Genomic DNA, 91,160 nt, shown 5'->3' with positions numbered 1-91,160 from the left:
GTGTCCCAGGCGAGGTCCACCCAGCGTTCGGGCTGGTTGTCGTACTGCTCGAGCGCCTTGGCGAAGATCGGGTAGATGGTGATGCCCTCGCCCGGCGTGAGGATGCCGACGATGCGCTCGCCCGGCACCGCCCCGGTTTCGGGGGCGATCCGGAGAGCGGTGGTGCGGGCGACGCCGCGCACCGGAACCGAGAGCTCCACCTGTTCCGCCTTCTTGGCCGGGGCCTTGCGGCGCAGCTCCTTGAGCTTCGAATCGTCGACGGTCAAACCCATCGCCTTCATCACGTCGATGGCGGAGAGCTCGCCACGGCCGATCGCCGCCAGCGCATCGTCGACGTGCTTGTGGCCGAGGCGGGGAATGGCGGCGGCCACCTCCTTCTCGGAATAGGGCTTGTCGAACTTCGCCAGCATCTTTTCCACGATCTCTCGGCCGAGCCCGGCGAACTGCTTCCGCGCCGCGGCCCGGGTGGCGCGGCGGATGGCGGCCCGCGCCTTTCCTGTGACGGCGAGGCCCTCCCAGGCAGCGGGCGGGGTCTGGGCCTCGGAACGGATGATCTCCACCTCGTCGCCGTTCTTGAGCTCGGTGACCAGGGGGGCGTGGCTGCCGTTGATCTTGGCGCCCACGCAGGAATCGCCCACCGAGGTGTGCACCGCATAGGCGAAATCGATGGGTGTCGCACCCTTCGGCAGGGCGATGAGCTTGCCCTTCGGCGTGAAGCAGAACACCTGGTCGTGGAAGAGCTCGAGCTTCGTGTGCTCCAGGAACTCGCGCGGGGATTCGCCCTCCTGCAGCATCTCGACGAGGTGGCGGAGCCAGCGGTAGGCGTTCGACTCGGCCGCCGGCGCCTTGAATCCGTCGAGAGCCTCCTTGGCGTCCGGGGCATCCTTGTAGATCGCATGCGCGGCGACACCTCGTTCCGCGATTTCATGCATCAATCGCGTGCGAATCTGCATCTCCACCCGCATGTGATGGGGGCCGATCACCGTGGTGTGGATCGAGCGGTAATCGTTCTGCTTCGGCGTCGAGATGTAGTCCTTGAACCGCCCCGGGACGGCGCGGTAGGTGCGGTGGATGATGCCAAGCGCCCGGTAACACTGGTCCACCGTGCCGACGATCACCCGGAAACCGAAGATGTCCGAGAGCTGGCCGAGCGACAGGAGCTTCCGCTCCATCTTGCGGAAGATGGAATACGGCCGCTTCTCGCGCCCGTAGACCTCCGCCTTGATCCCGTTCTCCACGAGCTTCTGGGTCAGCTCATGCTCGATCGACCTCAGGATGCCGCCCGACTCGGCGTGAAGCTTCGCCAGCCGGTCTAGGATGATCTTGTTGGCGGCCGGGTTCAGCACCTGGAAGGCGATGTCCTCGAGCTCGTCCCTCACCGCCTGCATGCCCATGCGCCCAGCGAGGGGCGCATAGATGTCCATCGTCTCCTGGGCGATGCGCACCCGCTTCTCGGGCTTCACGTGCTCCAGCGTGCGCATGTTGTGGAGCCGGTCCGCGAGCTTGACCAGCAGCACCCGCACGTCGCGTGACATGGCGAGCAGGAGCTTGCGCAGGTTCTCGGCCTGCGCGGCCTCCTTGGTGACAAGGTCGAGCTTGGCGATCTTTGTCAGCCCATCGACCAGGGAGGATATCTCGGGACCGAATTTTTCCTCGATTTCCTGGTGGGTTGCCTCGGTATCCTCGACCGTGTCGTGAAGCAATGCCGCGGCAATGGTCGCCGAGTCCAGTTTCATCTCGGTAAGGATGGCGGCCACTTCGAGCGGATGGTTGAAATAGGCCTCGCCCGATGCCCGCTTCTGGTTGCCGTGCGCCTTCATGGCATAGACATAGGCGCGGTTGAGGAGGTCCTCGTCCGCGTCCGGGTCATACTTGGCGACCCGCTCCACCAGCTCGTATTGGCGCATCATGACGTGATCTTAAGACAAAAAAGGCCGGACTCCAGTGGTCCGGCCTTGAATCTCTCGAATGGCGGGGGCTCAGTAGCCGTTGCGCTGGCTTCCCGGGCTCTCGGCGGGGGGCATGCCCTCAAGGCCGCGCAGCAGATCCTCCTCTGTCATGCGCTCCATTTCGGGCTGGTCTTCCTCGCCTTGGGCATCGTTGACGACGGACATATCGCCAGACTGCTGGATGAGCGGAACTTCGGTCGCCTCCGGTTCGTCCACCTCGACGTGCTTCTGCATGGAGTGGATGTATTCCTCGCGCAGGTCCTCCGGAACGATGCTCTCGTCGGCGATCTCGCGCAGAGCCACCACCGGGTTCTTGTCATTGTCGCGCTCGACGGTGATGTGAGCTCCCTGGGAAATGGAGCGGGCGCGGTGGGCGGCCAGCAGCACCAGTTCGAAGCGGTTGGGAAGCTTGTCGATGCAGTCTTCAACGGTGACGCGCGCCATGGGGCTCGTGCACTCCCTCTGAATTGAACGGAATTCCGGGCTCTTAGGCGCATTTTGCGGCCAAATCAAGCCCAGGCTTGACTTCATGAAAAGTCCTGATCTCAACTTATCCTTCGATGGAGAACCCCGCCGAACGCCCGAACCGCATTCCCTGGCCGCCGCTGCTTTATGGGGGAACGGCCCTCTTCGCCCTCTTGTTGCATTGGCTGATGCCGCTCGCCTGGCCCGAGGGGACTGCTAGGCTCATCCTTGCCGTGTTGGGGCTCGTCCTCGCCTGTGCTGCCGTCGCGCTGGATGTTTCGGCGGCACTCGCCTTCCACCGTCACCACACCACCATCATGCCGCACCGGGCAGCGAGCGCGCTCATCACCCGGGGTCCTTTCGCCCTTACCCGCAACCCCATCTACGTGGCCAACACGATGCTCGTCACCGGAGCAGGCCTGTTCTTCGGCATCGCCTGGCTGATCGCCGCTGCATTCGCCGCCGCCCTCCTCACCTGGAGGCTTGCCATCGCGCGGGAGGAGCGCCATCTCGCCGCCCGCTTCGGACGGGAGTGGGCGGACTATGCTGCCCGCACCCCGCGCTGGCTGTTCTTCCGCTGATCAGCGTGCGAGCCAGAGAGCGGCGAGCCCGAGGAAGGAGAAGAAGCCTACCACGTCCGTTACCGTGGTGACGAAGGTGCCGGAGGCCACGGCAGGATCGATGTCGAATCGGTCGAGCGCCAGCGGAACGAGGATGCCGGCGAGCGCCGCCGCCAGCAGGTTGATGATCATGGCGGCGCCGATGATGAGGCCGAGTTGGTCGGACCCGAACCACGCCCAGGCGAATAGACCGATGATGAGAGCGAAAAGCAGGCCGTTGATCAGGCCCACAGCGCATTCGCGCAGCGTGACGCGGAGCGCGTTGAGCGGGCCCAGGCTACGGGTTGCCAGCGCGCGCACCGCCACGGTCATCGTCTGGGTGCCGGCGTTGCCTCCCATTGAGGCGACGATGGGCATCAGGATGGCGAGCGCCACCATCTGTTCCAGCGTCGCATCGAACAGGGAGATCACCCAGGAGGCGAGTACCGCCGTCAACAGGTTGACGAAAAGCCAGGCAAAGCGCGAGCGGGTCGTCTCGGCCACGGAATTGCTGATCGCTTCCTCCGCCCCGACGCCGCCCAGGTGCAGCACCTGATCGCCCGCTTCCTCCTGGATCACCTCGACGATGTCGTCGGCCATCAGCGTGCCGATGAGGCGGCCCGCCTCGTCGGTGACGGCGGCGGAAACGAAATTGTACTTCTCGAACTTCCAGGCGACGTCCGTCTGCGGATCGGTGGCGCGGAAGACCGTCTGCTCGTCGTCCATGATGGCTTCGATGCGCTTCTCCGGTGCGTGCCGCAGCAAGCGCGAGACAGGCACCGTGCCCACCAGATGGAAGGCGGGGTCCACCACGTAGACCTCGATGAACTGGTCCGGCAGGTTCTTGCCGGTGCGGATGTGGTTCGTCGCCTGCTCCACCGTCCAGGACACGGGCACCGCGACGAACTCGGTCTTCATCAGGCGGCCGGCGGTGGCCTCCGGGTAGTCGAGCGCGCGGGTGAGCGCGGCGCGGTCCTCCTTCGGCACCTTGGCCAGGATTTCGCGCTGGTCGTCGCGCTCCAGGTCCTCGATCAGATAGACCGCGTCGTCGGTGTCGAGCTTCTTGATCGCCGAGGCGATGACCTCGTTGGGCAGCGCCTCGAGGAGATCGTCGCGCACGCCCTCATCGAGTTCGGCCAGCGCCTCGGCATCGAAGCTCCGCCCAAGTGCCGCGATCAGGCGGACGCGGTCGTCCTGCTCCAGCGCCTCGATGACATCGGCGAGATCGGCGGGATGGAGATCGCGGATCAAGGACCGGACCGCCTTCGCTTCGCCGCCCTGCAGCGCTTCCAGCACCCGCGCCAGGAATCCGGCGTCGATCACGCCCCACTCGTCCCTTGCCCGGATGTCGCCGCCAGTCTCGCTCATCGCCGAATTCTCAAACCCATTCCGGGGCCAAGCGCAAGTTGAAAGCGGCCGCTATCGCCCTTCCGGCATGGACGAGGCATTCAGCGCGGCCTATCTATGTCGCTCTTCCGGGCCGGAGGCACGACTCACATGGACCCAACCGGTTTCTCGCGCAGGGCTCTTCTGGCGCTTGGCGGAGCCCTGGCGCTAAGGGGCACGCCGCTTTTCGCACAGGACCGGCTTGCAAATCTCTATCAGGCCCGCACCATCGTCACGGGGCGGCGCCCCGAAACCCGCATCCCCGGGATGGCGAGCTGTCTCGCGCAGGTTCTCGTCCGGGTTTCCGGCGATCCGCGCCTGGCGGAACGCCCGGAACTGGCGCGGCTGGCCCAGACGCCCGAGGCACCGGTCAAGACCTATTCATATCGTGATCTTTATGCCTTCCGGCCGATCCGTGATGAACAGGGCACTCGGGACCGGCCCTACGAGATGACGGTTGAATATGTGCCGGAGAAGGTGAACGACCTGCTTTCTGCTCTCGGCTCGAGGCCCTGGCTTGAGGAGCGGCCTCGGCTCGTGGTTTTTCTGGCCGTGAGGCACATCGCCAGCAGCTTCGTTTTGACCTCGATGGCGGGCGCGGGCGACCTCATGCGGGAGTCCTTCCGGGATGCGAGCTGGGCCCATGCCCTCGAAGTGGTGATCCCCTCGGACCTCCAGGTGGCGAAGGCGGGACTCACCGTCGACGGCTTGCCGGAAGTTCAGGCGAGCGCTCTCGAGCCCCTCGTCGACAGGAACGCGGGGCAGATCCCGCTTCTCGGCTCCCTCGCCTGGAGCAAGGAGCTTCTCGCCTGGCGGGCGGAGTGGCGCCTCGACTGGCGGGGGCGCGAGCACCGCTGGTCGATCGAAGGCGTGAATTTCGATGCCGCCTTCCGCAATGGCGTGGGTGGCGCGGCGCAGATTTTCTCGGGGAATGGCGAACCAGGCTGATGCCCTATGCCGGACATGCGAAGGCCGCGTCCGTTGAGGACGCGGCCCTGCGGGGCCGGGACCCTTCGGCCCGGCCCGGCTTCTCACGCCGGCACCCAGTACATCCGTGGTGTGCGAAACGTTCGAAGAATGTATCGCAGCCTCAACCTGCGCGAAGCTGGTCGGCTGCCGCCTTGCCGCTGCGGCGGTCGGTGACGATCTCGTAGGAGACCTTCTGGCCGTCCTTCAGGCCGGAAAGACCGGCCCTTTCAACCGCGCTGATGTGGACGAACACATCGGGACCACCCGAGGAAGGTTGGATGAAGCCATAGCCCTTCTGGGCGTTGAACCACTTCACGGTACCTGTCTGCACGTGAGTTCCTTTCGGGACCGCCTGAGCGGCGTGCCCGCGGCACAGCGCCTCTCATGAGAGCCGGTGATGGTGCTGGGTATCGGGAGCACTTGCGCCCCCAGGCACGGCCGTGAACCGGCCGGCGACCGACAGGCCTCCATATGGACACGCCCTCCCTGGTTTGCAAGCTGTGCCCGACCGGAATGCCGACTGCAGGAAAAAGTTCCGGGACACAACGAATTTCATCTTCTTCGGGAACCCTGACGGGTGGCGCGCGTTCTCGTTGGCTGAGCCACATGACGGAGACCCTGCGCATGAGCACCATCCCCGTGCAGAAGCGGCCGCCGCGGAGCGAAGAGCAGATCGACGAGACGATCGACGAATCCTTCCCCGCAAGCGATCCGCCATCGTTTTCCCGCACGGCGCGATCCGGGTCTCCGCCGCGTGGCAAGAAACTCAACCGCGTGGATCCCCAGGAGGACGTGCAGGAATGACCTATATCGCTCCGAACGAGCACCTTGGCGCCAGGAATGGCGAGGCAGTGCCCGCATCCGCCGCGCCCGCTCACGAGACCAAGTACCAGCAGGACATGGCGAACTACATCGCTGCAATGCTGGCGGAGCTCAGGCAGATGGCAGGCAAGGCAGGCTTCGACAGGCTCGTCGGCACCATCGATGCTGCCTACTACGAGGCTTACGGACTGCAGGCCGAAAGGAACGGCAAGGCTCAGTCGGTCGCCGAGGCCAAAAAATCTTCCGAACTGGCGGAACCAAACGCGGAGTAGCCGCATTAATGAGCGCTTGTCTCAATCGAGGCTAAGATCGTGTGTCCCGGCCACTCCTGTGGATTGCCCCCCGGCGGGGGTGGCTGGGCACGCGGTTTTCGCGTGCCGTGAATGCTGCTTCAGATTTCTCCGCTTTCCCTCGCCGATCGCCCGCTCATCATCCGTTCCTTCGCCGGAGAAGATCACGTTGCCGAGGTCGACGGGCTTCGTGCAGGGTGGATTCTCCAGGCCGAGTCGACGCCCGTTGGAGAGTGGTGGTGGAGCCTCACGGGGCCGAGCTGCGCCCTGGCCCGCGTGCCGAACACGGGCCGGTGTCCATCATTCGAGAAGGCGAAGGCCGAGCTCGCTGCGGCCTATTCGCTGTGGCTGGAGTGGGCCCTCCGCCAGCAGAACCCCGTCAGCTGGTATTCGCGCAGCCGCGATCACCAGGTAGCGCCGCCCGCCGCAGCGGTGTAGAGAACACCGCCGGCGGGCGTGGCGGAACGGTAGACGCAGCGGACTTAAAATCCGCTTTCCCTTGGAAGTGTGGGTTCGATTCCCACCGCCCGCACCAAGCGACTGGAGCGCGTCAGGCTTCCCCTAGAGGTGACGTCGGCTGCTTGTCGAGGTGCGCGACACTTTCCTGCGGCATGGAACTCACTTACCAAACAGCCAGCGTAAATGGGCCCTAGGTTGGGGCGCCGGAGGTTCGTCACCTCATGGGCGGAACTACCATTTCTGAGGGTTGTTCTACTTCAGATCAGCAGCAAGGAGGGCAAACATGGAGAATTTCTTTGCCTGGGAAATCATTTACCCGGTTGCCACGCTCGCGCTCCTTGGTGCGTTGATCTATGGGTTGTGGCAATACCGCCACCGCAACAGGCGGAACGACCGGATCGCGGATGAGGTGGTCCGCGACCGTTACGAGCATCCCGAGAAGTGGGACAAGTAGAACACGAACCAGTCCCATTCTTTTCGCGACTGTGACATGATGAGGCCCCTTTTTTCCTGTGAGAGGGAACCAGAGAGGGCGTGATCCATGAAGCTTGTCGAAGTTGTCGTGCTCCTGGGGGCTCATTGTGCCAGTCCCCTGCAGCAGGCTCCCGCAATGACGGAAGTGCACAAGGTTCAGTGTGCCGTGATCGTCGAGAAGGACACGGCGAATGGCGAGGTGCGGGTGATGCCGGAAGAGGCTTCCCTGGCGCCGCAGGTGAAGGCGGCCGTCGCTCGCCACCAGGGAGCGGGACCCGCCATTGCCCCGGCAGCCGCCGCACCGCCCCTGCCTCAGACCGACACTCCGATCGCGCCACCACCGCAGCTGCCGTCCATGGCCGCCGCTCCGGTTTCCCCAGCCACGGCTCCGCCGAAGCCAAGCATCGTTCCGGCCTGGGCGCCGCCCGATCCCGGTGCGGCGCAGGTGCTCCGCAAGCCCCTCGAGGAGACGAACCTCGCCCCCGCTGCAGAAGAACCCGCGGGCGACGCTGTCATAACCGAGGAGCCTGACAGCACTGCCGCTGTCGAGCCGAGCGAACCGGTTGCCGCACCCGCCGTTCCCGCCGGGGAAGCGGACGCCAGCGAGGAACCTGCGGCGGAGCCGAAGCCGGCGAAGGTGGAGGCGAAGAAGGCCTCGCCCAAGAAGGCTGCTCAGCGCAAGCCCGGAAAGACGAAAGCGAAGCGCGTCGCCGAAGCGAAGCAAAAGGCCACCGCCAAGCGGGGCGCACAGTGCTCCGGCGCGGCCAAGCCGCACTGGTACACGGCCGCCGACGGCCGGAAAAAATATCGCTGCCGGACGCCCACGGTCTACTGAGGCAAAGGTTACGGGGCATGGCCGATGTGCCTCGCCCGGTCATCTACCCTTTTTCCATCGCTTGGGGAGGACGATGGTGCGGCCAAGAGGACTCGAACCTCCACGGTGTTACCCGCTAGCACCTCAAGCTAGTGCGTCTACCAATTCCGCCATGGCCGCACGCCATCCGTCGGTGGCGCGGTGTCTAACAGGCGTTCCCCCATTAATCAACCCCTTTCCAGACCATGCAGCTGCCTCTCGTGGTGAACGCTTTGCTACGCCAATAGGCGGGATTTTCGGGCCTGGCTGAACGTCATCTCAAAGCCTTCGGGCTAGTCTGGCCTTCAGTGGAAGGGATGGACGTCAGATGAAGAATTTGGGGGCGGCGGGGGCGGTGTTTCTGGCACTGGCTCTGGGCACGCAGGGCGCGGAAGCCACCGGCAGCCTCAGCGAGGCGCGGGGCGCGCGGCTGCCGGCGCAATTCGCCGAGACCTTCGACAAGACGCTCCCTCCCGTGGGCTTCGTGGGCTTCTGCGCACGCAACGCAGAGGAGTGCAGGTCGAAGGGCCTGCGCAGCTCCAGGATCGGCATGACGTCGGAGCGCTGGAGGCTGCTCTTCAAGGTGAACAGCTTCGTCAACGGCAAGGTGGCGCCGGTGAGCGACGAGGAACTCTACGGGGAGGCCGAATACTGGGCCTACCCCGCCGACGCGGGCGACTGCGAGGACTACGTGCTGATGAAGAAGCGCTATCTCGAGCGGCTCGGCTTCGCGCGCTCAGCGCTTCTCATCACCGTCGTCCTCGACGAGAAGAATGAAGGCCACGCGGTGCTGATGGTCGCCACGGAGGAAGGCGACTTCGTGCTCGACAACCGGCGCAACGAGATCCGCCGGTGGAGCGACCTCGACTACACCTACCTCAAGCGGCAATCGCAGCGCGACCCGCGGGTTTGGGTGTCACTCGGCGGGGAAGAAAGTCTTCCCTCCGGCGTCGTCGCCGCCGGCACGGAGAAGTGAGTTCGCGAGGCGTGCAGGACGCCTCGCGGAAGACGGCAGGAGGAGAGTCAGGCCCGGTCGGCGTCCCCTCACCATCCCCCACCAGACCGGGCTCAGGAGCCGGCACAGCCCACCCTGTGCCGGCTCCGACCATTTGACGATGACGTCAACCGGAGGTCTACCCACTCCGATATTGCTCCGATATCGATTGAGTAGTTCTACTGAAATCGTTTCGGGCTTTCCGCATGCCCGCCATCCGCCGAGCAGCCTAACATTGTGTCATATCTCCCTTGAGGTGAAACAATGGATGTTCTGATCAGCCGGCCTGGTTCCTCCGTGTGTATCTTCGAGACGCTGTCGGGAGACCCGCACCTGACGGCAATGCGTGCCATCGACACCGTTGAAGGCATTCTCACCCGATACAGGTTCAGCGGCAGCGGAACAGAGAGGACGGCACTGCTCCTCGAGATCGAATCGCTTCGGCGATTCGCGCTGGTGCGCCGCACCCTCGCCAAGGCCCTCAGCCGACCCGGAAGGATCGATCCACGGCCGGTCGGCCGGCAACTCTGCGAAACCTTGCTGGCCATGGTGGGCGACGTGCCGAACCTGGTCCAGGCCTGCCTGCTGCACGGGGCGTGTCACATCGGGGTCGAGACGCGCCAGGCAATCGCCTGCCTCAATTTGATCGCGAGCCTGGACGCGTCTTTTCTATAGAAGGCCGGTAAACGATTTCCGCTTCAGCCCTGCGGGGGCCCCATGGCGGCAAGTACCGCCAGGCGGACGAGCGAGGCGGTATTCGAGATGCCCAGCTTCTGCAGCACATTGGCGCGGTGCGCCTCGACCGTGCGCTGGCTCACCGCGAGGGCATCGGCAATCTGCTTGCTGGACTGGCCCGCCACGATGGCATCGACGATCTCGCTTTCCCGGTTGGTCAGAAGGCGCAGCATGCGGCGAGCATCCCTGATTCCCTCGGCAGAACGGGCGGCGTCGCGCGCCTTGGACACGGCGGTGTCGATGGCGAGAAGCAGTTCCTCGGGTTCATAGGGTTTCTCGACGAAATCCGCCGCCCCCAGCTTCATGGCCTGAGTGGCCGTTCGCACGTCGCCATAGCCGGTGATCATGATCTTGGGGAAGCTATGCCCCTCCTCGCTCAGCCGTGAAAGCAGCGTTGTGCCGAGGGAGGCACCGAGATTGTAGTCGATGAGGGCGCAGTCGACGGGCTGGGTGCGCGCCTGCACCAACGCGCTCGCCGGATCATAGCTGACGCAGGTCCGGTACCCTGACGCCCCGAGCATGTTGGCGAGCGACTGGGCGAAGCCGCGGTCGTCGTCGACGATCATGATGGTCTTGCCGCTCATGGCGAATGGCCTTCCCTGACGAGTGGAACGGTGAACTTGAACACGGCGCCGGCCCCCTCACGGTTCTCCCAGGAAAGCGAGCCGCCGAGCGCCGTCGCGATACGCTGGCAGATTGCAAGCCCCAGGCCCATCCCGCCGCGCGAGGACTTGTTGAAGGGCGTGAACAGCATTTTGGCCGCCTCGGGCGAAACGCCGTTTCCGAAATCCGTCACGGCAATTTCCGCACAATCGCCCCGGGTGGCGACCGATACCTTGGCGCCTGCCTGTCCGGCGGATTTCGACGCGCTGAGGGCGTTCTTCAGGAGGTTGACGATCACCTGCCCGATGAGCGGGAGAGAGCCGGAGACGATGACCGGCGCCCGCGCCTCCGGCACACTGATGGGCGGGGGCGGGTTGCTGCCGAGGCTCACCAGCCGGACCGAATGAGCGATCGCCTCTCCGATGTCGCAACTCCCGGCATCTTCGGGATCGGCCGGTCCCATCCGGCGAACGTTGCGCACCACCTCGATCGCCCGGTCGACCTCCGCCCCCAGATGCTCCACGATGGCGCGCTGCTCTTCGTTCCCGGGACGCAGGCCAAGCGAGACCTTCAGGGCATGGATGTAATTGCGGATCGCTGCGAGAGGCTGGCTGATCTCATGCACGATGCCGCCGGAAATGGCCGCATAGGCGAGGAGGCGGCTGGCTTCGGCAATTCCTGCGTCGTATTCGGCGCGCCGCTGGGCCGCGAGTTCTTCGCTGGTCACGTCCGCGATGGTGACCACGATGGACGTATTCCCCATGTCGATGTCGGCGGAGGCCACGGGCCTGTAAGCGCGGATCACCAGGTGTCGCGCCTCCCCTGAGGAGGTCAGGCTTATCCTGCGCAGTGCAACGAGGCCGGTGCTGACGTCTTCGTTGCCGCCGGGAGCGAGCAGATCGCGGATCGCCGGCAGCAACGCCGTTCCTGGTCCCTCGCTTGAGAGGCTCGCGCCTCGTTCCGCGGAAGGGCCGAACCACTCGACGGCGCGCCGATTGGAGTAGAGCACCTTGCCGTCGGTGCCCAGTCCCAGGATCGCATCGTTGACGGATCGGAGGATAGCCTCCTGCGAGGCGGTCTGCGCCGCCAGCTCCCTACCCGCGGCCCTCAGCTTTCGCGTGATCCGCAAGACGGCAATGCCGAGTCCGAGCAGCGCCAGCAGCAGAAGCTCCAGTGCCACGAGGTACAAGAGCAGGCTCTCGGTTCGGTGGGTCCGCTCCTCGCCCAGGAGCTTGCGATTGAGGGCCGTCATGTCGAGCGTCAATTCGCGCACCGCCGGGGCATCCGCCTTCACCTGGGCGAGCAGAGGAGTGCGCCAGTCTCCCTTGCCGACGTCGTGCAGCAGCCGCTCCGTCGTTTGCACCGACCGGAACAGCTCGCTAAGCCGGAGCGGGTTCATGTTGATCCTGATCTTGGCAAGCGCCGGCGCGTCGCGCACGAGGAGGACGCGACTGAGATAGATCTCGCCCCGCAAGGTCACCTCGTCGGCACCAGCGCCCGTCTGCAGCGCGAGCATGAGACGCTCGTGTTCGAGGCCGAGCTGGTAGAGCGCCCATCCGGCATCGTCCTGCGGCCGGCTCAGTCCGCGCAGTTCCCTCTGAACAAACAGAGCGATGATGGCCGCCAACAGAAGGAGCAAAATCAAGCCCAGGAGGTAGGCACCGCTCCACCAGTTCAGGCGTTTAATGTTCTCGTTCCGAGCTTTCATGGGATGCGGGTGAAACACTATCTGACGGTGATGCGGGACACTTGCCACACCGATTGGCCGAAACGCTCCTCCGTCGCCAGGGAGGGAAGGTCGGTGAACGGGAAGACGACAAAGAACGGCCCCTTTTCGCGCACCGGCATGTAGTTGCCCTCTCGCTTGTAGGCGAGGATCACGTCATAGGCTTCCGCATCGGCGGCGGTGATGTCGGAACGGTAGTCGTTGAGAGCCTCGATTCGCAGGATCGACCCCTCGGCCTTGACGTGGGCCAGGAAGTCCCGCAGCAGCACGCCCTCGTAGCTGACCACGCCCTGCTCCCAGGGATTCTCCGTTTTCACAACCGTCTTCGGGAGAGCCTCGATCATGGCGAGATCGAAGTCGACCCGATTCTCCACGTTGCACTCCCCGATGCGTCCCTGGACGGTTAGCACGGTCTTCCCCTTCGGCAACTCGAGGGAGCAGGCAAAACCAGGTGCGGAAAAGAACAGCGTGAGAAGTGCAGCAGCCAGGAACAGCGCTCTCATTTCCTTCATCTCCCTTCGGCCTTGCAACCATGCAAACGTGCGCTGGTAGTTACACGTACGAATTCATGCGGAGCTTGTGATACTGAAAACGATTGGCCGCGCCAATAAGCAAATTCTACGGAATTGGTGACGCATTCCTCACCTGGTTGAACTCATCGGCATTGCCAAGGCCCGGGTCACGACGTAGTTTTGTAGGATAATTGCGGAGGTCGGATGCGATGGCGGAGCGCAGGAGGAAGCCGGTCCGCCTGCCGCGGCGGGTGCCGGGAAGCCGCATTCATGCGGAACTGGCGGCCGGCATCGGAATGCGTATCCTCGACGGCACCTATGCCCCGGGGAGCCTCCTTCCCAAGGAAGCGGAGTGGAGCCGCATTTTCGCTGCCAGCCGCACCGCGGTTCGGGAGGCGATCAAGACGCTTCACGGCAAGGGGCTGCTTGTCTCCCGCCCCAAGGTGGGTTCGCGGGTGGAACCGCGCGAGCGCTGGAATCTCCTCGACCGCGACGTGATGGCCTGGCACTGCGCCGCCATGGACCGGCGGCTGTTCCTCGCCTCGCTTCAGGAGGTACGCCGCATTCTCGAGCCGGGTGCCGCCATGCTGGCAGCGAGGCGCCGCACTCCGGAACAGCTCGCCGCCCTTGAAGCGGCCCTCGAGGCCATGAAGACGGCCTCGGGCGAAGTGGCGATGGTCGAGGCCGACGTGCGCTTCCACCTTGCGCTGCTGGCGGCGGCCAACAACGATCTCCTCGCACCCTTCGGCATCATCATCGAACAGGCTCTCGCCAACATGTTCGACTATACGACGCGCCACAACCACCGACCGGAGCGCACTCTGCCCCTGCATGCGGGCGTGGTGAGCGCGATCGCCCGCCAGTCACCCGAGGAGGCGCAGCGCGCCATGAGCCTGCTGCTGGACGATACGGACGAGATCCTTCAGAGTGCCGCCCCGGCGGCTGTCACCGGACCGTGAGGCCACTGGCGTAGCGCTGCCAGTTCCGCACATAGACCTCCGCCGACTTCGGCAGCTTCGCCATGGCCTCCTCGTTGAGCTCGCCCATGATCTTGCCGGGCTGACCCATCACGAGCGAGTTGTCGGGGATGACCTTGCCTTCAGTGATCAATGCATTGGCGCCGATCAGGCAGTTGCTGCCGATACGGGCTCGGTTGAGGATCACCGCGCCCATGCCGATCAGCGTGTTGTCGCCGATCGAGCAGCCGTGCAGGATGGCCTTGTGGCCGATCGTGCAGTTGCGGCCGATGGTGAGCTCGAGGCCGGGGTCGGTGTGCAGCACGCAGCCATCCTGCACGTTGGAATTCTCGCCAATTGTGATGAGCTCGTTATCGCCCCTCAGCACGGCGCCGAACCACACGCTGGCCATGCGCTCCAGCTTCACCCGGCCGATCAGCGCCGCGTCGGGCGCGACCCAGTAGGCACCTTCCTCCGGCAGTTCCGGTGCGATGCCGTCCAGCGCATAAATCGTCATGCGGGGCTTCCGCTATTCCTCGAGATCGAACTCGAGGATGGCCATGGAGAAATTGTAGGAAAGCTCGCCATCCTCCTCGTCGCGGAAGATCACGCCAACGAACTCCTCGCCGATATAGACTTCCGCCGAGTCACTCTTCTGCGGCCGCTTTCTCACGCTGATCGAGGGCAGCTCGAACTTGGCGCGGAGGAAGTTCGTCAGCTTGGTGATTTCTTCAGGCTTCAAGGGCGGCTTCTCCGGTTCGGTGTCCCGCCCGTCCTAGCCCTTATCCTCCGGGGCCGCAACCTGCTCAACGTTATGATCCATCGAGCGGGCGGGCTCGGTGCAGCCGGCATAGCCCACGACCTTGGCCGGAACCCCGGCCACCGTCGTGTTGGCCGGAACGTCGTGCAGCACCACCGAGCAGGCGGCAACGCGCGAGCAGCTGCCGATCTCGATATTGCCGAGAATCTTGGCGCCGGCGCCCACGAGAACGCCGCGCCGGATCTTGGGATGGCGGTCGCCCGCCTCCTTGCCCGTGCCGCCCAGCGTCACGCCCTGCATGATCGAGACATTGTCCTCGACGACGCTGGTCTCGCCGATCACGATGTCATGGCCGTGATCGACCATGATGCCCTTGCCGATCTTCGCCGCCGGGTGGATGTCGATGGCGGAGATCACCGAGAGGCGGCTTTGCAGGTAGTAGGCGAAGTCGCGCCGTCCCATGTGCCAGAGACGGTGCGCCATGCGATGCGTCTGGATGGCCTGGTACCCCTTGAAATAGAGCAAAGGGTCGATGTAGCGGTGGCAGGCCGGGTCGCGGTCGAAGGTGGCGATGATGTCGGCGCGCGCGGCGTGGCCGATCTCGGGTTCCGCCTCGATGGCGTCGTTGAAGGCATGAACGATCAGGTCTGCCCCGATGTCGGCATTGCCGAGGCGCTGCGCCAGCCGGTGGGTCAGCGCCTCCTCGAAGCTGTCATGGTTAAGGACAAGCGAGAAGATGAATCCGCCCAGTGCCGGCTCATGGCGGGCGATCGCTTCCGCCTCCTCGCGGATTCGGCTCCACACCGGATCGATCTTCTCGACGGACTGCGTTTTCGTGGCCTGACGCATGATCAACTCCCTGTCGCCTTGCGGCATCCTCGAACTATAACCCAGACACGAGAACATGGGTATCCCATGGGCGGATTGTGAAGCCGTCGCCCAGCGCCTAGAAAAGGGGCCATGATCACCCTTCCCTCCCCGTCGCCTCACATCCAGGCTTTCCTCGAAGGATCAACGGCTTGGCTGGTGCTGGACCGTCCTGAGCGGCGCAACGCGCTCAATGCCGGAATGTGGGCGGCAATCCCGCCATTGATGAAATCTCTTGATGACCATGCTGATGTACGGGTCATCGTCATCAGGGGTGCGGGCTCGGAAGCCTTCGCCGCCGGCGCCGACATTTCCGAATTCGGCGTGGCGCGGAACGACGCCGCAGCGGCTGCCGCCTACGAAAGGCTGAACGGCGAGGCCTTCGCAGCCATCAGGGTCGCGAGGAAACCCGTGATCGCCATGATCCAGGGTTTCTGCATCGGCGGCGGTCTGGCGATTGCGCTCGCCTGCGATCTCCGCATCGCCGATGATTCCGCCCTATTCGCGCTGCCGCCGGCGCGGCTGGGGCTCGCCTACCCCCTCGACGGGCTGCGGGACCTCGTGGCCGCCGTGGGAGCGACCGCCGCCAAGGAGATGATCTTCACCGCCCGCCGGTTGTCCGCCGAGGAGGCGTTGCGACTTGGGCTGATCGGCAGGCTCGCATCGGACATCGCAAGCGAGACCGCCGCCCTGTGTGCGGACATCGCGGCCGGCGCGCACCTCACTATAGCCCACGCCAAGCGCGCAATCGACATGGTCGCGGCCCGCCCGGGCCACGCGGCGGCAGACGAGGTGGCCGCCCTGGCCGCCCGCTGCTTCGACAGCGCCGACTACGCCGAGGGCCGCGCCGCCTTCGCGGAGAAGCGCAAGCCGGCATTCAGGGGCGTCTAGCCGCATCATGACAGTTGCCGCCGCCGGTGGTAGGTCTTTCAACGTGTCCGGAATCGTGAAACGAGGGTTTGCACATGCAGCAGGCACCGCGTGATGCCCTGCTCGTCCTCGTCGGGGTGACGGCAGGTCGGGCGGAGCGGCGGCATCTCCGGGATGTGCTCGAGAGCCGCCACACCTTCACCGTCTATCTTCCTGCTCTCCCTTTCCGCCTTGGGCTGCGGGCCTGTTCGCGATTCCTGATCAGATACCTCCGAACCCGCATTCTGGCCCGGGGACACCAGGCCGTTCATGTGCTGGCCTATATCGGCGGGGCCTACGCCATGCGGCTGGCAGCCCCTTCACTCGGGGAATTCCCCCTTGGCCGCATCGTGTTCGTCCGCTCGCCGCTCCAGGAACTCGTGCCGCGTTACGCAGTGAAGCGCTGGTCGGCTGCGCTTGTCTGGCTGACGCAGGGCAAGGCGACGGTCGACATGGCCAGGGAGGACATCATGCGCCTGCCCCTGCCGGCGGTGGGAACCGAGCGAGGCCTCATCGTCGAAATGCTGCCTTCCGCGATGGCTCGAATGCTGGGCCTCACTCCGGAGGCGGTGCCGAACACGGCCTGGGAGCATTCGACGCTCCTGCCGGGCGCCACTGATGCCACCCAGCTGGAGGTCAGCCACGACGAGGCTTATTCCGATCCAGAGCTGATCGACCAGGCGCATGCCTTCCTGACGACAGGCCGCTTCAGGCGTGAGGGAGGCCCTGATGCCGGCGCACGCTGAACCGCCCACGTTACCCGGACTGCTCGAACATGCAGCGCGGAGCCATGGCAGCGCCGTGGCCGTTTCCATGCGCGAGGGACTCCGCACCGAGTGCTGGACCTATGCCGAACTGCTCGGGCATGTCGAGGCCATCGCCGCATGGCTGGCGAGGCAAGAGGATCTCAAGGCGCAGGACCGGGTCCTCGTCTCTATGCCGAACTCGCCGTGGGCCGTCGCCACCCATCTCGGCCTCATGCGCGCGGGGCTGGTCGCCGTCCCCCTCGATCTCGGCTCATCGGCGGAATTCCTCGAGCGTGTCGGGCGCAAGACGGGGGCATTGCACGTCATCGCGGGGCCAGCCGCGCGGGCTGTCCCCGACCTCAGCACCATCGACCCAGCCCAATTCGCCGCATTGCCTCCTGCCGCTCCGCCGCAGGACGCGCCAGGGCCTGACGATGTTGCTGAAATCGTCTTCACGTCCGGGACGACGGGGGACCCGAAGGGGACCGTCCTGTCCCACGCCAACATCGTCAGCAACGCCATTGCGGCATCAGCCGTCGTGCCGGACCGCATGCCGCTGCGCCTGCTATCGATCCTGCCGCTCTCGCACATGCTGGAACAAACCGTGGGGCTCTACCTGCCCATGCTCAAGTCCGGTTCCGTTCACTACATGACGCGGATCCAGCCGGCCACGGTGCTGCGCGAGATCCGCCGCCAGCGCGTCACCGGGCTCGTGGTGGTGCCCCGCATTCTCGAAATGCTGAGCCGCGGCATCGAGCAATCGATCCGCCAATCCGGGCATTGGCCGTGGTGGGAGCGGAGGACGAAGCTGGCGGAGCACGTGCCCATCGCGCTGCGCCGGCACCTGTTCCGGCCGCTGCACCGCCAGCTCGGCGGCGAACTCCGTTTCGTGCTCTGCGGCGGCGCCGCACTGCCCGAAGCCGTGGCGCAATGGTGGGAGCGGATCGGCGTCCACGTCATCATCGGGTACGGCTCAACCGAGTGCGCCCCCGTCATCGCCTCCACCACCTATGACGAGCGCCCGGCGGGAAGTGTCGGATGGCCGCTCGCCGGCGTCGAGGTCAAGCTCGCGGAGGCAGGGGAGATCTGGGCCCGGGGGCCGAATGTCGCCCGCGGCTACTGGCAGGATGCCGAGCGCAGCACGGCGGCGTTCACGGCGGATGGCTGGTTCCGCACCGGCGACATCGGCGAGCTTGGCAACGGGGGCGTCCTCCGGATCACCGGCCGCCTTGGCGAGCGCATCGTACTCGCGAGTGGCCAGAAGGTCTTCCCGGCGGACATCGAGCAGGAATTGCGGAAGGAGGCAGGAATCGCCGATTGCGTGGTCCTGGCCCTGCCCGATGCTGCGGGTCACGAGAAGATCCACGCGAGCCTTCGTCTTGCCGCGGGCTTCGGGGCGGATGCAGCCGAAACCGCCGTTCGCAACGCCAACACGCGGCTCGCGAACCACCAGAGGATCCTCGGTCATTCGGTGTGGGCAACAGGCGACTTTCCGCGCACGTCCCTCGGCAAGATCAGGCGGTCCGACATTCTCGCCACCCTCGGGGCAGAACCGGCACGCCCGGCGGCGAGGCCTGTCCCGGATCAAACGCCGCCACGGGAGAGCACCCAGGACCAGTTGCACGCCCTGCTCCGCCGCGCCGCGCGAAACCGCGAGGCGGTGGTCGGGCCCGATACCGAACTCGCAGGCGATCTCGGTCTCGACTCGCTGGCCCAAGTCGAGCTCCTGGCGGCCATCGAGGAACGGCTCGGCATCGCGCTCGATGAGGAACAGCTTTCCGCCGCCAGGACCGTGAGCGATCTCGAGACCCTCGTGGAGGCGGGCGCCAGAGCCGGCTCCTCCGACGGACCCAGCGAATGGCCGCTCGGCACGATTGCCGGCGCGCTCCGCCCGATGCTGCAATCCACATTGCTTTTCCCGCCGCACCGGCTTCTCGCCCGCCCGTTCACCGTCGAAGGTCTCGAACAGCTGGCCGGGCTGCGGGGGCCCATGCTGTTCGCGGCCAACCACAGCAGCCATGTCGACACTGTCTCGGTACTCCGGGCACTTCCCCGTGAGATTCGCCGCACCACCGTGGTGGCTGCCGCCTCCGACTATTTCTACCGCAACAGGCTGGCGGGTGCGGCGGCCTCCCTGCTGCTCAACACGTTCCCGTTCTCGCGCGCAGGAGGCGTTCGGGCCAGCCTCGAGCGCTGCGGTGAGCTTGCCGACAGGAAGCTCTCCATTCTCATCTATCCGGAAGGCACCCGTTCACCGGACGGCAGCGTGCTGCCCTTCCGGAGCGGCATCGGCCTCCTCGCCAGGGGGCTCGGCATTCCCGTCGTACCGGTGGCCGTCGCCGGGGGCGATATCATCCTCCCAAAGGGGGCGCGCTGGCCGCGGCCAGGAGCTGTGCGGGTGGCGTTCGGCGCGCCGCAGCATGTCGATGCGGCCGCCGATCCCGAGGAGACGGCCCGCCGACTCCACGTCTCCGTGGTCACACTGCTCAAGGGAAACCCCGACGATGCCCGATGAACATGCCAACCGCCGTCCAATCCCCGCCCGCAAGTCTCGGCACTCCGCAGCCTTCGCCTCCTGGCTTGCAGGGAAGGACGTGACGCCGAACCAGATCTCGCTGTTCGGCCTCGCCGTCGGCGTGGGATCCGGCGTCGCGCTGGCGCTCACCCCGCAGTTGCCGGACTTCGCCCGCCTGTTGCTTGTCGCTTCGGCCATCATGGTGCTGCTGCGCGGACTCTCGAACATGTTCGACGGAATGGTGGCGGTCGAACAGGGCCGGGCATCGCCGACGGGGCTTCTCTACAACGAGATCCCCGACCGGTTGTCCGACGTCGCGCTGTTTGCCGGCGCCGGCTATGCCGTGGGGAGCGACCCGATGGCGGGGTGGGCGGCCGCATGTGTTGCGCTGATGGTCACCTGCATCCGGCTCGTCGGCACCATTGCCGGCGCACCGGCGGATTTCGGCGGGCCCATGGCGAAGCAGCAGCGCATGTTCTCGATAGCCGCGGTGAGCTTCTATCTCGGCGTCACGCCGGAAGCTTGGCATCCGGGCTTTGGTGCGGATGGCGCCGTGGGGCTTCTCGCTCTGGTGCTGTGGATCATCGTCATCGGCGGAATCTACACCTGCATCGTGAGGACACGCCGCGCGGCGATTGCGCTCAATGCCGCGAGTCCCGCTAGACAGACCACCAGTAACGGGTGAGGTGGAAGAAGACCGGCGCAGAGAACACGATCGAGTCAAGTCGGTCGAGAACGCCGCCATGGCCCTTGACGATGTAGCCCCAGTCCTTGACGCCACGGTCCCGCTTGATCGCCGACATCACCAGCCCGCCGGCAAAGCCCATGAGGTTGATGACCAGCGCGATCGCGGCCGATTGCAGCATGCTGAAGGGCGTGATCCACCACAGCGCGGCGCCCAGCAGCGAGGCGCTGGCAACGCCGCCGAGGAAGCCTTCTACGGTCTTCGAGGGTGACAGCGAGGGCGCGATCTTGTGGCGTCCCGCCAGCTTCCCCCAGACGTACTGAAGCACGTCGCTCGACTGCACCACCAGCAGGAGATAAGCGATGAGCAGGACGTTGCGGCCCTCGAAGCCCGGAATGTGGATGACCATGAGCGCCGGCACGTGGGAGAGGCAGAACACCGCGATCATCACCCCCCACTGCAATTCGGCGACGCGTCCCATGAAGCCTGCCGTCTCCCCGCGCGTCACCGCGATGATCGGCAGCAGAAGGAAGCCGTAGACGGGGATGAACACCGTGAACAGACCGTACCATTCGCTCCAGACGAGGATGTACTGGAGAGGCAGAACCAGCAGGAAGGCGGCGGCGATGGCGCGGCCATCACTTTTGCGGTTGGCGGTGAGGATCAGGAATTCATAGAGCGCCACCCCGGAGAGCAAGAAGAACAGGGCGATGACGCCGTTCTTGCCGGCAAGGAAGCTCAGGGCGAGAAGGACCACCATTACCCACCAGGCCAAGGTGCGGCTGTTGAAATTGGCGACGGCGGAACTGTCCCGATAGCGCCGCGACAACGCGAAACCGATTGCAGAGGCCACGGCAAGCACAGCAAGCGCGCCGATGAACAAGGTCCAGATCAGTTCTCTCGCGTCCATCGGTGCCCGGCCCGCTCAGGAAGTGACGACAAAGGAAGCATGAAGATGCACGCAACTCCCGTCAACGGGGAGTCTCCCGATCAGGGGTAGGTCCCGTGCCGGTTTTCGCCGTGGCGGATCCAGTCGATCGTCTCCTCCACGTCGTCCGTGATCTTCACGATGGCGAGATCTTCCTCGTTGATGAGGCCCATGCCCACCATCTTCTCGCGTATGAACTGCCGGAGCGGCGCCCAGAACTCCACGCCGACCAGGACGATTGGAAACTTCAAGAGCTTGCGTGCCTGGATCAGGATGGCGATCTCGAATGCCTCGTCGAGCGTGCCGAATCCACCCGGCATGATGACGAATGCGCATGAGTATTTGACGAGCATGACCTTCCTGACGAAGAAGTGCTCGAATTGGACATAGCTGTCGAAATAGGCATTGGGCGTCTGCTCGTGCGGCAATGTGATGTTGCAGCCCATGCTGAAGCCGCCGGCCTCCTTGGCACCCCGGTTGGCCGCCTCCATCAGGCCGGGCCCGCCGCCGGTCATGACGGTGAACCCGGAGGTTGCCAGGCTCGCGCCGATCCTGCGGGCCAGGGCGTAGTAGGGATCTCCCTCGAGCAGGCGGGCCGATCCGAACACCGTCACGCAGGGGCCCGGCACATCGAAAAGTTCGAACCCCCTAAGCATCTCGAGGAAAATGCCGACGGCACTCTCGACATCCGCCTGTTTCCTGCGGCGGCCGGAGAGGAATGCCTTTTCGGCCCCCTTGATCAGCTGCAGCATGGAGTTGCCGTCCACAGCAGATCTTGCACCAGGCTCTTCCATGGCGGAACTCCGGATTTGCTTCTTGGCTGATGGATACAGCACGCCGGGCGCCGGGCAACTTGACCTGCATCAAGGGGGGCAGTCTGCAGCGAGGGTGGTTCACGTCAGGAAGTCGAGCACCGCCTGCTTGTAGGTCCTGTCGCCCACGGCGTTCATGTGGTTCCGGCCCGGCAATGTCACCCCCCGCGCACCTGGGATGGCGTTTACGAGCGTGTCGACGTCACCCGCCACGTCATCCTTCTCCCCCGCCACGACGAGCACGGGAACGCGGATCGCCGCCAGCGCATCCGCGGTGATCCTGTCGCGCGAAGACCGGATGCAGGCGGCGAGCGCCTCGCGATCGCTCTTCGTCTGTTCGGCAAAGATGCGGAAGGCCTTGGCGCCGGGATCGGCCACCTCCTCGCGGCTCGGGGCCTCGAGGGCGCGGGCAATGGCCTCGGCGCCGCCCACGCCGGTGATCATGCGAGAGGCCAGACCGGCGAACACCGCGCGGCGCACACGGCCGGGATGGGCCAGGGTGAAGAAAGCCGCGACGCGGGCGCCCATCGAGTAACCCATCACGTCAGCCTGGGCAACTCCGAGGTGGTCCAGCAGGCGGCGCGCGTCCTCCGCCATCTCCGCCGCCGCGTACAAGGCAGGATCATAGAGTTTCTCACTCTCGCCATGGCCGCGGTGATCGAACGTGATGACGCGCCGCGCCGCCTCGGTGAGGGTCTTCACCCAGCCGGTGTCCCACCAGTTGACGCGGCCGGTCGAGGCAAAGCCGTGGATGAGAAGGATCGGAAAGCCCTCGCCCGCCTCCTCATAGGCGATCTCAACGCCGGCCGAATTGAATTTGTGCATGGCGGCGAACATATGCTAATCGGCCCACGAGACAAGCAGTTCGAGGTCGACATGGCATCCGGCGCAACCCCGCATTTCCAGAACCAGATGGGACTTCCGGCGATCGATGTGGGCGCGAAGGAATTCATGTGCATCGGTGCGCCTCCGCCCTTCGACCACCCCCACATCTTCATCGACATGGGCGCGGATTCGGAAACGATCTGCCCCTATTGCTCGACGCTCTACCGGTTCAACCCGAAGCTGGCCCCGGATGAGTCCATTCCCGCCCAGGCCGCCTGGACAGACCAGGCTGCCTGACGGGCTGACCATCCGCGACTTCCGCGAGGGGGACGAGGATGGCCTCCTCGCGGCGTTGCGCGACCTGCAAGCCCACGAGGGCCAGTTCCATGCCCGCATCCGCCCGGCCGAAACGATGGGGCCGTGGTACGTCGAGCGCCTGAAGCGGGAAGTCGCGGAAGGTCGTGGAAGGCTGATGGTGGCCGAGGCCGCTGCAGGCGTGGTCGGCTATGCGGCGCTCACCTTCTCCTTGGCCGATGACGACAAGGCGGAACTTCCTTACAGCTTTGCCGAAGTTGGTGACCTCGCGGTGGCCGCGGACGCTCGCGGCCATGGCGTGGGCACGGCCCTCCTCTCCGCCTGCGAGGCGGAGGCCCGCCGCCGGGGCGTGGATGTCCTCCGCGTCGGCGTGCTCGCCCGCAATGCGAGTGCCAGGGCCTTCTATCTTCGCAACGGCCTCGAGGAGGTCTACGTGACGATGGAAAGACCCCTGCGGTGAAGGAGTCGCTTTCCATAGGCCAGGCAAGGCGCGTGGTGCTCGCCGCGCAGGGCTTCACCTGGCCCGAGCGCAGCGGCGCGGTGAACTGGGGCCGCATGGCCCCCATGATCCGCCGGCTGAATCTGCTGCAGATCGACAGCGTCAACGTCCTCGTCCGCTCGCATTATCTGCCTCTGTTCTCGCGCCTCGGCTCCTACCCGCACGCCACGCTGGACGAGCGCAGCTTCGGCAGCCGAAAGCGCGCCTTGTTCGAATGCTGGGCGCATGAGGCGAGCCTGCTGCCCCTCGAGCTTCACCCGCTGGTGCGCTGGCGCATGGCCCGGGCGCGCGCCGGAAACGGCACCTACGGGCAGATGGACCGCTTCGGCCGGGAAGAGCAGCGCTATCTGAAGGAGGTGCTCGCCTTCGTGGCGGCGAACGGGCCGACGGCGGCAAGCGAGGTGCCGGGCGGCGGCAAGTCGGACGGCGGCTGGTGGGGCTGGTCCAGGGGCAAGCTGGCGCTCGAAACCCTCTTCGACCAGGGCCTTCTCACCACCGCCACGCGGGCTGCTTTCGAACGCTTCTACGACATCCCCGAACGAGTCATCCCTGCCGAGACCCTCGCTCTGCCGACGCCGCGGGAGGCTGACGCCATCCGCCAGTTGCTGGATCTTTCGGGGCTGGCGCTGGGTGTCGCCACTGAGGCCGATCTTCGCGACTACTTCCGCCTCCCCGTTGCCGAAACCAAGGCGGCGGTCATGGAACTCGTCGAGGAGGGCGCGCTCGTGCCGGCGACGGTCGAAGGCTGGAAGCAGCGGGCCTATCTTCACCGCGACGCGAAACTGCCCCGCAAGGCGGGCGGAACGGCCCTGCTCTCGCCCTTCGATCCCCTGGTCTGGGAACGCTCGCGAGCCGAGCGGCTCTTCGGATTTCACTACAGGATCGAGATCTATACGCCCGCGCCAAAACGGAAATTCGGTTATTACGTCCTTCCGTTCCTGAACGGAGACAGGATCGCCGGTCGGGTCTGCCTCAAGGCCGACCGCCAGGCCGGCGTGCTGCGTGCCAATGCCATACACCACGAACCCCATGCCGATGCGCAAGAGACGGCCACGGCACTTGCCGAGGAACTGAGGCGGATGGCGGCGTGGCTGGGCCTTCCCGCCGTCGAAGCGGGGGACAAGGGGAACTTGTCCGCCGCGCTCCGTAGTGCGCTCTAGATCACGCCCTCGGCTTTCAGTTCATCAGTGGCCTTGAGGATTGCGCCGCGCAGCGTCTCGGTCACGAAGTCAACCTCCGCCATGGTCATCGTGAGGGGCGGAGAGAGCACGTCGAGATGCCCGAGCGGGCGGACGAGCAGGCCCTTGTCCTCGCAGGCCTGTGATATGCGGCGGGAGATGTTGCAGCGGTCAGGCAGCTTCTCGCGGGTCGCCTTGTCCTTCACGTACTCGACGCACATCATCAGGCGCCGGCCGCGCACGTCGCCGACGATGGGCAATTCGCGCAGCTCGCCAAGCCGCTTCTCGAGATAGTCTCCCACGCGCGCGGCGTTGCCGCACAGGTCTTCGCGCTCGATGATCTCGATGTTCTTCAAGGCTACCGCGCAGGACACCGGATGTCCCGAGTAGGTGAAGCCGTGTGTGAACCAGGCATCGGGATCGGGCGCGGAGATCACCTCGTGCACCTCGTCCGAATAGATGGTGGCGGCGAGCGGGATGTAGCCCGAGGTGAGGCCTTTGGCGCACAGGATCATGTCCGGCACGACGCCATATTCGTCTTGGCTTGCGAACATATGCCCGAGCCGGCCGAAGGCGGTGACGATCTCGTCGGCGATGAAAAGAATGCCGTGCTTCGTGCAGAGCTCGCGCATGCGCGGCAGGTAGTTGGGCGGCGGGATGCAGACGCCGCCGGAGGCCTGCGCCGGTTCGGCAATGAAGCAGGCGATGTTCTCCGCGCCCAACTCCTTGATCTTTCGTGCGAACTCATCGACGAGAAAGTCGCTGAAAGCCTCCAGGCTCATGCCATCGGGGCGGCGGTACGGATAAGGGGCGGAGAGATGGTGCACGAGGTCGGGCACGTATTTGAAGTGCTCGGATTGGTCACCGTCGCGCAGCCCCACCGTCATGCCCAGATAGGTCGAGCCGTGATAGGAATTCTTGCGCGAGATGACATAGCGGCGCGAGGGCTCGCCGCGGCGCGACTGGTAGTAATGCGCAAGGCGGATGGCCGTATCGACGGCGCAGGAGCCGGAGGTGGCATAGGCCACGTGATTGAGCGAACCGGGCGCCAGCTGTGCGAGCTTGGCTGCGAGACGGGCGGCTGGCGCGTTGGTCACGTCGACGAAGGTCGTCGTGTAGCAGAGTTGCAACGCCTGTTCCGCCATGGTCTCGGCGATTTCCCTGCGGCCGTAGCCGGCGTTGACACACCACATGCCGCCGATGCCGTCGAAATAGCGCCGACCATTGGCGTCCGTGACGTAGCAGCCTTCGCCCTCCACGAGAACGAGGGAGCCATCCTTCCTGAAGCTGTCGAAATGGGTATAGGGATGCAGGAAATGGTCGTGATCCTGTTGCCAGAGTTCCTGCGCGTTGAAACGGTTGCTAGCCTGCTGAAGCACGATTTCACCTCGTCATCGGGTTAATTGAACATTCATTCAATACCATGGAGACCGCCTCGGCGCCACCCCCAGCCTCGCTGGTAGCGTCATCAGACCTGCAGGTCGCGGCGGCGCGTGATGTGGGTTTCGACGGCCTCGACAAGCCTCTCGCAATCGCTATCCGTCACCATCAGCGAGAGCGCCATGAAACCCCGTTCCGCGATGTAGACGCCCTCCTCGAGCAGATCGAGAAAAAGAAGCTGTCTCAATCGCTTATCGGTCTTTTCCAAGGACTCGGGCGAAGTGATGTCATGAGCGGCCGGGTGGATGCAGATCATCGAGCCCTGCCCCGTCGCCTTCATCTTCACCTGGTAGCGCATGAACAGATCGTTGAGTTTGGCACGTAAAATGTTGCCGCGCGCGTTGAGTTCGTTGCACGCTTCATGCGTGTATATGTCGGTCATGGCGACGGCACCCACCGTCATGGTGAGAGTGTTGTTGTTGAACGTCCCGGCATGGGGGAGCGAATTGGGCCTTGTCGGGTCGAACAGCTCCATGATCTCCCGCTTGCCACCGAACGCGCCGAAGCTCATGCCGCCGCCGACATACTTTCCGAGCGTCTTGAGGTCCGGCTCGATGCCGAACTTCTCCGAGAGGCCACCGGGGTGCAGACGCGAGGTCATCACCTCGTCGAAGATCAGGACAATGCCGCGCCTGGCCGTCTCCTCCCTCAGCATCGAGAGGAACTCCGGCGATGCGGGAATGCAGCCGCCGCTTCCCAGCATGGGCTCCAATATGACGGCGGCGAGTTCGTCCGCATTCTCCGCGATCAGCCGGCGGGTGGTCTCGACGTCGTTGAAGCGGGCCATCACGCAGTCGAAGGGGGCGTTCACGGGGGAGGCGCCGTGAGCGAAATAGAGGGTGCCGCCATGATAGCCGCCCTCCATCGGCATGATACTGCGGCGGCCGGTGAAGCTGCGCGCGGCGGCGAGCGCCATCATGTTTGCCTCGGTGCCGGAATTGGTGAAGCGCACGAGATCGAGGTGGAAGCGCTTCGTCACCACCTCGGCGAGTTTCACCTCGCCTTCGTGGTGGGCACCGAGATTGAGGCCCTTCTCGAGCGCGGCGCGAGCCGCTTCGAGGATGCGGGGATGGGAATGGCCGTAGATGCCGGCCGAATATTCACCGAGGAGGTCGAGGTAATCGTGGCCGTCGGCGTCGGTGAGGGTAGCGCCCTGCGCTTTTGCCACGCGAAGCGGAAATGGCCTGGTGAACAGCACGGTGCGGGTGTTGCCGCCCGGCATGACGGCGGCGGCCCGTACCTGAAGCGCCCGGCTCGTCGGGTTGCGGGCGGCGAAGGCGTCCATGGCCTCCTCAAGGGCGGTGTCGATGCTGGGCACGGCGGATGTCCTCGATCAGATCAGGGTGACGGCCAACGCCATGGCGAGATAGGTGAGCTGGTGGACGAGCTGGTCCGTCGTCATCGCCCACCAGAAATAGGTGTTCTCGGGCGTCCAGCCGGCGCGGCGCACCACGCTCTCCTTGGCGAAGTCGGTGTGATAATGGATCACGGCGTCGGCCGCCGCCAGCACGAGCACCGGAAGGGCAGCCATGCCGAAGGCGAGGAGAGCGAGAAGGCTGCCCGCGCCGTGGAGGCCGGCATGGGCGAGGCCTCCCGGCGAACCGTAACGGCCCTTGGCCGCGACCATGCGGCGGGTCTGGAGCGGGCCGTCGCAGAGCGCATGCTTCAATTGGAGCAGCGCGAGGAGAAGCAGGAGGCCCGCTGGGGAGACGCTCTCCATCTGGCGGTCAGGCGGTGGCCTTGTCGCGGATCGGCGGGGCGAACTGCAGGTCCATGTCCCAGGGGAGATAGATCCAAGTGTCCTGGCTGACTTCGGTTATGAAGGTGTCGACGAGCGGGCGGCCGGCGGGCTTGGCATATACGGTCGCGAAATGGGCCTTGGGCAGCATCTCGCGCACCACTCGCGCGGTGGCGCCGGTATCCACGAGATCGTCGACGATCAGCACCCCCTCGCCCCCTGCCCCGCCGGAAACGGCCTCGCCGATGCCCTTCAGGACCTGGATCTCGCCCTGCCTGTCATAGTCGTAGGAGGCGACACAGACCGTCTCGATGACCCGGATGCCGAGTTCGCGGGCGACGACCGCGGCCGGGACGAGGCCGCCCCGGGTGACCGCGACGACGGCGCGGAAGGGCCCTGCCCCCGACAGCCGCCAGGCGAGCGCGCGCGCATCCCGGTGAAACTGGTCCCAGGAGACCGGGAAACTCTTCTGCCACTTCTCGTCCATGTTCTGCGGCCCTTCACCTTCTGGAAGGGTTATGCCCGAAAGGGCCGGCTCCGCGCAATCGGACATTAACCCGGCATGTGCAGTCTGGGTTGCATGACCCGCCAGAACAGCAAGTCCTCGCCGCATCCCCTCACTGCACCCACAGGCCTGCTCGCGAGCATGGTGATGGCCTTCGACGCCGCCCGGCTCGAGATGCTGGCGGTGAGCCAGCCGGACGGGGAGGTGCTGGCCGTGAGCAAGGCACTGCTCGCCCGCTGGGGGTGCAGCGCCGGGGACCTCGCGGGAAAACGGCTGGCCCGCTATGGCACAGGGCCCCTTTCCGCCCGCGAAATCCGCGATGGCGGCGGCAGCGGCGAACTTCCGCTGGTGGAGGTGAGCTTCGCCGCGCCACTCGGGCCTGCCCGGAGCACCCGCTTCTCCCACCAGATGCTGCGGGATCAGGGCAAGGACATCCTGATGCTCATCGCCCAGCCGCCCGGCCCGGGAGAGGCCTGGGCCCTGCACTTGGAGGCCGACGCCCCGGGCAGCTTGCCCCCTCCCCCTTCCCCGGCCGCCTCGACGGCCCTGGTGCTGGTGGTGGAAGACAACGAGGCCGTGCGCGGCGTGGCTGCCGCACTCCTCGCCGACCTCGGGCATGAGGTCATGACCGCCGCGACGGGTGCGGAAGGGCTGACGGCCATCGCGGAGCGGCCGGAGATCGGCCTGGTGCTGACCGACATCGTGATGCGGGGCGGCATGAGCGGAACCGACATGGCGGAAAAGGCGCTGGCGCTGCGGCCCGGCCTCAAGCTGCTGTTCATGACGGGCCAGGGGGAGCTGCCCGACGGCGCGACGCCGCTGCTCACCAAGCCGTTCGGCCGCGCCGAACTGGCGGAGGGGCTCAGCCGGGCGCTTGCAGCCTGAGCCTCAACTCCAGCCGCGGGCCTTGCCCGCTTCGGTGAGTTCCTGCGCCATGCGGCGAACGGCGGCATGCGCCTCCTCGAGGGCCGCGGCATCGCGCGAGCGCAGCACGAGGTTGGTGGCGAAGCCATCGGGCGCCTGAAAGGGATAGGATCCGATCACCACGGAGGGGAAGGCTTTCTGGATTTCCCCAAGGGGCTTCGCTGCATCGCCCTCGCCGCCGCGGAACTCGACATTGCGCGATAGCATGGGAACGCCGCGCGAAAGCCTCTTCGCCACGTCTTCCATCATGGCCTGCATGATCTTCGGCACGCCCGCCAGGACGAAGACGTTGTCGATCTGAAAGCCCGGCGCCTTCGAGACGGGGTTGTCGATGAGGCTGGCGCCCTGCGGGATCCGCGCCATGCGCATGCGCGCTTCGTTGGGCTCCCGTCCCAGTTCGCGGAAATAGGCGAGAAGGATTTCAACCGCCTTCGGATCGTGGTCGATGGGCACACCGAACGCCTTCGCCACGGCGTCTGCCGTGATGTCGTCATGGGTGGGGCCAATTCCGCCGGTGGTGAAGACATAGGTATAGCGGCGGCGGAGCGCGTTGAGCGCGGTGACGATTTCCTCCTCCTGGTCGGAGACGACGCGGGCCTCCTTGAGATCGATGCCCATGGCGGTGAGATAGTCGGCGATGAAGCCGAGGTTCTTGTCCTTGGTGCGGCCGGAGAGGATCTCGTCCCCGATCAACAGGACGGCGGCGGTGAGTTGAGCGGTGGTCATCTGTGCAAGCCCATGTTCGTGGCGGGCTGTGCCAGCGGCGGGGCTGAGTGTCAATCGCACAGGCCCGCACCCTTGCGGCGGCACCTCCGGGGCACTATGTGCAGCGGGGATCACATGGGAAAGCGCCTGTTGAGGCTTTCGCCCGATCCTGTAAACTTGCCGAACGAGACACTCACAGCTTGCCGGGCGATCCCGGTTCTGGGTAGCCCTTCAATGACTTACGCCGCCGCCGACGACGCATCCTCCCATCGTACCAACCGCATCAAGCTGCACGGCGCCGCCGATTTCGAGGGCATGCGCAAGGCCGGGCGGCTGACGGCGGAGGCGCTCGACCTGCTCGTTCCACTTGTGAAGCCGGGCGTGACGACGGAGGAACTCGACCGGGTGATCGTGGAATTCGCCCGCGACCACAAGGCGGTGCCCGCACCCTACAACTACCGCGGATATCCGAAGTCGATCTGCACCTCGATCAACCACGTCGTCTGTCATGGCATCCCCAACGACAAGCCGCTGCGCGAGGGGGACATCGTCAACATCGACGTGACGCTGATCGTCGACGGCTGGCACGGCGATTCGAGCCGCATGTACAATGTGGGCGAGGTGAGCCGGAAGGCCGAGCGTCTCGTCGAAGTAACCTATGAATGCCTGATGCGCGGCATCGCCGCGGTGCGGCCCGGGGCGCACCTGGGCGACATCGGCCACGCCATCCAGACCCATGCCGAGGCGGAGCGCTGCTCCGTGGTGCGCGATTTCTGCGGCCACGGATTGGGTCGCGTGTTCCACGACCATCCCAACGTTCTGCATTACGGGAGGCCCGGTGAGGGCGTGGAGCTGAAGCCCGGCATGTTCTTCACCATCGAGCCCATGATCAATCTCGGCCGGCCGCACGTGAAGATCCTGGGCGACGGCTGGACGGCGGTGACGCGCGACCGATCGCTCTCCGCGCAGTTCGAGCATACGGTGGGCGTGACCGAGACGGGGGTGGAGATCTTCACCCTCTCGCCCAAGGGCCTGCACCACCCGCCTTACAAGGTCTGAGCCGATGGCGGGCTTCGAGGATGCGGGCGACAAGCCGCTGCCGCATTTCCTCGGTCACCGCGAAAGGCTGAAAGAACGTTTCCGCGACTCGGGCGCCGAAGCGATGCCCGACTACGAGCTTCTCGAGATGGTGCTGTTCCGCGCCATCAAGCGGGGCGACACCAAACCGCTGGCCAAGCAGCTGCTGGCCCGTTTCGGCACCTTCGCGGAAGTGCTGAGCGCCGAACCCGAGCGCCTGATGGAGGTGCGCGGCGTGGGCGAAGCGGTGGCGACCGAGATCAAGATCGTGCACGCAGCGGCGATGCGGCTGATGCGCGGCCAGGTGATCAACCGGCCGGTGCTGAACACCTGGAACGCCATTCTGGACTATGTGCGCGCCGCCATGGCCTTCAGCGACATCGAGCAGGTGCGCATCTTGTTTCTCGACAAGAAGAACCAGGTGATCGCGGACGAAGTGCAGCAGGAAGGCACGGTGGACCATACCCCCGTCTATCCGCGCGAGGTGATCAAGCGGGCGCTGGAGCTCGCGGCCTCGGCGCTGGTGCTGGTGCACAACCATCCCTCGGGCGACCCGACGCCTTCGCTTGCCGACATCGAGATGACGAAGAAGATCGTCGATGCGGGGCAGCGGCTGGGTTTGACCGTCCACGATCACGTGATCGTGGGACGGAAGGGCCATTTCAGCTTTCGCTCGAACGGGCTGATCTGAAGACGGCACGCGTCAGGAGCGGCCCTCACCCGCTCCTCAGCGCTGCCAGCGCCTCCGGCGTGTCGGCGTCCTTCAGCACTGCATCCTCCGGCACCGCCACTTCGACGATCTCTTCCGCCAGAGCCTCGAACAGAACGCGGGCGCCGGTATCGCCCTCGAGGGCCTTCAGCGCCTCGAAGTGCTGGCGGCCCCACAGCACGGGGTTGCCGCGGCGCCCCCGGTGGACGGGTACGCAGATGGAGCGGTGCTCGGCGGGGCTGTAAGCGGCGATGAGGCGGCGCACCTCCTCGGGCGTCACCAGCGGCATGTCGCCCAGGGCGATCACCGCGGCATCGGTATCGGGCGGCAGCGCCGCGATGCCGGCGCGGAGGGACGTGGAGAGGCCTTCCGCGAAATCCGGGTTGTGGACGAAGCCGACGGGCAAGCCCTCGAGAGCCGCTGCGATCTCCTCCTCATCCCTGCCCGTCACCACGACCGTCAAATCCGCCGCCTGGCGCATGGCGGCAACGGTGCGGCGGATCATCGGCTGGCCGCGGAAATCGGCGAGAAGCTTGTTCACGCCCATGCGCGAGGATTGCCCGGCGGCGAGCACGATGGCCGCCACGCGCGGCGCCCGCTGCGGCTTGGGCTTCCCCTCGCGCGGGGTGGGGCGCGACGGGATTTCGGCCAGGAGGCCCCCTGCCCCCATGTCCATGATGTCCTGCGGGGTGACGGGCACGCCGGCCATGACGCGGGCCAGCACCCAGTCGAAGCCGTTGAGCTTGGGCGAGCGCGCGCAGGAGGGAACGCCAATCACCGGCACGTCATCGAGCGAGCCGAACATCATGAGGTTGCCAGGGTCGACCGGCATGCCGAGATGGAGGACGCGCCCCCCCGCCTTGACGAGCGCCATGGGAATGACGTCGCCCCTGTCGACGATGGCCGAGGCGCCGAAGACGAGGACGGGATCGCAGCCCTGCGCCATCAGATCGGCGATTGCCGCGGTGACGGCGGCGATCTCGTGCGGCACGATGCGGACGGCGGAGAGTTCGCCGCCGAGGCCCGTCACGCGCTCGCGGATCGCATCCTCCGACTTGGCGATGATCGAGGGCTTCGTCTGCGGCAGCCGGGTGATGGCGAGCCCGACGCGCTTGTCGCGGAAGGCCTCCACGCGCAGGAGCGGCGCATCGCCGATGATGGCGAGGGCCTTCTCCAGCACCGGACGTGGCACGGCGAAGGGGATGACCTTCACGGTGGCCACCATCTCGCGCTCCTCGACGATGGCGAAGGGCTGGACGGTGGCGAGCGTAAGGCTCTCGTGCAGCCGGTTCAGCGCCCGGACGCGCTCCACGTCCACGATGGCGAGGCCGCGCGTTGCAGCGTGAAGATTGGCCCGGCCGGTGAAGGGCGCCTGGGCCAGTGTTCCCTCCGCGCCGACGAGACGGGCGACGGCCGCGGCGGCCTCGTCTTCCGGCACGTCGTCAGCTCCCAGTCTCGCGGCAAAGACGGTGGCGACGCCGGCCGATTTCAGGAGGGCGATGTCGTCCGCGGTGAGGACGCGCCCCTTCTTGAACATGCCGGCCTGGTGCTTCACCGCGTGAGCGAGAATGGCGCCCTCGGCCCCGGCGAGAGGCATTTCCCCGAAGATCATGTCACTCCCCGAGGCGCAGCGCGCGGGTGACCTCGGCCATGATCGATACCGCGATCTCGGGCGCGCCCTTGGCGCCGATGGCGAGGCCGATGGGGCCGTGGATGCGGGCGAGCTGCTGGTCCGTGAAGCCCGCTTCCCTCAGGCGCTGGGCGCGCGAGGCTTGCGTCTTCTTCGAGCCGAGGGCGCCGATGTAGAAGACGTCCGAGTTCAGCGCGGCCTGGAGCGCCGGATCGTCGATCTTCGGGTCATGCGTCAGGGCGAGGAGTGCCGTTCTCGGGTCCAGGCCGATCTGCGGGATCACCTCGTCGGGCCAGTCGGCGTGGAGCGCCACGCCGGGGAAGCGCGCGCCGGTGGCGAAGGCGCCGCGCGGGTCGATCACGGTGACGTCATAGCCGAGCTGCTGCGCGATGGGGATGACGCTCTGCGCGATGTGGACGGCGCCGATGACGACGAGACGCAGGGGCGGGTTATGGATGTTGATGAACTGGCCGTCATGACTGCCGGACTGATCGAAGCGGAAGGCCTCGTCGAGTTGCTCCGCCAGCGGATCATTCGCGGCATTCTTCCGCGGCACGAGGCGCTGTTCGCCGGTGGCGAGATCGGTGACGAGGGCAACGGCCTCGCGCCCGGTGCGGGCGGCGAGGAGCCTCTCGAGAATCTCACGCTTCAATGGATGGGCTCCACATAGACGCCGATGCGGCCGCCGCAGGCGAGGCCCACCTTCCAGGCGGTCTCGTCCGCCACGCCGAACTGGAGGAGCTTCGCCTTTCCAGAGGCGATGATGTCCAGCGCCTCGGTCACGACGGCGCCTTCGACGCAGCCGCCGGAGACGGAGCCGATGAAACTTCCTTCCTCGTCGATTACCAGCTGGCTGCCGATCGGCTGCGGGGCCGAGCCCCAGGTTTCCACCACCGTGGCAAGCGCCACCTTGCGGCCCTCCCTCAGCCAGTCCGCCGCCTGCTGGAGTATCGTGTGATCGGATGCAGCCATGATGTGCTCCTCAATGTTCCCAGGAATGCCCTGAGCCTCAGTGCAACCCCTGCCTCAACCACCTCTTCGGATCATGCTCCGGCCCCGGCGCACCTGCAAGGGCAGCGGCAAGATCGCGCAGGCTGTCGAGGGAGTGCACCGGACGGAACTCGTCCACATGGGGCATCATGGCGCGGATGCCGCCGGCCAGCGCCTTGAAGCCCTCGAAACGCAGAAGCGGGTTGAGCCAGACGATGCGCTTGGACTGCCGCCGCAGCCGCTCCATCTCGTGTTCGAGAAGGCCGGTGTCTTCGCGATCGAGGCCGTCCGTCATGATCAGAACATGCGCCCCCTGGGTGAGGACTCGGCGGGCCCATCTGTAATTGAACTCCCTCAGCGAGGTGCCGATGCGCGTGCCGCCCGACCAGTCCTTCACCGCGCCCGAGACCTTCGCCATGGCCTCGTCGATGTCGCGGCGCTTCAGTTCGCGCGTGACGTTGGTCAGCCGCGTGCCGAAAAGAAAGACGGTGACGCGGTCCCTGTCGTTGGTGAGCGCGTGGAGGAAGTGCAGGAACATGCGGGAATAGCTGGAGCAGGAGCCCGAGATGTCGCAGAGCACGACGAGCGGCGGCTCGTGCCACTGCTTCTCGCGACGCTCGAGATCGATGTAGTGGCCCCCTGCCCGCAGCGAGCCCTTGAGGGTGCGGCGCATGTCGATCGCCGGGCCCTTCAGCGCCTTCTGCCAGCGCCGCGTCATCGCTTCCGTGCGGTGCAGCCTGAGGCGGGCGATGGCCTGCTTGGCCTGGGCCTGCTCGGCCACCGTCATCTGCTCGAAGTCCTTGCGGCGCAGCACCTCATCCGCGGAGGCCGTGAAGCTGGCGTCGACCTCGATATCATCCTTTCTCTCGCGCTGGCGGCTTTGGCTTTCCTGGCTGTCGAACATGGCCTCGGCAAGGCGGCGGAAGCCCGCCTGCTTCGCCTTCTCGCCCACGTCGCGCGCGATCTGGTGAAAGAACAGCTGCATCAGCTGCTCCAGCATCTTGGGCTTCTTCCAGAAGACGTGGAACGCCTGGTCGAAGAGCTCGCGCTGGTCGCGCCGCTTCACGAAGACGGCGTGGAGCGTCCAGTAGAAATCGTCGCGCGTCCTGAGCGAGCCCGACATGGCGGCATCGAGCGCGTCCAGCACGGCACCCGGCCCCACGGGGATTCCCGCCTCCCGGAGCACGCGCGCGAAATGCATGATGTTCTCGGCCAGCCTGCCGGAGAGGGGGCGCTGGTTCTGGTTGGCGGGGCTGGCGAAGGGGTTCTGCATCGCCCTCTATGTATGGGACATTGCCCGTATTTCATCCTTGATCTGGTCGAGGATGCGCTTGGCCTCGGTGCCCTGCATGCGGCTGATGTCGTCCTGGTATTTGAGCAGCACGCCGAGGGTATCATTCACCGTCTGCGGGTCCAGCGACATGGCGTCGAGCTCGTGCAGCGCCGTCACCCAGTCGAGCGTCTCGGCGACGCCAGGGGCCTTGTAGAGATCGCCGCCGCGAAGCGACTGGACGAAGAGCACGACCTCTTTCGCCAGCGCCTCGGAAGCTTGCGGGCGGCGGGCCTTGACGATTTCCAGCTCCCGCTTGGCATCCGGATAACCCACCCAGTGATAGAGGCAGCGGCGCTTCAGCGCGTCATGCACCTCGCGCGTGCGGTTCGAGGTGATGATGACGATGGGCGGCTCCTCCGCGCGGATGGTGCCGAGTTCGGGGATGGTCACCTGGAAATCCGACAGGACCTCGAGGAGGAAGGCCTCGAAGGCCTCGTCCGTGCGGTCGAGCTCGTCGATCAGCAGCACCGGCGCCTCGCCTTTCGGCGCGTCAAGGGACTGGAGCAGCGCGCGCCTGATGAGGAAGCGCTCGGCGAAGATGTCCTGCCCCAGCCGCTCGCGGTCGAGCTCACCGGAGGCCTCCGCCAGGCGGATCTCGATCATCTGGGCGGAATAGTTCCACTCATAGACGGCGGAGTTGACGTCGAGCCCCTCGTAGCACTGCAGGCGGATCAGCTTGCGGCCCAGCGTATCCGCCAGAACCTTGGCGATCTCCGTCTTGCCCACACCCGCCTCGCCCTCCAGGAACAGGGGCCGGCCCATCCTCAGGGCGAGGAAGGCGACGGTGGCCAGGTCACGCCCGGCGATGTAGCCGGTGGAACGGAGAAGTTTCACCGTTTCGTCAATGGTTTGCGGCAGGTTTTTGGTCATTCGCTTTACCCGGCTGAAAGAAAAAAGGCCCGCGGCGGATGCGCGGGCCTTCTTCTCGCGATCGTCGATCCTACTTCGCCTTCTCCACGGCCCGCTTCGCCATGACCGTGATCAAATGGGCGCGGTATTCGGCCGAGGCGTGGAGGTCGCTGTTGAGGTCCTTCGCCGGAACCGCGATGCCATTGAGGGCCGCGGCGGAGAAATCCTTCGCCAGGGCCGCCTCCATGGCGGAGACGCGGAACACGCCGGCCCCTGCCCCCGTCACCGCGACGCGGGCCGAGCCATCGGCCAGCTGGGCGGCGAAGACGCCGACCATGGCATAGAGCGAGGCGGGGTTCGGGAACTTGGCGTAGCCGCATTTCTTCGGGATCGGGAACTCCACCGCCGTCACCACCTCGCCCTCCTGGAGCGCGGTCGAGAACATGCCGGTGAAGAACTGGTCCGCCGGAATCTTGCGGCTGGAGGTGTGGATGGTGGCGCCGAGGCCAAGGCAGGCAGAGGGATAATCCGCGGCCGGGTCGTTGTTGGCGATCGAACCCCCGATCGTGCCCTTGTGGCGCACGTGCGGGTCACCGATGCCGCCGGCGAGCGCCGCGAGCCCCGGAATGGCCCTCTTCAGGTCCGCGTTGCCGGCCACCTCGGCATGGGTGGTGCCCGCCTTGACGACCACCGTGGCGCCCACGCTGATGCCGCTGTTGCGGAGGCTTCCCAGGTCGACGATGTCGGAGGGCGAGGCGAGGCCCTGCTTCATCGCGGGGATCAGCGTCTGGCCGCCCGACATGAACTTGCCGTCGGAAGCGCCCTTCATGGCCTTCACCGCATCCTCGACGGAGGCGGGGCGATGGTAGTTGAAGTTTTCCATTGTCTCGTCCTCCAGCCTTATTCCGCAGCCTTCTTCATGGGCTGCAACGTCCTCCAGACCACATGCGGCGTGGCCGGCATCGGCACGTCCCTGACGCCGAGCGCATCCGTCACCGCGTTCATCACGGCGGCGGGAGAGGCGATGGCGCCCGCCTCGCCGCAACCCTTCATGCCGAGCGGGTTCGACGGGCACGGGGTGCAGGTGAAGCCGAGCTTGAAGGAGGGCACGTTCGCCGCCCGCGGCATCTGGTAGTCCATGTAGGAGCCGGTCAGCAGCTGGCCAGACTCCTTGTCATAGACGCAGCCCTCGGTAAGCGCCTGGCCTATGCCCTGGGTGATGCCGCCATGGACCTGGCCCTCGACGATCATCGGGTTGATGACGTTGCCGAAGTCGTCGACCGCGGTGTAGTTCACCACGTCGGTGACACCGGTGTCGGGATCGATCTCGACCTCGGCCACGTGCACGCCCGCCGGGAACACGAAGTTCGAAGGATCGTGGAAGGCCGATTCCTTGAGGCCCGGCTCGATCTCGGCGGAGTTGAACTTGTGGGCCACATAGGCCGAGAGCGCCACTTCGCCGAAGGCCATCTTCTTGTCCGTGCCCTTGACCGTGAAGGTGCCGTTCTTGAACTCGACGTCGTCCGCCGAGGCTTCCATCACGGCGGCGGCCACCCGCTTGGCCTTGGCTTCGATCTTGTCGAGCGCCTTGGAGATGGCCGTCATGCCCACGGCACCCGAGCGCGAGCCGTAGGTGCCCATGCCGAATTGCACCTTGTCGGTATCGCCATGGACGATCGACACGTTGTTGATGTCGATGCCCAGACGGTCGGAGACGAGCTGCGCGAAGGTCGTCTCGTGGCCCTGGCCGTGGCTGTGGGAACCGGTGAGGATCTCCACCGTGCCGACGGGGTTGACGCGGACCTCCGCCGATTCCCAGAGGCCGACGCCGGCACCCAGCGAGCCGATGGCCGCCGAGGGCGCGATGCCGCAGGCCTCGATATAGGCCGAGTAGCCAAGGCCCCTCATCCTGCCCTTCTTCGCCGCCTCCGCCTTGCGGGCCGCGAACCCCTTGACGTCGGCGATCTCAAGGGCCTTGTCCAGGGCGGCGGCGTAGTCGCCGGCGTCATAGCACATGATGACGGGGGTCTGGTGCGGGAACTCAGTGACGAAGTTCTTCCGGCGGAATTCGGCCGGGTCCATCTTCAGCTCGCGCGCCGCCGTCTCGACGATACGCTCGACAACGTAGGTTGCTTCCGGACGGCCGGCGCCGCGATAGGCATCGACCGGGGCGGTGTTGGTGTAGATCGCATCCACCTCGGCATAGATGTTCGGGATCGCGTACTGGCCCGACAGCAGCGTGGCGTAGAGATAGGTGGGCACGCAGGAGGCGAAGGTCGAGAGATAGGCGCCCATCGCCGCCTTGGTGTGGACCTTGAAGCCGATGATCTTGCCATCGGCATCGGTGGCGAGCTCGGCATGGGTGACGTGGTCACGGCCATGGGCGTCGGCGAGGAAGCTCTCGGTGCGTTCCGCCGTCCACTTGATGGGGCGGCCGCCGATCTTCTTCGAGGCCCAGACGCAGACCACTTCCTCGGCATAGATGAAGATCTTGGAGCCGAAGCCGCCGCCCACGTCCGGCGCGATGACGCGGAGCTTGTGCTCGGGCGCCAAACCGTGGAAGGCGGAGATCACCAGGCGGGCCACATGCGGGTTCTGGCTGGTCGTGTAGAGCGTGTAGTGGTCCTGCCCCGTATCATAGGAGCCGATCGCGGCGCGGGGCTCCATGGCATTGGGGATCAGCCGGTTGTTGACGAGGTCGATCTTCGTGACGTGCGCGGCGCGCTTGAAAGCGGCATCGGTTGCCGCCTCATCGCCCAGCGACCAGTTGAAGACACGGTTGTCGGGCGCTGCATCGTGGATCTGCGCCTTGTGGCCCATGGCCTCGGCCACGTCCACCACATGCGCCAGCACGTCATAGGAGACCTCGACCGCGGCGGCGGCCGCCTTTGCCTGCTCCCTCGTCTCGGCGACGACGACGGCGACGTGATCGCCCACGTAGCGCACCTTGCCCTGGGCAAGGATCGGGTGCGGGCCCGCCTTCATGGGAGAGCCGTCCTTCGAATGGATCATCCAGCCGCAGATGAGGCCGCCGATCTTGTCGGCCGCCACGTCATCCCCGGTGAAGATCCCGACGACGCCGGGCATCTTCTTCGCTTTGGACGCATCAATCGACCTGATCGCCGCATGGGCGTGGGGGCTCCGCACGAAATAGGCGTAAGTCTGGCGCGGCAGGTTGATGTCGTCGGTGTAGTTGCCCTTGCCGGTGATGAAGCGCTGGTCTTCCTTGCGCTTCACGCGGGCGCCGATTCCGGTTCCGTTGTCCATCTGATCGTTCTCCCAATCACATGTTGGCCGCGCCGGCCTTCACGGCGGCGACGATGTTGTGATAGCCCGTGCAGCGGCAGATGTTGCCCTCGAGCTCGTGGCGGATCGTGTTCTCGTCCAGCGACTTGCCAAGGCGGTTGACGATGTCCACCGCCGCCATGATCATGCCCGGCGTGCAGAAGCCGCACTGCAGGCCGTGATGCTCGCGGAAGGCCTCCTGCATCGGGTGCAGCGCGCCGTTCTGCGCCAGGCCCTCGATGGTGGTCACCTCCGCCCCGTCATGGGCGATGGCAAGCGCCGTGCAGGCCTTCACCGCCTTGCCGTCCACGTGGACGACGCAGGCGCCGCACTGGCTGGTGTCGCAGCCGACGTGAGTGCCGGTAAGGCCGAGCTTGTCGCGCAGGAACTCGACGAGCAGCGTGCGGCCTTCGACCTCTCCGCACACGGCCTGTCCGTTCACCTTCATGGAGATTGCAGGCATAGGGTCCTCCCAAATTGGCCTCCCGCAGGCCGGTCCGCTCTCAATCGCTCTGTGACTGGCGGTTGTCCCGGCTGGGGAATTCCGTGATTGCCGCGCGCATACTCAACCGCGTTTCGTGGATCGTCAAGGGCGGGAGGGCCGCTCCGGAGGACAAATAAGGTTGTGGAGTCGAATTGCTGCAGCGCACACGGAGAACCGGTGCAACAGCTGTGGCGTATGTGCCGAATTATGAGCCATAAAGGGAGGTTGGAATGCATGTGATCGTGAGCCTCTTAGCCCTCGTGCTGCTTCTCGCCCCGCCCGCCCGCGCCGACACCCTGAGCCCACAGGACAAGGCGGCCTTCGCGGAGGTCATCACCGGCCAGATCGAGGCGTTCCGCGCGGATGACGGCCCGCGCGCCTATGCTTTCGCAGCGCCCTCGATCAAGCGGATCTTCCCGGATCCCGAACTCTTCATGAAAATGGTGCGGAACGGCTACATGCCGGTCTACCGGCCTCAGTCATTCCGCTTCGGAGATGCCACGTTCGGCGCCTCCGGACGCCCCACCCAGCGGGTGAGCCTCGTGGGCCCCGACGGGCTTTCCTACGAGGCGATCTACACCATGGAACGCCAGCCGGACGGGACATGGCTGATCAATGGTGATGCTGGTCTGGCCGCTCGACGCCATCCGACAATGGCAGGCGGGGGGCTAGCTCGGAATGATGCTGCCTCTTCATGCTGTCATTCCGGCGAAGGCCGGAATCCAGCTCACGTGTCACACAGCGAGCGCCCAACGCTGGACCGCGGCTTGCGGCGGGGTGACGGGAAGAAGGCAAGCAAGAGTGAATTCGCCGAACATCATTCCGCCCTGAGGGCCCGGAGGGCTGAGGGCGGCCTGCCATAACGGGCCCGGAAGCTCCGCGAGAAGAGCGGCAACGAGGAGAAGCCGCAGGCCACCGCGATCTCGCGCATGCTCATTCCTGAATAGGTAATTAGGCGTTCGGCCTTCTCGAGCCGGAGCTTCAGGTAGAAACCCATCGGCCGCTCGCCGAGCTTCTCGGCGAAGAGGCGCTCCATCTGCCGCACGGAGATGCCTGCCACGGTGGCGAGCGCTTCGGCATCGAGCGGGTCTTCCCCCTGCTCTTCCATGGCGGTGATGATCCTGAGGAGGCGCGAATCCGTGGTGCCGTAGCGCGCGGCCGCGGGAAGCCGGGCCTGGGCGGGCTGCTCCAGCGAGCGGAAATGCACCAGCTGATCGGCCACCAGCACGGCGAGCGGCTTGCCGAGCAGCCTGCCGATCCAGTCCAGCATCATGTCGATCGCCGCCGCGCCGCCCGCACAGGTCATCCGGTCGCGGTCGGTGACATAGAGGGACTGCTCGGCCTGTACCTTCGGATAGCTCTCGCGGAAACCGGGGAGGCTCTCCCAGTGGCAGGTGGCGCGGTAGTCGTCGAGGAGGCCCGCCTCGGCCAGCAGGAAGGGGCCGGTGTCGATCGCCGCCAGCAGAACGCGCTTGCGGGCCAGCGCCTTCAGCGCGGAGAGCATGGGCCTGGTGATGCCCTTCTCGGGCTCGTAGCTAGCCGAGATCACCGCCATGTCCGGCTTGCCGATATCTGCGAGGCCGCCCGAGACCGAGACCGGGATGCCGTTCGAGGCCGCCACCGGAAACCCGTCTGCCGAGACGAAGCGCCAGGAGAAGGTTTCCGCCCCCGCGAAGCGGTTAGCGACGCGCAGGGGCTCGAGCGCGCCATAGAGCGCGATCATCGAGAACCGGGGAACGAGCAGGAACGCAACGTCATATCGGGCCATGGCGGGAAAAGAAAAGCTTATGGCGTAAAAAGTCAAATCCGGAAATTGGCACGGGCCTAGTCTCCGCCGCCGAGAGACAGGAGGATTCCCATGCAGCCCAAAGTCATCATCACCTGCGCGGTCACCGGCGCGGGCGACACCGTCGGCAAGCACCCGGCCATTCCGGTGACGCCGGAGCAGATCGCCAATTCGGCGCTCGAGGCCGCCAGCGCTGGCGCCACCGTCGTCCACTGCCACGTTCGCGAGCCTTCGACGGGCAAGGGTTCCCGCAAGGTCGAATATTACGCCGAAGTGATGGAGCGCATCCGCGCCCGGAACAAGGAGGTGATCATCAACCTCACCGCAGGCATGGGCGGCGACGTCGAAGTCGGCTCCGGCGCGAAACCGCTGGAGTTCGGCCCGGGCACCGATTGCGTGGGGCCGGAAGAGCGCCTCGTCCATGTGAAGGAGCTGCGCCCCGAGATCTGCACGCTCGACTGCGGCACGCTAAATTTCGGCGACGGCAACTCGATCGTGGTGCAGACACCCGCCCAGCTCCGCGAGCAGGCCAAGCTCATCAAGTCCTACGGCGTGAAGCCCGAGATGGAGATCTTCGATTCCGGGAACCTCTGGTTCGCCAAGCAGCTCTGCGCGGAAGGGCTGATCGACGGCCCGCCGCTGTTCCAGCTCTGCCTCGGCATCCCGTGGGGCGCGCCCTACGATTCGGAGACCATGGCCTACCAGAAGGCGCAGCTGCCGAAGGACGCGATCTGGGCCGCTTTCGGCATCGGCCGCAATGAATTCCCCGCCGTGGCGCAGGCCGTGCTGCTCGGCGGCCACGTGCGCGTCGGCCTCGAGGACAATCTCTGGCTGGAGCGCGGTGTGCATGCCTCGAACGGCACGCTGGTCGAGAAGGCGGTGAAGATCATCGAGCTCCTCGGCACCAAGGTGGCCTCCCCCGACGAGGGCCGCGAAATCCTGAAGCTCGCCCCGAGGAAGAACTGACATGGCGCGGGAGATCAAGACCGTCGGCATCGCCGGCACCGGACTGATCGGCGCGGGCTGGGCAGCGCGGCTCATGTTCCGCGGCTACGACGTCATCGCCTATGACGTCTCGCCGGCGGCGGAAGCGAAGCTCAGGGCCCAGATCGCCACGGCATGGCCGTCGCTCGAGGCGCTGCTCGGGAAGCCAGAGCGGCAGGGCAAGCTCACCTTCACCACCGACCTGAAGGAGATGGCCTCGAAGGCCGACTTCATCCACGAGGCTGCGCCCGAGCGCGAGGAGCTGAAGATCAGGCTGTTCCGCGACATCGATGCGATCGCCGCGCCCGACGTGGTGATCTCGTCCTCCTCCTCGGGCTTCCTGCCCACCAACCTGCAGAGCGAATGCAAGCACCCGGAGCGCGTGGTGATCGGGCATCCGTTCAACCCGGTCTATCTGCTCCCGCTCGTCGAGCTCGTTCCCGGCGAGAAGACCTCCACGGAGGCGATGGACCGCGCGGCCCGCTACTTCGAGGCAATCGGCATGCATGTGCTGCGCCTCAAGAAGGAGATCATGGGCTATATCTGCGACCGCCTGCAGGAGGCCCTGTGGCGCGAGGCGCTGCACATCCTCAACAAGGACATCGGCACGACGGGCGACATCGACGACTCCATCGTCTATTCCGCCGGCATGCGCTGGGCCTTCATGGGCTCCTTCCTCACCTATCACCTGGCCGGCGGCCCCGGCGGCATGCGCGACTTCATCAAGCAGTTCGACCCGACACTCGAGCTCGACTGGACAGACCTCAAGTTCCCCAAGTGGAACGAGACGCTGGAGAGGCGCCTCGTCGAGGGCTGCGAGGAACAGGCGGGCGGGCGCTCGGTCGCCGAGATCGAGGCCAAGCGCAACGCCGTGCTGGTGGACATGATGAAACTGTTCCAGAAGCACCAGATCGGCGCCGGTCTTGTGCTCGATCGCGAACTCAAGGCGCGCGAAGCGAAGTAACCGGCATACCGGGAGGAAGATTATGGCACAGCAACGCGTGATGATCACCGCCGCGGCGGACGGCATCGGCAAATCGATCGCCCGCGCCTTCGCTTCTGAGGGAGCGAAGGTCCACATCTGCGACGTGAACGAGGCGGCGCTCGCCCGCTTCCGCGAGGAGTTCCCGGACATCGCGGCGAGCAAGGTGAACGTCCGAAGCGAGGGCGAGATCAACGCATGGTTCGACGACGCGCTCAACGACCTCGGCGGCCTCGACGTGCTGGTGAACAATGCCGGGATCAAGGGCCCGACGGCGACCGTCGCAAACGTCGAACTCGCTGAATGGCGCGAATGTCTCGACATCTGCCTCGACTCCTTCTTCCTGTGCGCAAAGCGCGCCGCGCCGGTGATGAAGGCGCAGAAATCCGGCATCATCATCAACATGTCGTCGAACGCCGGGCAGCACGGTTTCGGCAACCGCACGCCCTACGCGGCGGCGAAATGGGGTGTCATCGGCCTCACCAAGTCGCTCGCAGTCGAGCTCGGCCCCTACAACGTGCGCTGCAACGCCATCTGCCCGGGCTCGGTCAGGGGCGACCGCATCAACCGCGTGATCCAGGGCGAGGCGGATGTGCGCGGCGTTCCTTTCGACGTGGTGGCGAAGGAAATCGTCGGCAACCAGTCGCTCGAGCGGCTGACGGAGCCGGACGAGGTGGCGGCGCTGGCCGTGTTCCTCGCCTCTCCCCAGGCCTTCATGATCAACGGACAGGACATCGCCATCGACGGCCATGTCGAAGTCTTCCACATCAAGTGAGTTCCACGCATGGATTTCAATCTCACCGAAGAACAGCAGATGATCGTGAAGACGACGCGCGATTTCGTCGTCAACGAACTCTATCCGCATGAGGCCGAGATCGAGGAGACGGGCGTGCTCCGCCACGAACTCCGCGACAAGATCAAGAGCAAGGCGATCGAGGCCGGGCTTTATGCCGCCAACATGCCGGCCGAAGTGGGCGGCGCCGGGCTCGATACGCTGACCTGGGTGCTTTACGAGAAGGAACTTGGCCGCGCCAATTACGCGCTGCACTGGACCTGCGTGGCGCGGCCCTCCAACATCCTCATGGCCTGCCAGGGCGAGCAGCGCGAGAAGTATCTATTTCCGGCGGTGCGCGGCGAGAAGTCGGACTGCCTCGCCATGACCGAGCCCGGCGTGGGATCGGACGTGCGCGGCATGAAGACCTTCGCCAAGCAGGATGGCGAGCATTTCGTCATCAACGGCACGAAGCACTTCATCAGCCATGCCGACGAGGCGAGCTTCGTGATCCTCTTCGCGGCCACCGGCGAGGAAGACACGCCGCGAGGCAAAAAGAAGCTCATCACCGCCTTCCTGATCGACATGGGAACGCCTGGTTTCACCGTGCGCCCCGGCTACAGGAACGTCTCGCACCGGGGCTACAACAACTGCATCCTCGAATTCAGCGACTGCCGGGTGCACAGGAGCCAGATCCTGGGCGAGGTGCACAAGGGCTTCGAGGTGGCAAACGACTGGCTGGGCGCGACCCGCCTCCAGGTGGCGGCCACCTGCATCGGCCGTGCCGAGCGCGCGCTGGAGCACGCCAAGCAATGGGCGGTGGACCGCCACCAGTTCGGCCAGCAGATCGGCAAGTTCCAGGGCGTCTCCTTCAAGCTCGCCGACATGGCGATGGAGCTGAAGGCGGCGGAGCTGCTCACGCTGGAAGCCGCCTGGAAGTTCGACAACAAGACCGTGACCGACATGGACATGGCCATGGCCAAGCTCAAGGCCACCGAGATGCTGGCCTTCGTGGCCGACGAGGCGATCCAGATTCATGGCGGCATGGGGCTGATGTCCGACCTGCCGCTCGAGCGCATCTGGCGCGATGCCCGCGTCGAGCGGATCTGGGAGGGCACGAGCGAGATCCAGCGGCACATCATCTCCCGCTCGCTGCTCAGGCCGCTGGGCGGGTGACCAGAGGAATGAGACAGGAATGAAAGACCTTTCCCGCCTCCTCAACCCGAAATCCATCGCCTTCGTCGGCGGCAACGAGTGCGCCGTCGCGATCAGGCGGACCCGCGAGCTTGGCTTCACGGGCACGATCTATGCCGTTCACCCCAAGCGCGAGGAGCTGTCTGGCGTTCCCACGCTGAAGTCGGCGGAGGAGATTCCGGAGCCCGTCGATGCCGCCTTCATCGCGGTGAAGAACGAGCCGACGATCGCCGTGGTCCGCACGCTCGCCCGGAAGGGTTGCGGCGGTGCGGTGATCTATGCGGCGGGTTTCGCCGAAACCGGCAACACCGACCTCCAGCGGCAACTGCTCGAAGCAGCGAGCGGCATGCCGCTCATGGGCCCCAACTGCTATGGCTTCGTGAACACCCTCTCGCGGGCGGCACTCTGGCCGGACGAGACGGGGCTCGAGCCCGTACCGCGCGGCGTGGCGCTGATCACCCAGTCCGGCAACATCGCCTGCAACTTCACCATGATGATGCGTGGGCTGCCCGTGGCCGCCGTTTACTCGATCGGCAACCAGGTGGATGTCGGAATGCATGACATGGTGGAAACTCTCTCCGCCGACCCACGCATCTCAGCGATCGGGCTCCATGTCGAGGGCCTGCCGGACGTGCCCGGCTTCGCCCGCGCCGCCGCAGTGGCGCGCAAGCGCAGGGTTCCCATCGTGGTGCTGAAGACGGGGCGCTCCGAACAGGGCGCCAAGGTGGCGATGAGCCACACCTCCTCGCTCGCCGGAGCGGACACGCTCTATGATGCGCTGTTCGAGCGCTACGGCATCGCCCGCATGAAGTCCGTCTCGGCCTTCGCGGAGACGCTGAAATTCCTGCACAATGGGGGGCCCATCGCGGACTCGCGCCTCGTCTCCCTCTCCTGCTCCGGCGGTGAGGCCGCGCTCGTGGCGGACATGGCGCTGGAGAAGAAGGTCTCCTTCCCGCCCTTCGACGCCGAGACGAAGCCCCGCGTGGCGGCGACTCTCAACGAATACGTGGCCATCGACAACCCGCTTGACTACCACACCTTCATCTGGGGCCAGCCCGAGAAGCTCACCGCCACGTTCACCGAGGTCCTCAAAGGAGGTTTCGACGTCGGCATGGTGATCCTCGACACGCCCACACACCCCAAGATGAAGCCCGATAGCTGGGCCACCACGGCGCGCGCCATGGCGACGGCGGCAAAGGCCACGGGCGCGCGCGCGGCGGTCGTCGCCTCGCTCTCGGAAGGCATGCCGCTCTCGCTCGCCGCCGAACTCTCCGAAGCCGGTGTCGCGCCCATGATGGGCCTCGACGATGCGCTCACCGCCTTCGAGGCCGCCGCCGCGATTGGCCGCAACTGGGCGCGCAGCGAGGAGCCGCCCGAGATGCTGCCGCCCCTCCTCAAGGGCTCGGACGAGCGCGTCATGAGTGAACACGAGGCGAAACAGCTTCTGAAGAAACACGGACTCGCAATACCCGAAGGCATCGTCTGCAAGGCGGAGGACGCGGCGGGCGCTGCGGAAAGGCTCGGCTATCCGGTGACACTCAAGGTCTCCTCCGCGGCCATCGCCCACAAGACCGAAGCCGGCGGCGTGGCGCTCAACCTTAGGAGCGCGGACGAGGTTGACGAGGCCGCCAAGCGCATGGCGAGGCTCGCGCCCGACGTTCTCGTGGAATGCATGGTGACGGGCGCGGTGGCGGAACTCATCATCGGCCTCAAGTCGGACCCGCAATTCGGGCCGGCACTGGTCGTCGGCGCGGGCGGCATCCTGACGGAGTTGCTCAAGGATTCGGTCACGCTGATCCTCCCCACCACGCGCAGCGAGATCGAGCGCGCGCTCCGGACGCTGAAGGTGTGGACGCTGGTCGAAGGCTTCCGCGGCAAGTCGGGAGACAAGGCGGCGGTGATCCGCGCGGTCGAGGCCGTCGCCGATTTCGCCGCCGCACATCGCGGCCTCGTCGAGGAGCTCGACGTGAACCCGCTTCTCGTATGCAAGGACGGCGCGGTTGCCGTCGATGCGCTGATCAGGATGAGGACCCCATGAGTGTTCAAGAATCGACAACCGGACCGATCCACGTCGCCCGGCGCGGCCGCGTTCTCGAAGTCAGGATCGAGCGCGGCAAGGCAAACGCCATCGATGCCGCGACGAGCCGCATCATGGGCGAAGTCTTTGCCGGCTTCCGGGATGATCCGGAGCTGCGCGTCGCGATTCTCACCGGCACCGGCGAGAAGTTCTTCTGCCCCGGTTGGGACCTGAAGGCGGCGGCGCAAGGAGAAGCGCCGGACTCCGACTATGGCGTCGGCGGCTTCGGTGGCCTCCAGGAGCTTCCCGGACTCAACAAGCCGGTGATCTGCGCGGTGAACGGGTTGGCCTTCGGCGGCGGCTTCGAGATCATGATCTCCTGCGACATCATCCTCGCGGCGGAGCACGCCACCTTCGCGCTGCCCGAGATCAACTCCGGAACCGTGGCCGATGCGGCCTCGATCAAGTTGCCGCGGCGCATTCCCTATGCCGTGGCGATGGAGATGCTGTTCACCGGCCGCCGCGTGGACGCGAAGGAGGCCAAGCACTGGGGCCTCATCAACGAGATCGTTCCCGCCGACAGGCTGATGGAGCGGGCCCGCGAACTGGCGGACCAGCTTGCCGACGGTCCGCCCCTCGTCTTCGCGGCCATCAAGGAGATCACCCGCGAGACGGCGCATCTTCCCGTTCAGCAGGCCTTCGACATGGTGACGAAGCGCAGGCTCAAGACGGTGGACGTGCTCTATTCGAGCGAGGACCAGCTCGAGGGTGCGCGCGCTTTCGCAGAGAAGCGGAAGCCGCAATGGAAGGGCAAGTGAGCTTCGACTTTTCGGGCAAGCGCGTGCTGGTGACGGGCGGCACGCGCGGCATAGGGCATGCGGCGGTGACGGCCTTCCTCGGAGCGGGAGCGCGCGTCGCGGTCAACGGGCGGACGGAAGACTCGACCCGCAACGCTCTCGCTGCCCTCGGTGGCGATGCCGTTGCCGCGCCGGGAGACGTGGCGAGTGCCGCGGCGTGCCGTGCGCTGGTGGAGACGGCCGTAGCCGCTTTGGGCGGGCTGGACGTGCTGGTGAATTGCGCCGGGATCGCCAAGGGCGGGCCCGCCGAAGGCGTGACGGAAGAGCTGTGGGACGCCACACTCGACACCAACCTGAAAGGCACCTTCTTCTGCAGCCAGGCCGCCCTGCCCCATCTCCGTTCCTCCAGGGGCAATGTCGTGAACCTCGCTTCCGACGCCGGGCTCATCGGCGAGGTGGGGCTTGCCGTCTACTGTGCCTCGAAGGGGGGCGTGGTGAACCTCACGCGCTCCCTTGCCCTCGAGCTTGCGCCGGAGGTGCGGATGAACTGCGTCTGCCCGGGCTATGTCGACACCGACATGGTGCGGCGCGACGTGATCGACGCCTCGGCCGACCCCGAGGCCACGGAGGCGGCGCTCGCGGCCTCCGCACCGCTGAACCGCATCGCATCACCGGCAGAGATCGCAACAGCGATCCTCTATCTCGCCTCGGACCACGCGCGCTTCATCACCGGCGCGGCGTTTCAGATCGACGGCGGCACGACGGCCGGACACCCGCGGATGTCCTAATCGAAAAAATGCCCCGGCGCGAACGCCGGGGCCCAGGGCGGGGAGTAGAAATCCTCGGTGTGGTCAGCCCAGCAGCCAGTGGCGCCCGGAGCGGCGGATGCGCGCCTGCTCGCCCTCGATCGCCTCGAACGCCGAAGGATCGGAGGACGGGGCGGAGAGCGACCGCAGCGTAAGGCGCATCGCGGTCTCGAAGCTGGTCCAGTTCGACGCGGAGGTGGCGGTGGCAGTCACAGGGCGGGACATGATCTTCAACTTTTGTTAATGTGTTGTCTGTGAGTTGAAGAATAATCCTCCCCGGAACGGTACACAAACGAAGTGTTCTAGATTAATCTTCAAAAGAACTTTGAGGATTGCCCATGTTGCGCCACATTCCCGGACTGCAGAGCCTGAAGGCGTTCGACGCTTCCGCCCGGCACCTGAATTTCACCCGCGCCGCCCATGAACTGAACGTGACGCCCGCGGCCGTGAGCCACCAGATCAAGGAGCTCGAGGAGGCCGTTGGCGTTCCCCTCTTCCAGCGCACCAGCCGCCACATGCAGCTCACCCGCCAGGGCCAGCTCCTGAAGCCCGCCATCGCCGATGCGCTGGAAGGCTTGACGCGCGCGCTCCAGCGCATCCGCCAGCTCGAGAACCCCACCCAGGTGCGGGTAACCGCCTCGCCGTCCATCGCCGCCAAGTGGCTGGTGCCACGCCTCGACCGCTTCCTCGACTCGGTACCGGGTGCAGACGTGCGGATCGACGTCTCTTCCGAACCACTCGACTTCGAGCGCGAGGACATCGACGTGGCGATCCGGTTCGGCGAGGGCATCTATCCCGGCCTCGTGGTGGAAAAGCTGTTCCACGACACGTTGTTTCCTGTCTGCAGCCCGGAGCTCCTGAAAGGGGCGAAGCCGCTCCGCGAGCCGCGGGACCTGCTGCAGTTCACCCTCATTCACCTGGACTGGGAGGCGCAGGGAGCGGTCTGGCCGAACTGGCGCATGTGGATGCTGGCGGCGGGCGTGAAGGACTTCAACGACACCCGCGGCCTGCACTTCAGCCAGACCTCGCTGGCGATCCAGGCGGCGATCGACGGCCACGGCGTGGCGCTCGGCGATTCGACGCTCGTCGGCGACGACCTCGCCTCAGGCCGGCTCGTGAAACCCTTCGAGCTTTCGCTCAGGAGCCCGGCGCAGTTCGCCTATCACCTGATCACGCGGCGCGATACGGCGGACCGGCCGATGACAAAGGCCTTCCGCAACTGGATCCTCGCCGAGGCGGCGGCCAGCCAGGGCTAGGCAGGGCCAGGGCGCAGTTTGTTTCCCCTCCGCCACGCCATGAGCGCCGCCAGACCCGCCGTCGCAGCGGAGGCGAAGGACACCGCGAAGAAGCCGTGCGACTGGTAGAGCGGGCCATAGACCGCGCCCGCCGTGCCCAGCGAGAGGTAGGTGGTGAAGGAGAACAGCCCCATGATGGTGCCGCGCATGCGGGCGGAGAGGGTGTTCATGTAGGAGACGAGTGCCGTCATGCAGAGATGATTGGCGAGGCCCCAGGCGAAGGGCCATGCGGCCACCGTAACGATGGTTTCCGCCGCGAAGGGCAGCACGAGGTAGTTGACGCCGACGAGCAGCAGGCCGAGGGGCAGCACTCTTGTGGGTCCCTTCCGGTCGATCCACTTGTCGAAGACGACGCCCGCGCCGAAGCCAAGGCCATAGGAGAGCGAGATCGTGCCGCCGAGCCAGGCCCCTGCCCCGTGCGTCTGCCGCACATGGTCGCCGATGAAGGTGTAGGTCTGGTAGAAGGAGATCATGTAGGCGAATGTCGCAAGATAACCGACCCAGGCGCCGGGAAGCCGCAGCACGTCGGCATAGCGCACGCGGTCCAGGCCTCCATGCGAGGCGATGCGCGGCAGCAACGCGCCCCCCATCGCCATGAGGGCAGCCACCGCCCCCACCACGAGGAATGTGCCGCGCCAACCCAGGAAGGCCGACAGCACGGCGGCGAGCGGCACGCCCGCCACCATGGCGATCGACCAGCCGAACAGCACCTTGCCGAGATCCTGGGAGCGCCGCTCGGGCGGCGCCATGTCGCCCGTCAGCGCATAGGTGGCAGGGATGATCACGCCAGAGGCGAGACCGGCTCCGAGCTGGGCTGCCGCCAGCACGCGCCAGTCCCAGGCGAGCGCGCAGAGGAGAAGCGAACCGGCCAGCACGACGAAGGCGATGCGGATCGCGCCACGCTTCGGCCATCGGCCCAGCTGCGGCGCCGCCAGCAGGGCCGCGCTGGCGACGCCCACGCCGTAGGCCGAGGCCGCGAAGCCGATCTCCTTCGGCCCCGTGCCGAGGCCCGCAGCGATGTCGGTCAGCAATGGCGAAAGCATGAGCGCCTGGATGCCCACCGCGGCGATCGATAGCGTGAGCAGGAGGAGCGGCGCGCGCCCGGTGCCGCTCATTCGGGCGCGAGCGCCGGGTGGTCCTCGAAGACGCCGGTCGGCACCTGCTCGTAATCGATGATGGCGCCGGTCATCATGGCGGCGGAGGGCGAGACGAGATATTCGAAGAGGCCCGCCACGTCCTCCGGCACGATCATGCGGCCGGCCGGCATGCGGCGGCCGATCTCCTCGGCCCAGTTTTCCGGCCTCCCGTGGAAGCCCGTCTGCAGCGCCTGCTCGCCCTCGGAATGGACCCAACCCAGGTTGACGGCGAATACGCGGATGCCCTCGCGTTTCACGGAGTTCGCCACCGAGCGCGTCATGGTGTTGAGGGCCGCCTTGGAGCCCGAATATGTGGTGAGATTCGGCGGTCCCCCATGAGCCAGCATCGAGGACACGTTGATGATGGTGCCGGATTTGCGCTGCCGCATCGCCTTCGCCGCTGCCTGCATCATGAAGAGCGGCGCCCGGGTGTTGACGCCGAAGAGCCGCTCGAAGGACTCCGGCGTCGTATCGTCAAGGCCGCAGCGCTCGGTGTTGCCGGCGGCGTTCACCAGCACGTCGAGCCGCCCGAAGGCCGCGAGGCAGGCCTCGACAGCCCGGGCGGGAAGCGTGACGTCCATGAGGTCTCCCTCCAGCGTCTCGGCGCGGCCCGAGCCCGCGAGGCGCGCGGCGGCATTCCTCAGCCCGGCGCCGTTCCGGTCCAGCAGCAGGACGCCTGCGAAGCCCATGGTCAGAAACCGTTTCGCGGCGGCAAAACCCAGGCCCTGTGCCCCGCCCGTGACCAGTGCGATCCGTCCGTCGGTCATGTCTTTTCCCCAGTTTTCTCCTGATGACTATAGGTGATCCATCCGCACGCCTCCAAGCGGGCGAGACATGCCGGGGCGTGGCGGCACCCCTGCTCCGGCGCGGGCTTGCCTCGCCCCTGGGGATCGCGCAATCTCGCGGGCCATCATGAACGCCTCGATCTTTGCCCCGGACTTCAAGCCCCGCCCCTACTGGTGGGAGGCCTATCAACCCACCCCGCTTCCCGAAACCGCGCTGCCGAAATCGGCACGGGTGGTCATCATCGGCGCCGGTTATGCCGGGCTCAACGCGGCGCTGGAACTGAACCGCGAGGGGCTGGACTGCATCGTGCTCGACGCCAACGAGCCGGGCTTCGGCGGCTCATCCCGCAACGGCGGGATGGTGTCGGGCGGGGTCAATGTCGGCAAGCGCTACATGGCCAAGGCGCTCTCGGACGAAGAAGCCGCCCCCTACCTCACCGACGCGGCGGATGCCTTCGGCCACGTGGAGGAGTTGATCGCCCGGGAGAAGATCGACTGCGGCTGGACGCGGGCCGGCTATTTCCTCGGCGCCTGGTGCAAGAGCCATTACGAAGGCATGGCCCACAAGGTGGAGGTGCTGAACCGCACGGCGCGCTCCGAGGCCTATCTGGTGCCACCGGAACGCCAGCGGGAGGAAATCGGCTCGGACTATTACCGCGGGGGCATGGTGGTGGGCCGCGCCGGCCACCTCCACCCGGCCCTGTTCTTCAAGGGGCTTCTGGACCTCTGCCGGCAGCGCGGCATCCCCATCGCCTCGCAGACGCCCGCCACGAAGCTCACCGAAACGGGAACCGGCTGGCGCATCGACACCCCGCGGGGGTCGATCGAGGCAGGCGACGTGGTGATCGCCACCAACGGCTATACCGGGGACGTGACGCCGGACCTGAAGCGCCGCGTGGTGCCGGTCGGCTCCTACATCATCGCCACGGAAGAGCTGCCGCGGGAACTCGCTGCCTCGATCAGCCCGAAGAACCGCTCCTTCGCCGATACCAGGCGCGTGCTCACCTATTACCGCATGTCGCCTGACGGGAAGCGGCTGATCTTCGGCGGCCGCGCCAAGTTCGGCCACACCGACCCCGTCGAGACGGCCTCGATCCTCCACCGCTTCATGACCGACCGCTTCCCGCAGCTCAAGGGCGCCAGGGTCACCCATGCCTGGACCGGCAACGTCGCCTTCACCCTCGACGAGATGCCGCACATGGGCAAGTTCAAGAACATGCATTACGCTCTGGGCTGCAACGGCTCCGGCATCGCCATGATGAGCTATCTCGGCCACCAGACGGCGCGCAAGATCGCCGGCAAGGCGAACCGTGTGTGCGCCTTCGACAGGCCGGAATTCCCGGACCATCCGCTCTATACCGGCAACACCTGGTTCCTGCCGTGGATCGGGCGCTATTTCCGCACCCGCGACTGGCTGGACCGGCGCCTCGGATGATCTTCGCCTCCGCCCGGCTCGTGGCCAGGCGATTCGAACGCCGGGACCTGGCCGCCTTCGTGGCGATGCGGAGCGACCCCGCCGTTGCCCGGTATCAATCCTGGGATGGCTACACGGTGGAGGAAGGCGTGCGTTTCCTCGATGGCCTGAGCGGCCAGGAACCGGGCGAGCCCGGCTGGTTCCAGTTCGCCCTGGAGGAGAAGGCAACGGGCGCCTTCGTCGGCGATTGCGGCCTGAACGTCAGCGCGCATGACCGGCGGCTGGCCGAGATCGGTTACTCGATCGCCCGGCCTTTCTGGAACCGCGGATTCGCGACGGAGGCGGTGCGGGCGCTCACCGGCCATGCCTTCAGGGCCTACGGGCTGCATCGTATCTCGGCCTCCGTTGACCCGCGCAACGTGGCGTCCTGCCGGGTGCTGGAAAAGGCGGGGTTCGTGAAGGAGGCGCATTTCCGGGAGTGCCTTTGGTTCAAGGGCGCTTGGGCGGATGACGCCATCTACGCTCTCCTGCACCCCGGCCGCGGCGAATGGCCGGTTGCGTGAAGTTGTCCGGAGCCTATATCTTTAGGCATGCGCATCAGCACCTTCACCGACTACGCCCTGCGCGTGCTCATACAGGCAGCGCTCCGCCATCCCAACAAGGTGACCATCGACGAGGTCGCCGCAGCCTACGGCATTTCACGCAACCATCTCATCAAGGTGATCAACGAGCTGGGCCGGGCCGGGTTCATCGTCACCCATCGAGGGCGTGCGGGCGGATTCACCCTTGCCCGCCCCGCCAACCGCATCAGCGTCTCGGATGTCGTGAAATTCGGGGAGCAGGACCAGCCCCTCGCCGAATGCTTCGACCCTGTGCGGAACCGCTGCGTGATCACCCCCGCCTGCCGGCTGAAGGGCATGCTGGCCGAGGCGCTGGACGCCTTCTACACGGTGCTTGAAGGCTATACGGTGGCGGATATTTGCGCCCGGCCGGAGCCGCTGCTCCGCCACTTGGGCCTCACCGCCGGATAAATCGTCCCGATCATTGATCCTCGTCAATTTGCTCCGGCCATAAAGTTGTATGTTCTATACAACAATTTTGGCAACAGGAGACGAACATGACCAACATCCTCAACAGGGCCGCCGAAAGCCGGAGAGGATTTCTGAAGGCGACGGGGCTGGCTTCCATGGCGACACTCGCGGGCGCGAGCCTGGCCCGGGCGGCGAGCGAGGAAGACGCCCCGGAGATGAAGGTGAACGCCGCGACCGCGGCGGAAATCGCCAAGCTGCCCCGGGTGAAGCAGACCCTCGTCGAACCGCCCTTCATGCCGGAGCATGAGCAGGCGGCGAGCGGCGGCCCGCGCATCATCGAGGTGACGCTGCCCATCATCGAAAAGAAGATGCAGATCGACGACGAGGGCACGGAGATCTGGGCACTGACCTTCGGCGGCAGCGTGCCCGGGCCGATGATCGTGGCGCATGAGGGAGACTACGTCGAGGTGACCCTCCAGAACCTCGCCACCAATATGATGGAGCACAACATCGACTTCCATTCGGCAACCGGGGCCTTGGGCGGCGGCGCCATCACCAAGGTGCTGCCAGGCGAGCAGGTGGTGATGCGCTGGAAGGCGACCAAGCCGGGTGTCTTCGTCTATCACTGCGCGCCGGGAGACGTGATGATCCCCTACCACGTGCTGCATGGCATGAGCGGCGCGGTGATGGTGCTGCCCCGCGACGGGCTGAAGGATGCCCAGGGCAAGCCGTTCAAGTATGACCGCGCCTACTTCATCGGCGAGCAGGACTATTACATCCCGCGTGACGAGACGGGTGCCTACAAGAAGTACGAGGTGGCCGGAGAGGACATGGCGGACTCGCTCGACGTGATGCGCACCCTCACCCCCACTCATGAGGTGTTCAACGGCAAGGTCGGCGCCCTCACCGGCGAAGGGGCGATGAAGGCGAAGGTCGGCGAGACGGTGCTGTTCGTCCACGCACAGGCAACCCGCGATACGCGGCCCCACCTGATCGGCGGCCACGGCGACCTGGTCTGGGAGGCGGGCTCCTTCAATGACAAGCCCGACACCAACCTCGAGACCTGGCTGATCCGCGGCGGTTCCGCCGGCGCCATGACCTATACGTTCCAGCAGCCGGGCGTCTATGCCTATGTCAACCATAACCTCATCGAGGCCGTACTGCTGGGCGCCACCGCGCATGTGGTGGTGGAGGGCGACTGGAACGACGACCTGATGGTGCAGGTCCAGAAGCCGGGCCCGATCCAGACCACCTGAGGAGGTTCACGTGCTCGCTCTTGCGGGACTGAAATGGGCGGCGGCGGGGCTTTCGGGCCTCGCCGTCGCCGCGCTCCTGGGCCTCGGTCCCGCGGGTGTCCCGGAGCGGGAATTCCCCATCGTCCGCATGGAAATGCCGGATGGCCAGAGCCTCGGCGTCATGGCGCGCGAGGTGACCCGGCGGGACTGGCGGGCCTGTGCCGAGGCAGGCGCCTGCGAGGACCTGACCGGAGAGATCGCCCCGGGAGAGCCGGACATGCCGATGACCGGCGTGAACAGGCTCGACGTCGAGGTCTACATCGCCTGGCTCAATGACGGCGACGGCCCGGATTACCGGCTGCCACGTTCGGAGGAATGGAACCACATGGCGGCGGAGTTGCCGCGAAAGCCCTATCGCAAGCTCTTCACCGATCCTCGTCTCGCTTGGGCGGCGGATTATGGGGCGATGGAGAAGGTTTCCGCCGTTCTCAGGCCGAGCGGCGGTTTCGGGTCTCTCCCGAACGGCATTTCCGATCTCGCGGGAAATGTGTGGGAATGGACGGAGAGCTGCGCAAAAGACGGGCTGCCGGAAGGCCGCTGCCCCGCATACAAGGTGGAGGGACAGCACCAGTCCGTGCTCTCGATCTTCGTGCGCGATCCTGCGAGCGGCGGCTGTGCCGCGGGAACGCCGCCCGCCAACGTCGGCTTCCGGCTGGTGACGGAGAACTAGTCCTTCAGCCGCATTTGGCCTGCATGCGCCACTTGGCGTCGGCATAGGCGGGCGCCGTCTGGAGCTTGCCGCGCTGGCCATCGGGGCAGGCGAAGTAACCGAGAGACGACGTGGCCACGGCTTCCGCATCCTTCTGCTGCTTCGGACCCATGCCGGAGACCGCCATGTCGTAGACCCCCTGCCCGCGTGGGCTGAAATCGAGCCGGTAGGTCTTGCCGTTGTAGAAGATCGGCTCGGAGCGCGCCGCCGCCTGTTCCTGCTGCGGCCCGTCACGGGTGATCCGCACATTGGAGGCCGACTTGCAGCCGGCGAGGAGTGCCGCGGCGGAGCACAGGAGAATCATGCCGGAAAGGGGGGTTCGCATGCGGCGCCTTATGCCCTTCGGCGCTCGACCGGGCAAGCGCGCCGAAGTATAGAGGCCGCCACCATGACACAGTTCGACCCTGCCGCGCTCCTCGTAACCCGCTCGCAATCCGCCGACGAAGGCCCGATCATCCGCATGGCGCAACGCGCGCGTGAGCTGCGCGCGAAGGGAATGGACGTGGTGAGCCTCACCGTGGGCGAGCCCGATTTCGACACGCCGGAGAACATCCAGGCCGCCGCCACCGCGGCCATGAAGGCAGGCTTCACGCATTATTCCCCGGTGATGGGCATTCCGGAACTGCGCTCGGCCCTTTCGAGGAAGCTCAAGGCGGAGAACGGACTCGATTTCGGAGCAAACGAGATCTGCGTGGCGAATGGCGCCAAGCAGGCGATCGCCAATGCCATTCTCTCGATCATCGGCCCCGGCGACGAGGTGGTGATGCTGGCGCCGTTCTGGGTATCCTACGAGATACTCGTGCGCTTCGCGGGCGGAACGCCCGTCGTGCTCCATGCCGGCGTGGAGGAGGACTACAAGGTTCCGGCGGCGCGCATCGCCGCGGCGGTGACGCCGAGCACCAAGCTCGTCATCCTGAACTCGCCTTCAAACCCGACGGGCGCGGTGTGGTCCCGGGAAGAACTCGAAGCGCTGGCGAGCGTGGTGAAGGGCCATCCTCACCTCATGGTGCTGTCGGATGAAATCTACGAATACATCATCTTCGGTGGCGAGATGGTCTCGATCGGGTCGCTCCCCGGCATGCGCGAGCGGACGATCACCGTGAACGGCTTCTCGAAGGGCTTCGCCATGACCGGCTGGCGGCTCGGCTATGCCGCGGCGGCCGAGCCGCTCGCCAGGGCCATGGGCCGCATCCAGAGCGCCGTTTCGGCCGGCGCCAACCAGTTCGTGCAGCGCGCCGCCATCGCCGCGCTCGAGGGGCCCCGCGACGAGGTGGAGCGCATGCGTCTCCGCTACCAGGCGCGACGCGACATGGTGCTCGAGGGGCTCCGCGCCATTCCGGGCGTGAGGATCGGCGAGATTCCCGCCACCTTCTATGCCTTCCCCGATGTCTCGGCACTGCTCGGAAGAAAAGCAGGAAATCACCTGCTCGACACCGCCGACACCCTGTGCGACTGGCTGCTGGAGGAGCACGGCGTGGCGACGGTTCCCGGCACCGCATTCGGCGCCCCGGGCTCGATCCGGCTCTCCTTCGCCTGCAGTGAGGCGGAGATCGAAAAGGCGATGACGCGCATGCGGAAGGCACTGGAGAACCTGACCTGAGACGGGATGGCCCTCCCGCTATTCTCCCTGCCTGGCGCGAAGATAGGTCGTCTTCGCCGTAGAGCCGGGCGCCGTGCGCTCTTCCGTTACGAAGAGGCCGGTATGGGCCTTCACGAGATCGGAGAGTTTCTTGTAGCCATAGACGCGCGGGTCGAAGTCCGGCTGCAGCTTGTTCAGGTATTGGCCGAAGCGTCCCAGGCTCGCCCATCCGTTCTCATCCGAGGACTGCTCCAGCGCATCCAGCACGAAGCGCGTCGGGATCTTCGCCTTCGGCACCGGAGCGGCCGCCGCCGCCCTGGCGGGCGCCGCCTTCCTCCTGGCGCCGGGGGACTCGCCATCCGCTTCCGTTGAAGTGGGGCGCAGCACCTCCGTGAAGACGAACTTGTGGCAGGCGTTCCGGAACGCATCCGGTGTCTTCCGTTCTCCGAACCCGAACACCTTCAGTCCCTCCTCCCGCAGGCGCGTGGCGAGACCGGTGAAGTCGCTGTCGCTGGTGACCAGGCAGAAGCCCTCGAACTTGCGGGTATAGAGCAGGTCCATCGCGTCGATGATGAGGGTGCTGTCGGTGGCGTTCTTGCCCGTGCTGTAGGCGAACTGCTGCACGGGCTTGATGGCGTGCTTCTGCAGCACCTTCTTCCACGCCGAACTGGTCGATGAGGTGAAGTCGCCGTAGATCCGCTTCACCGTCGCCTCGCCGACCCGCGCCACCTCCGCAAGGATGCCCTCGATGACGGAGGCCTGCGCGTTGTCGGCATCGATCAGCACCGCCAGCCGGGCGGTCGGCTCCTCGGTGTCGGCCCTCGTGGCCTGTTTCGGCGCCGCCAAAGTCCCTACTCCGCCGCCTTGGGGATCAGACCAGCATCATTGGCCGGCGCCGCCACCGGCGGGCCGATCACGTCCGAGGCGTTCTCCAGATCGTGCATGTGGCGGCGGTCGCGCGCCACGTAGGAATAGATGGCGGGCGTGATGAACAGCGTGAACAGCGTGCCGATGGTCATGCCGGCGGCGATCACGACGCCGATGTCGAAGCGGCTTTTGGCGCCCGCGCCATCGGCGATCAGCAGCGGCACGACGCCGATGACCATGGCCGCCGTCGTCATCAGGATGGGACGCAAGCGCACCGCCGCGGCCTCCTTGATCGCCGTGTTCTTGTCGTAGCCCATCGTCTCCTGCAGCTTGTTGGCGAATTCCACCATCAGGATGCCGTGCTTTGCGATGAGGCCGATCAGCGTCACGAGGCCGATCTGGGTGTAGATGTTGATCGTGCCGGAGCCAAGGTTCACCGGCGGATTGTTCTGCAGCATGCCGTTGACCTCGCCGAGGACGAACAGCACGATGAGCGCGCCGAACACCGTGGCGGGAAGGCCGATCAGGATGATGAACGGGTCGCGGAAGCTCTCGAACTGCGCGGCGAGCACGAGGTAGATCAGCAGCAGCGCCACGGCGAAGGTGACGGCGAGCGTGTTGCCTTCCTGCACGAACTGCCGGCTCTCGCCCTTGAAGTCATAGGCCATGCCTTGCGGCATGATCTCGTCGGCCTTGTTCTTCAGGAACTCGATTCCCTCGCCGATTGTGCGGCCCGGGAAGGGCACGCCCTGCAGCATGGCGGAATTGAGCTGCTGGAAGGTGGCCAGGCCGTTGGGCTGCACCGTCCTGCTCACCTGGGTGAAGGCCGAGAGCGGCACCATCTGGCCGTCAGTGGCGCGCACCCGGTAACTCAGGATCTGGTCGACACTGGACCGCTCGGTGCGCGGCACCTGCGGGATCACCTGGTAGCTGCGGCCGTCGACCGTGAAGCGGTTGACGTTGTTGCCGCCGAGCAGCGTGGCCAGGGTTGCTCCAACGTCCTGCATGGTGACGCCGAGCTGGTTGGCGCGGTCCTTGTCGACGATGAGTTCCACCTGCGGAGTCTGGAAGCGCAGGTCGGCGTTGGTGAAGATGAAGAGCCCGCTCTTCATCGCTTCTGTGTTCAGCGTGTCCAGCACCTCGGCGAGCCTGGTGTAGTCGCCAGGGTAGGTGAGCACGAACTCGATCGGAAGCTCGCCCGCGCCCACCGGGATGGCGGAGGGTGCGGTGGCGAATATGTTGACGCCGGAGACCGCCTTGAACTTCGGCTGGAGATCGCCCATCACCGAGAGGTCCGAGCGGTCGCGCTCGCCCCACGGCTTCAGGATGAGGCCCATGAAAGCCGAATGGCTGTTCGGGAAGCCGTTGATTGCGAAAAGGTTCTGCTTCTCCGGCACCGCGAGGAAGGTTTCCGTCAGCTGATCCGTATAGGTGCCGAGATAATCGAGGTTGGTATGCTCCGGCGCGTTGACGAAGGCGAAGAGGACGCCTTGGTCCTCCGCCGGGGCGAGCTGCCGGCTGATCGCCTGGTAAAGCACGCCCGAGAGCACGATCATCAGCACCGCCACCCAGGCGAAGACGGCGCGCTGGCGGATCGTTCCATCGAGCCGGCGACGGTAGAAGCGCTGGAGGCCGCCGAAGACGTGCTCCACCAGGCGGCCGAACCAGGAGAGTTTCTCGTGCGGCTTCAGCATCTTCGACGTCATCATCGGAGACAGCGTGAGAGCGATGATCCCCGAGACGATGACCGCACCCGCCAGCGTGAAGGCGAATTCGCGGAACAGCGCGCCGGTGAGGCCCGAAGTGAAGCCGATCGGCGCGTAGACCGCGGCGAGCGTGATCGTCATGGCGATGACCGGGCCGGTGATCTCGCGCGCGCCCTTGAGCGCGGCATCGAAGGGCCGCATGCCCTCCTCGATGTGGCGGTGGATGTTCTCCACCACCACGATCGCGTCGTCGACGACGAGGCCGATCGCCAGCACGAGCGCGAGCAGCGTCAGCAGGTTGATCGAGTAGCCGAAGGCCACCAGCACCAGCGCCACGCCGATGAGCGAGAGCGGGATGGTGACCACCGGAATGATGGTGGAGCGGATGTTGCCGAGGAACAGGAAGATGACCACGATGACGATCGCGCCCGCCTCGAGCAGCGTCTTGCCAACCTCCCAGATCGAGGCGTTGATGAACTCGGTGGCGTCATAGGCGATGTCGGCCTCGAGGCCCGAGGGCAGCATGCGCTGCACGTCCGGCATGGCTTCGCGCACCTGGGCGATGACGGTGAGCGGGTTGGCGTCGGGCGTCGTCTGGATGCCCATGAACACCGCCTTGAGGCCGTCGAAGGCGGAGGTGGAATTGTAGTTCTCGGGACCGAGATCGACGGTCGCCACCTGGCCGAGGCGAATCACCGTATCGCCCTTCGTCGCCACCACGAGGTTCTCGAACTGCTCGGGCGTTTCGAGCGAGGTCTGTGCGTTGATGTTCTGTTGCGTGAAGTCCGCCTTCACCTCGCCCGCCGCGGTGGTGAAGTTGTTGGCGGCCAGCGCTTGGCGGATGTCGAGCGGGGTGATGCCGAGCGAGGCCATCTTCTCCGGATCGAGCCAGACGCGCATGGCGAAGGTCGAACCGCCCAGGATCTCGGCGGAAGCGACGCCGTTGATGGCCTGGAGCTTCGGCTTCACCACGCGGTCGAGATAGTCCGAGATCTGCGGCGCCGACATCTGGTCGGACTTGAAGCTGATGTACATCAGCGCGAAGCCCGCGCCCGTGGTGCGCTTCACGACGGGGTCGTTCGCCTCTTCGGGGAGGACGCCCTTCACCTCGTTGACCTTCGAGAGCACGTCGGCCAGCGCCCGGTCGGCGTCGGCGTCGAGCCTCAGCTTCAGCGTGATGGTCGAGACGTTCTGCGAGGAGCGCGACTCGATGATGTCCACACCCTCGGTCGAGGCGACGGCCTGCTGAAGAGGCGTGGTGATGAAGCCCTTGATCTGGTCTGCGTTGGCGCCGGGATAGACGGTGGTGACTTCGATCTTGGTGTCCGACACCTCCGGGAACTGGCGGATCGGCAGTTGGAGTACGGCCTGGAGGCCCGCCAGCAGGATCAGCAGGCTGACCACTGTCGCAAGGACGGGCCGCTTCACGAAGATGTCGGTGAAATGCATCGCGCGGCCCTTACTGGATGGTGCTCGTGTCCTGGAGCTTGAGCGCGATCGAGTTGTCGATCACGACCTTGCTGCCCTGGTCGATCTTGTTGTGCCCCGCGGTGACCACCCGGTCGCCGGGCTTCAGGCCGCTCTCGATGGCGACGCGGCCGTCACGCACCTGGCCGGTCTTGACGAAGCGGCGCTCGATGGCGAGTTCGTCCTCCTTCGCCTTGGGATCGGCCTGCCTGGCAGGCACCACCACGAAGACATTGTCGCCATAGAGCGAATAGGTCACGGCCGTCTGTGGAACGGTGACGACCTGCTCCGGTTCGCCGGAATCGACCAGCACGCTCGCATACATGCCGGGCACCAGCTTCTTGTCCGGGTTGGCGATCTCCGCCCGGACCGTGATCATGCGGCTGGTGTCGGACACGCGGGCATCGGTCGTGGCGATCTTTCCCGTGAAGCTCTCGCCGGGATAGGCGTTGAAGCTGGCGGTGACCTTCTGGCCGAGCCCGATGCGGCCGAAATCGGCCTCGGTGACGGTGAAGTCGACATAGATCGGATCGATCTTCTGCAGCCACACGATCTTCTGGCCCGGCGCCAGGTAGCTTCCGAGCGCGATCTCCTTGAGGCCGACGCGGCCGTCCCATGGCGCATAGATGAATTTCTGAGCCACCTCGGCCTTGCGCCGGTCGAGCGTTGCCTGCAGGACGCGCTTCCTCGTCTTCAAGGCGTCGAGTTCCGTGATCGCCACGATGCCCTTCTTCACGAGGCCCTCGCGCCGCTGCAGTTCACTGGCGTTGTTGGCGAGTTCGGCCTCGATCGAGCGGATGTCCGCTTCCTCGGTCTCGGTGTCGAGCTTCACCAGGAGATCGCCCTTGCTGACGTCCTGGCCAGACTCGAAATTGAGCTCGGTTACGATGCCTCCCACCTGGGGCGTGATGTCGATGCCCTGGAAGGCGGTGAGCGTGCCGATGCCCGAAATCTGCGGCTGCCAGCTGTCGGTGCGGGCGGGCTCGGCGGAGACGGTCTCGGCCGGGCGCGGGGCACCCATGATCACCTCGGCCAGCATCTTCGGCTTGAAGTCGAAGGCATAGAAGGCGATGGCGCCCGCCAGGCCGCCCAATATGACGGTGACGAGCAGGAGATAGAGGATGCGGCGTATCATGTTCTTCGTTCCCAAAAATCACTCGGCCGCCGGCGCCATCGTGGGGCGCAGGAGCTCGGCCTTCTTTTCCGTCAGCACACGCACGGCGGCCGAAAGCACGGCCTCGCCGTAATCCGCCACGAAGCGCGCCCCGGCATGGGGTTGCTCCGTGCACTTGCACTCGGCGATACGCGCGAGATCGGCGTTCAGATCGGAGAGTTGCTTCTCGATCGCCGCCAGCATCACCGCGGGCGTGATGTACTGCTTCAGCAGCATTTGGAACAGAAACTCCGACTTGTACTTGTCGCGCGCCGGCACAACCGAAATCGAGCGGGCGAGCGCCTCGCGGCCCTTCTCGGTGATGGCATAGACCTTCTTGTCCGGCCTGCCGGACTGCTCCTCGGCGCGAACGGTCACCAGCCCCTCGCCGGCAAGCTGGGTCAGGGCCGGGTAGATCGAGCCGAAGCTGGCGTCGATGAAGTGGCTGAACAGCCCCTCCTCGATCTCCTTCTTGATTTCGTAGCCGGAGGCCTCGCCCGTGGAGAGCACGCCGAGGCAAAGTGTTCTGACGTTCATGTCAATGACGGTCCGATATATGCCGGTTCGATAGATGACGGGGCGATATATATCGGTTCAGTATAATACACAAGCCCAGAATGCGAGATAATACACAAGCCGGCATGCAAGACCGATTACATTTCGCGCCGCGCTTGTGTTCGAAAATCGATCTGTCTATGACAACTCAAGGGCAGCAAAACAAACGCGCCAAATCGTAATTCAAAGGGGGGCTTATGGAGTATTTTCTCCAACAGCTGATCAACGGGGTGACCCTGGGGTCGATCTACGGACTCATCGCCATCGGCTACACCATGGTCTACGGCATCATCGGCATGATCAATTTCGCCCACGGCGACGTGTTCATGGTGGGTTCGGTGGCGGCCTTTCTGGTGGTCCTCGGCATCGGTCTCACGGGGGGCAGCGGGGTTCTGCTGATCCTGCTGTCCCTGGTCCTGGTCGCACTCGTCGCCATGGTCGTTTCCTCGGCCTATAACTGGACCATCGAACGGCTCGCTTACAAGCCGCTGCGCGGTTCGTTCCGGCTGGCCCCCCTCATCTCGGCCATCGGCATGTCGATCGTGCTGCAGGAGTTCGTCCGCGTGAACCAGGAGGGCCGCCCGAAGCCGGTGCAGCCCATCGTCACCGGCGGCTACGAACTCATGACCCGGATAACGGAACAGGGCGAATTCATCGTCCGGTTGACGAACATGCAGATTCTGATCATCGTGTCGACCCTCATCCTGATGGCGGTCTTCACGATCCTGATCCAGAAGACCTCCCTCGGCCGGGCCCAGCGCGCCTGCGAACAGGACATGAAGATGGCCTCGCTGCTCGGCATCGACGTCGACCGCACGATCTCCGTCACCTTCATCATGGGTGCGGCGCTCGCCGCCTTCGCCGGGCTGATGTTCTTCCTCTATTACGGCGTCACGGACTTCTTCGTGGGCTTCCTGGCAGGCATCAAGGCGTTCACCGCGGCGGTGCTCGGCGGCATCGGATCGCTGCCCGGCGCCATGCTCGGCGGGCTCATCATCGGCCTTATTGAAACCATGTGGTCGGCGTATTTCACGGTCGAATACAAGGACGTGGCCGCCTTCACCGTGCTGGCGATCGTGCTGATCTTCCTGCCGCAAGGGCTGCTCGGGAAACCCGAAGTGGAGAAGGTCTGATCATGTCCGCGCAAGACCTCGCCCAGAACCCACGCCGCCGCTACGACGTCGCCGCAATTGCCAGGGACCTGATCGGCACTGCCATCGTCACCCTGCTGATCCTGGTTCCGATCGTCGCCTACAAGTCGGTGATCACCCAATATTCGCTGGTCCTCGAGTCGCGCTGGGAAACGGTGGTCGTCATCCTGGCCATCGTGCTCGCGGTCCGCCTGCTGATGCACCTGTTCGTGTGGAACCGCGCGTCCTCGGCACTTCCATCGGCGAAGCCGGGCGCCAGAACGCGTGAAGGGCTGGCGGACCGCATCGGCCCCTGGGTGTTCCCGGTCATGGTGGCGCTCGCCATCCTGCTGCCCGTTCTCTCGGGCGGCGACCGCCGCACCATAGACCTCGGCATATACATCCTCACCTACATCATGCTCGCGTGGGGCCTCAACATCGTGGTGGGCCTCGCCGGTCTCCTCGACCTCGGCTACGTGGCCTTCTACGCCGTCGGGGCCTATGCCTATGCCCTGCTCTCCACCGTCTATTTCCCCTACTGGTTCGGGGACGGCATCGTGCCCTGGGCCTTCTACATCACGCTGCCGCTGGCGGGCGTGCTCGCCGCACTCTGGGGCGTGATTCTGGGTTTCCCGGTGCTGCGGCTGAGAGGCGACTATCTCGCCATCGTGACGCTCGCCTTCGGCGAGATCATCCGGCTCGTGCTCATCAACTGGTTCGACTTCACCAACGGCCCTCAGGGCATCACCGTGCCGAAGGCCACCTTCTTCGGCCTGCCCTTCGCGGCCGGCGAAGGCGGCTTCGCGTCCTTCTTCGGCATCGAGCACAACCGCATCTTCTACTACATCTTCCTCTATTACGTGATCCTGGGCCTGGCGCTGCTGACCTATGTCGTCACCAACCGGCTGCGGCGCCTGCCCATCGGGCGCGCCTGGGAAGCGCTGCGCGAGGACGAGATCGCCTGCCGTTCGCTCGGCATCAACACGACCAACACCAAGCTCACGGCCTTCGCCATCGGCGCAGCCTTCGGCGGATTCGCGGGGTCGTTCTTCGCCGCCCGCCAGGGTTTCGTGTCGCCTGAATCCTTCGTGTTCATCGAGAGCGCCATCATCCTCGCGATCGTGGTGCTGGGCGGGCTCGGATCGCAGATCGGCATCGTGTTCGCGGCGATCGCCATCATGGGTTCCTTCGAACTGTTCCGTGAGCTGTCGGTGTTCCAGCAATACCTGCCCGAGGGCACCGATCCCGTGCACTTCCGCATGCTGGCGGTGGGCCTCGCCATGGTGCTGATGATGCGTTTCCGGCCGCGCGGCTTCGTGACGAGGCGCCAGCCCACCGTGTTCCTCAAGGAACGGAAGGCGGTTTCGAGCGACCTCGTGAAGGAAGGACACGGCTGATGGCAACCGACAGCAGAACACCGGTGCTCTCGGTCGAGCACCTGACGATGCGCTTTGGCGGCCTCACCGCCATCTCGGATCTCTCCTTCGACGCGTTTCCGCGCGAGATCACGGCCATCATCGGCCCGAACGGCGCAGGCAAGACCACCGTCTTCAACTGCATCACGGGCTTCTACAAGCCGACGGAGGGGCGCATCCTGCTCCGCCACGGCGAAGGGAAGGAATTCCTACTGGAGCGGATGGACGATTTCAGGATCTCCCAGATCGCCGGCGTGGCGCGCACCTTCCAGAACATCCGCCTGTTCTCGGGCATGACCGTGCTCGAGAACCTGATGGTGGCGCAGCACAACAAGCTGATGAGGGCGTCGGGCTACACGGTCGGCGGCGTGCTCGGCAGCGGACATTTCCGCCGCGCCGAAAAGGACGCGATCGAGCTTGCGAAGGCCTGGCTCGAGAAGGTGAGGCTCATCGACCGGGCCGACGATCCGGCGGGCGACCTGCCCTACGGCGACCAGCGCCGGCTCGAGATCGCGCGTGCCATGTGCACCGCTCCGCGGCTCCTCTGCCTCGACGAGCCGGCCGCAGGCCTCAACCCCCGGGAATCCGATGAACTCAACAAGCTCCTCAAGTCGATCCGCTCGGAGAACGACATTTCGATCCTGCTCATCGAGCACGACATGAGCGTGGTGATGGGCATTTCCGATCACATCGTGGTGCTGGACTACGGCCAGAAGATTTCCGACGGCGATCCCGCCCACGTGAAGTCCGATCCCGCCGTCATCCGTGCCTACCTCGGTGTCGAAGACGAGGAGGAAGATGCCATCGCCGCAACGGCGGTTGCCGAGGCCGTGGGAGACAAGTCATGAGCCAGAACCTGCTCCAGGTCCGCGGCGTCCAGACCTTCTACGGCAAAATCCAGGCGCTCAAGGGCATCGACATGGAGGTGAACCAGGGCGAGATCGTCACGCTCATCGGTTCCAACGGCGCCGGCAAGTCGACGCTGATGATGACCATCTGCGGCACGCCACGCGCGCGCACGGGCTCCATCCATTTCGACGGGAAGGACATCACCCAGCTGCCGGTGCACAAGATCGCGCAACTCGGCATCTCGCAGTCTCCCGAGGGGCGGCGCATCTTCCCGCGCATGACCGTGCTCGAGAACCTGCAGATGGGGGCCACCGTCAGCGACCCTCAGCACTTCGGCCAGGATCTGGCGCGCGCCTTCAAGATGTTTCCCATTCTCGAGAAGCGCCAGTCGCAGCGCGGCGGCACGCTTTCGGGCGGCGAGCAGCAGATGCTGGCCATCGCCCGGGCGCTGATGTCGCGGCCCCGCCTGCTTCTGCTCGACGAACCTTCGCTCGGCCTCGCGCCGCTGATCGTCAAGCAGATCTTCGAGGCGATCAAGGAACTGAACCGCACCGAGGGGCTCACCGTGTTCCTGGTGGAGCAAAACGCCTATCACGCGCTGAAGCTCGCCCACCGCGGCTATGTGATGGTGAACGGCCGCATCACCATGTCCGGAACCGGCCGGGAACTCCTGTCGAAGCCCGAGGTGCGCGCCGCCTATCTGGAAGGAGGACACTGAGCCATGTCGCTCTTCGTCGAAGACAACCTGTGGATCTTCCTGATCATGACCGTCTTCTTCGGCGGCGGGGCCGCTTTCCTGGCGGGGCGCGGCTTCGCCATGAAGTGGCGACCCGCGTGGATGCCGCTCATCGCCATGGTGCCCCTCGCTGCCGGGCTGCGCTTCCTGCACTTCGCGCTGTTCGAGGCGGAACTCACCTCGCTCCACTATTTTGTGACCGATTTCATCGTCCTGCTGGTGGGCTGTTTCCTCGGTTACCGGACGACACTTGCCCGCAAGATGGCCCGCCAGTATCCCTGGCTGTATGAGCAGGCGGGCCCGCTCAGCTGGAAGACCAAGAGCTAAACCGCCAATTAGAAAGGCATTTTCCCTCTTTCCAAGCCATCGTCTTTGAGCAAAGATGAGATGGGGCGGAAAACACCCGAAAATAAATCCAACCTGGGAGTCGTGAAGATGAAGAAGTTTCTCCTGGCCGGAGTCGCGCTCGGTTTCGGAGCCGCGCTCAGCGCTTCGGCCGCGCTCGCCGACATCACGGTCGGCATTGCCGGACCGTTTACCGGCCAACTGGCTGCCTATGGCGAGCAGTACACGCAGGGTGCCAAGAAGGCGGTGGAAGACATCAACGCCGCCGGCGGCATCAATGGCGAAAAGCTGGTGCTCGAAATGGGCGATGATGCCTGCGACCCGAAGCAGGCGGTGAACGTCGCCAACCAGCTCGCGTCGAAGGGCGTGAAGTTCGTGGCCGGTCACTTCTGCTCCGGTTCCTCGATCCCCGCTTCCAAGGTTTATGAGGAAGAGGGCATCCTGCAGATCACGCCGGCCTCCACCAACCCGAAGTTCACCGACGAGGGCGGATGGAACGTGGCCCGCGTCTGCGGCCGCGACGACGCGCAGGGCAAGGTGGCGGGCGCATTCCTGGCCAAGTCCTATGCCGGCAAGAAGGTGGCCATCGTCGACGACAAGTCGGCCTATGGCAAGGGCCTCGCCGACGAGACCCGCAAGGCGATGAACGCGGCCGGCCTCACGGAAGTCCTGAACGAGTCGATCAACGCCGGCGAGAAGGACTATTCGGCTCTCGTCTCCAAGCTCAAGGATGCGGGCGTCGAAGCCCTCTATTTCGGCGGCTACCATCCGGAAGCCGGCCTCATCCTGAAGCAGATGGGCGAGCAGGGCCTCAATGCCCGCATGCTCTCGGGCGACTCGATGAATGCGGCCGAGCTGTGGACCATCGCCGGCAAGGCCGCCGAGAACCTGATCTTCACCTTCGCTCCGGAACCGCGCAACTTCGAGACCGCCAAGAAGGTGGTGGATGAGTTCAAGGCCTCGGGCTACGATCCGGAGGGCTACACGCTCTACACCTATGCCGCCTTCGAGATGTACAAGGCGGCGGCGGAAGCCACCAAGTCCACGGACAACCAGAAGATCGCCGAGTGGCTGCGCGCCGGCAACGCGGTGCCGACCGTGCTGGGCGAGATCAAGCTCGACTCGAAGGGCGACCTGACCGATCCCAAGTATGTCTGGTACACCTTCAAGGACGGCAAGTATTTCGAGGATCCCTCGATCCAGTAAGTGCTCTGGAAGTGCCTGCCCTGCGGCAGGCACTTTCTTCTTTGACGGCCAACAACAACAGTCAATCAGGGAGAAAGTGCATGAACAAGTTCGTACTCACCGGCGTTGCCTTCAGCTTCGCCGCCGTTCTTTCCGCCACCTCGGCTCTGGCCGACATCACCGTGGCCACCGTTGGCCCGATCACCGGCCAGCTGGCCGCCCTTGGCGAGCAATACAGCCAGGGCGCCAAGAAGGCGGTGGAGGACATCAACGCTGCCGGCGGCATCAATGGCGAGAAGCTGGTGCTGGAAATCGGTGACGATGCCTGCGACCCGAAGCAGGCGGTGAACGTCGCCAACCAGATGGCTTCGAAGGGCGTCAAGTTCGTGGCCGGGCACCTCTGCTCGGGCTCCTCGATCCCCGCCTCCAAGGTCTATGAGGAAGAGGGAATCCTGATGATTTCCCCGGCCTCCACCAACCCCAAGCTCACCGACGAGGGCGGCTGGAACGTGGCCCGCGTCTGCGGCCGCGACGACGCGCAGGGCAAGGTGGCGGGCGCGTTCCTGTCCAAGAACTATGCCGGCAAGAAGGTGGCCATCGTCGACGACAAGTCGGCCTATGGCAAGGGCCTCGCCGACGAGACCCGCAAGGCGATGAACGCCGCTGGTCTCACCGAAGCGCTGAACGAGTCGATCAACCCCGGCGAAAAGGACTATTCCGCCCTTGTCTCCAAGCTCAAGGATGCGGGCGTGGAAGCGGTGTATTTCGGCGGCTACCATCCCGAAGCCGGCCTCATCCTGAAGCAGATGGGCGAGCAGGGTCTCAATGCCAGGATGGTGTCGGGCGATTCGATGAACTCGGCCGAGCTGTGGACCATCGCCGGCAAGGCCGCCGAGAACCTGATCTTCACCTTCGCGCCCGACCCGCGGAACTTCCCTTCCGCCAACGCGATCGTGGAGCAGTTCAAGACCGCCGGCTACGATCCGGAGGGCTACACGCTCTACACCTATGCCGCCTTCGAGATGATGAAGCAGGCGGCCGAGGCCACGAAGTCGAACGATCCGCAGAAGATCGCCGAGTGGCTGCGCGCCGGCAATACCACGAAAACGGTGCTGGGCGACATCACGCTCGATGCCAAGGGCGACCTCGTGAACCCCGTCTACGTCTGGTACACCTTCAAGGACGGCAAGTATTTCGAGGATCCCTCGATCCAGTAAGTCCTGCCTCGTCATGACTGGGGGCCCGCGCATAAGGATGCGCGGGTCCTTTTTCTTGCGCCGCACTGCCGAAGGCCCGATAGTGGCTGCCTGCGAACACCCACCATGGCCAGAACCAGCCTCACCATCGCCTTGGCCGCCCTCCTGCTCGGCAGCATGCCGGCGCGGGCCGATGTGCTGCTCGGTGCGGCAGGCCCTTTCTCCGGCGCCAACGCCGCGCTGGGCGAGCAGCTCCGCCGCGGCGTGGAGGTGGCGGTCAGCGACCTCAATGCCACCGGCGGCCTGCGCGGCGAGAGGCTCGCCGTGACCTTCGGCGACGACGGCTGCGACCCGCGGAAAGCCGTGGAGGTGGCCACCGGATTCGTCTCGGAAGGGGTGAAGGCGGTGATCGGGCATTATTGTTCGGGTGCCTCGATCCCCGCCTCGCAGGTCTATGCCAAGGCCGGCATCGTGCAGATCAGCCCGGCTTCCTCCCACCCCAAGCTCACTGACGAGGGACCCTGGAACGTCCTGCGCCTGGTGCCGCGCGACGACGACCAGGCGGCGGCCGCGGCCCGGCTCGTGATCGAGAAATTTCCCGGCCGCAAGATCGCCATCGTGAACGACCAGGCGCCCGGCCCGGCGGGCCTTGCCTCCCGCTTCCGTGCCGTGCTGGTGGAGAAAGGCATCGCCCCTGCGGCTGAAGAGAGCTTCAAGGCGGGCAGCAAGGAGTTCGGCGCGCTGGCGGAACGCCTCGCGGCGGCGGGCGTCGAGGTCGTCTACTTCGCCGGCTCCTACGTGGAAGGCGGGCTTCTCGCGAGAGCCCTCAGGGCTGCGGGTTCCTCCGCACAGATCGTCGCCGGGGACTCGCTCGTCTCCGAGGATTTCGCCAACACGGCGAAGGAGGCGGCCGAAGGCACTCTGGTAACCTTCACCTTCGATCCGCGCAAGCTGCAATCCGCCCGCTCGCTCGTCGAGCGTTTGCGCGCGGAGGAGCAGAGCGCCGAGGGCTTCACGCTCTACGCCTATGCCGCCGTACAGGTCTGGGTGGCCGCCGCTGAGGCCACCGGCGGCACCGACAGTACCCGCATCGCCCAGTGGCTGCGCGCCGGCAACCGTGTGAACACGGTGGTGGGCCCCGTCCAGTTCGACGCCAAGGGCGATCTCATGTCGCCCCGCATCGCCTGGTTCAGATGGGACGGCGGGCGCTACATCGAGATAGACCCGGCGACCCTCGATCCCCCTGTCCTCGACACAACACCCTGACGGAGCCTACATGCGCGCCTTTTTCGTGCAGATCAAATGCGAGCTCGGAAAGTCCTACGAGGTAGCGACCGCCATTGCCGATGCCGAGATCGCGTCGGAGATCTATTCAACGGCCGGCGGCTATGACCTGCTGGTGAAGTTTTATCTCGACGAGAAGGAAGACGTGGGGCACTTCGTGGCCCAGAAGATCCAGTCCATTCCCGGAATCCGGGACACCTACACCCTCATCACCTTCAAGGCGTTCTGAGTCATGCGCTTGCTCTTCGCCGTGCTTCTCGTGCTTCTCGGATGCGGCAGGAGCCTGGCGGCGGACGGCGCGGCCCTCGGCCTCATCGGCTATTCGCCTGACAGCCGCTATTTCGCCTTCGAGCAATTCGGCGTGCAGGACGGTTCGGGCTTTCCCTATTGGGACGTGTTCATCGTCGATCTCAAGGCGAATGAATGGGTGAAGGGCTCGCCCTACCGTGCGCTGGTCGAGGACGAAAACGCCACGGTCGCCGCCGCCCGGGAAAAGGCGCGGGGTGCGGCCACCGGCGCTCTCGCGGCACATGGGATCAACGAACCCGCGATGCTGCTGGCGGCAATGCCCGCGACCGAAGTCTCGGCGGACCGGCAGCGCATCGCCTTCGACCGCTGGTATCAATCCATGGGGGCACGCACCGGAAACGCCTCAGACGTGCTGGGCCGGCATGAACTCCTGGTGGAGGATATCGCCCTGCCCCGGCCCGCGGAATGCCCGGCGGAGGACGGCGAGAGCTACGGCTTCCGCCTCACTCTACGGGACTATCACGCCGGCACCAGCCGGGTCATCCACGAGGACAAGAGCATCCCCGCCTCGCGCCACTGCCCCGTGGGATACGACATGGTCGCCGTGGTGGCGCAGGCGGGCCTTCCGGTAACCGACCGACTCGTCGCCATCGTGGGCGTCTATGCCCGCGGATTCGAAGGCGCGAACCACCGCCTGATCGCGGTGCCCTTCGCGGTGAGCGAGTAACTTCGCACTCGCACGACACGCCCGGATTTGTTAAGCGGGCGGCGGAATTCCGTTGAGAAGGGCCGCCGATGATCCCGCGCTACACCCGCAAAGAAATGGCTGAGATCTGGGAGCCGCAGACGCGCTTCCGCATCTGGTTCGAGATCGAGGCACATGCGACGGACGCGCTCGCCGAACTCGGCGTCGTGCCGAAGGAGGCCGCGGCGAAGATCTGGGAGAAGGGCAAGGACGCCGTCTTCGACGTCGGCCGCATCGACGAGATCGAGGCCGTCACCAAGCATGACGTGATCGCCTTCCTCACGCATCTCGCGGAGATCGTCGGCCCCGAGGCCCGCTTCGTTCACCAGGGCATGACCTCCTCCGACGTGCTCGACACCTGCCTCAACGTGCAGCTCACCCGCGCGGCGGACCTCCTGATCGCCGATGTCGACGGCCTTCTCGCCGCGCTGAAGCGCCGGGCCTTCGAGCACCGGAATACGGTTTGCATCGGGCGGAGCCACGGCATACACGCCGAGCCCACCACCTTCGGCATCAAGCTCGCCCAGGCCCATGCCGAGTTCCAGCGTGCCCGCGAGCGGCTGGACATGGCGCGGAAGGAAGTGGCCACCTGCGCCATATCGGGGGCGGTCGGCACCTTCGCCAACATCGATCCGCGCGTCGAGGAGCATGTGGCGCGGAAGATGGGCCTCGCGCCGGAGCCCGTCTCCACCCAGGTCATCCCGCGCGACAGGCACGCCATGTATTTCGCGGCGCTCGGCGTGGTGGCAAGCTCGGTCGAGCGGCTGGCGACCGAAATCCGGCACCTGCAGCGCACCGAGGTGCTCGAGGCAGAGGAATATTTCTCGCCCGGGCAGAAGGGCTCCTCCGCCATGCCGCACAAGCGCAACCCGGTGCTCACCGAAAATCTCACCGGCCTTGCGCGCCTCGTGCGGTCCGCCGTCACGCCGGCGCTCGAGAACGTGGCGCTCTGGCATGAGCGTGACATCTCGCATTCCTCGGTCGAGCGCGGCATAGGGCCAGATGCGACGGTCCATCTCGATTTCGCGCTGAAGCGCCTCACCGGGGTGGTCGACAAGCTGCTCGTCTACCCTGAAAACATGCGGAAGAATCTCGACCGGCTCGGCGGCCTCATCCACTCCCAGCGCGTGCTGCTGGCCTTGACCCAGAAGGGCATGAGCCGCGAGGACGCCTATGCCGCCGTGCAGCGGAACGCCATGCCCGTTTGGCGCGGGGAAGCGAATTTCCTCGATCTCCTGAAGCAGGACAAGGACGTCTCCGCCCTGCTCTCTCCGGTGGAACTCGAAAGCCTGTTCGACCTCGGCTACCACACGAGGCACGTGGAGACGATCTTCCGGCGGGTGTTCGGCGAGACCTAGTCGACGGGAAGGAACCACATCGCAAGGAACGGGCTGCCCCCCGAACGCATGGCGTGGAGGATGCCGGGCGGATTGTAGATCACTCCGCCGGGGCCGGGCTCTTTCCAGTCCATCTCGGCATTCCACCACTCCCCTGGCGTGAAGGCGAGATAGATTTCCTCCGGCGGGTGGTGATGATCGGGATATGTGATGCCGGGCGCCATTACCGTGGCGCCGACCCAGACGTCGTCACGCTCCTCGATGCCGCCGCGGCCGATCAGCGTGGTGTTCGCATGTCCGCTTTCGAAGGGCTGGTCCTGGGGCGAGACGCCCTTGCGCTTCGTCCAGCGCAGCCGCGCCTCCACTGCAGCGAAGGCGCTCGCAAGCTCCGGCATGGGTGACGGCAGCGCGGCCATCCCTGCATAGGCGGCGTCGAGGTGATGGTGGCAGACGGGAAGCCGCCCGGCTTCGACGGCACCGGAAACACCGGTCCGCGCCGCCAACCTTTCGAACACGCGACGGGCGGCCGCTGCGGGCCGCTCTCCGGCACCCCCGAGGATCGCATCGCGGGAAAGGTCGAGGACCAGTTGCAGGTTGAGGTCGCGCGCCGTCATCAGAGAAGACCTATCGCGCCGCCGCCGAATGGGTCAAGTCAACACGCTCCTACTGCGGATGGCTCTCCAGCCACTTGTTCAGCTGCTCGATTTCCTTCGCCTGGTCGGCTTTCATCTTCTCGGCGATCTCCTTGATCTCGGCATCGATGTCGTTCTGCGCCAGCAGGACATCGGCCATGTCGATGGCGCTCTGGTGGTGCGGGATCATCATGCGGGCGAAATCTCCCTCGGGATCGCCCGTCATTTCCATCTTCATCATGGACTGCTGCATGGTCTGCATGGCTTTCATGTAGCCCCGGTCGGCTTCCGACATCTCGGCACCGGCGCGCATGTTCATCATGTTCATCATGGTTTCGGATTGCGCCTCGGCCTGCTCGGCGGCCTGTTCCTGTTCCTGGGCGAGGGCGGGCGCGGCAAGGAGGGCCAGCGAGAAGGCGGCGGTCAGAAGCTTGCTCATGGCGGATCTCCAGCATCACGCGCCGGCCCTGCGCCGGAACGCGTCGGAGTCCAATGCAGCCGGGGCCGGTGCGGTTCCCACCCGCGGGGTTCACTGCTCGAACAGGAACTCGCGCCCGACCTTCACCCGGTTGACGCCGTCGTAGCGAATGATGTCTGCCGTTGCGTAGGTTTCCGTCAGCGTGGCGGGCAGGAAGCTGCCAGTCCCCACCATGTCCAGCGGTGCCCGCGCCGCGCCCATGATCTGGCATTTCTGCGGGTCGAAGCCGGAGGAGCCGACGATGGTCGCCCTGTGATAGCCCGCCGCATCCAGCGCCCGGCGCACATGGATGATGGCGGCGGCCGAGACGCCCTTGCCGAACAGGATGCGGCGCACCTTGTCGACGAGGATGTTGTTGGGGTCGAGCTGGAATGCGCGGCCCCCCAGCACCTGCTCGACGATGTTGTACTCGCCGTGGACACCCAGCCACTGGCCGACCGTATCCACCGATTTCTCGTAGTCGAGGCCTTCGGCGAAACGCCCGCCATGGGTGTCGAGCCTGACGCCGAAGCTCTTGCCCTCCTGGTCGAGCCTGGCCTCGTCGTAGAACCAGCGCGCGCAGCGTATCGAATCCGTCACCTCGTGGCCCGTGTAGTCGACGAGCGCGGTCAGGTTCCGCACCTCGGGAATCCCCGCGGCGAAGAGCTTCATCGCCGCGAGCACATCACCGCCGGTGAAGCCCACCAGGGCATGCGGCATCGTGCCCATGCCGGAGGCCGCGCCGAAGAAGGGCGCGGTCAGGTCCTGCGAGGAGCCGATGAAGCCCTTGACATTCGGGTCCGCCCGCCGGGCCGCGGCGGTGCCCACGGCGGCGCCATAGGCGGCGAGGATGTTCATTTCCGCGCCCGAGCCGTGGCGCGCATGCATGTCCATGAAGGCGGCCGCCGGAATGGCCCGGCACATCTCGTAGGCGTTGTTGGCGGAGACGCAGGGAAAGCCGATCTTCTGCAGCATCAGCGTCTCGATCTCGGAGAGCCGGCGCATCGAGCCGGTGATCTCCAGCATCTTCGACTCTGAGGGAACGATGTCGCCCTCGGCGTAGAAGCGCCTGATCTCCACGTCCGGCACGAAATGCCGCACCAGCCGGATGGCGGGCTCGAGGGCCGCCACCACGCGCCGCCGCATGAACACCGCGAAGGTCACGCGGGAATCGCCATTGGCGCCAACGATCCGGCTGGTGTTGGTGAAATACTTGTCCGTCTGGGCTTCGATGGTGCCGGCGCAGAGCACCAGCCCGATCAGGCGATCGAGAATCGCCTCATGGCCCGGAATGAGGGAGGCATGCTGATCCATGGTGCCCCACTCTGGCGCGGAACGGATTCCGCGTCAAACCTCGAGGGATTTCAGGAGCGAGGCGGAGCCCCAGTGCAGGAGGTCGACGTCCACCGCGGCGGCGATGAAGGTGAAGCCCAGCGCGCGGTACGCCTTGATCACATCGGCAGAGCCGCCGAAGGCGCCGGCGGCGAGGCCGTTGCGGCGGGCCGCGGCGGAGACCTTCTCCATGGCGGCCAGCGTCTCCTTCCCCAGCTTGTCGATGCGCGCCCCCCGGGAGAGGGTGATCGACAGGTCGGAGGGGCCCACGAACAGCCCGTCGAGCCCCGGCGTTGCGGCGATGTCCTCGAGGTTCTCGAGCGCCTCCACCGTTTCCACCATGGCGAAGACCATGGTCATGCGGTTGGCCTCCCGGAGATATTCGGCGGGCGTCAGGCCGGAAGCCTGGAGCGCCGTGTAGCCGCCCCAGCTCCGGGCGCCGATGGGCGGATACTTCGCCGCCCGCACCAGCGCTTCGGCCTGGGCACGGGTGTTGACCATCGGCGAGATCACGCCGCAGGCGCCGGCATCGAGTGCCTGGCCGGGAACAGCGGGGTCGTTCCACAGGGCGCGGACGATTGCAGGCCGCCCTGCCCCGTTGATGGCGGCGATCATCGGCACGGCATCGGAAAATCCGATCATGCCGTGCTGCATGTCGAGGCAGACGCCGTCGAAAGGCAGCCGGGCCGCCTGCGCCGCCAGCCCGGCGGAAGGAATGGAGAGCCATGAAAAGAGGAACGGCTCGCCGGAGGCGAGCCGTGCCCTGAGATCGAAATGCGCGGCCGTCACCTAGGACGACGCCTTGACCTGCTGGATGGCGGTGGCCATCAGCTCGTCCATGGTGCGGCGGATCTGGTGGTCGGACTGGGAAACCGACTTGGCGTCAAAATCGGAACGGATCTTCTTGAACACGTCCTCGTCGCCCGCCTCCTGGAAATCCGCCATGACGACCGTCTTCGCATAGGCTTCCGCCTCCGCGCCGGAAAGGCCAAGCTTTTCAGCGGCCCAGAGCCCGAGGAGCTTGTTGCGGCGGGCGGCGGCCTTGAACTGCAGTTCCTCGTCGAGCGCGAATTTCTTCTCGAAGCCTTCCTCCCGCTTGTCGAAGGTCGTCATGCATGTCTCCCTGTCATGAGATCAGAACTAAGGCCTTGAATTAGACGCCTCCCCCGGCCAAATCAACTGAACAAACAGTCATTGTGCAGCGCACCACGTTGGGTTAAGGAGCGGGCAAGTTTCGGGGGGAAACGTCGCCCCCTTGCCGCAACAGAACTGGCGCAGGCTGCCTTCCGGGTCTAAAGGGACGGGAGTGGATTAGGGATTTGATGAGGATATTTCAGATGAACAGCAGGCGCACCCGGATCTACGAAGGCAAGGCCAAAATTCTCTACGAAGGTCCGGAGCCGGGCACCATCATCGTTCACTTCAAGGACGACGCCACCGCCTTCAACGCCCAGAAGAAGGCCGTGATCGAGGGCAAGGGCGTCCTCAACCAGCGGATCTCGGAATTCATCTTCACGCGCCTCAACGAGCTCGGCATCCCCACCCATTTCCTGCGCTCCCTCAACATGCGCGAGCAGCTCGTGCGCGAGGTCGAGATCGTGCCGCTCGAGGTCGTCGTGCGCAACGTGGCGGCGGGCTCGCTGGCCAAGCGCCTGGGCCTCGAGGAAGGCCACCAGCTGCCCCGCTCCATCATCGAGTTCTACTACAAGAACGACCAGCTGGGCGATCCCATGGTCTCGGAAGAGCACATCACCGCGTTCAACTGGGCTTCCCCCCAGGAGATCGACGACATGATGCACATGGCGATCCGCATCAACGACTTCATGTCCGGCCTTTTCCTCGGCATCGGCATCAAGCTCGTGGATTTCAAGATCGAATTCGGCCGCCTCTACGAGAACGACATGATGCGCATCGTGCTGGCCGACGAGATCAGCCCCGATTCCTGCCGGTTGTGGGACATCAAGACCCAGGACAAGCTCGACAAGGACCGGTTCCGCCGCGACATGGGCGGCCTCGTCGAGGCCTATCAGGAAGTGGCCCGCCGTCTCGGCATCATCGCCGAGGGCGAGAAGCCGGAACGCTCCAAGCCGAAGCTCGTGAAGTCGGACCTGAACTGACATGAAGGCGAAGATCAAGGTCACGCTGAAGAACGGCGTGCTGGACCCGCAGGGCAAGGCCATCGAGGGCGCGCTCGGCCACTTGGGCTTCGGCGGTGTCGCCGAAGTGCGGCAGGGCAAGTATTTCGAGATCGACCTCGCCGAGACCGACCGCGCCAAGGCCAAGGAACTGGTGAAGGCGATGTGCGAGAAGCTCATCGCCAACACCGTCATCGAGAACTACGACATCGAACTCGCCTGAGGCGCCGCACATCCATGAAATCCGCCGTCGTCGTCTTCCCCGGCATCAACCGCGAGCGCGACATGATGATGGCGCTCGAGAGCATCACCGGGGCGAAACCCGTCTCCGTCTGGCACACGGAAACCGAGCTGCCGAAGGTCGATCTCGTGGTGGTGCCGGGCGGCTTCTCCTATGGCGACTACCTGCGCTGCGGCGCCATCGCAGCACGTTCACCCATCATGCAGGATATCCGCGCCAAGTCCTTGAAAGGGCTTAAGGTTCTTGGCGTGTGCAACGGCTTCCAGATCATTACCGAGGCAGGCCTCCTGCCCGGTGTCCTGGTGAGGAACGCCGATCTCCGCTTCGTCTGCCGGGAGGTGAGGCTCGCGGTCGAGAACGACCGCACCTTCTTCACAAACCGGATGAAGAAGGGCGATGTGGTCTCCTGCCCCGTCGCCCATGGCGAGGGCAACTACATCTGCGACGCGGAAACGCTGAAACGGCTCGAGGGCGAGAACCGCGTCGTCTTCCGCTATGCCGAGGGGACGAACCCCAACGGCGCCTTGAACGACATCGCGGGCATCGTCAACGAGGCCGGCACGGTGATCGGCATGATGCCGCACCCCGAGAACATGATCGAGCCGCTGCACGGCAAGACGGACTGCCGGCCGCTGTTCGAGAGCCTGCTGGCCGCATAGTTCAAGCCGTCGTCCCGGCGAAGGCCGGGAGCCAGCTTTCCGCGTGGTTGCTGCCCGAAGCTGAACACCGGCCTTCGCCGGGGTGAGGGAACTGAGGGCGATTGAGAATACTGACCTGAGGCCCTAGAGACTGCCCATGACCCTCGCCAACGACATCAAGATCACCCCGGACCTCGTCAAGCAGCACGGCCTCAAGCCCGAGGAATACGAGCGCTTCGTGAAGCTGCTGGGCCGCGAGCCGACGCTGACCGAGCTCGGCATCTGCTCGGCCATGTGGAACGAGCACTGTTCCTACAAGTCATCCAAGAAATGGCTCAAGACCATGCCCACCAAGGGCCCGAAGGTGATCCAGGGGCCGGGCGAGAATGCGGGCGTGATCGACATCGGCGACGGCGACGCCATCGTCTTCAAGATGGAGAGCCACAATCACCCCTCCTTCATCGAGCCCTACCAGGGAGCGGCCACCGGCGTGGGCGGCATCCTGCGCGACGTGTTCACCATGGGTGCGAGGCCCATCGCCGCCATGAACGCCCTGCGCTTCGGCGAGCCCTCCCACCCCAAGACGCGCCACCTCGTGTCGGGCGTCGTCCACGGCATCGGCGGCTACGGCAACTCCTTCGGCGTGCCGACCATCGGCGGCGAGGTGAACTTCCATGCCCGCTACAACGGCAACATCCTCGTCAACGCCATGGCGGTCGGGCTCGCCCGCACCGACTCCATCTTCTATTCCAAGGCCAGGGGCGTGGGCCTTCCCGTCGTCTATCTCGGCGCAAAGACGGGCCGCGACGGCATCCACGGCGCCACCATGGCCTCGGCCGAGTTCGACGACAAGGCGGAGGAGAAGCGCCCCACCGTGCAGGTGGGTGATCCCTTCACCGAGAAATGCCTGCTCGAGGCGTGCCTCGAACTCATGGCGTCGGGCGCGGTCATCGCCATCCAGGACATGGGTGCGGCCGGCCTCACCTCCTCCGCCGTCGAGATGGGGGCCAAGGGCGATCTCGGCATCGAGCTCGACCTCGACAAGGTGCCCTGCCGCGAGGCGGGCATGACGGCCTACGAGATGATGCTGTCCGAGAGCCAGGAGCGCATGCTCATGGTGCTGGACCCCGCGAAGGAGAAGGAGGCGCAGGCCATCTTCCAGAAGTGGGACCTCGACTTCGCCATCGTGGGAAAGACCACCGACACGCTGCGCTTCGTCATCAAGCACCACGGTGAGGTGATGGCGGATCTCCCCATCAAGCAGATGGGCGACCAGGCGCCCGAATATGACCGCCCGTGGGTGGAGCCGAAGAAGCAGCCGGTGCTGAGGGACGTGCCCGCCCCGAACGATCTCAGGGCGGCGATCCTGAAGATCGCCGGCTCGCCCGACATGTGCTCCAGGCGCTGGGTGTGGGAGCAGTATGACAGCCTGATCGGTTCCAACACGGCGCAGGTTCCGGGCGGCGATGCCGGCGTCGTCCGCATCCGCGGCAAGAAGGCGATCGCGGTCTCCACCGACGTGACACCGCGCTATGTCGAGGCTGATCCGTTCGAAGGCGGCAAGCAGGCGGTGGCCGAATGCTGGCGCAACCTGACGGCCGTCGGGGCCGATCCCATCGCCATCACCGACAACCTCAATTTCGGCAATCCCGAGCGGCCGGAGATCATGGGACAGTTCGTCAAGGCCATCCAGGGACTCTCGGAGGCCTGCACCGCCCTCTCCTTCCCGATCGTCTCGGGCAACGTCTCGCTCTACAACGAGACGAACGGCCAGGCGATCCTCCCCACGCCCGCCATCGGCGGCATCGGCCTCATCCCCAACCTCGAACGCATGGCGACGCTCCGCTTCAAGGCGGAGGGCGATGCCATCATCCTGATCGGAGGCCATGGCAGCCATCTCGGCCAGTCGATCTATCTCCGCGAGGTTCTGGGCCGCGAGGAAGGTGCCCCGCCGCCCGTGGACCTCGCCCGCGAGAAGGCCAGCGGCGACTTCGTGCGCTCACTCATCAGATCCGGCCAAGTCTCTGCCGTGCATGACATTTCCGATGGCGGGCTGGTCATGGCGGTGATCGAGATGGCGATCGCCTCCGGTCTCGGCGCTGCGCTCTCTCCCCTCACCCATGAACAGCTCTTCGGCGAAGACCAGGCGCGCTACGTCATCAGCGCGCCGGCCGGAACGGCAGCTTCCATCCTGGAGAACGCCCGTAACGCCGGCATTGCCGCAGACAGGGTGGGAACGGTGACGGCTGACGCCACGTTGAAGATCGAGTCCGGCCCTTCTATATCTGTGGCCGAATTGCGCACTGCCCATGAAGGCTGGTTCCCGGCCTACATGGCGGGCGAGCTCTGAGGGGAAAGACGCAATGGCCATGTCCGCCACCGACATCGAGCGCTTCATCAAGGAAGCGCTTCCCGATGCGCAAGTGACGATCCGCGATCTCGCCGGGGATGGCGACCACTACGCGGCCAGCGTCGTCTCCGCCGCCTTCAAGGGCAAGTCCCGCGTGCAGCAGCACCAGATGGTCTACGCCGCGCTGCGCGGCCGCATGGGCGGGGAATTGCACGCACTCGCGCTGCAGACGAGCGCGCCGGAATGAAAGAATCAAAGAGGACAGAGAAATGACCGACATCAACCAGTGGATCGACAACGAGGTGAAGACGAACGATGTGGTTCTCTTCATGAAGGGCACGCCGGACATGCCGATGTGCGGCTTCTCCGGCCGCTCGGTGCAGATCCTCCAGCACCTCGGCATTCCCTTCAAGGGCATCAACGTGCTGGATTCGAACGAGCTCCGCCAGGGCGTGAAGGACTATACCAACTGGCCGACCATCCCGCAGCTCTACGTGAAGGGCGAGTTCGTCGGCGGCTCCGACATCATGATGGAGATGTTCCAGTCGGGCGAGCTGAAGCAACTCCTCTCCGAGAAGGGCGTTTCGTAACCATCCCGCGAGAGGCTAGGGCCCCAGCCTTTTCAGCATCGCATCGATCTGCCCAGCCGTCGCCTCGTCCGCGACGGCTTTCGCGCTTTCGAGATCGGCCGCGGCGCCCGGGATGTTGCCGATCCTGATGCGGAAGGCGGCGCGCGCCACGTGCACCTCGAAATCTTGCGGAGCCACGGAGATCGCCTTGTCGAAGTCCAGAACGGCGCTCTCGACGTCCTTCAGCGCCAGCTTCGCCTCGGCCCGGCCCGCGTAGGCGCGGCCGAAGGCCGGATCCCCCAGCACCGCCGTGGTGAAATCCGCCACCGCATTTCCCGGCTCGCCGATCAGGAGCAGCAGCCTTCCCCTCTCGTAGGCGGCCCTCACATTGGCAGGGTCCGCTTCGAGCGCCGCCGTGAAGCCCGCCATCGCCTTCACCGGATCTCTGGCGGCCAGCGCCGCCATGCCCTCGGCATAACGCTCCTCCGCCGGACCCGCCCAGGCGGAGGCAGACGTGGCGACCGCCAGCAGCAGAAACGCAGCAATCCTGTCCATGGCGCCTCTGCTAGCCGTGCGCCGCATGTCTGGCAAGCTTCCGCGACATTGACCGCCGGGCGATGTTCGGGCACCCATGAGGGCCTTGCCGGATTGCCCATGGACAGCACCAAGACCCGTGCCATCTCCGCCCTGCTTCTCGCCATGGTCTTCTGGGGCTGCTCGGCCGTGTTCATGCGCACCCTCGCACTCTCGCTCAGCCCCGAGAACTCGCTGGCGATGCGCTATCTCTTTCTCACCCTCATCAACGTGACGGGCCTGGCCTGGCTCGGCACATGGCGGATTCCCAAGGCCGACTGGCCACGCTTCCTTGTGGCCGGGCTCGTCGGCATGGCCGGCTACAACTGGTTCGTGAATGCTGGGTTTGAGCTCGTGCCCGCGGGTATCGGCACGCTGGTCACCATGCTGGCGCCACTGATGATCGCCATGCTGGCAGCCACGCTGCTCGGCGAGAAGCTCACGCGCTACGTGCTCCTCGGGGTGCTTCTGGCGATTGCCGGTTCGCTGGTTCTGTTCTGGCCGGAGATCACCACGGCGGCGCCATCGGCGGTTTCGCTGCGGGGCGTCTTCTATCTCATCCTCTGCTGCGTCGGCTGGGCCATCTACACCATCGTCACCCAGCCCCTGCTCTCCCGCCACGACAGCTTCACGGTCACCGCCGTGACCATGCTCATCGCCGCCCCCGTCATGATCGGCGCGGCCAGCGAACCCCTGCCCGAGCTGGCTGCCCGGCTCGACGCGCGGCAGTGGCTGGAGGTTGCTTATCTGGTGCTCGCCGCCGGCATCGGCGGCACCCTGCTGTGGAATTATGGAACAAAGCATCTCTCGAGCAGTGCGGCGGGCACCTTCCTCTACCTGATCCCGGTCATCGCCGTGGCGGCGGGGGCCCTGGTGCTGGACGAGGCGGTGACCCTGCACGTGATCGGCGGCGGGCTCCTGATGCTGGCGGGTGTCGCCGCCGCGCAGTTCGGCCCTTCCCTCTTCGCGCGGAGGTGAACTTGATGGACCTCCGCGCCATCGCCGCATTGACCTTCACCATGATCGTCTGGGGCGTCAGCCCCGTCTTCTTCCGCTCGCTGTCGCTGGCGCTCGGGCCATCGGACCACCTGGCGATCCGCTATGCGCTCTCCGCCCTGCTGTTCCTCGTCATTCTCGCCGCCATCCGCTTCTGGCGCATCCGCCGAGAGGACTGGCCGCGCATGCTCTTCGTCTCGATCATCGGCTTCGGCGGCTACAGCGTCGGCTCGGCCTTCGGCTTCGAGCGCATCGCGGCCGGAACGGGGAGCCTCATCATCGGTACCCAGCCCCTGCTGATGGCGCTGATCGCCGCGCTGGCCGGCAAGGAGAGGCTCACCGCCGCGGCCCTGGCCGGGCTGGCGGTGGGCTTTGCCGGCATCGTCTTCCTCGTCTGGAACGACCTCGGCGTGACGGGCGACCCGGTGCAGTTCCTCACCGGCTGCGCGATGATCTTCGCGTCCGGCACCTGCTGGGCGATCTACGCCGTTGGCAGCAAGCCGCTCGCCCAGCGCTATGGCTCGCTGCCGATCACCGCCATGTCGATGGCGGTCTCGTCGGTGGCGCTGGTGCTGCTGTTCGCGCGGCCTTCGACGCTCGCCGCGGCCGGTGCCATGACACTGCGGACGTGGCTCGAACTCGCCTATCTCGTTCTCTTCGTCACGGGCCTCACCATGGTGACCTGGACCTACGGCGCGGCCCGGCTTTCCTCCGCCGCGGCGGGCGCTTTCCTTTATCTGGTGCCGCCCATCGGCGTGGCGGCGGGCGCACTCATGCTCGGCGAAACGGTGACGGGCGGCATGATCGTGGGCGGAACGCTGATCATGGCAGGCGTGGCGATGGCGCAGTTCGGCGGCCGGCTGGGCGGCCGCAGCATGGCAGGCCGCGGCATGGCGGCACTCGCCGCGGTGCTCTTCGCCGTGACGATGTGGGGGCTGATTCCGGTCGCCATGCGCTACCTCGTCACCGAGCTTTCGCCGCAGGCCGCCATGGTGCTCCGCCTCTATCCGGCGGGGCTTCTCGCGGTGCTGGTGCTGATTTCGGCGGGGGGCGTGCGGCGCATCGCCTGGCGCGACTGGGTGCGCATCGCGATAGCCTCGCTTGCCGGCAATCTCGGTTACCAGATTCTCGCCGCCTACGGCATGCAGACGGTGCCGGCGAGCTGGACCGGGCTTCTCTTCGGGCTCGAACCCGTGTTCATCGCGCTCTTCGCCGTGATCCTCGCCGGCGACCGGCTCACGCCCTGGCTCATCGCCGGCATCGCCGTCTCGATGCTCGGAACCGGCGCCCTCATGCTGGGCAGCACGCTGGCGCCATCGGGCGATGTCTCGCTGCTCGGGCTCGTGCTCGTCACCCTCTCCACCATGGGCTGGGGCATCTACACCGTGGTGATCCGCCCGGCCTCGCGCAAATATGGCGCATTGCCGGTGGCCTCACTCGCCATGGCGATCTCGGCGCTGCCCATGCCGTTCTTCGTCGATACGAGCTTTCCTTCAACCCTCGCCTCGATGAACGCCACGGCTTGGATGGCGGTCGGCTTCGTCGTGGTGTTCGGCACCTTCCTTGCCACCTCCGCCTGGAACTATGCGCTCGGCCACATGGAAAGCTCGATCGCCGGTGTGTTCCTCTACGTTCAGCCGGTGGTTGCGGCCATCGGCGGCGTGCTGCTCCTCGGCGAGAGCCTCACCTGGCCGCTCCTGCTGGGCGGGGTGCTGATCATCCTCGGCGTCGCCATCGCGCAGTTCGGCCCCCTCATGCGGAGAACGCGTTTGAGGCCCAACGCCGCCGCCGCTATGCAGTTGCAATGACGCATCCCGGCACCACCCGCACGCCATGGTATTACAGTGTCACGGTTCTCATCGTGGCGGGCTGCCTTGTCGCCATCGTCAATTTCGGCGTCAGGTCCACCTTCGGCTTCTTCACCCAGCCGATTTCCGAGGCCCATGGCTGGCCGCGCGAGATTTTCTCCTTCGCCATGGCCGTGCACAACCTGGTCTGGGGCCTCGCCACGCCGGTGGCCGGCATGCTGGCGGACCGCTACGGTTCGGCCCGCGTCCTCATGGCGGGCGCCGTGATCTATTGCATCGGTGTCGTCATGATGGCCTTCACCGAAACGCCCTTCATGTTCAACGTGGGCGGCGGGCTCCTCGTGGGCGTGGGTGTGGCCTTCTCCTCCTTTTCCATCGTCATGGCCGCGCTCGGCCGCATCGTGGCGCCGGAACGGCGCAGCTGGGCGTTCGGCATCGCCACCGCATCGGGCTCCATGGGCCAGTTCATCTTCGCCCCCCTCGGGGCCGCGCTGATCTCCGCCTATGGCTGGCAGAACGCACTCGTCGTGCTCGCCGCCCTGTCGCTGCTTATCGTCGTTTTCGCGCTGCCTCTCATGGTTCAGAACACCTCAGGGCCGCCGCGGAGTGCCGGCGAGGCCGATCTCACCATGCGCCAGGCCATCGGGCTGGCCTTCGGGCACCGTTCCTACCTGCTGCTCGTCTCGGGCTTCTTCGTCTGCGGCTTCCAGCTCGCCTTCATCGTGGTGCACATGCCGCCCTACCTCGCCGAGCACGGCATCTCGAAGGAGTTCGCGGGCTTCGCCATGGGGCTCATCGGGCTTTTCAACGTGCTTGGCTCCTACGCCGCCGGCATCATCGGCGGCAAGCGCGAGAAGCGCGTGCCGCTCGCCGTCATCTACCTCCTGCGGTCGGTCCTGGTGGCCGGCTTCGTGCTGCTGCCGGTGACGCCGCTCACCACGCTCCTGTTCACGATTTCGATGGGCCTCCTGTGGCTCTCGACCGTGCCGCTCACGATGGGCCTCGTCACGGTCATGTTCGGCACGCGCTACATGGCGACGCTCTATGGCTTCGTCTTCGTCAGCCACCAGGTCGGCTCCTTCCTCGGCGTGTGGCTGGGCGGCAGGCTCTACGACCAGTACGGCTCCTACGACGTCGTATGGTGGATGGGAGTGGCCCTGGGGCTCTTCGCCTTCATCGTGCATCTGCCGATCCGCGAGCAGCGGGAACCCCGCTTCGCCGTAGCCTGAGGAGGCGATGCGGAGCACGGGGCACAGGCTGGCGCTGGCGCTGTTTCTCGGCGTATTCGCCGTGTGGCTGCTGGGCATGGCGGTGGTGATGCGCCATGCCGCCCTTGGCCCCGAGGCCACCGGCACCATGCTCGCCGTGTTCGATCCCGGAACCCCGGAGGACGAGATCTTCGCCAGCCTGACCCGGGCCGAGGCGCGGGTGGTGCGCCAGGGCGGTCTTGGCTTCATCTGGGTGGTCTCCGGGGAAGAGCCGGGGCTCGCCGGCCGGCTGGAGAGGGAGGGTGCGCTCGGCGTCTACCGCGACCTTCCCATCAGCCCGGTCATCGCCGGCTGTTTCGGCTATGCCGATGCCAAGGTGGCGAGCCTCATGCCCTGATCAGGCGAGCCTCTCCTCGATCCACCTGAGGACCGGTTCGCGTGTCGGCAGCATGGAGGCATAACGGAGCCGTTCCTCGCTGTACGCCCCGAGAAGTCGACGAATCGCGGCGAGGCTCTCTCCGTCCCCCGCGAGGGAGGAGAGCGGGTCGGAATAGGTGTGGATGCCGAAGGCGAGCGCGCCGCTCCGCGGCAGGCGGAGGAAGGTCTGACGTTCCACCCGCATCCACAACATTTCACCTGCCAGCCGATGGTCTGCCCGGAGTCGTTCCGCCGCGCGCTCCGCCGCCTCGGCGTTGCCGGCGTGCGAGGTTTCCGGAAACAGGCGGCTGGCGATCGGCGTGATGAACCAGTTGAAGCGCACCACCGGTTTTCCCGGCTGGACATTGGCGATCACCCGGTCGATCCGGGCTCCCAGCTGCTCGTTGAGGCCCGGCACAGGCTCATGGGCGAAATGCATGTCGCGCCCCACGCAGGAGACGATGCGGCCCGAACTCGTATAGGCGTTCGAGGCGGCGATCACGATGTCGCGCCCGCCCTGCCGTTCGAACAGGACGAAATCCTCCTCCAGGATTCGGCTCGCGATTTCGAGCGGTTCCCGGCCGGACGCATCGAGTTCGTGCCGGCTGCCGTCCTCGCAGTCGATGAGGCGGCGCCCCTCCAGGCTGAAGTGTTGGGCATGATGGGCAAGGAGATTGGCCACCGCCAGTTCCAGCAGCTCGGACTGGGCCGGCCGTGAACTGGCGAGCGAGCGGTAGTAGAGCGGCGGCCGGCCTTCAAGGCGCTCGCGCTTCGCGGCCATGAAGGCGGCATGATCGGTGCCGATGTCCAGCCACTGCCCGGCCTCCATGGGTTGAAGGCCGATCTGGAAAATTGCCCCGGCGGTGAGGAAGGGGCGGTGACGGGGCTGGGCGCACGGCATCGGCATGAGCCGCTTATCGCCGCGCGGCCCGGCGATGTCCAGATCGGGCAAAACTTGGCAGCACTCTTCAAGAATTGCTGCTAACGCATTGTTTTATAACATTAAATCTATTTTCACAGCCTTGACCTGAACATCTCGTTCTTGGCAGCATTGCTGAGTCTCAACACTTGGAGGAGCGACATGAGTGACAGGGACTTCGAGCGTCAATTGCAGGGGTGGAGCCTGACGACGGCGGAAATCATGTACCGGATGCCTGATTACCGCAGCGTGCTGCAGACCTTCATCTGGCAGGACTACGACCTCGCCCCGAAGTTTCCGCGCCTCATCAAGTTCCTCGATTTCTGGTCGCACAACCTCGATGGGCCGCTCGCATCGGTCCGGGTGGCGCATGCGGGCATCGTGCGGCCGGTGGAGTTGCGCCACGTCGGAAGCGAGTGGCAGCTGCACTGAAGCCTGCCTCAGGCGTTGTTCTCCGGGTCAGCCGCCTCGATCTCGTCGAGCACGGCTTCGGGGGCGATGTTCTGCTTCACCTCCTGCAGTTCGGGGTCCGCCGCGACGGCCACGTCGAGGCGCCGCGCCACGGCTTCGAGGAGGCCCGCGAGCTTGGTGATCTCGTGTTCGGCGAGAAGACTGATCTGCAGGTCGAAATCGGCCCGCCGATCGGCCGCCGCGGCCATCCGGTTCTGGGCGATGAGCACGAAGGTCGAAAGGAAGATCGCCTCGACGGAGGCCCAGCTCGCCAGGATGACGAAGGAAGGATCCCAGACCGGAACCCCCGGCACCAAGCCCAGGTTGGCGATCACCCAGCCGCCGAACAGCGCGAGGTGCAGATAGACGAAGGCCATGCTCCCGGTAAACCGCGTGACGGCGCCGGCCAGCCTCTCCTGGAAGCTGGTGCCGCTCTCCTCGCGCTGCCTGCGCTCGCTCAGCGTCCGGATGTTGCGTGCCAGCACCGAACTGAGGCCGGGCGGTGAGGGCGGAGGCTGCGTCGGGCTGCGGCGGGGCCCCGCGGTTTCGGGCTGGCGATGACTGTCCATCGCCCCTGAACCGCCGGCGCCCTGCAGTGTTCCGCGCTTGCGGCAGGTCTCCGCTCGCGCCTGCCGGTCAGCGGTTCTTGATGGCCCCGACGATGGCGGTGAGGATGGCGCCGCCGGCGCCGCCGCCCACCACGCCCGAGATCAGAGAACCGATGTCGAGGCCCGAGGTGGCCGCAGCGGCCGCATCGGCCGGCACGGCTCCTCCCGTGAGGCGCTCCACGATCTGACCCAGCACGATGCCGCCGATGGCGCCCGCAATGGAGTTGCCAGTCGCGCCAAGGTCAAGCTTGGCGGAGGCCTTGCCGGCCGCGTTGCCGCCGATCACACCGGCGATGATCTGAATGATGAGCCCGACGATATCCATGGTTCCCCCTTGTTTTCCGGCGCCGGCGCAATCCTGCGGCGGCACGCCGAAACGGTTGCTATCGCGGAAATAGACAGTGGATTGTACTGCAGAAATCGATTCCGGCAAACAATGTTGCGCGGGGCTCGAAACGAAGGCGGACACGGGGTGGGCCCGCGGCCGCTGGACGTGACATTTGCGTCCCCGAGGGGGATCAGCGCG

Annotated in this window: 101 protein-coding genes and 2 tRNA genes; 58 read left to right on the top strand and 45 right to left on the bottom strand. The window is 65.8% G+C overall.

The window, feature by feature from the left end; genetic code table 11:
• The coding region (locus tag ACK4HL_RS11970; RefSeq protein ID WP_409760560.1) for a RelA/SpoT family protein at positions 1 to 1,910 on the bottom strand (1,910 nt) is incomplete at its 3' end.
• A 69-nt stretch (positions 1,911 to 1,979) separates the two neighbouring features.
• Positions 1,980 to 2,393, bottom strand: a complete 414-nt coding sequence (rpoZ, locus tag ACK4HL_RS11965) for a DNA-directed RNA polymerase subunit omega (RefSeq protein ID WP_409760558.1) — start codon at positions 2,391 to 2,393, stop codon at positions 1,980 to 1,982.
• A gap of 116 nt (positions 2,394 to 2,509) precedes the next feature.
• On the opposite strand from rpoZ, the gene ACK4HL_RS11960 reads away from it, so the two are divergent.
• The gene (locus tag ACK4HL_RS11960) at positions 2,510 to 2,995 is read left to right on the top strand and encodes a methyltransferase family protein (RefSeq protein WP_409760556.1); all 486 of its coding nucleotides are present in this window, start codon (positions 2,510 to 2,512) and stop codon (positions 2,993 to 2,995) included.
• Here the strand turns inward: ACK4HL_RS11960 and mgtE are convergent, their stop codons facing one another.
• Complete coding sequence (mgtE, locus tag ACK4HL_RS11955; protein WP_409760554.1) at positions 2,996 to 4,381, bottom strand: magnesium transporter; 1,386 nt, start codon at positions 4,379 to 4,381, stop codon at positions 2,996 to 2,998.
• Positions 4,382 to 4,510: 129 nt separating this feature from the next.
• Between mgtE and ACK4HL_RS11950 the strand changes: the two genes are divergently transcribed.
• Entirely contained in the window at positions 4,511 to 5,347 is an 837-nt protein-coding gene (locus tag ACK4HL_RS11950; RefSeq protein ID WP_409760552.1) for a DUF2066 domain-containing protein, read from the top strand.
• Positions 5,348 to 5,489: 142 nt separating this feature from the next.
• On the opposite strand, the gene ACK4HL_RS11945 is transcribed toward ACK4HL_RS11950, so the two are convergent.
• Positions 5,490 to 5,699, bottom strand: coding sequence for a cold-shock protein (locus ACK4HL_RS11945; protein WP_409760550.1), 210 nt, complete (start codon positions 5,697 to 5,699; stop codon positions 5,490 to 5,492).
• A 293-nt stretch (positions 5,700 to 5,992) separates the two neighbouring features.
• On the opposite strand from ACK4HL_RS11945, the gene ACK4HL_RS11940 reads away from it, so the two are divergent.
• From ACK4HL_RS11940 to ACK4HL_RS11915, 6 genes are all read left to right on the top strand, one after another.
• Positions 5,993 to 6,172 (top strand): hypothetical protein, encoded by a 180-nt coding sequence (locus ACK4HL_RS11940; RefSeq protein WP_409760548.1) that lies wholly within the window; start codon positions 5,993 to 5,995, stop codon positions 6,170 to 6,172.
• Entirely contained in the window at positions 6,169 to 6,462 is a 294-nt protein-coding gene (locus tag ACK4HL_RS11935) for a hypothetical protein (protein WP_409760546.1), read from the top strand. Before ACK4HL_RS11940 ends, ACK4HL_RS11935 begins: the two co-directional genes overlap by 4 nt.
• Positions 6,463 to 6,573: 111 nt before the next feature.
• Positions 6,574 to 6,918, top strand: a complete 345-nt coding sequence (locus ACK4HL_RS11930) for a hypothetical protein (RefSeq protein ID WP_409760544.1) — start codon at positions 6,574 to 6,576, stop codon at positions 6,916 to 6,918.
• A 12-nt stretch (positions 6,919 to 6,930) separates the two neighbouring features.
• A tRNA-Leu gene (locus tag ACK4HL_RS11925) sits at positions 6,931 to 7,015 on the top strand.
• Between the two features lie 207 nt (positions 7,016 to 7,222).
• A complete protein-coding gene (locus ACK4HL_RS11920; protein WP_409760542.1) occupies positions 7,223 to 7,393 on the top strand; it encodes an HIG1 domain-containing protein in 171 nt (56 codons plus the stop codon).
• Positions 7,394 to 7,549: 156 nt separating this feature from the next.
• Complete coding sequence (locus tag ACK4HL_RS11915) at positions 7,550 to 8,248, top strand: hypothetical protein (protein ID WP_409760540.1); 699 nt, start codon at positions 7,550 to 7,552, stop codon at positions 8,246 to 8,248.
• A gap of 74 nt (positions 8,249 to 8,322) precedes the next feature.
• On the opposite strand, the gene ACK4HL_RS11910 is transcribed toward ACK4HL_RS11915, so the two are convergent.
• Positions 8,323 to 8,407: transfer RNA gene (locus tag ACK4HL_RS11910), tRNA-Leu, on the bottom strand.
• 187 nt (positions 8,408 to 8,594) lie between these two features.
• Between ACK4HL_RS11910 and ACK4HL_RS11905 the strand changes: the two genes are divergently transcribed.
• Both ACK4HL_RS11905 and ACK4HL_RS11900 read left to right on the top strand, forming a co-directional pair.
• Positions 8,595 to 9,242: a transglutaminase-like cysteine peptidase gene (locus tag ACK4HL_RS11905; protein ID WP_409760538.1), complete on the top strand. Its 648-nt coding sequence runs from the start codon at positions 8,595 to 8,597 to the stop codon at positions 9,240 to 9,242.
• Between the two features lie 282 nt (positions 9,243 to 9,524).
• On the top strand, positions 9,525 to 9,935 hold the full coding sequence (locus ACK4HL_RS11900; protein ID WP_409760536.1) for a hypothetical protein: 411 nt from the start codon (positions 9,525 to 9,527) through the stop codon (positions 9,933 to 9,935).
• 23 nt (positions 9,936 to 9,958) lie between these two features.
• On the opposite strand, the gene ACK4HL_RS11895 is transcribed toward ACK4HL_RS11900, so the two are convergent.
• The 3 genes from ACK4HL_RS11895 to ACK4HL_RS11885 are packed head-to-tail and all read right to left on the bottom strand — an operon-like array spanning position 9,959 to position 12,827.
• Positions 9,959 to 10,579, bottom strand: a complete 621-nt coding sequence (locus ACK4HL_RS11895) for a response regulator transcription factor (protein WP_409760534.1) — start codon at positions 10,577 to 10,579, stop codon at positions 9,959 to 9,961.
• The gene (locus ACK4HL_RS11890; protein ID WP_409760532.1) at positions 10,576 to 12,306 is read right to left on the bottom strand and encodes a sensor histidine kinase; all 1,731 of its coding nucleotides are present in this window, start codon (positions 12,304 to 12,306) and stop codon (positions 10,576 to 10,578) included. The genes ACK4HL_RS11895 and ACK4HL_RS11890 overlap by 4 nt, the downstream gene beginning before the upstream one ends.
• A 17-nt stretch (positions 12,307 to 12,323) precedes the next feature.
• On the bottom strand, positions 12,324 to 12,827 hold the full coding sequence (locus ACK4HL_RS11885; RefSeq protein WP_409760530.1) for a molybdopterin-dependent oxidoreductase: 504 nt from the start codon (positions 12,825 to 12,827) through the stop codon (positions 12,324 to 12,326).
• 218 nt (positions 12,828 to 13,045) lie between these two features.
• Here ACK4HL_RS11885 and ACK4HL_RS11880 point away from each other — a divergent pair, with 218 nt between their 5' ends.
• Positions 13,046 to 13,795 carry a FadR/GntR family transcriptional regulator gene (locus ACK4HL_RS11880; RefSeq protein ID WP_409760528.1) on the top strand — a complete coding sequence of 250 codons (750 nt, stop codon included), beginning with the start codon at positions 13,046 to 13,048 and terminating at the stop codon, positions 13,793 to 13,795.
• Here ACK4HL_RS11880 and ACK4HL_RS11875 read toward each other — a convergent pair.
• Genes ACK4HL_RS11875 through cysE form a run of 3 tightly spaced genes read right to left on the bottom strand, consistent with a single transcriptional unit; the run spans position 13,782 to position 15,401 of the window.
• The gene (locus tag ACK4HL_RS11875; protein WP_409760526.1) at positions 13,782 to 14,309 is read right to left on the bottom strand and encodes a gamma carbonic anhydrase family protein; all 528 of its coding nucleotides are present in this window, start codon (positions 14,307 to 14,309) and stop codon (positions 13,782 to 13,784) included. The genes ACK4HL_RS11880 and ACK4HL_RS11875 overlap by 14 nt on opposite strands.
• 12 nt (positions 14,310 to 14,321) lie before the next feature.
• Positions 14,322 to 14,534, bottom strand: a complete 213-nt coding sequence (locus ACK4HL_RS11870; protein WP_409760524.1) for a DUF3126 family protein — start codon at positions 14,532 to 14,534, stop codon at positions 14,322 to 14,324.
• A gap of 33 nt (positions 14,535 to 14,567) precedes the next feature.
• Entirely contained in the window at positions 14,568 to 15,401 is an 834-nt protein-coding gene (cysE, locus tag ACK4HL_RS11865; RefSeq protein WP_409760522.1) for a serine O-acetyltransferase, read from the bottom strand.
• A 111-nt stretch (positions 15,402 to 15,512) separates the two neighbouring features.
• Here cysE and ACK4HL_RS11860 point away from each other — a divergent pair, with 111 nt between their 5' ends.
• From ACK4HL_RS11860 to ACK4HL_RS11845, 4 genes are all read left to right on the top strand, one after another.
• Positions 15,513 to 16,310, top strand: coding sequence for an enoyl-CoA hydratase-related protein (locus tag ACK4HL_RS11860; protein WP_409760520.1), 798 nt, complete (start codon positions 15,513 to 15,515; stop codon positions 16,308 to 16,310).
• A 74-nt stretch (positions 16,311 to 16,384) separates the two neighbouring features.
• Positions 16,385 to 17,074, top strand: a complete 690-nt coding sequence (locus tag ACK4HL_RS11855) for a hypothetical protein (protein ID WP_409760518.1) — start codon at positions 16,385 to 16,387, stop codon at positions 17,072 to 17,074.
• A complete protein-coding gene (locus ACK4HL_RS11850; protein WP_409760516.1) occupies positions 17,058 to 19,589 on the top strand; it encodes an AMP-binding protein in 2,532 nt (843 codons plus the stop codon). The genes ACK4HL_RS11855 and ACK4HL_RS11850 overlap by 17 nt, the downstream gene beginning before the upstream one ends.
• The gene (locus ACK4HL_RS11845; RefSeq protein WP_409760514.1) at positions 19,579 to 20,274 is read left to right on the top strand and encodes a CDP-alcohol phosphatidyltransferase family protein; all 696 of its coding nucleotides are present in this window, start codon (positions 19,579 to 19,581) and stop codon (positions 20,272 to 20,274) included. The genes ACK4HL_RS11850 and ACK4HL_RS11845 overlap by 11 nt, the downstream gene beginning before the upstream one ends.
• Here the strand turns inward: ACK4HL_RS11845 and ACK4HL_RS11840 are convergent.
• The 3 genes from ACK4HL_RS11840 to ACK4HL_RS11830 form a co-directional block, all read right to left on the bottom strand.
• On the bottom strand, positions 20,249 to 21,184 hold the full coding sequence (locus tag ACK4HL_RS11840) for a phosphatidate cytidylyltransferase (RefSeq protein WP_409760512.1): 936 nt from the start codon (positions 21,182 to 21,184) through the stop codon (positions 20,249 to 20,251). The two genes, ACK4HL_RS11845 and ACK4HL_RS11840, sit on opposite strands and share 26 nt — an antisense overlap.
• Before the next feature lie 80 nt (positions 21,185 to 21,264).
• Positions 21,265 to 21,996, bottom strand: coding sequence for a TIGR00730 family Rossman fold protein (locus ACK4HL_RS11835; RefSeq protein ID WP_409760510.1), 732 nt, complete (start codon positions 21,994 to 21,996; stop codon positions 21,265 to 21,267).
• 99 nt (positions 21,997 to 22,095) lie between these two features.
• Complete coding sequence (locus tag ACK4HL_RS11830) at positions 22,096 to 22,839, bottom strand: alpha/beta fold hydrolase (RefSeq protein WP_409760508.1); 744 nt, start codon at positions 22,837 to 22,839, stop codon at positions 22,096 to 22,098.
• Positions 22,840 to 22,890: 51 nt separating this feature from the next.
• Between ACK4HL_RS11830 and ACK4HL_RS11825 the strand changes: the two genes are divergently transcribed.
• Genes ACK4HL_RS11825 through ACK4HL_RS11815 form a run of 3 tightly spaced genes read left to right on the top strand, consistent with a single transcriptional unit; the run spans position 22,891 to position 24,813 of the window.
• Positions 22,891 to 23,136 (top strand): zinc-finger domain-containing protein, encoded by a 246-nt coding sequence (locus tag ACK4HL_RS11825; RefSeq protein WP_409760564.1) that lies wholly within the window; start codon positions 22,891 to 22,893, stop codon positions 23,134 to 23,136.
• On the top strand, positions 23,090 to 23,614 hold the full coding sequence (locus ACK4HL_RS11820) for an N-acetyltransferase family protein (protein ID WP_409760506.1): 525 nt from the start codon (positions 23,090 to 23,092) through the stop codon (positions 23,612 to 23,614). Before ACK4HL_RS11825 ends, ACK4HL_RS11820 begins: the two co-directional genes overlap by 47 nt.
• Positions 23,611 to 24,813: a winged helix-turn-helix domain-containing protein gene (locus tag ACK4HL_RS11815; protein ID WP_409760504.1), complete on the top strand. Its 1,203-nt coding sequence runs from the start codon at positions 23,611 to 23,613 to the stop codon at positions 24,811 to 24,813. Before ACK4HL_RS11820 ends, ACK4HL_RS11815 begins: the two co-directional genes overlap by 4 nt.
• Here the strand turns inward: ACK4HL_RS11815 and ACK4HL_RS11810 are convergent.
• The 4 genes from ACK4HL_RS11810 to gpt form a co-directional block, all read right to left on the bottom strand.
• Positions 24,810 to 26,210 carry an aminotransferase gene (locus ACK4HL_RS11810; RefSeq protein ID WP_409760502.1) on the bottom strand — a complete coding sequence of 467 codons (1,401 nt, stop codon included), beginning with the start codon at positions 26,208 to 26,210 and terminating at the stop codon, positions 24,810 to 24,812. The two genes, ACK4HL_RS11815 and ACK4HL_RS11810, sit on opposite strands and share 4 nt — an antisense overlap.
• Before the next feature lie 89 nt (positions 26,211 to 26,299).
• The gene (locus ACK4HL_RS11805) at positions 26,300 to 27,589 is read right to left on the bottom strand and encodes an aspartate aminotransferase family protein (protein ID WP_409760500.1); all 1,290 of its coding nucleotides are present in this window, start codon (positions 27,587 to 27,589) and stop codon (positions 26,300 to 26,302) included.
• A gap of 15 nt (positions 27,590 to 27,604) precedes the next feature.
• Positions 27,605 to 27,991 carry a DUF3307 domain-containing protein gene (locus tag ACK4HL_RS11800; protein WP_409760498.1) on the bottom strand — a complete coding sequence of 129 codons (387 nt, stop codon included), beginning with the start codon at positions 27,989 to 27,991 and terminating at the stop codon, positions 27,605 to 27,607.
• 7 nt (positions 27,992 to 27,998) lie between these two features.
• Complete coding sequence (gene gpt / locus ACK4HL_RS11795; RefSeq protein ID WP_409760496.1) at positions 27,999 to 28,496, bottom strand: xanthine phosphoribosyltransferase; 498 nt, start codon at positions 28,494 to 28,496, stop codon at positions 27,999 to 28,001.
• 93 nt (positions 28,497 to 28,589) lie between these two features.
• Here gpt and ACK4HL_RS11790 point away from each other — a divergent pair, with 93 nt between their 5' ends.
• Positions 28,590 to 29,399, top strand: coding sequence for a response regulator (locus ACK4HL_RS11790; RefSeq protein ID WP_409760494.1), 810 nt, complete (start codon positions 28,590 to 28,592; stop codon positions 29,397 to 29,399).
• A 3-nt stretch (positions 29,400 to 29,402) separates the two neighbouring features.
• On the opposite strand, the gene ACK4HL_RS11785 is transcribed toward ACK4HL_RS11790, so the two are convergent.
• Entirely contained in the window at positions 29,403 to 30,164 is a 762-nt protein-coding gene (locus ACK4HL_RS11785) for a competence/damage-inducible protein A (protein WP_409760492.1), read from the bottom strand.
• 213 nt (positions 30,165 to 30,377) lie between these two features.
• Here ACK4HL_RS11785 and map point away from each other — a divergent pair, with 213 nt between their 5' ends.
• The gene (gene map / locus ACK4HL_RS11780; protein WP_409760490.1) at positions 30,378 to 31,202 is read left to right on the top strand and encodes a type I methionyl aminopeptidase; all 825 of its coding nucleotides are present in this window, start codon (positions 30,378 to 30,380) and stop codon (positions 31,200 to 31,202) included.
• Positions 31,203 to 31,206: 4 nt separating this feature from the next.
• Positions 31,207 to 31,911 carry a RadC family protein gene (radC, locus tag ACK4HL_RS11775; protein WP_409760488.1) on the top strand — a complete coding sequence of 235 codons (705 nt, stop codon included), beginning with the start codon at positions 31,207 to 31,209 and terminating at the stop codon, positions 31,909 to 31,911.
• Positions 31,912 to 31,936: 25 nt separating this feature from the next.
• Here the strand turns inward: radC and ACK4HL_RS11770 are convergent, their stop codons facing one another.
• The 8 genes from ACK4HL_RS11770 to ACK4HL_RS11735 form a co-directional block, all read right to left on the bottom strand.
• Complete coding sequence (locus ACK4HL_RS11770; protein WP_409760486.1) at positions 31,937 to 33,541, bottom strand: NTP transferase domain-containing protein; 1,605 nt, start codon at positions 33,539 to 33,541, stop codon at positions 31,937 to 31,939.
• Position 33,542: 1 nt separating this feature from the next.
• On the bottom strand, positions 33,543 to 34,211 hold the full coding sequence (locus ACK4HL_RS11765; protein ID WP_409760484.1) for an XdhC family protein: 669 nt from the start codon (positions 34,209 to 34,211) through the stop codon (positions 33,543 to 33,545).
• Positions 34,208 to 34,531 (bottom strand): XdhC family protein, encoded by a 324-nt coding sequence (locus tag ACK4HL_RS11760; RefSeq protein WP_409760482.1) that lies wholly within the window; start codon positions 34,529 to 34,531, stop codon positions 34,208 to 34,210. The genes ACK4HL_RS11765 and ACK4HL_RS11760 overlap by 4 nt, the downstream gene beginning before the upstream one ends.
• A 37-nt stretch (positions 34,532 to 34,568) precedes the next feature.
• Complete coding sequence (locus ACK4HL_RS11755; protein ID WP_409760480.1) at positions 34,569 to 35,822, bottom strand: vWA domain-containing protein; 1,254 nt, start codon at positions 35,820 to 35,822, stop codon at positions 34,569 to 34,571.
• Between the two features lie 6 nt (positions 35,823 to 35,828).
• Complete coding sequence (locus ACK4HL_RS11750) at positions 35,829 to 36,752, bottom strand: AAA family ATPase (protein ID WP_409760478.1); 924 nt, start codon at positions 36,750 to 36,752, stop codon at positions 35,829 to 35,831.
• 70 nt (positions 36,753 to 36,822) lie between these two features.
• A complete protein-coding gene (locus ACK4HL_RS11745; RefSeq protein WP_409760476.1) occupies positions 36,823 to 37,614 on the bottom strand; it encodes an FAD binding domain-containing protein in 792 nt (263 codons plus the stop codon).
• Positions 37,615 to 37,631: 17 nt separating this feature from the next.
• The gene (locus tag ACK4HL_RS11740) at positions 37,632 to 39,998 is read right to left on the bottom strand and encodes a xanthine dehydrogenase family protein molybdopterin-binding subunit (RefSeq protein ID WP_409760474.1); all 2,367 of its coding nucleotides are present in this window, start codon (positions 39,996 to 39,998) and stop codon (positions 37,632 to 37,634) included.
• Between the two features lie 16 nt (positions 39,999 to 40,014).
• Positions 40,015 to 40,479 (bottom strand): (2Fe-2S)-binding protein, encoded by a 465-nt coding sequence (locus tag ACK4HL_RS11735; protein WP_409760472.1) that lies wholly within the window; start codon positions 40,477 to 40,479, stop codon positions 40,015 to 40,017.
• A gap of 251 nt (positions 40,480 to 40,730) precedes the next feature.
• Here ACK4HL_RS11735 and ACK4HL_RS11730 point away from each other — a divergent pair, with 251 nt between their 5' ends.
• Complete coding sequence (locus ACK4HL_RS11730) at positions 40,731 to 41,363, top strand: DUF4864 domain-containing protein (RefSeq protein WP_409760470.1); 633 nt, start codon at positions 40,731 to 40,733, stop codon at positions 41,361 to 41,363.
• On the opposite strand, the gene ACK4HL_RS11725 is transcribed toward ACK4HL_RS11730, so the two are convergent.
• Positions 41,318 to 42,268: a GlxA family transcriptional regulator gene (locus ACK4HL_RS11725; RefSeq protein ID WP_409760468.1), complete on the bottom strand. Its 951-nt coding sequence runs from the start codon at positions 42,266 to 42,268 to the stop codon at positions 41,318 to 41,320. The two genes, ACK4HL_RS11730 and ACK4HL_RS11725, sit on opposite strands and share 46 nt — an antisense overlap.
• Positions 42,269 to 42,358: 90 nt before the next feature.
• Between ACK4HL_RS11725 and ACK4HL_RS11720 the strand changes: the two genes are divergently transcribed.
• From ACK4HL_RS11720 to ACK4HL_RS11690, 7 genes are read left to right on the top strand one after another with little or no spacing between them, the layout of a single operon-like run.
• Entirely contained in the window at positions 42,359 to 43,252 is an 894-nt protein-coding gene (locus tag ACK4HL_RS11720; RefSeq protein WP_409760465.1) for a 3-keto-5-aminohexanoate cleavage protein, read from the top strand.
• 1 nt (position 43,253) lies between these two features.
• On the top strand, positions 43,254 to 44,234 hold the full coding sequence (locus tag ACK4HL_RS11715) for a 3-hydroxyacyl-CoA dehydrogenase NAD-binding domain-containing protein (protein WP_409760463.1): 981 nt from the start codon (positions 43,254 to 43,256) through the stop codon (positions 44,232 to 44,234).
• Between the two features lie 22 nt (positions 44,235 to 44,256).
• Positions 44,257 to 45,027 carry an SDR family oxidoreductase gene (locus ACK4HL_RS11710; RefSeq protein ID WP_409760460.1) on the top strand — a complete coding sequence of 257 codons (771 nt, stop codon included), beginning with the start codon at positions 44,257 to 44,259 and terminating at the stop codon, positions 45,025 to 45,027.
• Between the two features lie 9 nt (positions 45,028 to 45,036).
• On the top strand, positions 45,037 to 46,200 hold the full coding sequence (locus ACK4HL_RS11705; protein ID WP_409760458.1) for an acyl-CoA dehydrogenase family protein: 1,164 nt from the start codon (positions 45,037 to 45,039) through the stop codon (positions 46,198 to 46,200).
• 19 nt (positions 46,201 to 46,219) lie between these two features.
• On the top strand, positions 46,220 to 48,256 hold the full coding sequence (locus ACK4HL_RS11700; RefSeq protein ID WP_409760456.1) for an acetate--CoA ligase family protein: 2,037 nt from the start codon (positions 46,220 to 46,222) through the stop codon (positions 48,254 to 48,256).
• Entirely contained in the window at positions 48,253 to 49,053 is an 801-nt protein-coding gene (locus tag ACK4HL_RS11695) for a carnitinyl-CoA dehydratase (protein WP_409760454.1), read from the top strand. Before ACK4HL_RS11700 ends, ACK4HL_RS11695 begins: the two co-directional genes overlap by 4 nt.
• Complete coding sequence (locus tag ACK4HL_RS11690) at positions 49,050 to 49,820, top strand: SDR family NAD(P)-dependent oxidoreductase (protein ID WP_409760452.1); 771 nt, start codon at positions 49,050 to 49,052, stop codon at positions 49,818 to 49,820. Before ACK4HL_RS11695 ends, ACK4HL_RS11690 begins: the two co-directional genes overlap by 4 nt.
• 63 nt (positions 49,821 to 49,883) lie before the next feature.
• Here ACK4HL_RS11690 and ACK4HL_RS11685 read toward each other — a convergent pair whose 3' ends face one another.
• Positions 49,884 to 50,063: a hypothetical protein gene (locus ACK4HL_RS11685; RefSeq protein ID WP_409760450.1), complete on the bottom strand. Its 180-nt coding sequence runs from the start codon at positions 50,061 to 50,063 to the stop codon at positions 49,884 to 49,886.
• Between the two features lie 113 nt (positions 50,064 to 50,176).
• Here ACK4HL_RS11685 and gcvA point away from each other — a divergent pair, with 113 nt between their 5' ends.
• On the top strand, positions 50,177 to 51,094 hold the full coding sequence (gene gcvA / locus ACK4HL_RS11680) for a transcriptional regulator GcvA (protein WP_409760448.1): 918 nt from the start codon (positions 50,177 to 50,179) through the stop codon (positions 51,092 to 51,094).
• On the opposite strand, the gene ACK4HL_RS11675 is transcribed toward gcvA, so the two are convergent.
• Both ACK4HL_RS11675 and ACK4HL_RS11670 read right to left on the bottom strand, forming a co-directional pair.
• Positions 51,091 to 52,248 (bottom strand): MFS transporter, encoded by a 1,158-nt coding sequence (locus ACK4HL_RS11675; RefSeq protein ID WP_409760446.1) that lies wholly within the window; start codon positions 52,246 to 52,248, stop codon positions 51,091 to 51,093. The genes gcvA and ACK4HL_RS11675 overlap by 4 nt on opposite strands.
• Positions 52,245 to 53,036 carry an oxidoreductase gene (locus tag ACK4HL_RS11670; RefSeq protein ID WP_409760444.1) on the bottom strand — a complete coding sequence of 264 codons (792 nt, stop codon included), beginning with the start codon at positions 53,034 to 53,036 and terminating at the stop codon, positions 52,245 to 52,247. The genes ACK4HL_RS11675 and ACK4HL_RS11670 overlap by 4 nt, the downstream gene beginning before the upstream one ends.
• A gap of 145 nt (positions 53,037 to 53,181) precedes the next feature.
• Here ACK4HL_RS11670 and ACK4HL_RS11665 point away from each other — a divergent pair, with 145 nt between their 5' ends.
• From ACK4HL_RS11665 to ACK4HL_RS11645, 5 genes are all read left to right on the top strand, one after another.
• Positions 53,182 to 54,489, top strand: coding sequence for an NAD(P)/FAD-dependent oxidoreductase (locus ACK4HL_RS11665; protein ID WP_409760442.1), 1,308 nt, complete (start codon positions 53,182 to 53,184; stop codon positions 54,487 to 54,489).
• Positions 54,486 to 55,031, top strand: coding sequence for a GNAT family N-acetyltransferase (locus ACK4HL_RS11660; RefSeq protein WP_409760440.1), 546 nt, complete (start codon positions 54,486 to 54,488; stop codon positions 55,029 to 55,031). Before ACK4HL_RS11665 ends, ACK4HL_RS11660 begins: the two co-directional genes overlap by 4 nt.
• Positions 55,032 to 55,058: 27 nt before the next feature.
• The gene (locus ACK4HL_RS11655) at positions 55,059 to 55,499 is read left to right on the top strand and encodes an RrF2 family transcriptional regulator (protein ID WP_409760438.1); all 441 of its coding nucleotides are present in this window, start codon (positions 55,059 to 55,061) and stop codon (positions 55,497 to 55,499) included.
• A 155-nt stretch (positions 55,500 to 55,654) separates the two neighbouring features.
• Entirely contained in the window at positions 55,655 to 56,755 is a 1,101-nt protein-coding gene (gene nirK / locus ACK4HL_RS11650; RefSeq protein ID WP_409760562.1) for a copper-containing nitrite reductase, read from the top strand.
• 10 nt (positions 56,756 to 56,765) lie between these two features.
• A complete protein-coding gene (locus tag ACK4HL_RS11645; RefSeq protein WP_409760436.1) occupies positions 56,766 to 57,464 on the top strand; it encodes a formylglycine-generating enzyme family protein in 699 nt (232 codons plus the stop codon).
• A 4-nt stretch (positions 57,465 to 57,468) separates the two neighbouring features.
• Here the strand turns inward: ACK4HL_RS11645 and ACK4HL_RS11640 are convergent, their stop codons facing one another.
• Entirely contained in the window at positions 57,469 to 57,828 is a 360-nt protein-coding gene (locus tag ACK4HL_RS11640; protein ID WP_409760434.1) for a hypothetical protein, read from the bottom strand.
• Positions 57,829 to 57,891: 63 nt separating this feature from the next.
• Here ACK4HL_RS11640 and ACK4HL_RS11635 point away from each other — a divergent pair, with 63 nt between their 5' ends.
• The gene (locus tag ACK4HL_RS11635) at positions 57,892 to 59,103 is read left to right on the top strand and encodes a pyridoxal phosphate-dependent aminotransferase (RefSeq protein ID WP_409760432.1); all 1,212 of its coding nucleotides are present in this window, start codon (positions 57,892 to 57,894) and stop codon (positions 59,101 to 59,103) included.
• Between the two features lie 18 nt (positions 59,104 to 59,121).
• Here the strand turns inward: ACK4HL_RS11635 and ACK4HL_RS11630 are convergent, their stop codons facing one another.
• From ACK4HL_RS11630 to ACK4HL_RS11615, 4 genes are read right to left on the bottom strand one after another with little or no spacing between them, the layout of a single operon-like run.
• Positions 59,122 to 59,928 (bottom strand): NYN domain-containing protein, encoded by an 807-nt coding sequence (locus ACK4HL_RS11630; protein ID WP_409760430.1) that lies wholly within the window; start codon positions 59,926 to 59,928, stop codon positions 59,122 to 59,124.
• 5 nt (positions 59,929 to 59,933) lie between these two features.
• The gene (locus ACK4HL_RS11625) at positions 59,934 to 63,104 is read right to left on the bottom strand and encodes an efflux RND transporter permease subunit (protein WP_409760428.1); all 3,171 of its coding nucleotides are present in this window, start codon (positions 63,102 to 63,104) and stop codon (positions 59,934 to 59,936) included.
• A 10-nt stretch (positions 63,105 to 63,114) separates the two neighbouring features.
• On the bottom strand, positions 63,115 to 64,257 hold the full coding sequence (locus ACK4HL_RS11620) for an efflux RND transporter periplasmic adaptor subunit (RefSeq protein WP_409760426.1): 1,143 nt from the start codon (positions 64,255 to 64,257) through the stop codon (positions 63,115 to 63,117).
• 18 nt (positions 64,258 to 64,275) lie between these two features.
• Positions 64,276 to 64,812, bottom strand: a complete 537-nt coding sequence (locus tag ACK4HL_RS11615; protein WP_409760424.1) for a PadR family transcriptional regulator — start codon at positions 64,810 to 64,812, stop codon at positions 64,276 to 64,278.
• A 215-nt stretch (positions 64,813 to 65,027) separates the two neighbouring features.
• Between ACK4HL_RS11615 and ACK4HL_RS11610 the strand changes: the two genes are divergently transcribed.
• From ACK4HL_RS11610 to purB, 11 genes are all read left to right on the top strand, one after another.
• Positions 65,028 to 65,963: an ABC transporter permease subunit gene (locus ACK4HL_RS11610; RefSeq protein WP_409760422.1), complete on the top strand. Its 936-nt coding sequence runs from the start codon at positions 65,028 to 65,030 to the stop codon at positions 65,961 to 65,963.
• A gap of 2 nt (positions 65,964 to 65,965) precedes the next feature.
• A complete protein-coding gene (gene livM, locus ACK4HL_RS11605) occupies positions 65,966 to 67,357 on the top strand; it encodes a high-affinity branched-chain amino acid ABC transporter permease LivM (protein ID WP_409760420.1) in 1,392 nt (463 codons plus the stop codon).
• Entirely contained in the window at positions 67,357 to 68,223 is an 867-nt protein-coding gene (locus ACK4HL_RS11600) for an ABC transporter ATP-binding protein (protein WP_409760418.1), read from the top strand. The genes livM and ACK4HL_RS11600 overlap by 1 nt, the downstream gene beginning before the upstream one ends.
• Positions 68,220 to 68,942, top strand: coding sequence for an ABC transporter ATP-binding protein (locus ACK4HL_RS11595; protein ID WP_409760416.1), 723 nt, complete (start codon positions 68,220 to 68,222; stop codon positions 68,940 to 68,942). The genes ACK4HL_RS11600 and ACK4HL_RS11595 overlap by 4 nt, the downstream gene beginning before the upstream one ends.
• Before the next feature lie 3 nt (positions 68,943 to 68,945).
• Complete coding sequence (locus ACK4HL_RS11590) at positions 68,946 to 69,287, top strand: DUF6867 family protein (protein WP_409760414.1); 342 nt, start codon at positions 68,946 to 68,948, stop codon at positions 69,285 to 69,287.
• A 108-nt stretch (positions 69,288 to 69,395) separates the two neighbouring features.
• A complete protein-coding gene (locus ACK4HL_RS11585; RefSeq protein WP_409760412.1) occupies positions 69,396 to 70,511 on the top strand; it encodes a branched-chain amino acid ABC transporter substrate-binding protein in 1,116 nt (371 codons plus the stop codon).
• Between the two features lie 80 nt (positions 70,512 to 70,591).
• On the top strand, positions 70,592 to 71,707 hold the full coding sequence (locus tag ACK4HL_RS11580; RefSeq protein WP_409760410.1) for a branched-chain amino acid ABC transporter substrate-binding protein: 1,116 nt from the start codon (positions 70,592 to 70,594) through the stop codon (positions 71,705 to 71,707).
• 105 nt (positions 71,708 to 71,812) lie between these two features.
• Positions 71,813 to 72,952, top strand: a complete 1,140-nt coding sequence (locus ACK4HL_RS11575; RefSeq protein ID WP_409760408.1) for a branched-chain amino acid ABC transporter substrate-binding protein — start codon at positions 71,813 to 71,815, stop codon at positions 72,950 to 72,952.
• A 10-nt stretch (positions 72,953 to 72,962) separates the two neighbouring features.
• Positions 72,963 to 73,199, top strand: a complete 237-nt coding sequence (locus tag ACK4HL_RS11570; protein WP_409760406.1) for an Lrp/AsnC ligand binding domain-containing protein — start codon at positions 72,963 to 72,965, stop codon at positions 73,197 to 73,199.
• A gap of 3 nt (positions 73,200 to 73,202) precedes the next feature.
• The gene (locus tag ACK4HL_RS11565; protein ID WP_409760404.1) at positions 73,203 to 73,946 is read left to right on the top strand and encodes a DUF2259 domain-containing protein; all 744 of its coding nucleotides are present in this window, start codon (positions 73,203 to 73,205) and stop codon (positions 73,944 to 73,946) included.
• A gap of 68 nt (positions 73,947 to 74,014) precedes the next feature.
• Positions 74,015 to 75,322: an adenylosuccinate lyase gene (gene purB / locus ACK4HL_RS11560; protein ID WP_409760402.1), complete on the top strand. Its 1,308-nt coding sequence runs from the start codon at positions 74,015 to 74,017 to the stop codon at positions 75,320 to 75,322.
• Here purB and ACK4HL_RS11555 read toward each other — a convergent pair.
• The 5 genes from ACK4HL_RS11555 to ACK4HL_RS11535 form a co-directional block, all read right to left on the bottom strand.
• Positions 75,319 to 75,915, bottom strand: a complete 597-nt coding sequence (locus ACK4HL_RS11555; protein WP_409760400.1) for a dimethylsulfonioproprionate lyase family protein — start codon at positions 75,913 to 75,915, stop codon at positions 75,319 to 75,321. The two genes, purB and ACK4HL_RS11555, sit on opposite strands and share 4 nt — an antisense overlap.
• A gap of 49 nt (positions 75,916 to 75,964) precedes the next feature.
• A complete protein-coding gene (locus ACK4HL_RS11550; protein WP_409760398.1) occupies positions 75,965 to 76,372 on the bottom strand; it encodes a DUF305 domain-containing protein in 408 nt (135 codons plus the stop codon).
• Between the two features lie 90 nt (positions 76,373 to 76,462).
• On the bottom strand, positions 76,463 to 77,704 hold the full coding sequence (locus ACK4HL_RS11545) for a hypothetical protein (RefSeq protein ID WP_409760396.1): 1,242 nt from the start codon (positions 77,702 to 77,704) through the stop codon (positions 76,463 to 76,465).
• Between the two features lie 33 nt (positions 77,705 to 77,737).
• Positions 77,738 to 78,511 carry an HpcH/HpaI aldolase family protein gene (locus tag ACK4HL_RS11540; RefSeq protein ID WP_409760394.1) on the bottom strand — a complete coding sequence of 258 codons (774 nt, stop codon included), beginning with the start codon at positions 78,509 to 78,511 and terminating at the stop codon, positions 77,738 to 77,740.
• Positions 78,512 to 78,835, bottom strand: coding sequence for a DUF1476 domain-containing protein (locus ACK4HL_RS11535; protein ID WP_409760392.1), 324 nt, complete (start codon positions 78,833 to 78,835; stop codon positions 78,512 to 78,514).
• A gap of 224 nt (positions 78,836 to 79,059) precedes the next feature.
• Here ACK4HL_RS11535 and purC point away from each other — a divergent pair, with 224 nt between their 5' ends.
• The 6 genes from purC (at position 79,060) to grxD (ending at position 83,676) form a co-directional block, all read left to right on the top strand.
• On the top strand, positions 79,060 to 79,839 hold the full coding sequence (gene purC, locus ACK4HL_RS11530; RefSeq protein ID WP_409760390.1) for a phosphoribosylaminoimidazolesuccinocarboxamide synthase: 780 nt from the start codon (positions 79,060 to 79,062) through the stop codon (positions 79,837 to 79,839).
• A 1-nt stretch (position 79,840) separates the two neighbouring features.
• Positions 79,841 to 80,080, top strand: a complete 240-nt coding sequence (gene purS / locus ACK4HL_RS11525) for a phosphoribosylformylglycinamidine synthase subunit PurS (RefSeq protein ID WP_409760388.1) — start codon at positions 79,841 to 79,843, stop codon at positions 80,078 to 80,080.
• A 14-nt stretch (positions 80,081 to 80,094) separates the two neighbouring features.
• Complete coding sequence (purQ, locus tag ACK4HL_RS11520) at positions 80,095 to 80,757, top strand: phosphoribosylformylglycinamidine synthase subunit PurQ (RefSeq protein ID WP_409760386.1); 663 nt, start codon at positions 80,095 to 80,097, stop codon at positions 80,755 to 80,757.
• Between the two features lie 136 nt (positions 80,758 to 80,893).
• Positions 80,894 to 83,086 (top strand): phosphoribosylformylglycinamidine synthase subunit PurL, encoded by a 2,193-nt coding sequence (gene purL / locus ACK4HL_RS11515; RefSeq protein WP_409760384.1) that lies wholly within the window; start codon positions 80,894 to 80,896, stop codon positions 83,084 to 83,086.
• Between the two features lie 13 nt (positions 83,087 to 83,099).
• The gene (locus tag ACK4HL_RS11510) at positions 83,100 to 83,333 is read left to right on the top strand and encodes a BolA family protein (RefSeq protein WP_409760382.1); all 234 of its coding nucleotides are present in this window, start codon (positions 83,100 to 83,102) and stop codon (positions 83,331 to 83,333) included.
• Between the two features lie 22 nt (positions 83,334 to 83,355).
• Positions 83,356 to 83,676, top strand: a complete 321-nt coding sequence (grxD, locus tag ACK4HL_RS11505) for a Grx4 family monothiol glutaredoxin (RefSeq protein WP_409760380.1) — start codon at positions 83,356 to 83,358, stop codon at positions 83,674 to 83,676.
• Positions 83,677 to 83,691: 15 nt separating this feature from the next.
• Here the strand turns inward: grxD and ACK4HL_RS11500 are convergent, their stop codons facing one another.
• A complete protein-coding gene (locus tag ACK4HL_RS11500) occupies positions 83,692 to 84,210 on the bottom strand; it encodes a hypothetical protein (RefSeq protein ID WP_409760378.1) in 519 nt (172 codons plus the stop codon).
• Between the two features lie 99 nt (positions 84,211 to 84,309).
• On the opposite strand from ACK4HL_RS11500, the gene ACK4HL_RS11495 reads away from it, so the two are divergent.
• Genes ACK4HL_RS11495 through ACK4HL_RS11480 form a run of 4 tightly spaced genes read left to right on the top strand, consistent with a single transcriptional unit; the run spans position 84,310 to position 88,637 of the window.
• A complete protein-coding gene (locus ACK4HL_RS11495; protein WP_409760376.1) occupies positions 84,310 to 85,206 on the top strand; it encodes a DMT family transporter in 897 nt (298 codons plus the stop codon).
• A 5-nt stretch (positions 85,207 to 85,211) separates the two neighbouring features.
• Positions 85,212 to 87,032, top strand: coding sequence for a DMT family transporter (locus ACK4HL_RS11490; RefSeq protein ID WP_409760374.1), 1,821 nt, complete (start codon positions 85,212 to 85,214; stop codon positions 87,030 to 87,032).
• Positions 87,029 to 88,261, top strand: a complete 1,233-nt coding sequence (locus tag ACK4HL_RS11485; protein WP_409760372.1) for an MFS transporter — start codon at positions 87,029 to 87,031, stop codon at positions 88,259 to 88,261. The genes ACK4HL_RS11490 and ACK4HL_RS11485 overlap by 4 nt, the downstream gene beginning before the upstream one ends.
• Before the next feature lie 7 nt (positions 88,262 to 88,268).
• Complete coding sequence (locus tag ACK4HL_RS11480; RefSeq protein ID WP_409760370.1) at positions 88,269 to 88,637, top strand: hypothetical protein; 369 nt, start codon at positions 88,269 to 88,271, stop codon at positions 88,635 to 88,637.
• On the opposite strand, the gene ACK4HL_RS11475 is transcribed toward ACK4HL_RS11480, so the two are convergent.
• Positions 88,638 to 89,564: a heme-dependent oxidative N-demethylase family protein gene (locus ACK4HL_RS11475; RefSeq protein WP_409760368.1), complete on the bottom strand. Its 927-nt coding sequence runs from the start codon at positions 89,562 to 89,564 to the stop codon at positions 88,638 to 88,640.
• A gap of 174 nt (positions 89,565 to 89,738) precedes the next feature.
• Here ACK4HL_RS11475 and ACK4HL_RS11470 point away from each other — a divergent pair, with 174 nt between their 5' ends.
• Positions 89,739 to 90,008 (top strand): usg protein, encoded by a 270-nt coding sequence (locus tag ACK4HL_RS11470; protein ID WP_409760366.1) that lies wholly within the window; start codon positions 89,739 to 89,741, stop codon positions 90,006 to 90,008.
• A gap of 8 nt (positions 90,009 to 90,016) precedes the next feature.
• On the opposite strand, the gene ACK4HL_RS11465 is transcribed toward ACK4HL_RS11470, so the two are convergent.
• Complete coding sequence (locus tag ACK4HL_RS11465; RefSeq protein WP_409760364.1) at positions 90,017 to 90,595, bottom strand: DUF1003 domain-containing protein; 579 nt, start codon at positions 90,593 to 90,595, stop codon at positions 90,017 to 90,019.
• Between the two features lie 67 nt (positions 90,596 to 90,662).
• Positions 90,663 to 90,959 (bottom strand): hypothetical protein, encoded by a 297-nt coding sequence (locus tag ACK4HL_RS11460; protein WP_409760362.1) that lies wholly within the window; start codon positions 90,957 to 90,959, stop codon positions 90,663 to 90,665.
• Positions 90,960 to 91,160: the final 201 nt, after the last annotated feature.

Source organism: Aestuariivirga sp. (assembly GCF_046294715.1).
Lineage (GTDB): Bacteria > Pseudomonadota > Alphaproteobacteria > Rhizobiales > Aestuariivirgaceae > Aestuariivirga.
The sequence above is the reverse complement of the archived record's forward strand: the minus strand, read 5'-3'. Positions and strand labels throughout refer to the sequence as shown.

Bases quoted from the DNA above. Each gene is read 5' to 3' on its own strand.
- ACK4HL_RS11600 (WP_409760418.1), top strand. From the start codon at position 67,357: ATGGCAACCGACAGCAGAACACCGGTGCTCTCGGTCGAGCACCTGACG.
- ACK4HL_RS11885 (WP_409760530.1), bottom strand. From the start codon at position 12,827: ATGAGAGCGCTGTTCCTGGCTGCTGCACTTCTCACGCTGTTCTTTTCC.
- gpt (WP_409760496.1), bottom strand. From the start codon at position 28,496: ATGGACGAGAAGTGGCAGAAGAGTTTCCCGGTCTCCTGGGACCAGTTT.
- ACK4HL_RS11635 (WP_409760432.1), top strand. From the start codon at position 57,892: ATGACACAGTTCGACCCTGCCGCGCTCCTCGTAACCCGCTCGCAATCC.
- purS (WP_409760388.1), top strand. From the start codon at position 79,841: ATGAAGGCGAAGATCAAGGTCACGCTGAAGAACGGCGTGCTGGACCCG.
- ACK4HL_RS11675 (WP_409760446.1), bottom strand. From the start codon at position 52,248: ATGAGCGGCACCGGGCGCGCGCCGCTCCTCCTGCTCACGCTATCGATC.
- grxD (WP_409760380.1), top strand. From the start codon at position 83,356: ATGACCGACATCAACCAGTGGATCGACAACGAGGTGAAGACGAACGAT.
- ACK4HL_RS11555 (WP_409760400.1), bottom strand. From the start codon at position 75,915: ATGACGGCGCGCGACCTCAACCTGCAACTGGTCCTCGACCTTTCCCGC.
- ACK4HL_RS11655 (WP_409760438.1), top strand. From the start codon at position 55,059: ATGCGCATCAGCACCTTCACCGACTACGCCCTGCGCGTGCTCATACAG.
- ACK4HL_RS11920 (WP_409760542.1), top strand. From the start codon at position 7,223: ATGGAGAATTTCTTTGCCTGGGAAATCATTTACCCGGTTGCCACGCTC.
- purQ (WP_409760386.1), top strand. From the start codon at position 80,095: ATGAAATCCGCCGTCGTCGTCTTCCCCGGCATCAACCGCGAGCGCGAC.
- ACK4HL_RS11790 (WP_409760494.1), top strand. From the start codon at position 28,590: ATGACCCGCCAGAACAGCAAGTCCTCGCCGCATCCCCTCACTGCACCC.
- ACK4HL_RS11845 (WP_409760514.1), top strand. From the start codon at position 19,579: ATGCCCGATGAACATGCCAACCGCCGTCCAATCCCCGCCCGCAAGTCT.
- ACK4HL_RS11895 (WP_409760534.1), bottom strand. From the start codon at position 10,579: ATGAGCGGCAAGACCATCATGATCGTCGACGACGACCGCGGCTTCGCC.
- cysE (WP_409760522.1), bottom strand. From the start codon at position 15,401: ATGCGTCAGGCCACGAAAACGCAGTCCGTCGAGAAGATCGATCCGGTG.
- ACK4HL_RS11660 (WP_409760440.1), top strand. From the start codon at position 54,486: ATGATCTTCGCCTCCGCCCGGCTCGTGGCCAGGCGATTCGAACGCCGG.
- ACK4HL_RS11915 (WP_409760540.1), top strand. From the start codon at position 7,550: ATGACGGAAGTGCACAAGGTTCAGTGTGCCGTGATCGTCGAGAAGGAC.
- ACK4HL_RS11695 (WP_409760454.1), top strand. From the start codon at position 48,253: ATGAGTGTTCAAGAATCGACAACCGGACCGATCCACGTCGCCCGGCGC.
- ACK4HL_RS11620 (WP_409760426.1), bottom strand. From the start codon at position 64,257: ATGATACGCCGCATCCTCTATCTCCTGCTCGTCACCGTCATATTGGGC.
- ACK4HL_RS11565 (WP_409760404.1), top strand. From the start codon at position 73,203: ATGCGCTTGCTCTTCGCCGTGCTTCTCGTGCTTCTCGGATGCGGCAGG.
- ACK4HL_RS11725 (WP_409760468.1), bottom strand. From the start codon at position 42,268: ATGGCCCGATATGACGTTGCGTTCCTGCTCGTTCCCCGGTTCTCGATG.
- ACK4HL_RS11495 (WP_409760376.1), top strand. From the start codon at position 84,310: ATGGACAGCACCAAGACCCGTGCCATCTCCGCCCTGCTTCTCGCCATG.
- gcvA (WP_409760448.1), top strand. From the start codon at position 50,177: ATGTTGCGCCACATTCCCGGACTGCAGAGCCTGAAGGCGTTCGACGCT.
- ACK4HL_RS11770 (WP_409760486.1), bottom strand. From the start codon at position 33,541: ATGATCTTCGGGGAAATGCCTCTCGCCGGGGCCGAGGGCGCCATTCTC.
- ACK4HL_RS11610 (WP_409760422.1), top strand. From the start codon at position 65,028: ATGGAGTATTTTCTCCAACAGCTGATCAACGGGGTGACCCTGGGGTCG.
- ACK4HL_RS11490 (WP_409760374.1), top strand. From the start codon at position 85,212: ATGGACCTCCGCGCCATCGCCGCATTGACCTTCACCATGATCGTCTGG.
- ACK4HL_RS11470 (WP_409760366.1), top strand. From the start codon at position 89,739: ATGAGTGACAGGGACTTCGAGCGTCAATTGCAGGGGTGGAGCCTGACG.
- ACK4HL_RS11710 (WP_409760460.1), top strand. From the start codon at position 44,257: ATGGCACAGCAACGCGTGATGATCACCGCCGCGGCGGACGGCATCGGC.
- ACK4HL_RS11755 (WP_409760480.1), bottom strand. From the start codon at position 35,822: ATGCAGAACCCCTTCGCCAGCCCCGCCAACCAGAACCAGCGCCCCCTC.
- ACK4HL_RS11750 (WP_409760478.1), bottom strand. From the start codon at position 36,752: ATGACCAAAAACCTGCCGCAAACCATTGACGAAACGGTGAAACTTCTC.
- ACK4HL_RS11465 (WP_409760364.1), bottom strand. From the start codon at position 90,595: ATGGACAGTCATCGCCAGCCCGAAACCGCGGGGCCCCGCCGCAGCCCG.
- ACK4HL_RS11900 (WP_409760536.1), top strand. From the start codon at position 9,525: ATGGATGTTCTGATCAGCCGGCCTGGTTCCTCCGTGTGTATCTTCGAG.
- ACK4HL_RS11800 (WP_409760498.1), bottom strand. From the start codon at position 27,991: ATGGAGAGCGTCTCCCCAGCGGGCCTCCTGCTTCTCCTCGCGCTGCTC.
- ACK4HL_RS11590 (WP_409760414.1), top strand. From the start codon at position 68,946: ATGTCGCTCTTCGTCGAAGACAACCTGTGGATCTTCCTGATCATGACC.
- ACK4HL_RS11855 (WP_409760518.1), top strand. From the start codon at position 16,385: ATGCAGCAGGCACCGCGTGATGCCCTGCTCGTCCTCGTCGGGGTGACG.
- ACK4HL_RS11575 (WP_409760408.1), top strand. From the start codon at position 71,813: ATGGCCAGAACCAGCCTCACCATCGCCTTGGCCGCCCTCCTGCTCGGC.
- rpoZ (WP_409760558.1), bottom strand. From the start codon at position 2,393: ATGGCGCGCGTCACCGTTGAAGACTGCATCGACAAGCTTCCCAACCGC.
- ACK4HL_RS11670 (WP_409760444.1), bottom strand. From the start codon at position 53,036: ATGACCGACGGACGGATCGCACTGGTCACGGGCGGGGCACAGGGCCTG.
- ACK4HL_RS11700 (WP_409760456.1), top strand. From the start codon at position 46,220: ATGAAAGACCTTTCCCGCCTCCTCAACCCGAAATCCATCGCCTTCGTC.
- ACK4HL_RS11545 (WP_409760396.1), bottom strand. From the start codon at position 77,704: ATGGATCAGCATGCCTCCCTCATTCCGGGCCATGAGGCGATTCTCGAT.
- ACK4HL_RS11840 (WP_409760512.1), bottom strand. From the start codon at position 21,184: ATGGACGCGAGAGAACTGATCTGGACCTTGTTCATCGGCGCGCTTGCT.
- ACK4HL_RS11595 (WP_409760416.1), top strand. From the start codon at position 68,220: ATGAGCCAGAACCTGCTCCAGGTCCGCGGCGTCCAGACCTTCTACGGC.
- ACK4HL_RS11785 (WP_409760492.1), bottom strand. From the start codon at position 30,164: ATGACCACCGCTCAACTCACCGCCGCCGTCCTGTTGATCGGGGACGAG.
- ACK4HL_RS11480 (WP_409760370.1), top strand. From the start codon at position 88,269: ATGCGGAGCACGGGGCACAGGCTGGCGCTGGCGCTGTTTCTCGGCGTA.
- ACK4HL_RS11640 (WP_409760434.1), bottom strand. From the start codon at position 57,828: ATGCGAACCCCCCTTTCCGGCATGATTCTCCTGTGCTCCGCCGCGGCA.
- ACK4HL_RS11850 (WP_409760516.1), top strand. From the start codon at position 17,058: ATGCCGGCGCACGCTGAACCGCCCACGTTACCCGGACTGCTCGAACAT.
- ACK4HL_RS11825 (WP_409760564.1), top strand. From the start codon at position 22,891: ATGGCATCCGGCGCAACCCCGCATTTCCAGAACCAGATGGGACTTCCG.
- ACK4HL_RS11715 (WP_409760463.1), top strand. From the start codon at position 43,254: ATGGCGCGGGAGATCAAGACCGTCGGCATCGCCGGCACCGGACTGATC.
- livM (WP_409760420.1), top strand. From the start codon at position 65,966: ATGTCCGCGCAAGACCTCGCCCAGAACCCACGCCGCCGCTACGACGTC.
- ACK4HL_RS11720 (WP_409760465.1), top strand. From the start codon at position 42,359: ATGCAGCCCAAAGTCATCATCACCTGCGCGGTCACCGGCGCGGGCGAC.
- nirK (WP_409760562.1), top strand. From the start codon at position 55,655: ATGGCGACACTCGCGGGCGCGAGCCTGGCCCGGGCGGCGAGCGAGGAA.
- ACK4HL_RS11585 (WP_409760412.1), top strand. From the start codon at position 69,396: ATGAAGAAGTTTCTCCTGGCCGGAGTCGCGCTCGGTTTCGGAGCCGCG.
- ACK4HL_RS11460 (WP_409760362.1), bottom strand. From the start codon at position 90,959: ATGGATATCGTCGGGCTCATCATTCAGATCATCGCCGGTGTGATCGGC.
- ACK4HL_RS11730 (WP_409760470.1), top strand. From the start codon at position 40,731: ATGCATGTGATCGTGAGCCTCTTAGCCCTCGTGCTGCTTCTCGCCCCG.
- ACK4HL_RS11940 (WP_409760548.1), top strand. From the start codon at position 5,993: ATGAGCACCATCCCCGTGCAGAAGCGGCCGCCGCGGAGCGAAGAGCAG.
- ACK4HL_RS11735 (WP_409760472.1), bottom strand. From the start codon at position 40,479: ATGCCTGCAATCTCCATGAAGGTGAACGGACAGGCCGTGTGCGGAGAG.
- ACK4HL_RS11745 (WP_409760476.1), bottom strand. From the start codon at position 37,614: ATGGAAAACTTCAACTACCATCGCCCCGCCTCCGTCGAGGATGCGGTG.
- ACK4HL_RS11580 (WP_409760410.1), top strand. From the start codon at position 70,592: ATGAACAAGTTCGTACTCACCGGCGTTGCCTTCAGCTTCGCCGCCGTT.
- ACK4HL_RS11570 (WP_409760406.1), top strand. From the start codon at position 72,963: ATGCGCGCCTTTTTCGTGCAGATCAAATGCGAGCTCGGAAAGTCCTAC.
- ACK4HL_RS11665 (WP_409760442.1), top strand. From the start codon at position 53,182: ATGAACGCCTCGATCTTTGCCCCGGACTTCAAGCCCCGCCCCTACTGG.
- ACK4HL_RS11625 (WP_409760428.1), bottom strand. From the start codon at position 63,104: ATGCATTTCACCGACATCTTCGTGAAGCGGCCCGTCCTTGCGACAGTG.
- purB (WP_409760402.1), top strand. From the start codon at position 74,015: ATGATCCCGCGCTACACCCGCAAAGAAATGGCTGAGATCTGGGAGCCG.
- ACK4HL_RS11830 (WP_409760508.1), bottom strand. From the start codon at position 22,839: ATGCACAAATTCAATTCGGCCGGCGTTGAGATCGCCTATGAGGAGGCG.
- ACK4HL_RS11615 (WP_409760424.1), bottom strand. From the start codon at position 64,812: ATGAACGTCAGAACACTTTGCCTCGGCGTGCTCTCCACGGGCGAGGCC.
- ACK4HL_RS11880 (WP_409760528.1), top strand. From the start codon at position 13,046: ATGGCGGAGCGCAGGAGGAAGCCGGTCCGCCTGCCGCGGCGGGTGCCG.
- ACK4HL_RS11835 (WP_409760510.1), bottom strand. From the start codon at position 21,996: ATGGAAGAGCCTGGTGCAAGATCTGCTGTGGACGGCAACTCCATGCTG.
- ACK4HL_RS11485 (WP_409760372.1), top strand. From the start codon at position 87,029: ATGACGCATCCCGGCACCACCCGCACGCCATGGTATTACAGTGTCACG.
- mgtE (WP_409760554.1), bottom strand. From the start codon at position 4,381: ATGAGCGAGACTGGCGGCGACATCCGGGCAAGGGACGAGTGGGGCGTG.
- ACK4HL_RS11875 (WP_409760526.1), bottom strand. From the start codon at position 14,309: ATGACGATTTATGCGCTGGACGGCATCGCACCGGAACTGCCGGAGGAA.
- ACK4HL_RS11500 (WP_409760378.1), bottom strand. From the start codon at position 84,210: ATGGACAGGATTGCTGCGTTTCTGCTGCTGGCGGTCGCCACGTCTGCC.
- ACK4HL_RS11705 (WP_409760458.1), top strand. From the start codon at position 45,037: ATGGATTTCAATCTCACCGAAGAACAGCAGATGATCGTGAAGACGACG.
- ACK4HL_RS11950 (WP_409760552.1), top strand. From the start codon at position 4,511: ATGGACCCAACCGGTTTCTCGCGCAGGGCTCTTCTGGCGCTTGGCGGA.
- ACK4HL_RS11740 (WP_409760474.1), bottom strand. From the start codon at position 39,998: ATGGACAACGGAACCGGAATCGGCGCCCGCGTGAAGCGCAAGGAAGAC.
- ACK4HL_RS11685 (WP_409760450.1), bottom strand. From the start codon at position 50,063: ATGTCCCGCCCTGTGACTGCCACCGCCACCTCCGCGTCGAACTGGACC.
- ACK4HL_RS11760 (WP_409760482.1), bottom strand. From the start codon at position 34,531: ATGGCTGCATCCGATCACACGATACTCCAGCAGGCGGCGGACTGGCTG.
- purC (WP_409760390.1), top strand. From the start codon at position 79,060: ATGAACAGCAGGCGCACCCGGATCTACGAAGGCAAGGCCAAAATTCTC.
- ACK4HL_RS11510 (WP_409760382.1), top strand. From the start codon at position 83,100: ATGGCCATGTCCGCCACCGACATCGAGCGCTTCATCAAGGAAGCGCTT.
- ACK4HL_RS11820 (WP_409760506.1), top strand. From the start codon at position 23,090: ATGAGTCCATTCCCGCCCAGGCCGCCTGGACAGACCAGGCTGCCTGAC.
- purL (WP_409760384.1), top strand. From the start codon at position 80,894: ATGACCCTCGCCAACGACATCAAGATCACCCCGGACCTCGTCAAGCAG.
- radC (WP_409760488.1), top strand. From the start codon at position 31,207: ATGGCGGGCTTCGAGGATGCGGGCGACAAGCCGCTGCCGCATTTCCTC.
- ACK4HL_RS11930 (WP_409760544.1), top strand. From the start codon at position 6,574: ATGCTGCTTCAGATTTCTCCGCTTTCCCTCGCCGATCGCCCGCTCATC.
- map (WP_409760490.1), top strand. From the start codon at position 30,378: ATGACTTACGCCGCCGCCGACGACGCATCCTCCCATCGTACCAACCGC.
- ACK4HL_RS11535 (WP_409760392.1), bottom strand. From the start codon at position 78,835: ATGACGACCTTCGACAAGCGGGAGGAAGGCTTCGAGAAGAAATTCGCG.
- ACK4HL_RS11935 (WP_409760546.1), top strand. From the start codon at position 6,169: ATGACCTATATCGCTCCGAACGAGCACCTTGGCGCCAGGAATGGCGAG.
- ACK4HL_RS11550 (WP_409760398.1), bottom strand. From the start codon at position 76,372: ATGAGCAAGCTTCTGACCGCCGCCTTCTCGCTGGCCCTCCTTGCCGCG.
- ACK4HL_RS11860 (WP_409760520.1), top strand. From the start codon at position 15,513: ATGATCACCCTTCCCTCCCCGTCGCCTCACATCCAGGCTTTCCTCGAA.
- ACK4HL_RS11905 (WP_409760538.1), top strand. From the start codon at position 8,595: ATGAAGAATTTGGGGGCGGCGGGGGCGGTGTTTCTGGCACTGGCTCTG.
- ACK4HL_RS11475 (WP_409760368.1), bottom strand. From the start codon at position 89,564: ATGCCGATGCCGTGCGCCCAGCCCCGTCACCGCCCCTTCCTCACCGCC.
- ACK4HL_RS11960 (WP_409760556.1), top strand. From the start codon at position 2,510: ATGGAGAACCCCGCCGAACGCCCGAACCGCATTCCCTGGCCGCCGCTG.
- ACK4HL_RS11890 (WP_409760532.1), bottom strand. From the start codon at position 12,306: ATGAAAGCTCGGAACGAGAACATTAAACGCCTGAACTGGTGGAGCGGT.